The organism is Roseateles sp. DB2 (genome assembly GCF_051857535.1).
Taxonomy (GTDB): Bacteria; Pseudomonadota; Gammaproteobacteria; order Burkholderiales; family Burkholderiaceae_C; genus Roseateles_B.
The window spans coordinates 1-110963 of record NZ_JBPZGY010000012.1; the positions used below are offsets into that span (position 1 = coordinate 1).

The following is a 110963-nucleotide window of genomic DNA, read 5'->3' on the forward strand; positions in this document are numbered from 1 at the left end:
CTGCTCGACCACCGCCAACTTAAAGGCCATCGTGTAGTCGCGCTGGGTGCGCTTGATCCCTGTATCCATCACATCTGCCCTCTCTCGGGTGCAAATGTGTCAACGCTGGGCAGGACGGGTCAAGGCAAGCAAAAGGGCCGCGCACTGCGCGGCCCTTTGTCATGGGTGCTGCCAGATATCGGCTGCCGGCCTGATCAGAGCAGCTTTTCGGCCAGGATGGCCACGATGCGCTCGGCCGCCTTGCCGTCCCACAGGGCTGGGCGGCGCCCGCGCTTGCCGCCGTGGCGGATGGCGTCCAGGGCCAGGGGGATGATCTTGGCGGGGTCGGTGCCGGCCAGCACATTGCTGCCTTCATCGACGGTGACCGGGCGCTCGGTGTTCTCGCGCATGGTGATGCAGGGAACGCCCAGGGCGGTGGTCTCTTCCTGCAGGCCGCCGCTGTCGGTCAGCACGACGACGGCGTCCTTCCACAAATGCAGGAAGGACATGTAGGCCTGCGGACGCATCAGGGTGACGTTGCGACCCAGGTCGACGCCGAACTTCTCGATGTTGGCGCGGGTGCGCGGGTGCACCGGGAAGATCAGCGGCAGTTCTTCCGAGACCGTGCGCAGCACGGTGGCGATGCGCTCCAGGGCCTCGGCGCTGTCGACGTTGGAGGGCCGGTGCAGAGTCACCACGCCGTAGCGCGGGTGGGCCTTCTTGTAGGCGTCGGTCTCCAGGCCCGAGGTGTCCATGGTCTTGAGCTTCTCGGCCTGGAAGAGCACGTTGTCGACCATCACATGGCCCACGTCGTAGACGATGGACATGTCCTTGCCTTCGCGCTTGAGGTGTTCGTAGCCGCTGGGCTCGGTGACGAAGAACCAGTCGGAGATGGCGTCCGTCACCAGGCGGTTGATTTCCTCGGGCATGCTCATGTCGCCGCTGCGCAGGCCCGCTTCCACATGGGCCACCGGCACGCAGGCCTTCTTGGCCACGACCGAGCAGGCCAGGGTGGAGTTCACGTCGCCCACGACCAGGCAGGCGGCGGGCTTCTCGGCGTTCACCAGGTCCTCGTAGGCTTGCATGATCTTGCCGGTCTGGGCAGCATGGCTGCCGCCGCCGCAGCCCAGGCGCACGTCGGGCTGGGGAATGCCGAGCTCCTCGAAGAAGACGTCATTCATGTCCCGGTCGTAGTGCTGGCCGGTGTGCACGATCTTCCAGGCCAGGCGGCCATCGGCCTGCAGCGCCCGCACGATGGGCGCGATCTTCATGAAGTTGGGGCGGGCGCCGGCGACGAGATGGATGCAGGGTTTGGACATGGGACAGGCCAGATGCGTTGTTGCCGGGCATTCTAGGCGGGGGGGCTGCCCGGACCGCGCTCCGGCGGCCTGCCTCCCCGCAGACGAGGGGCGGGTCGCGCGCGCTGGCGCCCTGCGCTCAGAAACCCGGGGTGCTGGCCAGGCCGGGTGCCTGTCGGTCCTTGTCCGCCAGCAGGGGCTTCAGGTCTTCCAGCGGCCATTGGATGCCGATGTCCGGGTCGTCCCAGGCCACGCAGGCTTCGCTGGCGGGGGCGTAATAGTCGCTGGTCTTGTAGAGAAAGTCGGCACTGTCGCTGAGCACCAGGAAACCATGGGCGAAGCCGGGCGGGATCCAGAGTTGGCGGTGGTTGTCGCTGCTGAGCTCGGTGCCGACCCAGCGGCCGAAACGGGGGCTGTCGCGGCGCAGGTCCACGGCCACGTCAAAGACACGCCCCTGAGCCACGCGCACCAGCTTGCCCTGGGCATGCGGCGCGCGCTGGTAGTGCAGACCGCGCAGCACCCCGCGCGCGGAGCGTGAGTGGTTGTCCTGGACGAAGCGGACCTCCTGCCCCACGGCCTGGTCGAAGGCCTGCTGGTTCCAGCTCTCCAGGAAGAAGCCGCGCGCATCGCCGAAGACGCGCGGTTCGAGCAGCAGGACCTCGGGAAGCGAGGTGGGCGTGATCTTCATCCGCCGGCCCGTTCGCGCAGCAGCTTCATCAGGTACTGGCCGTAGCCATTCTTCAGCATGGGCTTGGCCAGAAGCTCCAGCTGGCCCGCGTCGATCCAGCCGTTGCGGAAGGCGACTTCTTCCGGGCAGGCGACCTTCAGGCCCTGGCGCTTTTCCAGCGTCGCAATGAACTGGCTGGCATCGAGCAGGCTGTCGTGGGTGCCGGTGTCGAGCCAGGCGTAGCCCCGCCCCATGATCTCCACCTGCAGCTGCTGCTGGCGCAGATAGGTGGCATTGACGTCGGTGATCTCCAGCTCGCCGCGGGCGCTGGGGCGAATGTCGGCGGCGATGTCGCAGACCTGCTCGTCGTAGAAGTACAGGCCCGTGACGGCGTAATTGCTCTTGGGCTGCCTGGGCTTTTCCTCGATGGAAATGGCTTGCAGGTCAGGACCGAACTCGACCACGCCGTAGCGCTCGGGATCATTGACGTGGTAGGCGAACACCGTGGCGCCCACCGAGGTGTCCGCCGCGTGCTGCAGGATGTTCTGGAAGTCGTGCCCGTAGAAGATGTTGTCTCCCAGCACCAGGGCCGAGGGTGCGCCGTCCAGGAAGGAGCGGCCCAGCAGGAAGGCCTGGGCCAGGCCGTCGGGACTGGGCTGCACGCAGTACTGCAGGTTCAGCCCCCAGCGCGAGCCGTCGCCCAGCAGAGCCTCGAAGCGCGGCAGGTCCTGGGGGGTGCTGATGAGCAGGATGTCCTGCATGCCGCCCAGCATCAGCGTGCTCAGCGGGTAATAGACCATGGGCTTGTCATAGACCGGCAGCAATTGCTTGCTCATCGCCAGCGTGGCGGGATGCAGCCGGGTGCCCGAGCCTCCAGCCAGGATGATGCCTTTGCGCTTCTTCATGCAGACCTCCGAGGCCCAGAGCATGCCATGACGGCGGCATGATCAGCGCCGGATGAGGCGGCTGTTTTGCCCGGAGTTCTCAGGGCTCGCCCAGCCATTCCCGCAGCATGCGCCGTACGCCGGACTCCCAGGGCGGTAGCCGCAGGCCGAAGGCCGCCTCGAACCTGCGGCAATCCAGGCGCGAGTTCAATGGCCGGCGAGCCGGCGTGGGGTAGTCCGCGCTGGGGATGGCCTCGACGGCTTCGGGGCGGACCTTCAAGGACTGCCCGAGGGCCAGGGCCTCTTCCAGCACCAGACGGGCATAACCATGCCAGCTGGTCTCGCCGCGTGCGCTGACGTGGTAGAGGCCGCCCAGCCCGGGCGCCGCGGCCAGGGCACGCAAGGCATGGGCGCTGACATCCGCCAGCAGCTCCGCCCCCGTTGGTGCGCCGATCTGGTCGGCGATGACTCGCAGCTGCTCGCGCTCGCGGGCCAGTTTCACCATGGTCTTGGCGAAATTGCCGCCGCGGGCGGCGTGGACCCAGGACGTGCGCAGGATGAGGTGGCGACAGCCGCTGGCCTGTATGGCCTGCTCGCCCGCCAGCTTGGTCTGGCCGTAGACGCTCAGGGGGCCTGTCGCGGCCTGCTCATCGCGTGGGTCCTGGCCGCTGCCATCGAAGACGTAGTCGCTGCTGTAGTGCAGCAGCAGCGCCTGCGTGTCGCTGGCCACGCCGGCCAGGCGGGCGACGGCTTCTGCGTTGATGCGGTGGGCCAGCGCAGGCTCGCCCTCTGCCTTGTCGACCGCGGTATAGGCCGCCGCATTGACGATGACCGCGGGCGCCAGGGCACGGGCCAGGGCCTCGAGCCGTTCGGGCTCGGCGAGATCAGCGCCCTCGGCCCGGCCCGGGCAGTGCAGCTCGCCCAGCGGCGCCAGCGCCCGTTGCAGCTCCCAGCCGAGCTGGCCGTTGGCGCCGAGCAGGAGGATCTTCATGCGCCGTAGTGTTGCTGTACCCAGTCGCGGTAGGCGCCGGATTGCACCCGCTGCACCCATTCAGGGTGGTCCAGGTACCACTGCACCGTCTTGCGGATGCCGCTGGCAAAGGTCTCCGCGGGGCGCCAGCCCAGTTCGCGCTCGATCTTGCGAGCGTCGATGGCGTAGCGGCGGTCGTGGCCGGGCCGGTCCTTTACATAGGTGATCAGGCGGGCATAGGGGCCGGCCGCATCGGGCCGCAGCTCGTCCAGCAGGGCGCACACCGTCTTGACGATGTCGATGTTGGCCATCTCGTTCCAGCCGCCGATGTTGTAGGTCTCTCCCACGCGACCGCCAGCCAGCACGGCGCGCAGGGCCGAGGCGTGGTCGCGCACATAGAGCCAGTCGCGGATCTGCTGGCCGTCGCCATACACGGGCAGGGGCTTGCCCGCGAGGGCGTTGACGATCATCAGCGGGATCAGCTTCTCGGGGAAGTGGTAGGGCCCGTAGTTGTTGGAGCAGTTGGTGGTCAGCACCGGCAGGCCGTAGGTGTGGTGCCAGGCGCGCACCAGGTGGTCGCTGGCGGCCTTGGAGGCCGAGTAGGGGCTGTTGGGTTCGTAGGGATGGGTCTCGGCGAAGGCAGGATCTTCGGGCTTCAGCGAACCATAGACCTCGTCGGTGGAGACATGGTGGAAGCGGAATGCCTGGCGCTCGCCCTCGGGCAGGCCCTGCCAATGCTGGCGGGCTGCTTCCAGGAGGGTATAGCTGCCCTCGATATTGGTCTTGATGAAGGCGCCAGGGCCGCTGATGGAGCGGTCCACATGGCTCTCTGCGGCGAAGTGGATCAGCGCGCGCGGCCGGTGCTGGGCGAGCAAGCCTTCGACCAGGGGGCGGTCGCAGATGTCGCCCTGCACGAAGATGTGGCGGGCATCGCCGCGCAGCGTGGCCAGGTTCTCCAGATTGCCCGCATAGGTGAGGGCGTCCAGATTGACCACCGGCTCGTCCGACTGGGCCAGCCAGTCCAGGATGAAATTGCTGCCGATGAAACCGGCGCCGCCGGTGACCAGGATTGTCATGTCAGGACCTCAGGGCAAGACTGCCACGGTGGACGCTCATCCTAGCGGAGGGGCAGCGCTTCATTTCCGTCCATAACTGTCATCAAAACGGACAATATCGTCCTCTCCCAGGTAGGAGCCCGACTGCACTTCGATGATTTCCAGCGGCACCTTGCCCGGATTGGCCAGGCGGTGGACCTGGCCCAGGGGGATGTAGGTGCTCTGGTTCTCGGACAACAGCAGCACCTGGTCCCCGTTGGTGATCTCGGCGGTGCCGGAGACCACGATCCAGTGCTCGGCGCGGTGGTGGTGCATCTGCAGGCTCAGGGAGGCGCCGGGCTTGACCATGATGCGCTTGACCTGGAAGCGCTCGCCCATGTCGATGCTGTCGTACCAGCCCCAGGGGCGGTAGACCTTGCGGTGCAGGTTCTGCTCGGCGCGCTGGCGCTCGCTGAGCTGGCTGACGATCTTCTTGACGTCCTGGCTCTTGCTGCGATCGGCCACCAGCACGGCATCGGCGGTCTCGACGATGACGATGTTGTCCAGGCCGACGGCGCTGACCAGGCGGCTGGTCGCATGGACCAGGGTGTTGTGGCTGTCGGCCACGATGGCGTCACCCACGGTGGCATTGCCCGCGGCGTCCTTGGGCGCGACCTGCCAGACGGCATCCCAGGCGCCGAGGTCGTTCCAGCCGGCATCCAGCGGGACCATGTGCAAGGGGATGTCGCTGCCCGGGCAGTGCTCCATCACGGCGTAGTCCACCGATTCGGCCGGCACGGCGGCGAAGAGGGCCTTGTCGGGTCGCACGAAGAGGCCGTCGGGCTGGGCGCCCGCGAAGGCGGCGCGGGTGGCCACGTCGATGTCCGGCCGGAAGCGCAGCAAGGCCTGCAGCCAGGTGCTGGCGCGCATCACGAACATGCCGCTGTTCCAGAAGTAGTCGCCCGAAGCCAGGTAGGCCTCGGCGGTGGCGAGGTCGGGCTTCTCGACGAATCGCTCCACGCGCCATTGCTCGCCCTGGGCCTGGCTCTTGATGTAGCCGAAGCCGGTCTCGGGCCGGTCCGGCGTGATGCCCAGGATCACGATGCCCCCTTCCGCGGCCTGGCGCACGGCGCGCTGCAGGGCGGCGGTGAAGGCGGCTTCGTCGACCACGGTCTGGTCGGCTGGCGTCACGACCAGCACCGGGTCCTGGCCTGCGGCCAGGGCCTGCAGGGCGGCCAGGCTCACGGCGGGCGCGGTGTTGCGGCCCACGGGCTCCAGCAGCACGGCGGCGGTCTGGATCCTGGCGTCACGCAGCTGGTCCAGGACCAGGAAGCGGTGCTCCTCGTTGCCCACGATGAGGGCGGGCAGGGCACTGATGTCGGCCGAGGCCAGGCCGGCCACGCGCTGCACCGCCTGCTGGAACAGGCTCTGCGTGCCGGACAGCACCAGGAACTGCTTGGGGAAGCCCGCACGGGACAGCGGCCACAGGCGCGTGCCGCTGCCGCCGGCCATGATGACGGGTTGGATCTGGAGGATGCTCATGATCGTTCTCTGGGGGCGGCCGGGATGCCGGCAGGTGCGGGCATCCGGACGGTGTCCGAAGGGTCAGGCCTGGAAGCCCTGGGGGTTCATCGACTGCCAGCGCCAGCTGTCCTCGCACATGCGTTGCAGGTCGTGCTGTGCCCGCCAGCCCAGCAGGGCCTGCGCCTGGGCGGGGTCGGCATAGCAGGCGGCCACGTCGCCAGGGCGGCGGGCCACGATGTCGTAGGGCACGGGCCGGCCGCTGGCCTGCTCGTAGGCCTTGACCACCTCCAGCACGCTGTAGCCCCGGCCGGTGCCCAGATTGACGGTCAGCGAGCCGGGCTGGTCCAGCAGGCGGCGCAGGGCGGCCACGTGGCCCTCGGCGAGATCGCAGACGTGGATGTAGTCGCGCACGCCCGTGCCGTCCGGCGTGTCGTAGTCACTGCCAAAGACCTGCAGGCGCTCACGCCGTCCGACGGCCACCTGCGCCACATAGGGCATGAGGTTGTTGGGGATGCCGCGGGGGTCCTCGCCGATGCGGCCGCTCTCGTGCGCGCCGACGGGGTTGAAGTAGCGCAGGCAGGCGGACTGCCACAGCGGGTCGCAGGCGCCCTGGTCGCGCAGGATGGTCTCGCCCATCAGCTTGGTCGCGCCATAGGGGTTCACGGCGCTGACCGGGGCGTCCTCGGTCAGTGGCAGGCGCTCGGGCACCCCATAGACCGTGGCGCTGGAGCTGAACACGATGCGGCGGCAGCCGTGCTGCTGCATGGTCTCGCAGACGTTGACCAGGCTTCCGATGTTGTTCCGGTAGTAGCGCAGCGGCTGCTGGGTGGACTCGCCCACCGCCTTGAAGGCGGCAAAGTGCACGACGGCATCGGGGCGGTGGCGCTCGAAGACCTGGGCAAGGGCCGGCGTGCAAACGTCGACCTGCTCGAAGACCGGCGCCTGGCCGCTGAGCTCGCGCAGGCGCTCCAGCACCAGGGGCGAGCTGTTGGAGAAGTTGTCGATGCCCACCACCTCATGCCCGGCGGCCTGCAGGGCCAGCCAGGTGTGGGATGCGATGTAGCCGGCAGCGCCGGTCAGCAGGATCTTGGCCATGGGAGTCTCGGTGGGGTTCAGCGAAGCATCAGCTGTGCGCTGCAGCCAAAGGCATTGGCGCTGTAGGGCAGGGAGAACTGGGTCGATGCACTGCTGCGCTGCTCATGCGAGTACTGGCAGCCCAGCTGGGTGTTGCGCCAGGGCGTCCAACTGGCGCCCAGGGTCAGCACGCGGTTGCTGTCATGGCCCTCGATGGCCTGGCCCAGATTGCTGGTGTAGCGCAGCTCGCGGCGGGTGTTCAGCAGGGCGGCGTTGAGGGCGATCTTGGCCGACAGCTCGTAGTCCAGGCTGAAGCGCAGCGAGGTGCTGCTGCGGTTGTTTTCGGTGCGCACCAGGCCGGAGAGCATGCTGCTGCTGTCCAGCCCCGCGTCGCGGGCCAGTTGGGAGGACAGGCGCAGCTTGGTGCTGGGCTGCCAGTTCCATTGCAGCGAGGCGGTCAGGCCGCTGACGTTGTTGCCGGCGCTGGCGCCATAGGTCGTGCGGGCGTGACCCAGGCGGGCGTTGTAGCTGCTGGCGCCGCCGGGTTCCCAGTCCAGGGCCAGGCCCAGTTCCTTGCGGTCCAGGTCCTCGCCGATGCTGCCGGCGACCACGCGTTCATAGTAGCTGCCCCGGGTCATGCGGCCGCTGAGGCCCAGGCGCAGGCCGGGGCGCGGGCGATAGTTGAGGCCCAGATTGCTGCTGTGCTGGCGGTAGTTGTAGGGGCGGTAGCTGGCCAGGCTGTAGCGTTCGCGCAGCCACCCGGCGCCGCCCTCCACCTGCCAGGCGCCCCCAAGGCCGTAGCGGACCTGGGCATTGAGCTGCTCGTTGTGCTGCTCGTTGCGCTCGACCACGCTGGGCCGGTCGCCGGGATTGAAGGCTGCGAGCGAGCGGCTGGCGCTGCCGCCCAGGGTGCCGCTGAGCTTCTCGAAGGCCTCCCAGCTGTAGCCGCCCGAGAGGCTGTAGCCGCTGTTGTTCAGGGCGCTGTTGTGCCGGTAGCGCTGCTGGCGCAGGGCGGCATCCAGCACCAGGCGCTGGCGGCCGAAGGTCTGGTCCACTCCGGCCCTCAGACTGGCGCTGCCTACCCAGTCGCTGCTGTGCGGGCTGGCTTCACCGAGCCTGTAGAGGTTGGACACATGCGTCAGCCCCGCACCCACGCCGAGGTAGTAAGGATTGGTCTCGGCGCCTGCCGCCTGGCCCATCGCCTGCAGGGCGAGCAGGCATGACAGCGAGACTGCGCGCAGGGCGGGGCGGCGGCTGATGACTGAGGGCATGGGTGGCTTCGGCAGGGGTTGGCTTGCGGGGTGTTCAATAGGCATTGCGATCGAACACCACCAGGCGGATGGTGCGCGCGATGATCTGCAGGTCCAGGCCTAGCGACCAGTTGCGCAGGTACTCCAGATCGTATTCGACCCGTGCGCGCATCTTGTCCAGAGTATCGGTCTCCCCGCGCAGGCCATTGACCTGGGCCCATCCCGTGATCCCGGGCTTGACCTTGTGTCGGACCATGTAGGCTTTGATCAGCTCGCGGTACTGCTCGTTGTGGGCCACGGCATGCGGGCGCGGCCCGACGATGCTCATTCGCCCCTGCAGCACATTGAAGAACTGCGGCAGCTCGTCCAGCGAGGTGCGGCGCAGGAAGGCGCCGAAGGGCGTGATGCGGGGGTCGTCGCGGGTGGCTTGCCGGATCTCGTCCCCGGCTTCCATGACGCGCATCGATCGGAACTTGTAGACCTTGATCTCCTCGCCGTCCAGGCCATTGCGCCGCTGCTTGTAGAGCACCGGCCCAGGCGAGCTGAGCTTGACGCCCAGGGCGATCAGCAGCATCAGCGGCGCTACCAGCAGCAGGATCAGACTGGCCAGCACCAGATCGCTGATGCGCTTGACCAGTTCGTTGCTGCCGGTGAAGGGCGTGTCACAAATGCCGACGACCGCCATGCCGTTGAGATCCTGCAACCGACCCTGGATGATGCTGATGCCGAACACGTCGGGCACGAAGAACAGCGAGGCCGTCGTGCCCTGCAGTCGCTCCAGCAGGGTCACGATGCGGGGCTGGGAGCCCAGGGGCAGTGTGATGTAGACCTCGCGGACATTGTGGGCGCGGATGTAGTCCGCCAGCCCGTCCAGCGCGCCCAGGTGGTGCTCCCGGGCCTCGGCATGGACGCGCTCGCCGCGCCGGTCGTCGAAGTAGCCCAGCAGCTCCCGGCCGTGGGTGCCGTCAGTCTGCAATGCCCGGGCGACCTTGGCCCCCAGGGCACCGGCACCCACGATCACGGCTGCGCTGCGCGCCTGCGGCTGGCGAGCCCGCCAGCGAAGCAGCCGGTGGCCCAGCCCCACGCTGGCCCACTGCAGCAGGGGCGTCAGCACGGCCCACCAGGTCAGCACGCGGGCATCAAAGTAGCCCAGGCTGCTGGTGGCGTAGCCGAAGCTCCAGAGGATGGCCAGCAGCACGGCCCAGGCGCTGAGGATGTCGGTGATGGCGCTGACCGGATGGGTGGAGAAGCGGTCCCGGCCGGGAAAGGTGAGGGTGAGGACGAGCAGGCACAACACGTAGCTGGCCCGGATGACGGGCTCGCCGAACCAGGCATTGACGGCCAGGAAGACGGCGACGGTGATGCCGGGCTCCAGAAAGGCCGCGACCAAGGCCGGGACCGACTGGGGGGCGCTGTAGAAAGTTCTGGTGTGGCTGCGGTCCTCGAACATCTGGCTGGGGCTCCGGGCGCCGGGTGTGCACAGCCCAGGTCCTGCTGGGCCGGCCGGCGGTCGATTCTCCCTCAAGACGTTGAGGGGGTCGGGTCTTGACCCTCTGCAGGCTCCTCGCGGCCGGCCTGCCTACAATCCGCCCATGATTCAAGACTGGTCGACGCTTCTCGCGCCGGCGGTGCAGGACCGCATCGCCCTCCTGCTCAACCACGTCCTCTCCCGCGAAAGCGTGGCGACGGACCGCCTGCGCCCCCACGCGGGCCGCGTGCTGCGCGTGCATCTGGCCGGCTGGCCGGCCCTGCTGCCAGCGGCGCCGGACATGCTGCTGGCCATCACGCCTGCCGGCCTGCTGGAGCGTCTGGACGGCGCGCCGCAGGAGGCCCTGCGCATCGAGGTCGATGCCAGCAACCCGGCGGCCCTGGCCCTGGGCGCCCTCAGTGGCACCAAGCCCGGCGTGCAGGTGCAGGGCGACGCCGCCCTGGCCGGCGACATCAGCTGGTTGATGGACAACCTGCGCTGGGACATCGAAGACGACCTGGCCAAGCTGGTCGGCCCTCTGCCTGCCCGCCAACTGGCCCGCTGGGGTGAGGCCGCGGCCCAGGCCTGTGGTGCCCTGGCGCGGGGTGCCGCCGGGCTGATGAAGTCCCGCGGCGCCTGAGATCGCCCACCATGCGCTATTTCGCCCGCCTGCTGGTCATCAGCTGGACCATCTTCAAGTACGGCCTGGATGAGCTGGCGCTGTCCGGCTTTCGCCGCCACCGGCTGCTGGGCCTGCTGCATCGCATGGTGTCCCTGGGGCGGGCCTGGGAGCTGCCGCGTGGCGTGCGTCTGCGCCTGGCGCTGGAGCAGCTCGGCCCCATCTTCGTCAAGTTCGGCCAGGTGCTGTCCACCCGGCGCGACCTCGTGCCCGATGACATGGTCGAGGAGCTGGCCAAGCTCCAGGACCGGGTGCCACCCTTCCCGGCGGCGCAGTCCCGCGCCCTGGTGGAGAAGGCCTTCGGCCAGCGCATCGAGGATCTTTTTGCCACCTTCGAGGCCGAGCCGGTGGCCAGCGCCTCCATCGCCCAGGTGCACTTCGCCACGCTCAAGGACGGGCGCGAGGTGGCGGTGAAGGTGCTGCGCCCGGGCATGCTGGATGTCATCGAGGACGATCTTGCCCTGCTGCGCACGCTGGCCGGCTGGGTGGAGCGTGTCTCGGCCGATGGCCGGCGCCTGAAGCCCCGCGAGGTGGTGGCCGAGTTCAACAACTACCTGCACGACGAGCTGGACCTGGTGCGCGAGGCGGCCAACGCCACCCAGCTGCGCCGCAATATGGACGGCCTGGGCCTGGTCCTGGTGCCCGAGATGATCTGGGAGCTGTGCACCCAGCAGGTCATCGTGATGCAGCGCATGCACGGCGTACCCATCTCGCAGACCCAGCGCCTGCGCGAGGCGGGGGTGGACATCCCCAAGCTGGCGCGCGACGGTGTCACCATCTTCTTCACCCAGGTCTTCCGCGACGGCTTCTTCCACGCCGACATGCACCCGGGCAACATCCAGGTGAGCCTGGATCCGGCCACCTTCGGCCGCTACATCGCCCTGGACTTCGGCATCATCGGCACGCTGACCGAGGTCGACAAGGAATACCTGGCGCAGAACTTCATCGCCTTCTTCCGACGTGACTACAAGCGCGTGGCCGAGCTGCACATCGAGTCTGGCTGGGTGCCGGCCTCCACGCGGGTCGATGAGCTGGAGGGTGCGGTCCGGGCGGTCTGCGAGCCGCACTTCGACCGGCCGCTGAAGGACATCTCCCTGGGCCAGGTGCTGATGCGCCTGTTCCAGACCTCGCGCCGCTTCAATGTGGAGATCCAGCCCCAGCTGGTGCTGCTGCAGAAGACCCTGCTCAATATCGAGGGCCTGGGCCGGCAGCTGGACCCTGAGCTGGACCTCTGGGCCACGGCCAAGCCCTTCCTGGAGCGCTGGATGAACGAGCAGGTGGGCTGGCGGGCCCTGCTCAACGGCATCAAGAAGGAAGCGCCGCGCTATGCGCAGTTCTTCCCGGAGTTTCCCCGCCTGCTGCATGACGCACTGAAGCGCCAGGGCCAGTCCGGCGAGGAGGCCGCCGTGCTGCGTGCCCTGCTGGTGGAACAGCGCCGCACCAACCGCCTGCTGATGGGCTTCCTGCTGGCCCTGGGCGGCTTCGTGCTGGGCCTGCTGGCCACGCCCTGGCTCCTGCGCTTCTGGACTTCCCTGATGCATTGAAGCCGGGGGGCGATTTCGCCCCCGGCTCGCGGATAATGCGCGCTTTTGAGCGCCGATCCGACCGTGTCGGGCGCACCTCCCGATTCTTTTGCCACGCCCTTCAGCCGGGGCCTCTGACATGAACACCACGCTGATCGTCTTTGTCGTGCTCTACCTGCTGGGCACCCTGGCCCTGGGCGTCTGGGCCGGTACCCGCATCAAGAACACCAGCGACTTCGCCATCGCCGGCCGCAGCCTGCCGCTGATCATGGTCATCACGACCACCTTCGCGACCTGGTTCGGCGCCGAGACCGTGATGGGCATCCCCGCCAAGTTCGTGCAGGGCGGCCTCAACGCCATCGTGGAAGACCCCTTCGGCGCCGGCACCTGCCTGATCCTGGTGGGCGCCTTCTTCGCGACCAAGCTCTACCGCCAGAACCTGCTGACCATCGGCGACTTCTACCGCCAGCGCTACGGCAAGGGCGTGGAGGTGTTCTGCTCGGCGGCCATCATCCTGAGCTACCTGGGCTGGGTGGCGGCGCAGATCACGGCCCTGGGGCTGGTCTTTTCGGTGCTGACCAACGGCGCCATGAGCGAGACCGCTGGCATGATCGTCGGCACGCTGGCCGTGCTGATCTACGTCGTGATCGGTGGCTTCCTGGCCGTGGCCTGGACGGACTTCATCCAGATGATCGTGCTGGTGGTCGGCCTGTCGGTGATCGCCGTGTTCTCGGCGGACCTGGCTGGCGGCGCGGGCAAGGTGCTGGACCTGGCCCAGAACAAGGAGCTGTTCAAGTTCCTGCCCGAGCCCAAGTTCACGGACGTGGCCATGTTCATCGGCGCGGCCGTGACCATGATGCTGGGCTCCATCCCGCAGCAGGACGTGTTCCAGCGCGTCATGTCCGCCAAGGACGAGAAGACCGCCCGCAACGGCGCCATGATAGGCGGCGCCAGCTACATCCTCTTCGCCGCCGTGCCCATGTTCATCGTGGCCAGCGCCGTGGTGGTGATGGGCCAGGAGGCCCTGGACATCGCCAAGGACGACTACCAGAAGCTGCTGCCCACCTTCGTGCTGACCAAGATGCCCCTGCTCATGCAGATTCTGTTCTTCGGGGCCCTGCTGTCAGCCATCAAGAGCACCTCCTCGGCCACGCTGCTGGCGCCCTCGACCAGCTTCGTGGAGAACATCCTGAAGAACCTGCGGCCGCACATGGGCGACAAGCAGCAGCTGCTGTCCATGCGCCTGACCATCATCATCTTTGCCGGCCTGGTGCTGGCCTATGCCATCGCGATGAAGGGCACCTCGATCTACGAGCTGGTGTCCTCGGCCTACCAGGTGACCCTGGTCGGCGCCTTCGTGCCCCTGGTCTTCGGCCTGTACTGGAGCCGCGCGACCACCCAGGGCGCCATCTTCTCCCTGGTCGGGGGCATAGGGGTGTGGATCGCCTTCCTGCCCCAGGTCAGCGTGCTGGGCGAGGTCTTCCCGGGCCAGCTGGCCGGCCTGCTGACGGGCATCGTGGCCATGGTCTTTGGTTCGCTGGCCCCGCAGTGGCTGAAGAACCGCCACGAGCACAAGCACCACGTCAAGGGCCTGCCGGACGAGGCCCAGGCCTGAGGTCCGCTGCCCTGGAGGCGGCTTGGCCAGGGCTTGAAAGCGCGGCAAAGGCCCGCATCTGGGCCCTGCGGATGGGCTCCGGGCCCGTTCCTGGGGTGGGGGTTGCCGGTCGGCCCCTATAATTTCGCCTTTTTGATCAACAGCTTAGAACATCATGCCGATCTATGCTTACCGCTGTGATTCATGCGGTCACGCCAAAGACGTGCTGCAAAAGCTCTCTGACGCACCGCTGAGCACCTGCCCGGCCTGTGGCGCCGAGGCCTTCCAGAAGCAGATCACCGCAGCCGGCTTCCAGCTCAAGGGCTCCGGCTGGTATGTGACCGATTTCAAGGGTGGCAGTGGTGGCAGTTCCGCCACCGCCACGTCCACCGGCGCCGCCGCGGCGCCGGCGGCTGCTGAAGCCGCCAGCGCCAGCAGCACCGACGGCACCTCGTCCAGCGGCGGCACGCCCTGCGGCGGCTCCTGCGCCTGCCACTGAGCAGCCGGCTCCAGCACCTCATCACAGGGAACCCAGTGAGAAAGTACATCATCGCCGGCCTCCTGGTCTGGCTCCCCTTGGCGATCACCATCTGGGTCCTGAACCAGGTCCTGGGGGTCGTCAACGGCGTCTTTCATTCGCTGCTGGGCGCCCTGGCGCTGGTCATGCCGGCCAGCCTGCGGGAGAACATCCTGGGCCTGGGCTCGATTCCGGGCCTGGGCGTGCTGATCCTGGCCCTGGCCCTGTTCCTGACCGGCATGTTCGTGGCGAACATGTTCGGCCAGTGGTGGCTGCGGCAGTGGGACAAGCTGCTGTCCAGCATCCCCATCGTCAAGAGCATCTACAGCTCGGTCAAGCAGGTTTCGGACACGCTCTTTTCCAGCAGCGGCAACGCCTTCCGCGAGGCCGTGCTCGTGCAGTACCCGCGTGAGGGGTCCTGGACCATTGCCTTCGTGACCGGTCAGCCCGGCGGCGAGGTGGCCCAGCATCTTCCTGGCGAACACCTGAGCCTTTACGTCCCGACCACGCCCAACCCGACCTCGGGCTTCTTCCTGATGGTCTCGCGCGACCAGATCCGCCCGCTGGCCATGAGCGTGGACGAGGCGCTCAAGTACATCATCTCCATGGGTGTCGTGGCTCCCGCTGCGGCCGAGCCCAACGGACGAAATCAACCGGGTTGAGCACCAGGCATGTGCTCAATCCTCAGGGCCTGAGGCCCCCCAGCGCCGACACGAACACTTCTGCAGGCCGCGCGCCCACTGAGCGCCGCGGCTGCCATCCAAGAATCTCCGGAGAACTTTTATGCGTACCTGCTATGCCGGCCAAGTCAGCGAAAAGCTGCTCGACCAGACCGTGACCCTGATGGGCTGGGCCCACCGTCGCCGCGACCACGGCGGCGTGATCTTCATCGACCTGCGCGACCGCGAAGGCCTGGTGCAGATCGTCTGCGACCCGGACCGCCCCGACATGTTCAAGACCGCCGAGGGCGTGCGTAACGAGTTCTGCCTGAAGGTCGTGGGCAAGGTCCGCGCCCGCCCGGCTGGTACCGAGAACGCTGGTCTGGTCAGCGGCAAGGTGGAAGTGCTGTGCCACGAGCTGGAAGTGCTGAACCCCAGCGTCACGCCTCCCTTCCAGCTGGACGACGAGAACCTCTCCGAGACCACGCGCCTCACGCACCGCGTGCTGGACCTGCGCCGCCCCTACATGCAGAACAACCTGAAGCTGCGCTACCGCGTGGCCATGGAGTGCCGCAAGTACCTGGACGAGCAGGGCTTCATCGACATCGAGACCCCCATGCTCACCAAGAGCACCCCGGAAGGCGCTCGCGACTACCTGGTCCCCAGCCGCGTGCACGACGGCATGTTCTTCGCGCTGCCCCAGTCGCCCCAGCTCTTCAAGCAGCTGCTGATGGTGGCCGGCTACGACCGCTACTACCAGATCACCAAGTGCTTCCGTGACGAGGACCTGCGCGCCGACCGCCAGCCCGAATTCACCCAGATCGACATCGAGACCTCCTTCCTGACCGAGGAAGAGATCCGCGCGATGTTCGAGGGCATGATCCGCCACGTCTTCAAGAAGGCCATGGACGTGGAGCTGGGCGACTACCCGGTGATGAAGTACGCCGAGGCCATGCACCGCTTCGGCTCGGACAAGCCCGACCTGCGCGTCAAGCTGGAGTTCACCGAGCTGACCGACGTCATGGGCGACGTGGACTTCAAGGTCTTCTCCACCCCCGCCACCACCCCCGGCGGCCGCGTGGTGGCCCTGCGCGTGCCCGGCGGTGCCGAGCTCTCGCGTGGTGACATCGACAGCTACACCGAGTTCGTCAAGATCTACGGCGCCAAGGGCCTGGCCTGGATCAAGGTCAACGAGGTGGCCAAGGGCCGCGAGGGGCTGCAGTCGCCCATCGTCAAGAACCTGCACGACGCCGCCATCCAGGCCATCCTGACGCGTACCGGCGCCCAGGACGGCGACATCCTCTTCTTCGGCGCCGACAAGGCCAAGATCGTCAACGACGCCATCGGCGCCCTGCGCCTGAAGGTGGGCCACAGCGAGTTCGCCAAGGCCAAGGGCCTGTTCGAGGACCGCTGGGCACCGCTGTGGGTGGTCGACTTCCCCATGTTCGAGCACGACGAGGACGAGAAGCGCTGGAACGCCGTGCACCACCCCTTCACCGCCCCCAAGGACGGTCACGAGGACTACATGGCCACCGACCCGGGCAAGTGCGTGGCCAAGGCCTACGACATGGTCCTGAACGGCTGGGAGCTGGGCGGCGGCTCGGTGCGTATCCACCGCGCTGAAGTCCAGGCCAAGGTCTTCGAGGCCCTCAACATCACGCCGGAAGAGCAGCGCATCAAGTTCGGCTTCCTGCTGGACGCCCTGCAGTACGGCGCGCCCCCGCACGGCGGCCTGGCCTTCGGCCTGGACCGTCTGGTGACGCTGATGACCAAGGCCGAGTCCATCCGCGACGTGATCGCCTTCCCCAAGACCCAGCGTGCGCAGTGCCTGCTGACCGGCGCGCCGAGCAACGTCGACGAGAAGCAGTTGCGCGAGCTGCACATCCGTCTGCGCAATGCGGCGGCCGCGACGGGGGCTTGAGTGATGCGGTGATGCCGCGGGCATCGATCGCAGGTAAGGGCAGCTTCGGCTGCCCTTTTTCCTTGGCGCTTGGCGAGCACCCTCCCAACCCCCGGCCCCTCCAGCCCGATGAGCATCACCCTTCGACCTGTCACGGCGGACAACTTCGATGAAGTGGCCTGTCTGCCGCTCCTGGCGTATCAGCGCGCCTATCTGGCGAGCAATGCGTACTCCATCGCGGAAGCCAGCTTCTTCCCTCATCTCGTGACCCGCGCGGTCTACGCGGACGAACGCCCGGTCGGTTTCATGATGTATGCCAAGCCGGCCCCTGGCGATGAGTCGGGTGAGTTCGGCATCTGGCGCTTCATGATCAGTTCAGACCATCAGGGCAAGGGGCATGGCCGCAAGGCACTGGAACTCCTGCTCACGGAAATGCGGGCCTGCGCCGGTCTCCGTCGCATCTCCATCTCATACCTGCCGCAGAACGAGCATGCCAGGCGCTTCTATGCGTCCTTCGGTTTTCTTGAGACCGAGATCGACGAAGACGGCGAGATGGTGGCCGTCCTGTCTTGCGAGGGCAGCGTCGGCGCGGGGCTCTGAAGCCGCTGGCACGATCCCTGTGCAGGGGCGCGCTCCACTGGCAGGTCGCCGGGTCCCCCATCCCCGGGGGGCAAACACACATTTGGTAAAGAATTTCACCCGTCCGCTCCACGAGAATCCCCGCCCAGACCCATAACAAGCTGCCCCCGGGGAGTTCCACCATGACCATCCGACACCTGCCTGCACTGGCACTCCTGCTCCTCCTGGCCGCCTGCGGCAAGCAAGGCGCCAAGCTGGGCGAGGGCAGCTCCGAGATCACCGGCTCGGCCGGCGCGGCCGGCGCGCAGCAGGCCAGCAAGGAACTGGTGAAGTGCGACGCCCCGGTGGCGACGCTGGCCCTGGTCGAGAACCCCAACGGCTACACCGTCTCCAGCAGCTACGGCCTGCCCAGCTCGCCCGTGCCCCTGATCCGCCTGCTGGCCCAGCAGAGCGGCTGCTTCCGCGTGGTGGACCGCTCGGCCGGACTCAAGGCCACGATCAAGGAGCAGGAGCTCAAGGACGCCGGCATCCTGCGCCAGCAAGGCAGCACCGTGCACAAGGGTCGCGGCTACGAGGCCCAGTACAGCCTCACGCCCAGCCTCACCTTCAGCGAGCAGAACGCCGGCCGCGAGGTGGGCGGGCTGATGGCGCAGATCCCCGTGCTCAACAAGTTCGTGGCCGCAGCCGAGCAGGTCAAGCTCAAGGAGGCCCAGGTGGCCCTGCTGCTGACCGACAACGAGACCACCGAGCAGCTCGCCGCCGCCACCGGCTCCGTCCGCGTGACGGACCTGGGCATGGGCGGCCTGGTGGTGGGCAAGCTGGGGGGGGCCGGCGGTGCCGGCTGGGCCAACAGCAACGAGGGCAAGGTGATCGCCGCTGCCTTCCTGGATGCCCACAACAAGCTGGTCGTGCAGGTACGCGAGCTGGCCGCCAAGGACCTGCCGCCGCCGGTGGCCACCAAGCACGGCAAGACCTGACACGGCAAGACCTGCCCCCAACCGGGGTATTGCCCCCGGTGCCGCTGCGGCCTTGGAAGGCGGCTCACAATGGCCCAGCGGACTCCCGTGCAGGGTCCGGGGAGGATGCCATGCCCCTCGTCACCATCACCATCCAGGCGCCCAAATCGCCCGAGTTCAAGCGCAAGGCCCTGGACGCCGTGCATGCCGCGCTGGTCTCGGTGGGCGTGCCCGAGGCCGATCGCTTCCAGCGCGTGCTGGAGCTCGCGCCCGAGGACTTTCTCTTCGACGCCCACTACCCCGACACCGCCCGCCCGCGCGGCCCGGACTTCGTGCTGGTCGAGCTGCTGTGGTCGGTGGGGCGCAGTGTCAAGGTCAAGCGCCAGATGCTGGCCGAACTGGTCCGCCTCTGGGAGGCGGCCGGCCTGGATGCCGAGCAGCTGATGCTGGTCATCAAGGAGACGCAGTGGGAGAACTGGTCCTTTGCCGGGGGCCGATTGCTGCACACCTGACCCGGCCTTGACGCCCCGTGTGGGACAGCGCCGCCAGGGCTGGGCTATGCTTCCACGCATGCCTGCCAGTCCCGCTGTTCATCCCGCCGCCCCTGTTGTGGCGGCCGACCGCCCGTACAAGATCCCGGAGTCCGTGCTGGTCGTGATCCACACGCCGGACCTGCAGGTGCTGATGCTGGAACGCGCCGACCGCCCCGGCTTCTGGCAGTGCGTGACCGGCTCCAAGGACAGGCCGGACGAGGCTCTGCCCGACACGGCCTGCCGCGAGGTGCAGGAGGAGACGGGCATCTGCGTCGGCAGCCCCGCGGTGCCGCGAGCAGCCCTGCAGGACTGGGCGCTGGCCAATGTCTACGAGATCTACCCTGTCTGGCGCCACCGCTACGCCCCTGGGGTGACGAAGAACACCGAGCATGTCTTCGGCCTCACGGTGCCTGCCGGCACGCCGGTGACCCTGGCCCCGCGCGAGCACCTGCAGTACCGCTGGTTGCCCTGGCGCGAGGCGGCTGATCTTTGCTTCTCGCCCTCCAACGCCGAGGCCATCCTGCACCTGGCCCGTTTCAGTGGCGGCGCCGCGCTGGCGTCTGATGGGGAGGTCCGCTGATGCGTACCGGTGTCTTCCGCCATTCCAGCTTCGCGCCCGAGCCGCCCTCGGCCCGCACGGCCGATCACCCGGCCCGGCTCAAGGTGGCCACCTACAACATCCACAAGGGCGTGCGCGGCCTGGGGCCCACCAAGCGCCTGGAGATCCACAACCTGGGCCTGGGCATCGAGGCCCTGGAGGCCGACCTGGTTTTCCTGCAGGAGGTGCGGCACTTCCACCACCGCGAGGCGCGCCAGTTCGACCACAGCTTCTTCGGCTGGCCCGAGGAAGGACAGGCTGACTTCCTGGCGCCGGACGGCTACCAGGTCGCCTACCGCACCAATGCCGTGACCAAGCACGGCGAGCACGGCAATGCGCTGCTGTCCCGCTTCCCGCTGGGGGACATCGGCCACCACGACGTCTCCGATCACCGCTTCGAGCAGCGCGGCCTGCTGCACGTGCCCGTGCGCTGGCAGGGGCAGGAGCTGCATGCGGTGGTGGCCCACCTGGGCCTGATGCACAGCAGCCGCGTGCGCCAGGTGCAGCGGCTGGCCGAGTTCATCGACGCCCATGTGCCGGCCGGCGCGCGGCTCATCGTGGCGGGCGACTTCAACGACTGGGGCGAGCGCCTGGACCCGGCCATGCGCGACTGCGGCCTGCTCCGCGCCGAGGACCCGACGGGCCGCGCGCGCCCAGCCACCTTTCCCTCGCGGGTGCCGGTGTTCGCACTGGACCGCATCTACACCCGGGGCCTGAGCTGCCACCGGCTCAAGGTGCCGCGCGGCAGCAGCTGGGCCCGCATGTCGGACCACCTGCCCCTGCTGGCGGAGCTGGAGCTGGCCTGAGCCATGGCGGACCTTGGGCACCAGCTCAGCTGGCATGCCGTGCCCCGGCCACAGTTCAGCGGCGGCAACGAGGTGCGCCTGCTGCGCGGTGGCGATGAGCTCTTTCCTGCACAGGAAACGGCCATCGCGCAGGCACGGCATGAGGTCTGGCTGGCGACCTACATCTTCTATCACGACGCTGCCGGCGCTTCCCTGGTAGCCGCGCTGCGGGCTGCGGCGGCGCGCGGCGTGCGCGTGCGGGTGGTCGTGGACGGTTTCGGCTCCAAGGCCAGCCTGGACTGGCTGACGCAGCAACTGGCCGGCAGCGGCGTGGCCCTGGCCGTCTTCCGGCCCATGGACCGCTGGTGGCGCTGGCTGCAGCCGGGGCAGCTGCGGCGCCTGCACCAGAAGCTCTGCGTGGTGGACGGCGAGCAGGCCTTCGTGGGCGGCATCAACATCATCGGTGACCGGGTGGACCTGAACCACGGCGAGCTCGACGCCCCGCGCCTGGACTTCGCCCTGGGCCTGCGCGGCCCCGTGGTCGAGCCGGTGCAGCAGGCGGCACGTGCGGTCTGGACCCGCGCCTGGCTGGGCCGCGATTTCGGCGAGGAGCTGCTGGCCCTGGTGCGCAGCCCCGAGCCGCTGCAGCGCATGCGCCGCCTGTTCCGCCGGCTGCGCATGCCGGGCCGCGACGAGGCGGACACAGGCCATGCGCTGCCCCCTGTCTGCGCGGCCTTCGTGCTGCGGGACAACCTGCGCCAGCGCCGCACCATCGAGCGGGCCTATATCGAGGCCATCCGCGGGGCGCAGCACAGCGTGGATCTGGTCACGCCCTATTTCTATCCGGGCCGGGCCTTCCGCCGCGCACTGCTGGGCGCGGCCCGGCGCGGCGTGCGGGTGCGCCTGCTGCTGCAGGGCAAGGTGGACTACCGTATCGCCGCCATGGCCGCCCATGCGCTGTATGCCGAGCTGCTCAACCGCGGCATCGGCATCTACGAATACACCCAGGCCTTCCTGCACGCGAAGGTGGCGGTGGTGGACGGCCGCTGGGCCACCGTGGGCAGCTCCAACATCGACCCGCTGTCCCTGCTGCTCAACCTCGAGTCCAACGTGGTCGTGGAGGACGAGTCCGTGGCCGGCGAGGTGGCGGCGGCCTTCGAGACCGCCCTGGCCGGCTCGGTGTGCATTGCCGATGAGCGCGCCGTCGGCACCGGCCTGCGCGCCGTGCTGCGCCGCGGCCTGGTGGCCTGGGCGGCCTATGTCTACCTGCGCGTGGCGGGGGCGACCGGCCGCTATTGAATCTGCCGGAGGGCCCAGCCCTCAGCGCAGCAGCACCCGGGCGTCGAAGGCATAGCGGGCCAGGGACGGATTGAGTACGCGGCTGTAGCGGCGGAAGTCCAGCCCGTTCAGACCCTTGCCGTGGCGCGCGAGGAACCGCCGGGCGTCCTGCTCGCTGAACAGGGTGAACATGCCCTGCTGCTGCATCAGGCCCAGGTCTTTGAAGTCCCGGCCGCGATGGTGGTCGTGGATCATCACCAGGGCCCAGGCGCCGCACAGGAAGTGGCCGCCCGCCAGGGCGCTCAGCTCGCCGCTGATGCGGGCCTGCATGGCCTCGGGCGAGGTGTTGACGGCCGAGAACAGCATCTGCCGGCCCGGCTCGATCTGGCGGCTGCGGGCCACCTGCATGGCGCCGAAGGCCATCTGGTCGGAGCCGGCCCACAGCAGGTGCGCTTCCGGATGGGCCGCCAGCATCTCGGTGGCCAGCTCGGCGGCCAGGTCCTTGCGCCAGTCCGCGAAGGTGACGCGGTCCAGCACCACGTCCGGCTGCTCGGCCACCGCCCGGCGCATGCCCTCGGTGCGCGCGATGGACACCGGTGTGGAGCGGTCGCCCGAGATGGCCAGCAGGTGCAGCTTGCCGTCGGCCGCCTGCAGCTTCATCCGCCGGCCCTGCTGGATCAGGGCCCGCGCGGTGAGGTAGCCTGCGTCCTCGGCCCGGGGTTCCAGGCTGCCGATCAGCAGGGGCAGGCCCTCGCGAGGCGCCCAGCTCTGGCGTTCCTGGGGCAGCAGGCCGCTGAAGGCGGCGAAACTCTTGATGCCGGCGCCGGCCAGGATGCGCGAGGCCTCGACCAGCACGCCCTTCTCGTTGACCAGCACCACGTAGTCGGGCCGCTGGGCGGCCGGGCGTGCGGCGAGCTCCCGGGCGATCTGCATGACTCGTTCGGGCTCGCGCTCGGCGAACTGCTGCTCGAAGGGCTGGCCCAGGCTGCGGGCCGCCTGCTGCATGGCCTCGCCGGCCGTCACCCAGTAGGTCTCGTCATGCTTGCCGGGATTGATGAAGGCCACGCGCTGGGCTTGGGCAGCCAGCGTCATCACGCTGCAGACGAACAGGACAAACAGGGCACGCATGGGGACGAGATCCGGGCGGGCCTGAATTGTCCGTCGGCAGAAGGTTTGAGTTTCATCAAGCAACAAAAGCGACCCGCCGACCCGCGCCGCACTTCACGAAAAAAAGCCCCGCCCCCCTCAGGCGAGGGGGGCGGGGCAGGGGGCGTGGCGGGTCAGGGCAGGACGCGCAACTCGCCGACCTCGGCGCTCAATGCCGCCAGTTCGCCGCCCTCGACCAGGGCGAAGGCGCGCTCGATGTCCGGCGCCAGGTAGTGGTCGGTGGGCATGGCGCGGCAGTCGCGGCGGACCAGGGCGTGGGCCTTCTCCAGGGCGTCCGAGCTCTTCAGCGGGCGCAGGAACTCGATGCCCTGGGCCGCGGCCAGCAGCTCGATGCCGATGATATGGGCGGTGTTGTCCAGCATCTGGCCCAGACGGCGGGCGCCGAAGGTGGCCATGGAGACGTGGTCCTCCTGGTTGGCGCTGGTGGGCAGGGAGTCCACGCTGGCGGGGTGGGCCAGGCTCTTGTTCTCGCTGGCCAGGGCGGCGGCGGTCACGTGGGCGATCATGAAGCCCGAGTTCAGGCCAGCGTTGGCCGTCAGGAAGGGCGGCAGGCGCGACACGCCGGCATCGATCAGCATGGCGATGCGGCGCTCGGCGATGGCGCCCACCTCGGCAATGGCGCAGGCCAGGGCATCGGCGGCCAGGGCCACGGGCTCGGCGTGGAAGTTGCCGCCGGACACCATGTAGCTGCTGCCGTCCTCCTGGGCGAACACCAGCGGGTTGTCGGTCACGGCATTGGCCTCGCGCAGCAGCACGTCACGCACGTAGCGGGACTGGTCCAGGCAGGCGCCCATGACCTGGGGCTGGCAGCGCAGGCAATACGGGTCCTGCACGCGCTCGTCACCTTCCTTGTGGGAGGCGCGGATGGCGCTGCCGGCCAGCAGCTGGCGGTAGGCCTGGGCGGCCTCGATCTGGCCGGGCTGGCCGCGTACCTCATGGATGCGCGGGTCGAAGGGACCGTCGCTGCCGCGGGCGGCGTCCAGGCTCAGGCTGCCTGACACGATGGCGGCGGCATAGACGGTCTCGAAGCGCAGCAGTCCTTCCAGTGCCAGGGCGGTGGAGGTCTGGGTGCCGTTGATCAGGGCCAGGCCTTCCTTGGCCTGCAGCACCAGCGGCTGCAGGCCGGCGGCGGCCAGGGCCTCGCGGGCCGGGCGGCGCTGGCCCTCGACCAGCATCTCGCCCTCGCCCAGCAGGGCCAGGGTCATGTGGGACAGCGGGGCCAGGTCGCCCGAGGCGCCCACCGAGCCCTGGCTGGGCACATAGGGCACCAGGCCGGCGTTGAAGACGTCGAGCAGGCTCTGCACGACCTCCTCGCGCACGCCCGAGAAGCCGCGGGCCAGGGAGGCGGCCTTGGTGGCCAGCATCAGGCGCACGACGCTGGGCGCCAGCGGCGCGCCGACGCCCACGCAGTGCGAGCGGATCAGGTTGAACTGCAGCGTGGCAAGGTCGTCCTTGCTGATGCGGGTGGAGGCCAGCTTGCCGAAGCCGGTGTTCACACCGTACACGGCCGCGTCACCCGCGGCATGGGCCTGCACGATGGCGGCGGAGCGGCGGATGGTCTCGCGGGCCGAGGCGTGCAGGGCGATGCGCACGCCGCCGTGGCGGATCTGGCGCAGCTGGTCCAGCGTCAGCTGGCCGGGGGTCAATTCGAGAGTGGTCATGGCATTCATGGATTGGGCTGTGGTCCGAGCAGAGCCCGAGGATCCGGCTTCGCCGGGCCAGCGGGCTCGCCTCCTCGAAGGGGGCTAAGGCAGGCACAAATGGCATGCCATTTGTGCCTGCCAAGGAGTCAGGCCTCTGGCCTGACGCGGTCGGCTAGACCGCGAAGCGCGTAGGGGGTGGGCTTACAACATGGGCATCTTCAGGCCGCGTTCGCGGGCGGCCGTCTTGGCGATCTCATAGCCTGCGTCCGCATGGCGCATCACGCCGGTGCCCGGGTCGTTGTAGAGCACGCGGGCCAGGCGCTTGTCGGCGGCTTCCGAGCCGTCGCAGACGATGACCACGCCGCTGTGCTGGGAGAAGCCCATGCCCACGCCGCCGCCGTGGTGCAGCGAGACCCAGGTTGCGCCGCCAGCGGTGTTGAGCAGGGCGTTGAGCAGGGGCCAGTCGGACACGGCGTCCGAGCCGTCCATCATGGATTCCGTCTCGCGGTTGGGGCTGGCGACGGAGCCGCTGTCCAGGTGGTCCCGGCCGATCACGATGGGCGCCTTGAGCTCGCCCTTGCGCACCATCTCGTTGAAGGCCAGGCCGGCGATGTGGCGCTGGCCCAGGCCCAGCCAGCAGATGCGGGCGGGCAGGCCCTGGAAGGCGATGCGTTCGGCGGCCATGTCCAGCCAGCGGTGCACGCGGGTCTCCTCAGGGAAGAGTTCCTTGATCTTGGCATCGGTCTTGGCGATGTCTTCCGGATCACCGGAAAGCGCCACCCAGCGGAAGGGGCCGCGGCCCTCGCAGAACTGCGGGCGCACATAGGCCGGCACGAAGCCGGGGAAGTCGAAGGCGTTCTTCACGCCCTGGTCCAGGGCCACCTGGCGGATGTTGTTGCCGTAGTCCACGGTGGGCACGCCCATGGCCTGGAAGTCCAGCATGGCCTGCACATGCACGGCGCAGCCGCGGGCGGCGGCGGCCTTGAGGTCGGCGTGCTGGGCCGGGTCGGCGGCGGCGGCCTTCCATTGCTCGACGGTCCAGCCGGCGGGCAGGTAGCCGTTGATGAGGTCGTGGGCCGAGGTCTGGTCCGTGACCAGGTCGGGCTTGACGGCCGTGCCGGCCTTCACGCGCTTGACCAACTCGGGCAGGATCTCGGCGGCATTGCCCAGCAGGGCGATGGAGATGGCCTTCTTCTCGGCCGTGTACTTGGCGATGCGGGCCAGGGCGTCGTCCAGGTCACGGGCCTGCTCGTCCACATAGCGGGTCTTGAGGCGGAAGTCGATGCGCGACTGCTGGCACTCGATGTTCAGCGACACCGCGCCAGCGAAGGTCGCGGCCAGGGGCTGCGCGCCGCCCATGCCGCCCAGGCCGGCGGTCAGCACCCAGCGGCCTTCCAGCGAGCCGCCGTAGTGCTGGCGGCCGGCTTCGGCGAAGGTCTCGTAGGTGCCCTGCACGATGCCTTGCGTGCCGATGTAGATCCAGCTGCCGGCCGTCATCTGGCCGTACATCATCAGGCCCTTGCGATCCAGCTCGTTGAAGTGCTCCCAGGTGGCCCAGTGAGGCACGAGGTTGGAGTTGGCGATCAGCACGCGCGGGGCGTCGGCGTGAGTCTTGAACACGCCCACGGGCTTGCCGGACTGCACCAGCAGGGTCTCGTCCTCGTTGAGGTCCTTCAGCGTGGCCAGGATGGCGTCGAAGCATTCCCAGTTGCGCGCGGCCTTGCCGATGCCGCCGTAGACCACCAGCTCCGCCGGGTTCTCGGCCACGACGGGGTCCAGGTTGTTCTGGATCATGCGGTAGGCGGCCTCGGTGAGCCAGCTCTTGCAATGCAGGGTGGTGCCGGTGGGGGCACGCACGACACGGGCTTGTGCGGACATGGGGTGTCTCCTTCGTGGAATCTCGAGCAATCTCGGGGAACCGGGCCGGTCCGGCATGGACCGGGGACTGGAATGAGGCGGACTCTAGTTGTCTATACAAGTAAAGTCAACTACCATCCGGGCCATGGCCAGTCCCCCTGTTTCCACTGCGGCGTCCGCCTCCAGCGCTCCCGGGCCGCAGTACCTCAAGGTCAAGAACCACCTGCGCGAGGGCATCGCCAGCGGCCGCTGGGTTCCGGGCGATCTGCTGCCCTCGGAGGCCGAGCTCTCCGCCCAGTTCGGCCTCTCACGCATGACGGTCAACCGCGCGCTGCGCGAGCTGCACCAGGAGGGCCTGGTCGAGCGCGTGCAGGGCGTGGGCAGCTTCGTGGCGCAGATCCACCGCATCTCCTCCACGCTCACCGTGCGGGACGTGCATGACGAGATCGCCGAGCGCGGCCACCGCCACGAGGCCCGCGTGGTGAGCCTCTCGCGGATCAAGGCGGACGAGGCCCAGGCCGCGCTCTTCGGCCTGAAGACGGGCGCGGCGCTGTTCCACAGCCTCATCGTCCATCTGGAGAACGGCGTGCCCATCCAGGTGGAGGACCGCCTGGTGAATCCGGATTCCGCGCCCGGCTACCTCGACGTCGACTTCTCCCGGACCACGCCCACGAACTACCTGCTGGAAGCGGCGCCGCTGTCCGAGGCGCGCTACACCATCGAGTCCTTGCTGCCCGCGGAGCAGGAGGCCAAACTGCTGGGCATCAGCCGCCGCGATCCCTGCCTGGTGGTCAAGCGACTCACCTTCAGCCGCGGCCAGCCCGTCACCCATGTGCGCCTGACCCATCCGGGCTCGCGCTACCTGCTTCAAGGAAGGTTCGAGACATGAGCTGGAGCATCCTCTGCGCCGACGACGTCAGCCCGCAGCGCTGGAAGAACAACGGCGGCTGGACCCGCGAACTGCTGGCTTGGCCGCATGCCACCGGCTGGACCCTGCGCCTCAGCGTGGCGGACATCGAGGCCGACGGCCCCTTCTCGAAGTTCGAGGGCGTGGACCGCTGGTTCGCCGTGCTGCGCGGCGCGGGCGTCTGCCTGTACGACTACGAGCTGCGCCCGGGCGACGAGCTGCTGCATTTCGACGGCGCCCTGGGGCCGGACTGCACGCTGCTGGGCGGCCTCACCCGCGACTTCAACCTCATGCACCGCCGCGGCAGCGGGCGCATGCAGGTGACGCCGGCCAGCGAGCCTCTGGACCCCAGCGGACGCTGGGTGGGCCTGTTCACCGGCCTGGGCGGCGTGCTGGAGCACGGCGGCCGCGCGATGCCGCTGCGGCCCATGAGCCTGGCCTGGTGCGAGTCCCCGGTGGCGCAGCGCTGCGTGTTCAAGAGTGAAGGGCCCGGCGCCGGCCAGGCCTGGTGGATGCAATGGAGCGACGAGGCATGAGCACGACCACACTGTGGACCCAGGGCCGCCTGGCGACGATGGCCGAGGACGGCGGCGACTGGGGCTGGATCGAGGACGGCGCGATGCTGTCCCAGGACGGCCGCCTGCTGTGGGTCGGTGCCCGTGCCGATCTGCCGGATGACCTCGCCGGCACGGCGGACCAGGTCCACGACATGGCCGGCGCCGTGGTCACGCCCGGCCTCATCGACTGCCACACCCACCTGGTCTACGGCGGCCAGCGGGCGCATGAGTTCGAGCTGCGGCTCAAGGGCGCGAGCTACGAGGAGATCGCGCGGGCTGGCGGCGGCATCCGCTCCTCGGTGACGGCCACCCGCGAGGCCAGCGAGCACCAGCTCTACGCCCAGGCCGCGCACCGCGCGCTGGCCTTGATGGCGGAAGGCGTGACCACGCTGGAGGTCAAGTCCGGCTACGGCCTCTCGCAGGCCTCCGAGGCCAAGATGCTGCGCGTGGCGCGCCGCCTGGCCGAGCTGGGCCTGGACGTGCGCACCACCTACCTCGGGGCCCACGCTCTGCCGGTCGAGTTCCAGGGCCGGGCGGACGACTACATCGAGGCCGTCTGCCAGTGGATGCCCAAGCTCAAACGCGAAGGCCTGGTCGATGCGGTGGACGCCTTCTGCGAGGGCATCGGCTTCACGCCGGCCCAGACCCGCCGTGTGTTCGATACGGCCCGCCTGCTCGGCCTGCCGGTGAAGCTGCACGCCGAGCAGCTCTCGGACCAGGGCGGCACCCAACTGGCCTGCGAGTTCGGCGCGCTGTCCTGCGATCACCTGGAGCATTTGTCCGAGGCCGGCATCGCCGCCATGAAGGCCAGCGGCACCGTGGCCGTGCTGCTGCCCGGCGCCTACTACTTCCTGCGCGAAACCAAGCTGCCGCCCATCGCCGCCCTGCGCGAGGCCGGTGTGCCCATGGCCGTGTCCACCGACCACAACCCCGGCACCTCGCCGACCCTGTCCCTGCTGCTGATGCTCAACATGGCCTGCACGCAGTTCCGCCTCACGCCCGAGGAGGCGCTGCGCGGCGTCACCGTGCACGCGGCGCGGGCCCTGGGCCTGCGGGACCGCGGCCAGCTGCAGGCCGGACAGCGGGCGGACTTCTGCCTGTGGGACATCGACCATCCCAACGAACTGTCCTACTACTTCGGCCGCAACCCGCTGCGCCAGGTGGTGCGCGGCGGCGTGCTGCGCGCCTGACCCTTTGCCCGACGAGCCCTTCATGACTGCACCCTTCCGACTGCGGCAAGGCCGCACGCCCCTGATCATCTCCATGCCCCATGTGGGTCATGAGATCCCGGAGGACCAGCAATCGCGCTACGTGCCGCGCGCCCTGGCCAGCGAGGACACCGACTGGCACCTGGAGCAGCTCTATGGCGCCATCGCCGAGGAGCTGGGCGCCAGCCTCATCGTGCCGCGCTACTCGCGCTACCTGATAGACCTGAACCGCCCGCCCGAGGACACGCCCATGTACCCCGGGGCCTCCAACACCGAGCTGTGCCCCACGCGCTTCTTCACCGGCGAGCCGCTCTACCTCGAAGGCCAGGCCCCTGACGAAGCTGAGAAGGACCGACGCCGCCAGCGCTACTGGCTGCCCTATCACCGCGCCCTGACGGCCGAGATGAACCGGGTCAAGAGTCTCTACGGTCACGCCCTGCTGTTCGATGCCCACAGCATCCGCTCCGAGCTGCCCTGGCTCTTCGAGGGCAAGCTGCCCGACCTCAACCTGGGCACGGCCGAAGGCAAGAGCTGTGATCCTGCGATCACGCAAAGCCTGGGTGCCGTGCAGGCAGCGCAGCAGGACTACACCCAGGTGGTCAACGGCCGCTTCAAGGGCGGCTTCATCACCCGCCACTACGGCCAGCCGGCCAATGGCTGGCATGCAGTGCAGCTGGAGATGTGCCAGTGCTGCTACATGAGCGAAACCCCGCCCTACGCCTACGAACCGGCCCTGGCCGCCCGCGTGCAGCCGCTGCTGCGTGAGCTGCTGTCCACGTATCTGCAATGGAAGCCCGCCACATGAGCACGGTCAGCCACCGCTATTTCGCGCCCCAGGCCTGGGTCGACGGCCGCTGGCAGGCCGATGTGCTGCTGAGCGTCGACACCCGCGGCCACTGGGCCGCCATCGAGGCCGGCCAGGCCTGCCCGCCCGATGCCCGGCGCCTGCAGGGCCCCGTGCTGCCCAGCCTGGTCGACGCCCACAGCCACGCCTTCCAGCGCGCCTTCGCCGGCCTGGCCGAGCAGCGCGACAGCGACAGCGACGACTTCTGGTCCTGGCGCGACCGCATGTACGGCGTGGCCCTGCGCACCACGCCTGCGCAGCTGCAGGCCATCGCGGCCCAGCTCTACCTGGAGCTGCTGCGCGGCGGCTACACCCAGGTCTGCGAGTTCCACTACCTGCAGCACCAGGAGGACGGCCGCGCCTACCCCGACGAGCTGGCCATGAGCTGGGCCCTGGCCGATGCGGCTGAGGATGCCGGCCTGGGCCTGACGATGCTGCCGGTGCTCTACGCCCATGCCGGCTTCGCCCAGCCCGCGCTGCGTGAGGACCAGCGCCGCTTCCGCACCGATGCGGCCTGGGTGTGGCAGGCGAGCCAGCGCCTCAATGCCGCCGGCCGGCCCTTGCTCAATGCTGGCGTGGCCCTGCACTCGCTGCGCGCGGCCCATGCAGAGGACCTCCGCGCCCTGCAGGCCCTGGTGGGGGAGGCCGACCTGCCCATCCATATCCACATCAGCGAGCAGCAGGCCGAAGTGCGTGACTGCCTGGCTGCCACCGGGCGCCGGCCCATGGCCTATCTCTGCGAGGACTTCCGGCCCGATGCGCGCTGGCATCTGGTGCATGCCACGCACAGCACGCCCGAGGAGATCGCCGCCGTCGCCGCCAGCGGCGCCAGCGCCGTGATCTGCCCCACGACCGAGGCCAACCTGGGCGACGGGCTCTGCGACCTGCGCGGCTGGCTGGAGGCCGGCGTGCCGCTGAGCCTGGGCTCGGACAGCCATGTGGGCCGTGGCTGGGTGGAGGAGCTGCGCTGGCTGGAGTACGGCCAGCGACTGGGCCTGCAGCAGCGCAATGTGGCGGCGCGCCCCGGCGTGCAGCCCTCGACCGCCGCGCGCCTGTTCGAGGCGGTGCGCCAGGGCAGCGCTGCCCCGGCGGGTTTCCGGCAATGGGGCCTGGAGCCGGGGGCGCGGGCCGACTTCCTGGTGCTGGATCCGGCGGCCTCGGGCCTGCTGGGCCTGCCTTCGGCCTCCGTGCTGGACGGCCTGGTCTTCGCCAGCCAGGGGGAGGTGCTGCAGTCCGTCCACGTGGCAGGCCAGCAGCGCCTGCAGCAGGGGCGCCACGAGCGCCAGGCGGAGATCAGCGGCCGCTTTGCCGTTGCGATGGAGGCACTTTGGCGCAAGACATGACCCCTGAATCAGGTCAGGACGCTTGTAAGTCGCGAGCCTGAAAGCTACCCTCAGCATGCCCATGGCCAGCAAAGGGGATTCCATGCTCGCGCTCCGGAACTACACGATCCGCACCCGGCTCTATGTGCTCGCGGTCCTGGCCGTGATGGCCATGCTGGTGATAGGCGGGAACGGGCTGTGGAGCCTGTCCCGTGCCAAGGCCCAGTTCAAGCACTACGTCGGCAATGACGTCGAGACCCTGACCCAGCTGGCCGGCGTGCGCGCCGGCATCGGCAATCTGCGGCGCTACGAGAAGGACCTGCTGATCAATCTCGTCGACGACAAGGCCGTCACCAAGTACCGCGGCGAATGGGAAGAGACCTTCGGCAGGGTCAACAAGGGCCTGGATGCCATCGAGCGTCTGGACATTGCCCCCGCCGTGAAGAAGATGCCCGCGGAGATGCGCCAGTCCCTGGCCGACTACCGCGCGGGCTTCCAGGGCATCATCGAGCGCATCCAGAAGGGCGAGTTCCCCGATACCGCCACGGCCAACCGGGCGACCGAGCCCATCAAGGCGCCCGTGCGCGCCCTGGACAAGCAACTGGCCGAGATGACCAAGCTGGTGGACCAGCATGGCGAGGTGGAAGTGGCGCGGCTGGACAGCGAGGAGCAGCAGATCCGCATGGCCCTCATCGGCGTGATGCTGGTGAGCATTCTGGTGATCGGCACCTACACCCTGTTCAACATCCGCTCCATCCTTGAGCCCCTGAGCGTGGCGGTGGACACCACTGAACGCATTGCCCGCCAGGACCTGAGCCAGACCATCCGTGTGCATGGCAGCGACGAGACGGCCCAGATGATGCATGGCGTGCAGGGCATGCAGGACGCCATCCGCGACGTGGTTTCGGGCGTGCGCAATGCCACGGACAGCATTGCCACCGCCTCCAAGGAAGTGGCCGCGGGCAGCCATGACCTCAGCCATCGCACCGAGCAGGCGGCGTCCAATCTGGAAGAGACGGCCTCGGCGATGGAAGAGCTGACGGCCAGCGTGCGGCACAACGCCGACTCCGCCCGCCAGGCCGACGAGCTGGCCCGCGAGGCCTCGGCCGTGGCCGAGCGCGGCGGCACTGTGGTGGGCGAGGTGGTGGCCACCATGGACCGCATCAGCGCCTCCTCGCGCAAGATCAGCGACATCATCTCCGTGATCGACGGCATCGCCTTCCAGACCAATATCCTGGCCCTGAACGCGGCCGTGGAGGCGGCGCGTGCCGGCGAGCAGGGCCGCGGCTTCGCCGTAGTGGCCGCCGAGGTGCGCAATCTGGCGCAGCGCAGCGCCGAGGCTGCCAAGGAGATCAAGGCCCTGATCACCAGCAGTACCGAGAGCGTGGAATCCGGCGCTGCCCTGGTGGCCCATGCCGGGCAGACCATGCAGGAGATCACCGCGGCGATCGGGCGCGTCAGCCACATCGTTGGCGAGATCAGCCACGCCACCTCCGAGCAGAGCACGGGCATCAACCAGATCGGCACGGCCATCTCGCAGCTGGACCAGATGACCCAGCAGAACGCTGCCCTGGTGGAGCAGTCGGCTGCCGCGGCTCAGAGCCTGCAGCATCAGGCCGACGAGCTGGCGCAGACGGTGGCGGTCTTCAAGCTGGCCTGAGGTGGCGGCAGGCGCTGGCCGTGATGCCCGCGCCCGGCGACGCTGCTCGGCGTGGTGGTACCCTGGCGGGGGTCAGTCCTTGCCTGTGGCCTGCCGTACGAAGTCGCGCAGCTCGCCGGCCATGCGTTCGCGGCCGGTACGCTCGATGTACATCATGTGCCCGGCCTCGAAATAGCTGACCCGCACATTGGCCTGCAGGCCTTCGCGCAGGCCCAGGTGGGACAGGCTGTAGTCTCCTGCTGCATGTGGCGTGGCCAGGTCGTAGTAGCCGCTGGCCACATAGACCTGCATGGCGGGATTGGCTTGCAGTGCCCGGCGCAGGGACTCGCCGGCGGCCACGTAGCGGTTCTCAAATCCCTTCCAGCCCCAGTTCTTGTACAGGGGGGCATGGACGAGGTAGGGCGCGTCGCTCTGATAGCCCAGCTGCTCGTGCAGCAGGCGGTTGATGCCCACGGCGTAGGCGCCGGCCAGGTTGTTCATGCCGGGGTCGTCCTCGGTGTGCTCGCCGGCATCGTCACGGTCCTGGCCGGTGAAGCGGGCGTCGATGCGGCCCACGGTGAGGCCCCGCTCGCGCAGCAGTTCCTTGAAGAAGCGCCCGTCCTCGATGCGCAGCTGGCAGCGCTGGACGAAGGCCAGGCTCAGTCCGGTGAGGCGTGCCAGCTCGTTGGCCACGCGCTCGCGCTCTGCCGCGGCCAGGCGGCTGCCCTGCATCAGCGCGGTCCAGTAGTCGCCCAGGGCGAATCGCTCGGCTTCGGCCAGCACATCGCGCAGGGGCAGGCGCTGCAGGGCCGGCACCAGAGCCTTGTGATACCAGGCCGCCGCCGTGTAGCCCGGCAGGAAGAGGGCGTAGGGCAGCTCGTTGCCGTGGTCGAAGGACAGGGTCTGGTAGTCCAGGGCGGTGGAGATGAGCATCAGGCCGTTGAGGTCGATGTCATGGCGCTCCTGCAGCAGGCGGGCCAGGCCGGCCGCGCGCGTGGTGCCGTAGCTTTCGCCGATCAGGAACTTGGGGCTGCCCCAGCGGCCGTGGCGGCTGAGGTAGAGCCGGATGAACTCGGCCACGGCGTCCTGGTCGCGCTGATAGTCGTGGAATTCGCTGCTCTTCTCGCCGGGGCTCATGCGCGAGAAGCCGGTGCCCACCGGGTCGATGAAGACCAGGTCCGATTCCAGCAGCAGGCTGGCCTCGTTGTCGCACAGGCCGTAGGGCGGGCGGCCGGAGTGGCCCATGTCATCGCAGCTGACGCGGCGCGGCCCCAGCAGGCCCAGGTGCAGCCAGACGCTGCTGGAGCCGGGGCCGCCGTTGAAGCAGAAGGTCAGCGGGCGCTGCCCGGCCGCACCGCCGTCCAGGGTGTAGGCGATGTAGAAGAGCTGGGCCTGGGCCTTGTCGTCCTGGGCCTTGTCCTGCTCGTCGCTGCGGCCCTGCTCGCGCAGGGTCAGCGAACCGACGCTGGCCTGGTAGGTCAGGCGGCGCCCGGCCAGCGTCATCTCGTGCCGGGTCTGGACCAGCACTTCCGGGCTCTCCGGCGGTGCAGGCTGTATGCGGGTCTCTGCAGGCGTGGGGGTGGTACTGGCCATGCGCGCTCCCTCTGCGCTGTCTACGCAATGTCGATAAAGTCGCGAGCATGCCCAGCCCCATGCCAATTGAAAGCCCGCCTTTGCTGGGGCTTGACTTCTCCTCCAGCCCCAGTCAGCGCAAGCCGGTGGTGCTGGCCCTGGGCGAGCGGCGCGGCGCCGTCGTGCGCCTGGCGGGCCTGGAGCGCTTCTCGACGCTGGACGGCCTGCGGGAGCGCCTGTGCGAGCTGCCGGCCTGGCTGGGGGGCTTCGACCTGCCCTTCGGCCTGCCGCGCGAGCTGGTCGAAGCCCTGGGCTGGCCTCTGCAATGGCCGGCTCTGATGGACCATTTCTGCGCCCAGACGCGACCCCAGCTGCGGCTGCAGTTCCAGGCCTTCATGGCCCCGCGGCCGGCAGGCGGCAAGTTCGCGCATCGCGCCTGCGACGGGCCGGCCGGGGCCTCTCCCAGCATGAAGTGGGTGAACCCGCCTGTGGCCTGGATGATGCATGCCGGCGTGCCCCTGCTGCGCGCGGCTGGGGCCACCTTGCCCGGTCTGTGCGACGGCCGGCCGGAGCGCGTGGCCCTGGAGGCCTACCCGGGCCTGCTGGCCCGCGAGCTGATCCAGCGCCGCTCCTACAAGAGCGACGACGTGGCCAGGCAGACGCCGGAGCGCCTCATCGCCCGCAAGGACCTGGCCGAGGCGCTGGAGCAGGGCCGCAGCCGCCTGGGCCTGCGCCTGAAGCTCAGCCATCCGCAGCGCGATGCCCTGGTCGACGATGCCACGGGTGACAGCCTGGATGCCGTGCTGTGCCTCCTGCAGGCGGCCTGGGCCAGCACGCAGCCCGGCTACGGGCTGCCGGCGCAGGTCGATCCGGTGGAGGGGTGGATCGTCAGTGCCTGATCTTCCGGCACGCGCCTGAGGCTGCGGCGCCACGCGCGGTCTTCAGGGGCGCATCACTTGCGCATCAGCGTCGACTTGCCGAACAGCGACTCGATCAGGTCCACAGCCAGCGTGGCGGTGCGGTTCTTCTCGTCCAGGGCGGGGTTGAGTTCCATCACGTCCAGGGAGCCGAGGCGGCCGGTGTCGGCAATCATCTCCATGCACAGCTGGGCTTCGCGGTAGGTGGGGCCGCCGGGCACGGTGGTGCCCACGCCGGGCGCGATGGAGGGGTCCAGGAAGTCCACATCGAAGCTGACGTGCAGATGGGTGTTGGCATCCAGGGTGGCAAGGGCCAGCTCCATGGTGTGGCGCATGCCCATTTCGTCGATGTAGCGCATGTCGAAGACCTCGAGCTCCTGCTCGTGCACGAAGCGCTTCTCGCCGGCGTCCACGCTGCGGATGCCGATCTGGCGCACCCACTTTGGGCTGATGGCCGGGTGCTCCTTGCTGAAACCGCCGATCTCGATCAGCTCCTTGGGCCCGAAGCCGGCCAGGCAGGCCACGGGCATGCCGTGGATGTTGCCGCTGGGGGTCAGCTCGCTGGTGTTGAAGTCGGCATGGGCATCCAGCCACAGCACGCGCAGCTTCTTGCCCTGCTCCTTGCAGTGACGGGCAACGGCGCTGATGGAACCCAGGCCCAGGCAGTGGTCGCCGCCCAGCAGGATAGGCATGCGGCCCAGCTTCAGCTCGGCATAGACGGCCTCATGCACGGCGCGGTTCCATGCGACCACTTCGGGCAGGTGGCGGTAGCCGTCGACCGGCGGCAGCCAGGGGTTGTAGGGGCCGCTGAGGTTGCCGCGGTCCATCACGTTGACGCCATGGCCTTCCAGGGTGGGGCCGATATTGGCCACGCGCAGGGCCTCGGGGCCCATGCTGGCGCCGCGGGCGCCGGCGCCGATGTCGGTCGGTGCGCCAATGAGGGAGACGTTGCGCAGTGTGGTCATGGCATCCTCTTCAGGGAGTTCAGTCGTGGTGGGTCTGGGTCAGGTCGTACTCCGACTCGAGCAAGGCCCAGGCCTCCTCGGCGGAATCGACGAAGTGGAAGAGCTGCTCGTCGCCCGGGCTGATCATGCCGGTCTCGATCAGCAGCTCGAAGTTGATCAGGCGGGACCAGAAAACGCGCCCGAACATCAGGATGGGCCGGCGGCGGCACTTGCCGGTCTGGATCAGGGTGAGGGCCTCGAAGAGCTCGTCCAGGGTGCCGAAGCCGCCAGGGAAGCACACCAGCGCCACTGAGCGCATCAGGAAGTGCATCTTGCGCAGCGCGAAGTAGTGGAAGCGAAAGCACAACTCCGGCGTGATGTAGGGGTTGGGGTGCTGCTCATGCGGCAGCACGATGTTCAGGCCTATGCTCTTGCCGCCTACCTCATGGGCGCCGCGGTTGCCGGCCTCCATGATGCCGGGGCCGCCACCGGTCACCACGTAGATGGGGTTGCCGCGCTCAATGCTCTCGCGGGTGACGATGCCGGCGAAGCGGCGCGCCTCCTCGTAGTAGCGACTCATCTGCAGCTGCATCTGGGCACGCTTGAGAGTGGCCTCGTCGCCCAGGGCCTGGGCCTCGGCCACGCGGATCTCGGCGCTGGACTGGTCCGGGATGCGGGCGCTGCCGAACATCACGATGGTGGCCTTGATGCCCTGCTCCTGCTGCACCAGCTCCGGCTTGAGCAGCTCCAGCTGCATGCGCACGGGGCGAAGCTCCTCGCGCAGCATGAAGTCGTCGTCGGTGAAGGCCAGGCGGTAGGCGCTGTTGGGGCCGTCGTAGTCCGGGGTCGGGCGCGCCTGGGCCTGGCGGGCTTCGTCCTTGGCCGAGGGGAAATTGCGGGCGGTCAGTTTGTTCTTGTGCTTGCTCATGCGGTGTCCCGGTGGGGCGGCGCGGGCTGAACTGTATTGCAGTCGATGAGAAATGTTATTTCCTCAATTGGCGCCTATGGTTGAATTTATTGTGTAGACAAGCGGTTATATGTTGCTGCAGCACCGGCATTCGGGGTCGCGCTGCAAGAGAATCTCGCTCCAGCGCATCTGGCGTGCGTCCAGCATCTGCAGGCGGCCGGCCAGCGTGCCGGGGATGCCGGCCAGCAGCTTCAGGGCTTCTGCGGCCTGCTGGCTGCCGATGATGCCCACCAGGGGAGCGAAGACGCCCATGAGGGCGCAGCGCACCTCCTCGAACTGTGCGTCGGGCGGGAAGACGCAGGCGTAGCAGGGCGTATGCCCGGTTCGGCTGTCATAGACGCTGATCTGCCCATCAAAGCCCACCGCCGCGCCTGAGACCAGGGGCTTGCGATGCCGCACGCAGGCCGCGTTGACGGCGTGGCGGGTGGCGAAGTTGTCCGAGCAATCCAGCACCACGTCAGCGGATTGCACCAGGGCGTCAAGCCGGGCAGCGTCCACCTTCTCCTGGAGTGCCAGGACGTTCAGATCAGGATTGATGGCCTTGAGCGTCAAGGCGGCGGATTCGACCTTGGGCTGCCCGATGCGGTCCTGGCGGTGCACGATCTGGCGCTGCAGATTGGTGAGGTCCACGGTGTCATGGTCCACCAGGGTCAGGGTACCCACGCCGGCCGTGGCCAGGTACAGGGCGACCGGGGAGCCCAGGCCGCCGGCACCGATCACCAGCGCATGGCCGGCCAGGATCCGTGCCTGCCCCTCGACGCCGATTTCGTCGAGCAGGATGTGCCGCGAGTAGCGCAGCAGCTGTTCGTCATTCATGCGGCAAGCATAGCGCTGCACCAAGGGCGTGCCGCAAAGAAAAAGACCCGCCGGCAGCAGGCCAGGCGGGTCTTGTGGCGTGGGCCGGCGCGGCTTATTCGCCGGTCTTGGCCTCGGCCTTGCGCTCGGTGGCCGTCTTGGAGGCGATCACCGGCTTGCCCTTGAGCTGGTTGAGGGCCTGCTGCAGCGGGAAGTCCTCAGGCGAGCCGAACTCGGGCAGGGGCTTGATGGCGTCCTTGTTCTTGGCGTACTCGGCTTCCAGCTTGGCGCGGGCTTCCTCGCGGGCCTTGGCGCGGGCGTCGTCCTTGTCCTCGGGGCCGTTCTGGAGGTGCTTTTCCAGGTCGGCCTCGCGCATGCGCAGGGCGGCGAAGACATTGCCTTCAGCGGTTTCGTCCAGCATGACGTCAGGCACGATGCCCTTGGCCTGGATGGAGCGGCCGCTGGGGGTGTAGTAGCGCGCAGTGGTGATCTTCAGGGCTGTCTCGGGGCTCAGCTGGCGCACGGTCTGCACCGAGCCCTTGCCGAAGGTCTGGGCGCCCATGATGACGGCGCGCTTGTGGTCCTGCAGCGCACCGGCCACGATCTCGCTGGCCGAGGCCGAGCCTTCATTGACCAGCACCACCATCGGGATGCTCTTGAGCGCCTCAGGCAGCTTCTTCAGCGGATCCGAGCCGCCGCGGCGCTGGTAGTACTCGGGGTTGGCCTTGAAGCTGGCCTTGGACTCGGCGATCTGCCCGTTGGTCGAGACCACCTCCACGTCCTTGGGCAGGAAGGCCGCGGATACCGCCACGGCGCCTTCCAGCAGGCCGCCCGGGTCATTGCGCAGGTCCAGCACCAAGCCCTTGAGCTTGGGGTCCTGCTTGTAGATTTCCTCGAGCTTCTTGACGAAGTCGTCCACCGTGCGGTCCTGGAACTGGCTCAGGCGCAGCCAGGCATAGCCGGGCTCGATGACCTTGCCGCGCACGCTGACCACCTTGATTTCCTCACGCACGATGGTCACGGGGAAGGACCGGTTCTCCAGCTTGCGGAAGATGGTCAGCTGCACCTTGGTGGCCGGCTCGCCGCGCATGCGCTTGACGGCCTGGTCCAGGGTCAGGCCCTTGACGGCGGTGTCGTCGATGCGGGTGATCAGGTCGCCGCTCTTGAGGCCAGCGCGGAAGGCGGGCGAGCCTTCGATGGGCGAGACGATCTTGACCAGGCCGTCTTCCATGCCGATCTCGATGCCCACGCCCACAAAGCGGCCGCTGGTGCCTTCACGGAATTCCTTGAAGCTCTTCTTGTCGAAGAACTGCGAATGCGGGTCCAGACCGGAGACCATGCCGGCGATGGCGTCGTTGATCAGTTTCTTCTCGTCGACGGGCTCGACGTAATCGGACTTGACCATGCCGAACACGGCGGCCAGTTGCTGCATCTCCTCCAGGGGCAGCGGCGAGAGGCTGCTCCTTGCGTTCGCCTGCAACTGCATGGTGGTCAAAGCACCTGCCACGGCCCCCAGGGCCACCCATCCGGCGACTTTCAGTTTGGCACTCATGATGCGAGTGTTTCCTATCGGTGAGATCCAGTCATTGCGCCACCCTTGTCGGGGGCAGCATCCCAAGTGAGGGGACGCTTCAAGTATAGGTCCCGCCCCCTGTGCGACTGCACGATGAGCAGGGCCCGAAGCGCCCAGATCAGGGGTTTATGCCGCCCCCCGCCGTGGGTTGCACGCGACGCCTGGCAGCGCCAGGGCCTTGCAGCCTGGCCTTCGCCCGGATTCCCAGCAGTTCATGACCATCGCATGCTCCATCAGCGGCCTCGGGATGGCGGCTTGGTGTCCATGGTGCGCCTGCCGGCGGCGCTGTGCGGAAAGTCAGGGGCGGGCGGATGTTGCAAATCACACGGGCGGCCCGTGCGGGGCCAGGGAAGGCAGGGCCGGCGTGACAGCGGCTGGGACACACAACAAAAACCCTCCAGGCGCCTGATGGGCCTGAAGGGCTGGGGTGAGGTGCTGCCGGGCCAACGCCCGATGTGGTCCCCCCGACAGGAATCGAACCTGTATTTGCCGCTTAGGAGGCGGCCGTTCTATCCATTGAACTACGGGGAGCACCGGCCCGCGCCGCAGGATGCGGTGAGCGAAGCGGCGCGGATTGTCGCATGACTGAGCGGCGGGATTGGCGAGGCCGGTTGACAGTCGCCCGGCGCCTCACTGCCAGCGCCACTGCCAGATCAGATCCAGGGCGCTGTCCTCCCCGCTCTGGGCGCGCAGGGTGAAGCGCTGGGCAACGCGGTAGATCAGCTGCCAACTGCCCGTCGTGGCGTTCAGCCCGCGCTCGTAGCCCACGTAGACCCGCTTGGAGAGCTGCTTGCCCACCCGCACGATGGCCCCGCGCGTGTCGTCCTGGGCACCCTGGGACACGGACAGCTCGTCCAGCCCCAGGTTCTTCATCAGCCTGCCTGATGCCGATTCGCCTTCGCCGCTGAGCAGGGCCAGGGCGGCACGCTGCAGAAGGGCGGTGTCGGCGCGGCCGAGTTCATCGGGGCCGCGGCCCAGCAACAGCCAGGAGAGCTTGTCGGTCTCGGGTAGCTCGGGTTCCGAAAAGAGCTTGATGCGGGGGTTGATCGCCGTGCCGCCGACGGTCACTCCCACGCGGATGTCGGTGTTGGGCCGCACGGCCAGCACGTCCAGGCGGGGGTTGTCCAGCACGCCGGTGAAGAGGATCTCGCCCTTTTCCACGGTCAGCTTCTGGCCGTAGGCATCGTAAGTGCCGCCTTCTGTGCGCACGGTGCCGACGAGGCTGGGCTTGCCCTCCTTGTGCTGGAGCTTGAGTTGGCCTGTCAGCCGGGTGTCCAGTCCGCGGCCGCGCAGCTTCATCTGTTCGCCCAGGTCCAGGTCCAGCTGCACGGCGACCTTCATGGGCGGGCTGTCGCGCCGCACCGCCGTGGACGCCACGACAGGCCGGCGCACGCGGACGTCCTCGTCCAGCGTGGGCGCATCGCCCTTGCTGAAGTCGAACAGGCCCTCGTCCACGCGAAAGGCACCCTGGACGTCCACGCTGGCCGGCGTCAGGTGCAGCTTGCCCTGGCCGCTGGCGATGATGCGACGGTCCAGGCGGGTCAGCAGGCCGAACTTCTCGGCCTGCAGGTCCAGCTGCAGGTCCGGCTGTGCGCCCAGGCGGGCCTCGCCGCTGAGCTTGAGCTCGCCCTCGGCGGCACGTGCGCTGAACTGCTGCAGCCGCGCATGCGTGCCCTCCAGGGACAGCTGGAAACGGGTGTCCCGCACATCCACGCCCAGCAGCGGATTGCGCAGCGCCAGGCCTTCGCCCTGGGCCAGGCCGCGCAGCTGTGGATCGCCCAGGGTGCCGCCCAGCATGAAGCCGGCAGTCATGGCGCCGCTGACGCGCCAGCCGGCCGGGATCCAGCCGCCCCAGGTGGCCAGGTTGGCGACGTTGGCCTGCACCGTGCCCTCCAGTGGCGTATCCAGCGGCGGCATCAGGGCGCGCGGGTCCGTGCGGGTGACGACGCTGCCGCCAAGCCCGCCGAGGTTGCTGCCGGCCAGGGCCTGGGTCAGGGACCACAGGCCCTGGTTCGCCTGCAGTCGCAAGCCGAAGTCGGTGAGGCCCAGGCGCTGCACGCCGCGGTCTTCGGTCACGCTGAGGTCGCCGTCGAGGCGCTGCAGCTCGAAGCTGAGCTTCGTGCCCTGGCGGGTGTCCAGGCGCAGATGGCCGTCGACCAGGAGGTCTCCGCCCCAACCGAAGTCGGGCTGCGCCTTCGCCAGCAGTGGCGCCAGGGCCAGGGGCTCGAGCTGCGCGTCCACCTGCAGCACAGGCGGCGCGCCGCTGTTCTGGGGCGCCTGATAGCGAACTTCCTTCCAGTGCAGGCGCGCCTGGCCGCCGGCCAGGCTGGCCCGGCCCTCCTGCAGTTCTGCGCTGATCAGCTGGGCCTCCGGGCTCAGTGACAGGCGAGCTTGCAGGGGCTCGATCTGCACCCAGGGGTCCTGGCTGGTGGTGGGCACAGGGCGCAGCCGGGCCTGCTGCAGGCTCAGGCGCCAGTCCAAGGGTTCGGGCACACCGGACAGGCCCCAGGGCAAGGCATTGAGCTGGCCGTCCAGGGCCAGCAGCAGGGCGGCTCCCGGCAAGGGCGGCTCACCGGCCACCAGGCCCAAAGGCCGACCCTGGCCCTGCAGCTGCAGTTGGTGATGGGCCCAGCTGCCGCTCAGGCGGCCTTGCAAGCCCTCCAGCTGAAGGCTGCGCCGGGCCTGGATGAAGCGCAGGGGCCCTGCGTCCAGCGACACAACCAGGGCGTCCGCAAGCGCAGTGCCCAGCTGCCAGTTCAGCTTGCCCTGATCGAGCCGCAGCAGCCGGTCAGGCTGGCGCACCACCAGCTGCTGCAGGGTCAACTGACCCTGGCTGGTCCAGGTCCAGTGCGAGGGCGACTGGGACGGTGACCTGGATCTGGCGCTGGTGGCCGCCACCGTCTGACCGCGCAGGGCCAGCTCGCCCTGCAGCCCGCCTTCCAGGGTCACGCCGGGGGCCAAGGCAGCCAGCAGGGGGTCGAGGGCGGCCAGGCGGGGCCATTGCAACTGGAGCCGGGCCTCAGGGCGTCGGGCTTCCAGGCCCTGGATCTCACCCTGCAGCTGGTTGCGTTCCTGCTCGAGGCTCAGAAGTACCCGGGCTGGTTGCTCATCGCGCAGGTATTGGATCCGGCCCTGCAGCGGCTGGCCCGCCCACTGGCTGGGCAGCAGGCGCAGGCTGGCTTCGCCCTGAGGCCAGGGGCTGCCGGCGCTGCGATGCAACTGGGCGGCCAACTGCAGATTCAAACTGTGTGGGGCCGAGCCAGAGGCGGCCGGCTTCCAGAGCATGCTGGGGTCCAGCTGTTGGCTCTGGGCCTGCAGGCGGGCCTGCCAGTCGCCCTGCTGCTGTCGTATCCACTCGCCCTGCACGCTGGCCGAGGCCTTGCCGGCGCTCAGTTCGGCGCGATGCAAGCGCAGGCCCTGCTCACTCAGCTGGGCCTTGAGCTGCAGCTGGGGCGTGGACAGGGGCTTGACGCCGGCGCTGGCCAGGCGGGTGCTCAGTTGGCCCTCCAGGTCCAGCCAGGGCAGGGGCGCCGTGGGCGCAGACTTCTGGGCGGGTGCCTGGCTGGGCCTCTGTGCCGGCGGTGCGTCGCGACGCAGCCGCAACTGGCCGTCCAGTGCCAGGGCCAGCAGTTGGCTGTGCAGGGCATCCAGTCGCAGGCCATTGAGGCGCAGTTGCAGGTCGGAGGCCTGGTCCGGGCTCAGCTGGCCCTGCGCCTGCAGGCTGCCTGCCGCTTCGCCCTTGGCATCCACCAGGCCCAGCTCCAGCTTGCGGACCAGCAGGGACTGCCAGTGCGCTGGCGCGAACTGGAGATCGGCCTGCAGCCGTGCCACGGGCAGGCGCTGCTGGTCCCAGGGGCCGCCAAGGGCGTTGGTGATCAGCCCCTTGAGGTCGGCCGGCCGCTCCCACTGCTGGGCCTCCAGGCTCAGTTGACCACTGAGGGCCGTGCGCGGCCATTCGGGATTCAGGGCCGCCAGGTCGAATTGCTTGAGCGTGGCCTGCAGGCCCGCCAGGGGCCAGTCGGCCATGGGACGGGCCCGAGCCTGCAAGGCCACGGACTGACCGGCGGCCTCGAAGTCCAGGCTCAGGGCATGGTCCAGCAGCGGGCCCTGGGCCTGCAGCCTGGCCTGCCAGGCCCGGCCCTGGGGCAACTGCCCGCTGGCCTCCAGATGGGCCTGCAGCGCCATGGGGCCGTCCGCCTGGGCACGCATCCCACCTTTCAGCTGCACGGCCTGCCAGCGCAGGGAGTGCAGCTGGATCTCGTGCGATTGCTGCTGCCTGCCATCCAGCTGACCGAGCTTGACGCTGGCTTCCAGCTGGGTGAGCTGTACCTTCGCCGTCGGCAGGTCCAACTGCCCTACAGCCAGTTGGTTCACCTGGACCGACAGCGGCAGGCGCAGGTCCGTGAGCGGCGCGCTGGGCTGGTCAGAAGGCTTCCAGCGGACCTCGAGCCGGTCGGCGCGCAGGCTGTCGGCGTCCAGCCGCGCCCAGAACTGGGGCGACTCGTGCCAGCCCAGGCGAAGACCTTGCCAGCGCAGGCCGTCGAACTGCAGGTCCGTGCCACCAGGCAGGTGCAGGCGCAGCTGCCGGGCGGAGAAATCGCCCAGCAGGCGCCCCTGTGGGGCATCGGCGCTGATCAGGGCGGGCGCCTGCCTCAGCAGCCAGGCGGTGCCGGCCTCGGTGCCCATCAGCCAGACACCGCCCAGGGCTGTGGCGCCCAGCAGGCCAGGCAGGACCAGACCCCAGGCGAGCCAACGGCCCAGGCGTCGCCTGGGTGGCTGTGGAGCGGGCGAGGGGGCTGCGTTCTTGTTGTCGTCGCTCACAGGGCGATCCCCACGCTGAAGTGCAGGCGCCACTTGCCGGTCTCGTGCGCGCGCGCCAGGTCCAGGCGCAGCGCGCCCACGGGGCTTCGCAGCCGCGCGCCGACACCATAGCCCACCACCGGCCGCAGGGATTGCCAGCGGTCGGACACATTGCCGGCATCGATGAAGGCGGCGCCCCACAGCATGGGCAGGCTGTCCATCACGGGCCGGGCGACCTCAAGACTGCCCGTCCAGAGCTTGCGGCCACCGCTGAGGGGGCTGCCGTCGTCCTTGTCTATGCCCAGGCTCTGGTAGGCGTAGCCCCGGACGGAGTCGTCGCCGCCGGCCAGGTAGAGCATCTTGGCGGGCAGCCCGACCTTGTCGCAGGCGATGATCTGGGCGAGGTCCGTGCGGGCGCTGAGGTACCAGCCCGAAGGCAGGGGCTTGAAGTACTCGATCTTGAGCCGCACCCGGCCGAAGGCGCCGCTGTCCTGCCTGGGGGCGTTGTTGTCCGCACGGCCGGCACCCAGCAGCAGCTGGGCGGTGTAGCCCGAGGTGGGCAGCAGCAGGCTGTCCAGACGGCGGCGGGTCCACTGCACATTGCCGGACCAGGCCCCGGAGCGTAGCGATGCGCCCTCATCGTCCGCCTCGATGGAGCGCAGCATCTCGGCAAAGACCAGGCGCTCGTCATGCCCTGCCTCCCGCAGGCGGCCCACGCGGGCGCTGAGGGTGCGGATGTTCTTGTCGTTGTTGAGGTCCTGCTCCCACTGCAGCGAACCGAGGTTGCGCTGCATGTCAGGCTGGGGATGGGAGCTGAGCTCGAACTCCGCCGTGCGCAGCAGCTGGCCCAGCTGGACCTTGCTGCGGGCTCGCAGAGGCAGGCCTGCAGGCAGGCGATGCAGGTGCTCGACACTGGCGTTGTAGCCATTCATGGCGCTGTAGCCGATGCCGGTGGTGGCCTGCTGGCGCGGCGCCTCCTTGACTCTCACCCGCACCGGCACCGCTGCGGCCTGCGCGGCCTCCGGCTGGATGTCCACGCTGACGCCGTCAAAAAGCTGGGTGCGCAGCAGGCGCTCCTGGAAGTCCAGCAGGGCCTGCTCGGTATAGGGCTCGCCGGTTGCGTAGCCGGCCAGGCGCCGCACGGAGTCTTCCGACTGGTGCTGCAAGCCTTCGATCTGCAGGCTGCCCAGGCGGAAGAGGGGGCCGCTGTCCAGGTGCAGGCGGAGGTTCACCTGGCGCGCCTCGGTATCGACCTCGGCGTCGGTGGAGGCCCAGCGGGCCAGGGGATAGCCCTGGGCACGCGCCCTTGCCAGCACGGTGGACTTGGCCGATGACCAGGCGGCCTGGGTGAAGGCGCGGCCCTTCTGCAAAGGCCAGAGCTGCCGCAGCTCGGCCTGCAGGGCCAGGGACCGCGGCGCGTCGGGCCGTCCGGCTTCGGCATCAATCTCGCCTTCGAATTGCAGGTCCAGATCGCCCACCACGCTGCGCGGGCCGGGGTCGACAATGAGGGTCAGGTCTTGCTGGGTACGGTCGGCGTTGACCTGGCGCTGGACTTCGACGTGGGCGTCGAAATAGCCCAGCGTCTCCAGCAGGCTGCGGGCCTGCTCGGGCGCGACGGCGGCCAGGCGGTCCAGCTCCACCGGGCTGAGGCTGTCGCTTTCGGCAATCTGCTGGAAACGGGCGAGGTCCAGGTGGCGGGAAAGCAGCTCCTGCACCTCGCCGCTGGCCCGGATGTCCAGGCGGTAGGCGGCCTTGAGCCGGGTGGTGGCGGCCGCCGCCGGCCGGGGCTTGCCGCCCAGCACTTCCGGCAGACTGCCCAGCGTGCTGCAGGCACTCAGCAGCAGGCTCAGGCCCAGGGCCGCGATCGCGCGCAGGACCACCCTCATTTGCTCAGCAGGCGCATCGCCGATTCCAGCCCCGTGATGGAGAGGGGGAACATGCGCTGGTGCATCAGCTGCTGGATGATGGAGATGCTCTGGCGGTATTGCCAGACGCCCTGCGGCTCGGGATTGATCCACGCGTACTTGGGAAAGGCATGCGTGAGGCGCTGCAGCCATTCGGCCCCAGGCTCCTCGTTGTTGTACTCGACGCTGCCGCCGGGCTGCAGGATCTCGTAGGGGCTCATGGTGGCGTCGCCCACGAAGATCAGCTTGTAGTCCTTGTTGTATTTGCGGATGACGTCCCAGGTGGGCATCTTCTCGGCGAAGCGGCGGCGGTTGTTCTTCCACATGAAGTCGTAGACGCAGTTGTGGAAGTAATAGAACTCCAGGTGCTTGAACTCGCTCTTGGCCGCAGAGAAGAGTTCCTCCACGCGGTGGATGTGCTCGTCCATGGTGCCTCCCACGTCCATCAGCAGCAGCACTTTCACCTTGTTGTGCCGCTCCGGGATCATGCGGATGTCCAGCATGCCGGCGTTGGCGGCGGTCTTGTGGATGGTGTCGTCCAGGTCCAGTTCCAGCTCGGAGCCCTCGCGGGCGAAGCGGCGCAGGCGGCGCAAGGCCACCTTGATGTTGCGGGTGCCCAGCTCGAGGTTGTCGTCGTAGTCGCGGTAGGCGCGCTGGTCCCACACCTTCACGGCGCTGCGGTTGCGGCCGCGGTCCTGGCCGACGCGGATGCCCTGCGGGTTGTAGCCATAGGCGCCGAAGGGGCTGGTGCCGCCCGTGCCTATCCAGCGATTGCCGCCCTCGTGGCGTTCCTTCTGCTCTTCCAGGCGCTGGCGCAGGGTCTCCATCAGCTGTTCCCAGCCCAGCTTCTCGATCTCGGCCTTCTGCTCGGGCGTCAGTTCCAGCTCGAGGTGCTTGCGCAGCCATTCCTCGGGCAACTCGCGGGCAAAGTCGGTGAGCAGCTCCACGCCCTTGAAGTAGGCAGCGAAGGCGCGGTCGAACTTGTCGAAATGGGCCTCGTCCTTGACCAGCGTCGTGCGGGCCAGGTAGTAGAAGCGGTCGACCGTGGGGCCGCCGTCCTCGGCGTCCAGCACGCCCAGCTTCAGTGCCTCCAGCAGGGTCAGGTACTCCTTCACCGAGACAGGCAGCTTGGCGGCACGCAGGGTGTAGAAGAACTGGATCAGCATGGCAGGCAGTAGGAGTCTCGCGGTGATTATCCACAGAGCGGCGCCCGCTGCAGTCCACGCCGCAAGCCTGACGCAAGGCAGGGGCTTAGCATCCAGGGATCGATTTTTGCCGGAAGCGCCATGAACCAGGATGTGGAGCGGACCATGCAGGCCCTCTATGCCGCCATCCAGGAGCAGGACGGGCGCTGGGTGGCGCAGCACCAGGGGCTGCGCATCAGCAGCCAGTTCCAGCCCATCTACAGCCTGCCGCATCGCAGTCCCGTGGGCTACGAGGCGCTGGCCCGCTTTGCCCTGCCGACGGGGGAAGTGCTTGATCCCGCCCGGGTGTTTGCACGAGGCGCCAGTGAGGACGAGCAACTGCAGTTGGACCGCCTGTGCCGGCTGCTGCATGTCCACAACTTCGTGACTCAGGCGGTGCCCAACTGCTGGCTCTTCCTCAACATCCACCCGGAAGTCTTCGTGAGGGCCGCCCGCGAGGCGCCGATGCTGGCCCGGGCCGTGAACACCGTCGAGCAGCTGGGCCTGCCCATGCACCGCCTGGTGTTCGAGGTCACCGAGGAGATCATGTCCCAGGGGGCGCTGTTCGAGGAGGCCGTCGAGCGTGCGCGCGCCACCGGCTGCCTGCTGGCCCTGGATGACTTCGGCGCCGGGCATTCCAACTTCGACCGCGTCTGGCGCATGAAGCCCGAGATCGTGAAGCTGGACAAAAGCCTGCCCCGGCGCGCCCTGGCCTCGCCGCGCATCGCCCGCATCATGGCGCAGATGGTGGCCCTGTTGCACGAGTGCGGCGCCCTGGTGCTGCAGGAAGGCATCGAGGGCCGCGACGACATGCAACTGGCCCTGGACGCCGACGTGGACCTGCTGCAGGGCTTTGGCCTGGGGCGGCCGGCCCCAGACCTGCTGGAACCCCAGGCCAATCCCACCATCGACGGCTTCTGGGACCTGATCGAGGACCGCCAGATGCTGGGCCGCGAGCGCGATGACGAGCGCCTGCAGCCCTTTCGCCATGCCGTGCTCGGCGCCATGGCCCGCCTGCAGGCCGGGGAGAGACTGGACCAGGCCTGCCAGGGCTTTCTTGCCATCAAGGGGGCCCAGCTGTGCTTCTTGCTGGACGAGCACGGGCATGACCTGGGCATGCGCGTCCATCCGGACGTGCAGCAGGACCGGCCGGACCTGCGCTTCGCGCCGCTGGACGCTTCGGGAGATGCGCGCTGGTCGCGCCGGCCTTATTTCCGCCGAGCCATGGCCTCGGTGGGCGAGTTGCAGGTGACGCGGCCCTACCTGAGCCTGCATGGCGCGCGCATGTGCGTGACCCTGTCCCTGGCCTTCTGGCAGGACGCGCGCCTGCGCGTGCTCTGTGCCGACGTGGACTGGGGCGAGAGCGACGAGCGCGGGCTCGACCGCCCGCGCCCCGGTGCCCGCTGAGGCGCCGGCTCAGGCCTTCTTGCGGCTTTGCGGACGTGATGACGGGCGCCGTGAGAGGCGCCCCGCGCCGCGCCGGCCCGGGTCATGTGCTGCCAGCCAGTCCTGGAACTCGCGGTACCAGAGTGCGCTGTTCTGCGGCCTGAGCACCCAATGGTTCTCGTCGGGGAACCACAGCAGCCGGGCGTCGACCCCACGCGCCTTCAGGGTGTTGTAGTAGGCCAGGCCCTGTGCATCCGGCACGCGGTAGTCCTGGGCGCCGTGTATGACCAGGGTGGGCGTCTGCATGCGATGGGCAAAGGCATGCGGGCTCTGGGCTGCCACGCGCGCCGGGTCGTCCCAGTACCAGGCGCCCAGCTCCTGGGCATGCCAGGTGTAGGCGTCGTCTGCGAACATGGCCTGCCAGTCATAGCAGCCGGCATGGCAGACATAGGCCTGGTAGCGGCCGGCCTCCACATGGCCATTCATCCAGGCCACCATGTAGCCCCCGTAGCTGCCGCCGCTGGCAAAGACGCGGTCGCGCGCGATCCAGGGCTTCTTCAGTAGCCAGTCGGTGGCGGCCTCGATGTCCTGCAGCTCCAGCTCGCCCCAGCGCTGGGTGATGGCGTCCTTGAAGGCCTGGCCGTATCCCGAGGAGCCGTGGTAGTTCACGCAGGCCACCACATAGCCCTGGGCAGCGAAGAGCTGGGCATTCCAGCGGAAGTGCCACATGTCGCCAAAGGCCGAATGCGGGCCGCCGTGGATCAGGTGCAGCAGCGGGTGCTTGCGCCTGGCGTCGAAGCCGGGCGGGTAGGTCAGCCACATCTGGACATCGTCGCCCTGGGCGCCCTTGAAGGCGACGGGCTCGACCCGGCCCATGCGCAGGGTTTGGAGCAGGGCGTCGTTGAAGGACTCCATGCGCAGGGCGCTCTCGCCGTCCATCACGCTCAAGCGCGGCGGATGCTCGGCGCTGTCATGCAGCACGACGAGGGTGCCGGCCTGCAGGTCGAAGGCCGCGGCGTGACCGCCCTCGAACTGGGTGAAGGCGGCGCAGGTCTTGACGTCGAAGCGCCAGAGGTGGCGTCGGCCCTCGTCCTCGGCGCAGAAGAGCAGGCCCAGGTCGTCCTCGTCCCATCGCAGCGGGGCCTGCACCTCGCGGTCCCAGTCCTCGGACAGCACGGCCCAGTTGCCGTGGGTGTCCAGCACGCCCAACTGGTCGGGCATGGTGTGCTTGAGGCCGCGATGGCAGGCCAGGAAGGCGAGATGGTGGCCGGCATGGCTGTAGACCGGCGCATGCAGATGCCAGCCCTCCTCCTGTAGCAGGGTGCGCACCTGCCGGCTGCGCACCTCGACCTCGGCCAGCGCGAAGCAGTGGTCCAGGCGCTTGTCCGGCAAGGGGTCGAAGGCGAAGACGATGCGGCGGCCGTCCGGGGAGATGTCGAAGCAGTCGGCGTCAGGCTCCGCGCGGCTGAGTTCCCAGCGCGTGCCTTCGAACAGATCTCGTACCTTGCCGGTCCTGGTGTCCAGCACATGCAGGTGCGGCACACGGTCCATGGGGATGTGATGGTCCCAGAAACGGTACAAGGCCTCGGAGGTCACGTAGCCGCTGGCCTTGCGGGCCTTGTGCCCGGCCCAGGCCTTCGCTTGCGCTGCCGCGCCCTTGAGCTGCGGCCAGACCCAGGCTACGAAGGCGATGTGCCGGCCGTCCGGGAACCACTTGAAGGCCTCGATGCCCATCGGCAGCTGCGTCGCCCGCCGGGCTTCGCCGCCGTCCGGGGCGATGAGGTAGAGCTGCGGGTTCTCGTCCCGCACGCCCTCGTGCTCGCGCCGCGCGAGGAAGGCGATCTGCTCGCCCTGCGGGCTCCAGCGCGGGCTGCTGTCCTTGTCGCCCGCCTGGGTCAGGCGGCGCGGCTCGCCGCCCAGGGTGGAGAGCAACCACAGGCTGCTCTGGCTGCTGTCTCTCTCCAGCGAGTAGCTCGTGAGGCTGGCCACCGCCTGTGCGCCGTCGGGCGAGAGACTGGGTGCGCCGAGGCGCTCGATGGCCCACAGGGCCTCAATGCTGAAGGTCTTGCTCGCGGCCATACGCCTTGCTCCTCGTCATGCGGCACACCGGTGTGCGCACCGGGCCGCAGTGTAGGGGCGAGGCGGGGAAGCGGCTGAGCGCGCCCGCGCTCAGCGGTTGCGGCTCTGCATGAAGACCAGCTTCTCGAAGAGGGTCAGGTCTTGCTCATTCTTCAGCAGTGCGCCCACCAGGGGCGGGATGGCGACCTTCTCGTCCTGCGCGGTGAGCACGTCGACGGGGATGTCCTCGGCCAGCAGCAGCTTGAGCCAGTCGATCAGCTCGGAGGTGCTGGGCTTCTTCTTGAGGCCGGGCAGGTTGCGCACGTCGTAGAAGGTCTTGAGCGCCGCGGCCAGCAGCTCCTTCTTGAGGCCGGGAAAATGCAGGTCGGCGATGCGCTGCATGGTCTCGGCCTCGGGGAACTTGATGTAGTGGAAGAAGCAGCGGCGCAGGAAGGCGTCCGGCAGCTCCTTCTCGTTGTTGGACGTGATGAAGACCAGGGGGCGGTGCTTGGCCTTGATCATCTGCCGCGTTTCGTAGCAGTAGAACTCCATGCGGTCGAGTTCACGCAGCAGGTCGTTGGGGAACTCGATGTCGGCCTTGTCGATCTCGTCGATCAGCAGGGCCACGGGCTGTTCAGCCTCGAAGGCCTGCCACAGCACGCCCTTGACGATGTAGTTGTGGATGTCCTTGACGCGCTCGTCGCCCAGCTGGCTGTCGCGCAGGCGGCTGACGGCGTCGTACTCGTAGAGGCCCTGCTGTGCCTTGGTCGTGCTCTTGATGTGCCACTGCAACAGCGGCAGGCCTATGCTCTGGGCCACTTCCTCGGCCAGCATGGTCTTGCCAGTGCCGGGTTCGCCCTTGACCAGCAGGGGGCGTTTGAGGGTGATGGCGGCATTCACGGCCAACATCAGGTCGGCGGTGGCGACGTACTGCTCGGAGCCTTGGAACTTCATGCTGTGGATCAATGCGGGTAAGCCTGCAAACCAGTATAAGGTCCGTCCCTATAATGCGCCCCGGTGTCAGATCAAGAACTTCGGGACCATGAACAAACTGTTGAAGCTCACCTTCGCCGTTCTCGCTGGCCTCACCGCTGTCGGCGCACAGGCGCAGGACGTCAAGGCGGGTGAGAAGAAGATCGCCATGTGCATCGGCTGCCACGGCATCCCCGGCTACCAGGCGACCTTCCCCGAAATTCACAAGGTGCCGATGATTGCTGGCCAGAACGCCAAGTACATCGCCGCCGCCCTGACCGCCTATGCCAAGGGTGAGCGCAAGCACCCGACCATGCGCGGCATCGCCCAGTCGCTGAGCGAGCAGGACATCGCTGACATCTCCGCCTTCTATGAGCAGCAGGCCCAGGCGCCCGCCGCCGGTGACGCCGCTGCCGCTCCCGCCAACGTGGCCGCGCTGCTCAACAAGGGTGCCTGCGCTTCCTGCCACGGCGCCAACTTCAGCAAGCCCATTGACGGCGCCTACCCCAAGCTGGCCGGCCAGCACGCCGACTACCTCTATGCCTCGCTGAAGTCCTACCAGACCGAGGGCAATCCCTATGTGGGCCGCGGCAACGCCATCATGGCCGGCCAGGTCAAGCAGTTCAGCCATGCCGAGCTGAAGGCCATCGCCAAGTACCTGGGCTCGCTCAATGGCGAGCTGCGTACGGTGCCCCAGAGCAAGATGCGCTGAGCGATCTCGCCGCTTCGGATCAAGCCGCCTTGCTAGGCGGCTTTTTTGTGTCCGATTTGGCTTTTCATCGGAGGGGGCACCATCGATACTGGGCGGCAGTTCCCGGTCCCGCTCCCTACCTTCCACACATGCTCAAAAGAATACCGACCCAGCAAGTCCGGCTCGGCATGTTCTTGCAGTCCATGGAAGGTTCATGGCTGTCCCATCCCTTCTGGAAGACCAAGTTCGTGCTGCGCGAGCAGAGCGAGGTCGAGGCCCTGCTCAAGAGCGGCGTGGTCGCGGTGTGGATCGATGTGGAGAAGGGCCTGGATACCCAGGAGGTCGAGCCCCTGCAGATGCCTACGCTGCCGCCTGAGCCCGCCAGGCCGCAGGAGGCGCAGCCCGTCGCGGCCCCTGCACCTGCACCCGTGCCAGCGCCGCCCGGCGCGCGAGCAAGCCTGCACGACGAGATGGGGCGTGCCGCGCAAATCGTCAGCCGCTCGCGTGCTGCCGTCATCAATCTCTTCGGCGAAGCCCGCCTGGGCAAGGCCATTGACGCCGAGCAGTGCCTCCCCCTGGTCGAGGAGGTGGCCAACTCGGTGTCCCGCAATCCGTCCGCCCTGATCAGCCTGGCCCGGCTCAAGACCAAGGACGACTACACCTACATGCATTCGGTGGCGGTCTGCGCCCTGATGGTGTCGCTGTCCCGGCACATGGGGTTGGACGAAGCGCAGATGCGCGAGGCCGGCCTGGCCGGCCTGCTGCACGACGTGGGCAAGATGGCCATGCCCATAGATGTGCTCAACAAGCCAGGGCAGCTCACGGACGACGAGTTCGCCGTCATGCGCTCGCACCCGGTGCGAGGCTACGAGATGCTGCTGGAGGGCGGCGCTGTGCCGTCCTCGGCGCTGGACGTCTGTCTCCATCATCACGAGAAGATCGATGGCTCCGGCTACCCCAAGAAGCTCAAGGGCGAGGAGATCTCGCTGCTGTCCCGCATGGGTGCCGTCTGCGATGTCTATGACGCCATCACCTCGACGCGTCCCTACAAGAATGCCTGGGACCCCGCCGGTTCCATCCAGCGCATGGCGCAGTGGACGGGTCATTTCGACCCGGTGGTGTTTCAGGCCTTCGTCAAGAGCGTGGGCATCTATCCTGTGGGCACACTGGTGAAGCTGCATTCCGGCCGGCTCGCCGTGGTCGTGGAGCAGAGCCCCGTGCGCCTGACAGCACCGCTGGTGCGGGTCTTCTTCTCGACCAAGTCGCAGCTGCCCATTCCCACCGAGCTGGTCAACCTGGACCTGCCTTCGGCCACCGACCGCATCGTCTCCCGCGAGAATCCCTCCGACTGGGGCTTCAAGCATCTGGACGAGCTCTGGATGAAGGCCCCGGGCCAGGCCTGAGTCCAGGTAGGCAAGACGCGCTTTATCGGCCGTTTAGCGGTGCTTTTGAGCCCTTAGAAGGGCGATCGCAGCCAGGATACTGCCTCCATCTGTCTTCTGACGATGGCCCTGCCGATCATGCCCGCCCACCTCCCGTTTTTCCCCCGCTCCTTCGTGTCCGCAGCGCCTGCGCGCCCGGCTCGTCGTCTGGCTTGCTGGGCGCTGGCCCTGTCGCTCGCGGCCTGCGGCGGTGGTGGGGGAGGGGGCGGCGGCACCGACACGGGCTCGGGCAGCAGCACGCCCCCCGTGCTCAGCGGCGTGGCCGCGACCGGTGCGCCACTGGGCTCGGCCCGCGTCACTGTGCTGGACGCCAGCGGAGCCACGGTGGGGACGGGCAGCACCCATCCCGCCGACGGCAGCTACAAGATCACGCTCAGCAAACAGAACCCCCAGGCACCCTTGCTGGTCGAGGTGCGCGGCCTCAGCGCCCAGGGCGACATGGTGCTGCTGCACTCTGCCGTGCCCAAGGCCGCCTCGGCCATGGTGGCCAACGTCTCGCCGCTCAGCGAGGCCCTGCTGGCCCTGACACTGGGTCATGCGCCCCGTACCGTCTTCAAGGACGTGGCGGGCAACAGCAGCGCCGTGGCTCTGATCAGCACGCAGCTCAGTGCCGCCGCTGATTTCCTCAAGACCCTCATCAAGACCAATATCGGTGACGCCAAGATCACCGATGCCGCCACACTGGACCTGCTGGGAGATGCCAGCTTCGCCGCCAACAAGGGGCCGCAGGATCTGCTGGTCGAGTCCTTGCGGGTGGATCTGGGGAGCAGCAGCGCCGGCGTGCCGCAGTTGGTGCTGGCCAACAAGCTCCGGCCAGGAGCGCCAGAGGAAGTGGTGGTGGACCTGCCGGCGCTGAAGACCGAGCTGGCCAAGGGCAGCAGCGCTGCGCCACTCAACGCGGTCACCAGCACGCTCAAGGCCACCAGCGGCGCCAGCACCGTATTGCCCAATGCCGCCAGCCTGGACGAGCTCCCCGCCGCGCTGAACAAGATGCTGGCTCAGGGCCTGTCGGCCAGTGCCATCAGCACCCACAGCCTGCTCTCGGCCTTCACCGTCAACGACAGCCGTGACAAGGTCTCCATGGCCCTGTACTTCGCGGACCTGGCGAGCAAGAACCTGCAACTGGGGCGTTTCCAGCTCGTGGCCTGCCTGGACGATGTACTCAGTTCCGGCAACTGCACCCGCGTCCAGGTCAGCGCCTACGTGACGGACAGTACCGGCAAGGTGCTGGACATCTTCCAGACCACGGTCAATTACCTCAAGTCGACGACAGCGGGCGTTCCGTCCTGGCGCCTGTACGGCAATGGGCGCAATCTGGAATTCAATGTCCTGCCCGTGGCGGTGGCCAGCTTTGGCGGCGACGGCAGCCTGCAAGCCGGCAGCGCGGCGAACCCTCGCGTCGGCGTGCAGCTGGACCTGCAGGGCCAGACGCTGGACGCCCCGATCACCGGCGCGCTCGACAGCGGCGTTGTGCAGACCCCCAATGGCTTTGCCATTGCCATGGCCTACTGCGCCCGGCCCCGCATGTGCATCAGCAAGATCCCCGGCGCCACCAGCACCACGGCGACTGGCCAGGCCACGGACTTTGCCCTTCTGCAGGACAGCGTGGGCTGGATAGGCGGCGCCGATGCCCTGCGCGCAGCGAAGTACAGCACCACCTTCACGCAGACGGGGGGGACGCCCAAGACCCAGCCCGCCTTCCTGCGTGCCGACGTGCCCGCCAGCCCGGCGAGCAGCCGCTTTCCGATGATCGACGACCTCAGCAGCAGCAGCGTGCTGCTGGGCCGCCAGCTGGTCACCGGTCGCAAGTACAGCTGGGCCAAATGGGCCGAAGCCAATCCGGACATGCGCATGCTGAGCATCCGGCTCGTTCAGGCCGCCAGCGCGGGCACGCCCTCCTTGCGAGAACTCAAGCTGGCCCTGCCGGTCAGCACCGAGCAGGCCTTGGGCGCAAGCGTCTTGCCGGGCGGCCTGACCCCCACGGTCAGCGAGTTGTGGCTTGTCGCCGCGGACTCCCTGGGGCGTCGCTATTACAGCCGCTTCGTGCTGAACTACTGAGTCCTGCCGGCTTGTCCCGGGTGGCTGCAGCGCATGCCGCTACAGTTGCCTCATTGGCCACGGCCGTACATCCCCCAGGCTCTTTACCGCATGCTTGAGGCGCTCCAAGCCCAGAACGATCAGCTCCGCCGCCGCCTGGAGGCCCTGCTCCAGCAGGCGCGCAGCAATGAAGAGAAGCTCAGGCGCTTCGAGCGCCTGGAGCATGCGCTCATCGGCGCCGGCTCCCTCCTGGAGCTGCTGAGCGTCGTTCTGCAGGACTACCGCGAGAGCTTCGAGCTGGATGCCGTGGGCCTGTGCCTGCTGGATGCCGGCGGCGATCTGCAACGCTGCCTGGACGAGGCGGGCGTGGATCGCGGCGCCACGCTGCCGGGTCTTCAGCTGCTGAACACGGGCTCGGAGCAGCCTCTGCTGCTGCAGCTGGGGCACAGGCCGCGGCTGGGTCAGTTCCAGCCCTGGCGGCATGCCTCCCTGTTCGGGCCGGAACGCGCTTCCGGCCTGGCTTCCTGTGCCTTGCTGCCCCTGGTGCGTCAGGGGCAGCTGATTGGGAGTCTCCAGTTCGCGAGCCGCGATGCCAGGCGCTATGAGGCAGATGCCGGCACCGAGTTCCTGGAGCGGCTGGCCGCCGTCGTTGCCATCTGCCTGGACAACGTGCTCAACCAGGAACGGCTGCGCCAGGCTGGCATCACCGATGTCCTGACTGGCCTGCACAACCGCCGCTACTTCGAGCAGCGTTGCCCCATCGAGGTGGGCGAGGCTCAGCGGCACGGCCATGGGCTGGCCTGCCTCTTCCTGGATGTCGACCACTTCAAGCGCATCAACGACAGCCATGGTCATCCGGTGGGCGATGAAGTGCTGCGCCAAGTGGGCCAACGCATCCGGCAGCAACTGCGGGCCGGCGACACCATTGCCCGCTATGGCGGCGAGGAGTTCGTGGTGCTGCTGCCGCGCTGCCCGGACGAGCATGCGCTGGAGACGGCGGAGCGCATCCGCCGGGCCTTGTGCGAGACCTGCGTCGAGCTGCCCGATGGCGTGCGCCTGCCCGTGACCTTGTCCGCGGGCCTGGCCCTGCTCTCGCAGCTGCTGCCGAGCTCCCAGCTCCCGGTGCTGGCCAGCGGCCTGGTGGCTGCGGCTGATGCGGCGCTGTATGGCGCCAAGGCCCAGGGGCGCAATCGCATCGTGATGGCCGGGCCGGGCGCCTGCCAGGCCTTCAATCCAGGCGGCTGAGGCCCGGGTCCGTCGCGCTTGCGCCGGGGCGGTCTCCCTGGCGGGGGATGGGGGCTCGTGTCGACACTCGGGCCGGCAGCAGGCGATGGCCCAGCCAGGCGCCTGCCAAGATGGCGAGGCTGTTCTGCAGGCCCCAGAACGGCGGCATGCGCGCCGAGGTCAGCAGGGTGAAGGAGGACCAGACCTTGGTGGCATCCAGCTGAGCCAGGGCGAAGAAGCCTGCGGTGAAGGTGGACACCAGAGCCACACCCATGCCGATGCGATACCAGAGCCAGCTGCTGCGCCGGCTGCGCTGGCGCGCGCGCAGGCTGAAATAGGTCCAAGCCATGGCCAGCAGCAGGGAGGGCAAGGCCAGGCCCAGGAGTCGCAACGTCACCGCCAAGCCGTCCGCGCGACCGGCCAGCAGCCAGTTCAGCGGCGTCGAGGTGGCTGCCATGGCTGCCGCCAAACCACCCACGTAGAGGGCGAAACCGGAAAGAAAAGCCAGGGGACGGCGGTGGCTCTGCATGCTTGAAACTGCGGCGATGCGTCAGCCGCACGATACGGCCCCGGTCATGCTAGCGCCGCTGCAGGAGGCTGCCTCGTGAATTGTTGGCGGCGCCCTCAGGAACGCGTCTGCGGGGTGGCGTGGGGCCAGCAGAGGGGCTGGCGAGAGGCGCGGTCCGCAGCGGTGCTGGGCACTCTCGTCGCCATGAACCGACGGCGGGGAGCCGACGGTGATCAGGCTGGGGACGGTCGCGTCGCCCGAGTCCGCCACAAAGCCGTGCTCTTGGCGGAAGTGGTGAGATTCGAACTCACGGACGGGTCACCCCGTCGCTGGTTTTCAAGACCAGTGCCTTAAACCACTCGGCCACACTTCCCATGAACCCTCAGTCAATTTCAAGGCTGGTGCCTTGCGCCGCAGGGTGCTGTTTCCAACAGCTGGAGGCGGATTCTAGCCTTCAAAAACGGCCTGCCGAGCTGTGGGGCCGGATCAGGCCTACGCGCCGCAGGTCGGCGGGCAGGACTCCAGCAGTTCGCGCCGCCGCATGGCCAGGGCGAGTTCGTGCTTGCCATGGCGTTCCAGCCCGGCATAGGTGTCTGCCATCACATCGGCCGGATCGCCCTGGCCGAGCTTGAATTGCGCCTGGGTGTCCAGGATGCGGGCCCGAAAAGCCACGATGTGCTGGGCGAGCTGGGCCTTGCGGGCACCCATCTCGCTGCTGTGCCACGGACGGGGGAAGGGCGCCTCCACATGGGCAATGAGCGTGTCCAGGGCCGCTGCGGCGGCGTCGGCGTCATCCTGGAGCGTGATGTGGACCTGCATGTGGACAGCCTCGTAGTTCCAGGTGGGGGCGTAGCGGCGGTCGCGGAACCAACTGGTGGAGATGTAGCCCTGCGCACCACTGAAGGCGACCAGGGCCAGGGGCTGGCGGCGGATCAGCGCCAGCTGTGGGTTGTGGCGCGAAAAGTGGCCGATCAGCACGCCTTCGCCCTGGGCGTTGCGCTGCAGGACCAGGGGCAGCGGTGAAGCCTCGATGTGCGATCCCTCGCTGCTGATGACCAGCGCCAGGGGGTGGCGAGCGACCAGACGATCGATTTCACTGGCGTGGCGGGGACGAAAGATCTCGGGATTGTTCATGGCGGGAGTCCATTGAGGTCGGCAATGGCCCCATTCTTGATGCCGGACCTTGCTCAAGGAACAGCAGAACTGCAAGTCAGCCTGGCAAAATTGCCATTGGATGAACACCCTCCCGTAACCAGCCACGGGGCGGCGGGGATGAAGGAGTCGGCATGAAGGACCCCACGCTTGCCTGGGATGACTTACGCATGCTTGCGCAACTGGCCAAGGCCGGCGGGCTGGACGCAGGGGCTCGGCAGCTCGGCATCAGCAGCGCCACGTTGTACCGGCGCCTGCAGTCCGCCGAGCGCCAGCTGGGCGTGCGCCTCTTCGAGCGTGGGCGGGCGGGCTATCGACCCACCAGCGCAGGCCAGGAAGTGGTGGCGCTGGCGCAGCGCATGGCGCAGGACGTGCAGACGCTGACGCACAAGGTCAGAAGCCGCCAGGCATGGCCGGGCGGTCTCGTGCGGCTGAGCGTGGGGGACACATGGATGAGCGGCCCGCTGCCCGCCCTGCTGGCAGCCTACCGGAGCCGGGCCCAGGTCCAGTTGCAGGTCTGCAGCAGCAGCACACTGACCGACCTGGAGCACGGTGACGCCGATGTGGCCCTGCGCACGGGTGGGGTCTTGCCGGAGTCCCTGGTGGGGCGGCGCCTGGCTTGGGTGGCCTCCACGGTCTATGCCTCAAAGCGCCTGGGCGGTGTTCAGGCAGACCAGCTGGATACCCTGCCCTGGGTCGGCGTCGATGAGGCGCTCGCCCACCTGGATTCCGCGCGCTGGCTGGAGCAGCAGGGCTTGGGGCAACAGGTCTGCATCCGCACGAACTCGCTGGTTCATGTCCACCAGTTCGTCCGCCAGGGGCTGGGCCTGGGGGCCATTCCCTGCTTTCTTGGCGATACCGACCCTGAGCTGCGGCGGGTCTTTGATCCGCCCAGGCACTGGCGCAGCGAGCTGTGGCTGCTGACCCGTCCGGAACTGCGCAGGGTGCCGCGCATCCGCCTGCTGCTGGACGCCCTGTACGAGGGAAGCAGGCCCCTGCTGGACCTGATCGAGGGGCGCGGTGCTTGATGTGGCCCCGGGGCGTCAGCCTGGCTTCTGGGCCTGTGGGCAGCGGACTTGGATGATGTCCCGCACCAGGCCTTGTGCGTCCAGCGCCGCTGCGCTGAGCGAGCCACCCCAGACGCAGCCGGTGTCCAGCGCGAGCAGGTCTGGCCGCTGCACCAGGCCCAGCGTGGACCAATGGCCGAAGGCAATGGGCTGGCCGGCGCTGCGCCGGTCGGGGACCTCGAACCAGGGCATGAAGCCGGCGGGGGCCACGTCGGCGCCATCCTTGCTCTTGAACTCCAACCGCCCATCGGCTGAACAGAAACGCATGCGGGTGAGCACGTTGATGATGAAGCGCAGGCGGTCCGTGCCGCGCAGACCCTCATGCCAGCGATCCGGCTCGTTGCCGTACATCTCCTGGAGAAAGTCGGGCAGGTCCGGCCCGCGCAGCAGGGCCTCGACCTCGGCAGCCAGTGACAGGGTGTCGCTGCGGTCCCACTGGGGGACCACACCCGCATGGACCAGCAGCCAGCCCTGGGCTTCAGCGGCCAGGCGCTGCTGGCGCAGCCAGTCAAGCAATGACGCGCGATCCGGGGCGTCCAGGATCTCGCGCAGGGTGTCGCTCTTGCCGGGCTTGCGCGCGCCGTGGGCTGCGGCCAGCAGATGCAGGTCATGGTTGCCCAGCAGGCATTGCGCGGCATCGCCCAGGCCCTGCAGGCGCCTGAGGGTGCGCAAGGAGGCGGGGCCGCGGTTGACGAGGTCGCCCAGGCAGTGGATGCGATCCCGCGAGGGAGAGAAATCCAGGGTCTGCAGCAGGCGCTCCAGCGCGTCGCAGCAGCCCTGCAGGTCACCGATCAGGTAGTTCATCACCGGGATTGTGCGGTCGGAAACGTCTCGGGCTTCTGCTACGCTTGCGCGCTTCGACTGGTTTTATCGCGTCCGGCAAGGGTTTTCCCTGGAATTCTTCTGCCGTCCGGCGCTCTCCATGGATACCGCCTTACTTCTCTTTCTGCTGCTGCTCAACGGTTTCTTCGCGATGTCTGAAATGGCCTTGTCGGCCAGTCGCAAGGCGCGATTGCAGGTGCTGGTGGAGTCGGGTGAGTCCGGGGCGCAGGCCGCCATGGACCTGCATGACGACCCCACCAAGTTTCTTTCGACTGTCCAGATCGGCATCACCTCGATCGGGGTGCTCAACGGCATCGTGGGCGATGCAGCCTTTTCCGCGCCGCTGGCGGCCTGGCTGAAGACGGTCACGCCCCTGCATGACCGGCCCGTGGAAATCACGGCCACGGCGCTCGTGGTGCTCATCATCACGGTGGTGACCATCATCTTCGGGGAGCTGGTGCCCAAGCGGCTGGGGCAGATCTACCCTGAGACCGTGGCCCGCATGGTGGCGCGGCCGATGGAGTTCCTGTCCGTGGTGGCGCGGCCTCTGGTGCGCTTCCTGAGCTTCTGCACCGAGGCCACGCTTGGTCTCATGGGCCTGCGGGGCAAGGCACAGCGCAGCGTGACCGAGGAGGAGATCGCCGCCAGCCTGGAGGAAGGCCTGGACGCCGGCGTCATCGAGGAGCATGAGCACCAGATGGTGCGCAATGTGTTCCGGCTGGACGAGCGCCAGATCGGCTCCATGATGATCCCGCGTGCCGAGATCGCCTGGCTGGATGTAGACGACGGGCCGGAGGCCGTGCTCAAGATGCTGCAGGCCCATGGCTACAGCCGCTACCCGGTCTGCCGTGGCGGACTGGACGATGTGCTGGGCATTGCCAGCGCGCAGGGCCTGCTGGCCCGCGTGCTGGCCGGGCAAGACCTGGCCCTGGGCGAGGACCTGGAGCCGCCGGTCTTTGTGCCTGAGACCCTGTCGGGCATGGAACTGCTGGAGCACTTCCGGGCGTCTAATGCCCCGCTGGTCTTCGTGGTCGATGAATACGGTGAAGTGCAGGGCGTGATCTCTGTGCGAGATGTCTTGGAAGCGATTGCCGGCGAGTTCAACGCGCCCGGCGATGGCGATGCCTGGGCGGTGCAGCGCGAGGATGGAAGCTGGCTGATGGACGGCCTGATTCCAGTGCCCGAGCTCAAGGATCGCCTGGGCCTGAAGGAACTGCCCGAAGAGGATCGTGGGCGCTACAACACCCTGGCCGGCATGGTGATGCTGCTGCTGGGGCGCTTGCCGCGCACGGCCGATGTGGTGGAGTGGAACGCCTGGAGATTCGAGGTCGTGGACCTCGATGGCAAGCGTGTGGACAAAGTGCTGGTCAGCCGACTGGCAGAAGACGGAGAGAAAGAATGAGCACCCCCCCGATGTTTGGCAGCGTTGTCCCCCTGGACCGCGAGGCCCACAAGAAGCTGCACCTGCGGACGGATCTGTCCACCGTGGACAAGATCAAGGAACTGAACTCCATGTTCCTGACGACCGTGGAGTTCTCTGAGGCCTGCAAGGAGTTCCCCATTGTCTTCGTCCGCGCTGGCGAAGCGCCCAAGGATGGCGGCAAGCAGTCCGTGGCGCCCCTGGCCGTGCTGGGCCTCAAGCCCGGGCACAACCTGTTCATTCAGGACGGCAAGTGGACGGCCGACTACGCGCCGGCCTATGTGCGCCGCTATCCTTTCATGATGGCCCACATCGACGACCAGGGGAACATGGCCCTGTGCATCGACGAGCAATGGGAAGGCTTCTCCGAGACCGCGGGCTCGCCCCTGTTCGGCGCCGACGGCCAGGCCAGCGAGTTCCTGGTCAATGCCAAGAACTTCGTCGAGAGCTATGAGCGCGAGACCGAGCGCACCCGCGCGGCCTGCCATGAGCTTGTCGAGCTGGGCATCCTGCAGGACATGCGCTTCGAGTCCAGCAACGAGGCCGGCAACAAGGTCGACGTGGACGGTTTCATGACCGTGGACGAAAAGAAGCTGGCCGAGCTGGACGACGCCACCGTTGTGCGGCTGCACCGCAACGGCCTGCTGGCCCTGCTGGAAATGCATCGCGTCTCGCTGGGCAATATGGCTCGCCTGGCCCAGCTGCAACTGGCGCGCAAGGACTGAAACAGCGTCTGACCGCTGCAGCGCGGTCACGACGGCGTGAGGGGCAGGGTGACCTGCCCCTTTTTCATGGGTAGCGCCTGTCCCGGCAGACAGCCGTGGGCCGGTCGACGGCCTGTGCGGCCTTGTTGCATCCGTGGGGCTTGTACCGAGGCTGCTGTCACAAGCCGCTGTCAGAATCCAGCGTCCCTTTTCGTTGGGGGTTGACAGGCACATGAACAACATCCTGAGCCGCCGCGGCTTTGTCGCGGGTTCCCTGCCCTTGAGCGCTGCGCTGACAGCGGCCCTGGGCAATGCCGAGGCATCGCCCGCGCCCAGGCCCGCCGCGCAGTCGCCAGGGCTCAATGCGCCCTGGGACCAGATGGATGTACGCGAGCTGCAGGCCGCCATGCGTGACGGCAAGCTGAGCTGCGAGCGCCTGACCCGGCACTACCTGCACCGGATCGAGATGCTGGACCGCCGTGGCCCGCAGCTGCGCTCGGTGATCGAGCTCAATCCAGATGCCCTGAACCATGCCCGCCAGCTTGATGCTGACAGGCACAAGGCTGAGCGCGGACCGCTGTACGGCATCCCCGTGCTGATCAAGGACAACATTGCCACTGCCGATCGCATGGCCACCACGGCCGGGTCGCTGGCCCTGGCCGGCCTGCATGCCAAGCGGGATGCCTTCATCGTCAAGCGCCTGCGTGAAGCTGGTGCTCTGATCCTGGGCAAGACCAATCTCAGCGAATGGGCCAACATCCGGTCCAGTCGGTCCACCAGCGGCTGGAGCAGCCGCGGCGGCCAGACCCGCCACCCCTATCTGCTGAACCGCAATCCCAGCGGTTCCAGCTCCGGTTCCGCCGTGGCCATGGCTGCCGGCCTGTGTGCCCTGGCCGTGGGTACCGAGACCGATGGCTCCATCACCTCGCCAGCCAGCATCTGCGGCGTCGTCGGCCTCAAGCCGACCCTGGGGCTGCTGAGCCGGGACGGCATCATTCCCATCGCCGCTTCCCAGGACACCGCAGGCCCCATGACGCGTTCGGTGCGTGATGCTGCGCTGCTGCTGCAGGCCATGACCGGTCGCGACAGCCATGATGCCGCCACGCAAGACCTGCCCCCGGGTGCGGCGCTTGATTTCGAGGGCGCTTTGCGCAAGGACGCGCTGAAGGGCGCGCGCATCGGCGTCATCCGCGCCGCCATGCCGCCCCAGCCTCAGGTCATGGCCCTCTTCGAGCAGGCCCTGGAGGTGCTGCGCCAGCAGGGCGCAGTCCTGGTCGACAAACTGGAGATCCCCCACCAGGCCAAGTACGCCGAGACCGAGCTGACCGTGCTGATGCATGAACTCAAGGCTGGGCTGCGCGACTACCTGGCCGAATTCCAGCCGGATGCCCCGGTCAGAAACCTCGGCGAGCTGATCGCCTGGAACCGCCAGCACGCTGGTACGGTGATGCCCTTCTTCGACCAGGAACTGTTCGAACAGGCCGAGACCACGGAGGGCCTGGAGTCCACCGTGTACCGAGAGGCGTTGGCCACCAATCGCCGCTATGCGCGCACCGAGGGCCTGGACGCGCTCTTTGCCGAGCACCAGCTCGATGCCGTGGTGGCGCCCACCGGCAACGTGGCCTGGCTGACCGATCCGGTGCTGGGCGATCACTTCACGGCTGGGGGCTTCACCACGCCGTTCGCGGTGGCTGGCTACCCCCACGTCACCGTACCCATGGGCATGGCGGCGCGCCTGCCAGCGGCGCTGTCCTTTGGCGGGCTGGCCTGGCAGGACGCCAAGCTGCTGGGGCTGGCCTATGCCTATGAGCAGGCCAGCCGCCGGCGCGTGCTGCCGGCCTTCCTGAGGGACTGAAGGCTGTGGGCAGGGGCTGAGTCGGGGGGGGCTGAGGGTCAGTCCTTGCCTTGTGGGGAATTCGGGCTTGGCGAACGTGGCATTCCGCCCACATGGAAGACCCGATAAATCCCTGCGAATGCGGTGTTAACCCTGTGCTGATTTGGTTCAGATCACAGGGCGTGATGTAAGACTTTGTGTATGTTGTACGCAGCGATGTTTTTCACGGTTTTGATTCCGAATCGTCGCTAGACTGCGTCGACCTTGAACAGCTTGAGGGAGTCGTTGGATGTTTGCTGACAGTGCAGGTTTTCTTGCCGCCGGGGCCGTTGACGCCCTGCGCGCGACCCTGCGGTCTGGGGGCGCCAACACCATTGCTCCCGTGCGAGCGTTCCGCATCAGTGCGGCCATGTCCGCCAGTCAGCGCCTCCAGGCGCTCGAGCTGGTGGGGCGCAAGTATGCGGCCCGTGGCTACGCAATCGCGGCAAAGAGTGGGCAGCAGGCCGCGGCGGGCCGTGACGGCCAGGAGGCCGATCTGCTGACGCTGACGGCTGCACGCGAAGGCGCGGTGCTGGGCACCCTCAGCGTGCGCTTCGACGGCAGCGAGGGCCTTGCCGCAGACCAGGTCTTCAAGACCGAAATGCGTCAGCTGCGCGCGGGCGGTCGCCGCCTGTGCGAATTCACCCAACTGGCCATGGACATCGACGAAGCGTCCAAGCGCGTCCTGGCCTGCCTGTTCCATATGGCTTACTTGCAGGCTTTCCGCCTGCGTGGGGCGGAACTGCTGGTGGTCGAGGTCAATCCCCGCCATGTGGGTTATTACCAGCGCATGCTGGGCTTCCGCGTCTGCAGCGAGGAGCGTATGAATCCCCGCGTGAAGGCCCCGGCGGTGCTGATGTGCCTGGACTTCCAATACGCCCAGCAGCAGGTGCTGCGTTATGGCGGTCAACCGCATCTGGGTCCTGTGGCCCGCTCGCTGTACCCTTTTGGCTATTCACCGGCCGAAGAAGCGGTGCTGCTGGAGGAGCTGACGGCCTCGCGTCAGTAAGAGGTGGTCAGGGCCCGTGCGGGCCTTTCTCCTTGTCTCTCCCATGAAGTAGCCGGCGCAAGCCGGTTTTTTCTTGTGGCGGCGTGCGAGCCCCGGCTCAGGTGCTGCATGCCCTCGTGTCGGTGCTGCGCCATCCCAGCTGCCGTGACAGCTCCCGGGCGACGCGCTTGAGCTCGGTCGCAGACGGCCCGTCTTGCTGCAAGTCGAAGTTCCCGCTGGGGCCGATGGCCGTGAGGCTGAGCACCATGCGGCCGGCATCATCGAAGACGGGGGCCGCCAGGGCGGATACGCCGGCCACCACGCCGTCTCGGGACTGAGCCAGTCCCGTTGAGCGGGTCTGCGCCAGGATGCGCTCGAACTCAGGTGTGATGGACGCTGGCTCGCCGTCAGCGGCTTCATCCAGGCGCATGGCCTCCAGGACCTGCCCCAGGGGCAGGTAGGCGGCGAAGAGGCGCCCCGAGGCTGTGCCGCGCAGGCTCATCACCGTGCCATGGCGCATGCTCACATGCACTGGCGACGGGGCTTCCGCCACCCGCACGATGGTGGGGCCGTGGTTGCCCCAGACGGCAATCGCCACGGTGTGCCCCAGGCTCAGGGCCAGCTCCTCGATGCGGGGGGTGGCCAGGCGCACCGGCTCGTACTGCTGCAGGCTGATCAGCCCCAGTTGCAGGGCAAGGGGGCCCAGCCCGTAGCGCCCGCTGCCGGCCTCCTGCTCCACCAGGCCCAGCTTGATGTAGCTCACGAGGTAGGGGTGGGCCTTGGCCGGGGTCATGCCGGCCTCGCGGGCCAGGTCTTTCAGGGCCAGGGGGCGCCCCTGGTGTGCCAGGGCAATCAGCAACTGGCCACCCACCTCCACGCTCTGGATGCCTCTCGGGCCGCGGGATTCGCTGTCTTTGCCGGGGAAATCGGTGTCGTTGGACATGGGTGCGCAGATCGGTGTGGCGGCGCATTATCGGGTGCGCTGGTGTTGCGATCTTAAATTAGATATAGTCAAACTCATTCGCAAGGATTGAATTGATCATGAGCAAGACCTTTGCCTCCCAAGCCGATCTGGAAGAGAAGCGCGTCAGCTTCGAAAAGCTCTCGGACCACGCCTACGCCTATACCGCGGAGGGGGACCCCAACACCGGCATCGTGATCGGTGATGACGCGGTGATGGTCATCGACACCCAGGCCACACCTGTCATGGCCCAGGATGTCATCCGCCGCATCCGAGAGGTGACGGACAAGCCCATCAAGTACGTCCTGCTGTCGCACTACCACGCCGTTCGCGTGCTGGGTGCCTCGGCCTATGAGCCAGAGCACATCATCGCCAGCCAGGACACCTATGACCTGATCGTCGAGCGCGGCGAGCAGGACAAGGCCAGCGAGATCGGCCGCTTCCCGCGTCTGTTCCGCAATGTCGAGTCCGTGCCCGCCGGCCTGACCTGGCCCACGCTGACCTTCACCGGCAAGATGACCCTGTGGCTGGGCAGGCTCGAAGTGCAGATCCTGCAGTTGGGCCGCGGCCACACCAAGGGCGACACCGTGGTCTGGCTCCCCCAGGACCGCGTGCTGTTCTCGGGTGACCTGGTCGAATTCGATGCCACCCCCTATGCCGGCGACGCCTACTTCCAGGACTGGCCGCAGACGCTGGAGAACCTCGCCGCCCTCCAGCCCGCCAAGCTGGTGCCCGGCCGCGGCGCGGCCCTGCAGACGCCCGAGCAGGTGCAGGCCGGCCTGGACGGCACGCGTGCCTTTGTCTCCGAGCTGTATGCCGCCGTGAAGGCCGGCGTGGCCGCGGGGCGCGATCTCAACACCGTCTACCGCGAGGCCTATGCCGCACTGGAGCCGAAGTACGGCCAGTGGGTCATCTTCGCCCACTGCATGCCTTTCGACGTGACCCGCGCCTATGACGAGGCCAGCGGCCACACCCATCCGCGCATCTGGACCGCCGAGCGCGACGTCGAGATGTGGCGCGCCCTGGAAGGCCAGTGAGCCGCCAGAGTCCGCCCCGACGCAAGACCTGACCCCAAACGAGGACCCGAGGAGAAGCCATGAAGATCGAACGCATCCACCACGTCGCCTACCGTTGCAAGGACGCCAAGACCACTGTCGAGTGGTACGTCAAGCATCTGAACATGGACTTCGTGCTGGCCATCGCCGAGGACAAGGTGCCGTCCACCCAGGCGCCGGATCCCTACATGCACCTGTTCCTGGACGCCGGCAACGGCAACATCCTGGCCTTCTTCGAGCTGCCCAACTCGCCCGAGATGGGCCGTGACAGCAACACGCCGGAATGGGTGCAGCACATCGCCTTCAAGGTCGACAGCGTGCAGACGCTGGAAGAGACCAAGGCCCGCCTGCAGGCCGCTGGCATCGACGTGATCGGCGTGACCGACCACACCATCTTCAAGAGCATCTACTTCTTCGATCCCAACGGCCACCGCGTTGAGCTGGCCGCGGACGTCGGCACGCCCGAGATGTACAAGGCCCTGGACGCCTGCAAGTGGGAGATGCTGGAGGAGTGGAACCAGAGCAAGCGCGCGCCCAAGCACGCGGCCTGGATGCACGACAAGTCGCTGGCCGCGCCGCAGTAATCCCGCCTTCAACGCCTTCGCCGGCACCGCGCAGGACTGATCATGCTCAGCACCTACCAGTACCCTGTCTTCGACTATCGCCAGAGCGAGGAGCAGCGCCTCGGGCAGCCGCAGCCGCACACAGCGGTGGTGATCGGGGCTGGTCCCATAGGCCTGAGCCTGGCACTGGACTGCGCCTCGCGTGGCTTGCGCGTGGTGGTGCTGGACGACAACAACAGCGTGAGCATCGGCTCCCGCGCCGTCTGCTATGCCAAGAGGACCCTCGAGGTCTGGGACCGCCTGGGCGTGGCCGAGCCTTTGGTGCAGCCGGGCGTGAAGTGGAAGGTGGGCAAGGTCTTTCATGGTGAAGGCCTGGCCTACCAGTTCGACCTGCTGCCGCAGGATAGACACAAGCTGCCGGCCATGATCAACCTGCAGCAGTACTACCTGGAGGAGCGCCTGGTCGCGGCCTGCGAGGCCTCGCCGCTGATCGAGCTGCGCTGGAAGCATCGGCTGCTGTCCCTGGCGCAGGACGATGGCGGGGTGAGCCTGCAGGTGGAGACGCCCGACGGCCTCTTTGCCATGCGCACCCAATGGCTGCTGGCCTGCGATGGCGCGGGCAGTGACACCCGCCGCATGCTGGGCGCGGAGTTCCGCGGCCAGGCCTTCCAGGATCGATTCCTGATCGCCGACGTGGTGGTCCAGCCCCAGGCCGCCAACGCGGCCGATGCTGCCATCCGTGGCCATGGCGCCACGCTGCGCCGCCTGGGTGCAGAGCCGGAGCGCTGGTTCTGGTTCGATCCGCCCTTCCATCCGGGGCAGTCTGTGTTGCTGCACAAGCAGTGCGCGAATGTCTGGCGCATCGACTTCCAGCTGGGCTGGGGCGCTGATCCTCAGGAAGAGAAGAAGCCCGAGCGGGTGATCCCGCGCATAGAGGCCATGCTGGGGCCGGACGTGCCCTTCGAACTGGAGTGGGTGTCCATCTACCAGTTCGCCTGCCGTCGCATGGAGCGTTTTCGTCATGGTCGTGTGCTCTTCGCGGGCGATGCGGCACACCAGGTCTCGCCCTTCGGTGCTCGTGGCGCCAACACAGGCGTGCAGGACGCCGAGAACCTGGCCTGGAAGCTGGCGGCCGTCGTGCACGGCGATGCGCCCGAGGCCCTGCTGGACAGCTACGACCAGGAGCGCACCTTTGCGGCTGACGACAACCTGCTGAATTCCACCCGCTCCACCGACTTCATCACACCCAAGAGCCGCGCTTCGCTGCGCCTGCGCAACGCGGTGCTGGAGCTGGCCCGCACCGAGCCCTTTGCACGGCCGCTCGTCAACAGCGGCCGGCTGTCCACGCCCACGCCTTATGTCAACAGCCGTCTGAACACGGATGATGCGCCCGAGGCCGGCTTCGCACAGAGCAGCCCGCGCCCCGGCCATCCGCTGCTGGATGCGCCGGTGCACGCAGGCCGGCAGGCTGGCTGGCTCAGCGAGCAGCTGGGGCGCGGCTTCCAGATGCTGAGTTTCGGACCGGCGCTGCCTCTGCAGGTGGGGCGGCTGGCGGTGGAGGTGCTGGAGGTGGGGCGCGACCTCGTCGACAGCGAAGGCCTGCTGGCGCAGCGCTACGATGGTCGGCCCGGCACTGTCTATCTCTTCAGACCCGATCAATACGTGGCAGCCCGCTGGCGGCATTTCGATCCGGCCCTGGTGGAGGCGGCTGTCCGCCGAGCTTTGACACAGGAGACCCCGGCATGAGCGTCCACCACCTGATTCGTGACCCTCATCTGCCTGACCCGGACGGCTTTTACGAACAGCTGATAGACGCTCAGCGCGACCTCTCCGACGAGCAGGCCGACCTGCTGCTCGCCAAGCTGGTGCTGATCCTGTCCAATCACATTGGTGACCGTCAGGTGCTGGCCGAGGCGCTGCAGCTGGCGCGCGCCAACACACTGGGTTCCTGAACCCCGGCGCACGATTCCAAGATGCCGGACCGAGGGCCGGCTTTCCCTGAAAACCAAGCAAGCACAAGAGCAAGACCGCCATGAGCCTGATCGACCATACCCATGACCCGGCCGCCCAGAGCTGGGTGCCCAGCGCCAACACGCCCGACACCGATTTCCCGCTGCAGAACCTGCCCTACGGCCTGTTCCGCCGCGCTGGCAGCAATGACAGCGCCCGCGTGGGCCTGGCCATCGGCGACCAGATCCTGGACCTGCGCCTGGCCGCCGCGGCCGGCAAGTGGAGCGCCGCGGATGCAGTCCTGCTGCACCACCTCGCACAGGGTGATCTGAACGCCGTGATGGCCAAGCCTGCGGCCCAGCGCCGCGCGCTGCGTCACGCGTTTTTCGCCGCGCTGCAGGCGGGGTCGAAACAGGAGGCCGCGCTGGCGCCTTGCCTGGTGCCCCAGGCCGAGGCCCAGATGGCCGTGCCCTGCCGCATCGGCGACTACACGGACTTCTACACTGGCATCCACCACGCCACCACGGTGGGCAAGCTCTTCCGTCCGGACAACCCTCTGCTACCCAATTACAAATGGGTGCCTATTGGCTATCACGGCCGCGTGTCCTCCATCGGCGTCAGCGGCTCGACGGTGCGCCGCCCCCTGGGCCAGCTCAAGGCGCCGGATGCGGCCGTGCCCGTGCAGGCTGCCTGCAAGCGCCTGGACTATGAGCTGGAACTGGGCCTTTTCGTCGGGCCGGGCAATGAACTGGGCGAGCCCATCCCCATGGCAGAGGCTGAGGCGCATCTCTTCGGCGTGACCCTGCTGAACGACTGGTCCGCCCGCGATGTGCAGGCCTGGGAGTACCAGCCCCTGGGGCCTTTCCTGGCCAAGAACTTCGCAACCACGATCTCGCCCTGGATCGTCACCATGGAAGCCCTGGAGCCCTTCCGCTGCGCCTTCGAGCACCCCGCCGAGGATCCGCAGCCGCTGCCCTATATCGACAGCGAGCAGAACCGCCGCGAGGGGGGCTATGACGTCGAGCTGGAAGTCTGGCTGCAGACCCACGCCATGCGCACCGCCGGCCAGCCGGCCACGCGCCTGATGCGTTCGAACTTCAAGCATGCTTACTGGACCTTGGCCCAGATGCTGACCCACCACGCCAGCAATGGTTGCAACCTCCAGCCGGGCGATCTGCTGGGGACGGGTACGCAGTCCGGCCCGAGTCCGGAAGAGGGCGGCTCCCTGCTGGAGCTGAGTCTGGGCGGCAAGCAGGCCCTGAGCCTGCCCAATGGTGAGACGCGGACCTTCCTGCAGGATGGAGACACGGTGATCCTGCGTGGCTACGCGGTCAAGGACGGAGCGCGACGCATCGGCTTCGGCGATTGCGCCGCAACGGTCACGCCGGCGCCAGAGCTGTGAGACGGCGCTGATTTGTAAGCAGACAGGGGCCCATCGGGCCCCTGTCTGCTTCTGGCGCCGCCATGGGGCCTGATCGGCCCACTATGGTCACACGATGCCGCATTCTTTCGCGGTCCTTTCCCGTGCATCGGATCTTGAAACACCCCTTTGGGGGCGTGGCCCTTTTCTGGGCTGCCTGGGCACAATCTCGGGCCGAGACCGCTGATATGGGGCAGGACAGCTTGACATTGGCCTGCGTATTCAAGACTAGAAATACCAATGCACAGAGTGAAAGATGATAAAAGAAATCATGGTTGCTCTTCTGGGAGGACTCACTGCAAGCGCAATAGGGGCCTATGTGCAATATGCAATCACGCTCCGGCAGGTGGAGATGCCTAAACTTGCGCTGGAATCGCGCAAGGCGCAGCTTGATGCGCACAGGCAAATACTCGCACTTTCTCCGAACATGAATACGCAATGTTCGGCGAGTCGCTGGAACGACTGGGCATGGCGCATCCAGTGCGACACGAAGAGCAGCGGCATGTATCCTGCCTGGGTTCATTTGAAGAGCGTGATGCTGATGGAGGCCTTTGATGCTCGCCGCCAATCCTTCAAGGAAGGCGAAGGCTTTGACATCTACTATCCGCAGGGAAAAAAGGAATTTCTGGCCACCCCGGGAAGCGATGGCTATCTTGAGTTCTTCGTGACTTTTCGGAAACAGGCTTATCCCAAAGGGATCGTCGTGGATGGACTGGCGGTACAGCCGACTTTCGTCTATTCAGTGGTTGAATCGGCGAAAAATGCCCTTGCTCTGACTTTTCCAGAGCAGTCCACCTTGATTTCGGAGGTGGCGACAACGCCTGACCGCATGCTCTCCATTCCCCTGCAAGGGACGATCCAGGCCCATGCGCCCGAAGCGCCGCTCAAGTGAATTTTCTGCATGACCAATGATTTGCAAGCGGTTGGATGGGGGCTGCAGTGAAGGCCGCCGGGGAAGTCTCGCCTTTGGGTCTGACTGCAATCAGATTCCGCTGTTCCCAATTGCATCTCCATCTGCTTGCTCAAGCGAAATTTTCCGTGGCGATGCTGAGTGGCCATAATCCCGGCAGCTGAAATCATGAAGACCTTGCGTTTCACAAAGGACGGGGACTATTTACGCCTTGAGGACTATCCTGACGCCGCTGCGCTCGTCGAGATTGACGGGCCTCGTGTCCCGCTTCTCCAGTCCTTGTCTCTGCATCGGGTTGACCTGACGCTTGCTGGTGCCGCTCTTGGGTTTATCGCGGAGCACAGTGCACAGGGGCCTTTGCGTGAAGTCCTCTGGTATTCTGCGGTCGCCAGGTATTTCAAGTGCTTTCAAAGAAGTGAATCCCGCATCAGGCTGGAGCCCGACGAGGTGTTCAGCGAGGCGGACCATGCAAGGGGAACCTTCAAGTACTTCAAGGACCTGCGAAACAAGCACCTGCTGCATGACGAGAATGCTTATTCTCAATGCCTTGTCGGGGCGGTCATCAATCAGCGGCAGGCGCAGCAGAAAATTGCCGACGTCGTGTCCATTGCGGTGAATGCCAATTCTGCAGATCAGGGGCACTACGAGAGCTTCTTCCCTCTGCTTCACTTTACCCATGAATGGGTTGTGGCAAGAATCGAGGCGTTGCGTTTGGAAATTGCCTCAGATCTTGAGTATGAGTCGTATGAATCGCTTCTTGATAGGAAGCCACTCAGCTTTTGCATGCCGCCTGCCCATGAGGTTTCCAAGCGGCGATAGCGGTTCTTCTCATCGAGTATTCTGATGTTGACGCTTGCAAATGAAAGAGAGAAGGCCTGAGGGGGCGCCCATGGATCATTTCGCGGCTGTTGGCCACACAAGGCAAACACTGTCAATGAAGCTGGGTTGGTGGACGTAGAGGTCTACAGGGGCCTCTGCGATACGCTTCGCTGAGCTCACACAGCAGCGGGCTTCTATTTATGAGCGCCAGACGATGCGCCCGTCATCATGGAGGGCCTTGCAGATGAACCTGATAACCAGGCGGTCACAACTCTCTATGCCCGAGTGCAGCCGCACCGAGATGGCAAGCCAGGCGGTGGTAGAGACCGGGTGGGCGTCGGCAGGCGCTGGCCCGTGGCAGAGGGCAGGGCCTAGGTCGCCCGCGCCGGAGCAGGCTCAGGTTCAAGCTCATGAGGAGGGCCGGGCTTGAGTTGGGACGCGCTGCTCCGCATGGCTTCACTGTGCGTGCTCCTCGCCTGCGCAGAGACGCTGCATGGCATTGCCCGTACAACGCTCGTCGTACCTCGGCTTGGCAAGGGGCGCGCCATCAAGCTGAGCGCGCTTACAGGCACACTGCTGGCTTTCTGCATCTGCTGGCTGAGGGTGCCCGGCATCGGCTTACAGACTGCGGGCGAGCACCTTGCACTGGGACTGGGCCTGGCAGCCTTCATGGCCGTGTTCGATATGGCCATTGGGCGATGGGTGATGCGCAAGTCCTGGGCCAAGCTCTGGCCCGACTTCGACCCCCGTACTGGCAACTACCTCTTGTTCGGCCTGCTTGGGCTTTGCGTCATCCCCTTGCTCGTGTGGCTGAGCCATCGAGCTTAGGCACGCGCCCGCTCATCAGAGCCTATGGAGGCGCGTGCGAGGCAGGTCTGTGCCTGCAGCGAACGTCATCGCCGACAAGGCGAAGCGCTGATGAGGGCACGACTGGAGCTCGGCCGGGGAATGAGGGGCTCGAATGCAGGATGAGTGACCCGGTCATGACGGGCCGTGCATTCGATAGGCTGTGCTCCAGCATGCATAGACGGCAATCGTGAGACTTTCAGTGGCGAGTGCTGGCGCGAGACGCCAGCGGTGCCGCCTCACTTCGTGGCCACTGCCTGCAGCTTCCCATCATTGGTGGGCTCGAACTCGCCGAAGCCGGTGGTGCCGTCCGCAAACAGGACGAGGAGGCGCGAGCCAATGAAGTCGCCGACCCGGACGCCAGAAGACACATCCCCTTGGAAGTCAGGATCGATGCCGGAAAACTTGACCAACTTGTCCGGCGAGAAGTTGGCGAAGCGGGCGGTCACCACCTCGGTGTCGATGCCGTCCGTGCCGACCAGGGTGGCTGGCCCCGAGAAGCCCCCGAAGGTGTCGAACAGGATGGGAAACTTCGCCGTTCTTGCGCTGATTCCGATTTCCCGAACATCCGAGCTGCTGGCGTTCTGCAGGTTGAGATTGATGCTGAAGCTGTTGAGCGGCCCGTCGAAGGTCGCGACAAGTTCCTGTGCCATGGTGTGTACCTCGCTGAGTTGGCTGTGAAAGGCAGGCGCAGGGCCTGCCACCCCGACGCGATCAGTGTTCTGCACTGCTCGCCCGCACACTATTGGCGTTTCACCGCCGGCCCACATCCTCAAATCTGAGCACTTGAGTTAACTTTTGCCAGCAATCTAGGGGGGACTCATGCCAAGCGGGGCGTCTTGTCGACGTTGCAGCGCCAGCTCGCGCGGATGACCCTTCTGCGACTGATGCCAAGGGTGCCTTGAAAGATGCGATGCAGCCGTTGGCGACACGCGCCGGATGGGCGGGGAGGGGGGCCAGGGCGCCAGCAGGGCCTCGGCTGTCATGTGGACATGGGCCACCAAGGAAGAAGGGGCCTCCAAGGCCCCTGCTGACTGGACGCGTCGCCGCCTACCGCGCGATCCATGCATCCGCCCAGGCCGACCCCACGCCGGGCTCATAGGCGTTGTTGCTGCTGCTCCAGACATTGCACCAGCCGCTGAAGGGCGCAGGCCGGCATTCGTAAACCTTGCCGTTCTTGCTCTGCAGCACACGCGTGCCCGCCTTGTAGCTGCCCAGGCCCGTCGGGAAGACGTGGTCATAGGCCGTGCTGCCGGCGGACTTCAAGGTCAGGGCATAGGTCTTCTGCACCACGGTGCCGCCGCTCTTGGGCGTACCTTTGATGACCAGCTGGTAGCTGCCGGCTGCCGGCTTGCTGAGCGGCAGGCTGAGGCTCTGGCCGCTGTTGTTCAGCGAGACATTGGCGCTGGCGCGGGCCACGCCACCGCCATCGAACAGGGTGGCGTTCACGTCCAGCTGGCCGACGGCGGTGACGCTGAATCCCAGCGTCAGGTTGCCATCGCTGCCAATGGTGTACTCGCTGGCCAGGCCGCTGACCAGCACGTCATTGGCGGGCGGCGGGGCCTTGTCGATCTGGATTTCGACGCGGGTGAAGGGGCTGTCGCTGCGCGCGAAGACCTCGTTCTGGCCGTAGGCCGGATTGATGCTGCCGTCCGCGGCCTTCTGCCCTGCCTTGAGCAGGGTCTGCTCGGCATTGACCCGTGCGGCCAGCAGATAGGGCCAGGTGGTCTTGGCGCCATCAGCCGTGCTGCCTATGGTGACCTTGGTCGAGAACTCGGGGCGTTCGCCACCGGCATCGAAGACGCGGGTAGAGGCCTTGTCGCCCACGGCCAGGTCAACGCTGGGATAGATGGTGCCCTTGGCAGCCCAGCTGTAGGCCGGCGGCGTCCCGTCGAACTGCAGGTCCAGCAGGTTGTAGAAGCTGTTGGTGGTGTCCGCGATCTCCCAGACGGCCAGCACCAGTTGGTAGCCGGCGCGTACAGGTACGTTGCAGCTGTGTGTCACGGTGGTCGGCGGCTGCTTGCCGCCGCCATCGACCTGGCAGAAGGGTGCGGATTCAAAGCTGGACCGGCTGAGCTTCACATTGGGGTTCCAGTCGGCCCGGGTGATGTAGTAGCGCCAGTTGCGAGTGGCGTGGTTGGCGGTGAAGGTCCAGACGAAGTTCTGCAGGCCGGCCTTCATGGGGCGCTTGGTCCAGCGGGTGGCGGTCTGCTCGTCCAGCTCGGCGAACTGGGCAAGGCCCGCACTGGCGATGCGGCCGTCGCTCGGGCCGCCCGCGGGATAGCCGGAAGGCGCCTCCAGGCTCTGGGGCTCGTACTGGATGGCGCCGCAGCTGCTGTTGCCGCCTTGCTTGCACAGCAGGGAGCGTGACTCCGGGCTGCTGACGTAACCGTGTGGGTGCGCGCTCAATGGCATGAGCACCAGAGCGCACAAGGCGAGCAAACTTCCCCAGAGACTTGTCCTCATCATTACCTCCATCGTTGTGGGCCTGATTGTGGAAATGGTGCGAATGACGCGCAAGTGGTTCTTTGTTGGTATTTGTCCGGTATTTGTTTCGGTCCGTATCGCCTAAGGCGATTGCCAGTTTTCAAACAAGTGACATGCGCAGCCCCTAGGCTCTTCCCTGCTCGCCACGGCGACGACAGAGGGGGAGACCACATGAGTCACGACAGCGCACAGGCGTGCGCCGAATGGGCCAGCCAGCGTCAGGCAGAGGCCTTTTGGCATTGCGCCGAGACGGCACAGGGTGTGAGGCGGCGGCACCAGTTCTTCATCTGGACCCAGGCCAGTCTGCAGCGCCTGTTGCCACACCAGTTGATGATGTGCAGCGCCTGGTCGCCCCTGCGGCGCCAACTGCAGCCGGAGCTGTTCAACAGCCTTCCCTTGCCGGAGGCCGTATTGCAATGGCTGCAGGACCCCGCCAGCCTGGGCTGGCTACAGCAGGGCTGGTTGCGCGCCGGAGGGCAGGCCCAGGCCCTGCCCCTGGCTGGGCTGACGCTGTCCGGCGATGGCGCCGGGCAGGGGCAGCAGGCGATGGGCTTGCTGCAATCGGCGGGATTGCAGCATCTGTCGGTGCTGGGCGTTGCCAGGCCTCAATGCGCCGAGGAATTGGAAACCTTCTTCCTGCTTGCCTCGCGCGAGCCCCTGCCTGTGCCGCTGCTGAACCTGATGACGCCGCTGCTCCACTGTGCCTGGCGCCGCGTGCAGGCACAGGAACTCCAGTTGCAGCAGCACCCCAGCCATGGGCCCCAGGGCGTTCAGGGGGTGACCGAGCGCGAGCGCCAGGTGCTGGCCTGGATGCGCCAGGGCAAGAGCAATCAGGAGATCGGCCTGCTGCTCGGCATCAGCGCGCTGACGGTCAAGAACCATGTGCAGAAAATCTTGCGCAAACTCTGCGCGAGCAACCGGGCGCAGGCGGTAGCTCAGGCCATGTCTTTGCAGCTGCTCAAGGAGAACGGTCTGCGTTGACCTGTCCCATCCACGCCAGCAAGCGAAGCAGGCTCAACCCAAGCAGCAGGCCCAGGGCATCTGCCAGGAGGTCGGCCCACTCGGCGGATCGGCCGGGTACCTGTGTCTGCAGCAGCTCGATCAGACCGCCATAGGCCATCAAGCCCAGGGCTGCCTGCCGCCATCGCCGAGGCCAGGCCAAGCCTGCCAGCAGCATCAGCAGGCCGAAGGCGCTCAGGTGGTTGAGTTTGTCCCAGCCCAGGTCGGCGGCCTTGGGTGGGCTGGGACTCAGGGCGAGGCAGCTGATGGCCAGCAGGGCCGCAATGAAGAGGCCGCGGGCTGCGCGGGAGGAGAGCGTGAGGCGCACGGTGGTCGGGCTGGAGGACAGTCGATGCGGAGCCCGTGACCGCACGGGGCGCAGGGGTCTGCAGTATCGCCGGGCTGGGGGCTGTCACCGCCACTTCCAGCGCTGCTTCAATGCTTCGATCTGTGCAGCCTGGTCGCGCATGAACTCGCGCATGGCGACCACCTCGGCCGGATGTTTGTAGGACGACAGGTACCAATGGCCGCTGGCGTGGGGCATGTCAGGATCGAAGACCGGGGCTTCGCCGATCTCGCCCTGGGCGTGAGCAAAGTAGTACTCGGCGATGCGGGTGTTCAGATAGGCCCCGTCGACACGCCCCCTCTGCAGCTTCTCGTAGAGGCGGTCGTACTGCACCGACTCCTCGATGCGCATCTGGCCGGAGTTGATCAGCTGCTGGTAGGGGTAGGGCGTGAAGCCGTTGGGGATGCCCAGCACCTTGATGCGTGCCACGCCCTTGCCCAGGTCCTGTGGCCGGACCAGCACGCCGTCGATGAATTCCATCATGGGCGCATAGGCGATGCGGAGATTGCCCTTGAGCGTGGTCACCCAGTTCGGGTTGTCGGGAAAGATGAAGTCCAGGTCGCCGCGCACGAACATGGCATCGCGGCGCTTCAGGGGCAGGACCACATAGCGGAACTCGATGCCGCGGGTGGACGCGAAGGCGTCGAGGATGTCGCGCCCCAGGCCGCGGTACACGCCGTTCTTCCATTCCGAATAGGGCAGAAAGTTCTCGTAGTCCTCCACACCCACGGTGTAGATGCGGCGGGCCTGTGACCCGACCTGGCCCTGCGCCAGCGAGGCGGCCGGTATCGGCAGGGCGCAAAAGAGCAGCTGGCGTCGCTTCATGGGACCTCCCGGTGCAGGGCGTTGGGCGATGAAGAGGGCGGGACGACAACTGCAGTGTCGCGCAGCGCGAGGGGTCTGCACAGGCACAAAAGAACAAAGGGCCCGTTCTTGCGAACGGGCCCTTGCTCAAAGACTGGTGCCGGTGAAGAGAGTCGAACTCCCGACCTTCGCATTACGAATGCGCTGCTCTACCAACTGAGCTACACCGGCGAAAGACTAAGACTATAGCAGCTTTTACAGCTTCTGCTCAAGATGGTAGCGGGTCACCCGCTCCACCTCGTTCTTGGAGCCCAGCACCACAGACACGCGCTCGTGCAGCTTGGTCGGCTTGAGGTCCAGGATGCGCTCGCGGGCATTGGTAGCGGCGCCGCCAGCTTGCTCCACGAGGAAGGCCATGGGGTTGGCCTCGTACATGAGGCGCAGCTTGCCGGCCTTGTTGGGTTCGCGCTTGTCCCAGGGGTACATGAAGACGCCGCCGCGGGTAAGGATGCGGTGCACGTCGGCCACCATGGAGGCGATCCAGCGCATGTTGAAGTTCTTGCCCCGCGGGCCGTCCTCGCCGGCCAGGCATTCGTCGATATAGCGCTTCACCGGGGCGTCCCAGTGGCGCATGTTCGACATGTTGATGGCGAACTCCTTGGTGTCCTCGGGGATCTTCACGCCTTCCTGCGTCAGCACGAAGCTGCCCTGCTCGCGGTCCAGGGTGAACATGGCAACGCCATCACCCACGGTGAGCACCAGGGTCGTCTGCGGGCCGTAGACGCAGTAGCCGGCGGCAGCCTGGGCGCTCCCGGGCTGCAGGAAGTCTTCCTCGCTGATGCCCTTGCTGCCCTCGGGCTTCTTCAGCACCGAGAAGATGGTGCCGATGGAGACGTTGACGTCGATATTGGACGAGCCGTCCAGCGGGTCGAACATCAGCAGGTACTCGCCCTGGGGGAAGCGGTTGGGCACCAGATAGATGCCCTCCATTTCCTCGGAGGCCATGGCTGCCAGGTGGCCGCCCCACTCGTTGGCCTCGATCAGGACCTCATTGGCAATGATGTCCAGCTTCTTCTGGACCTCGCCCTGTACGTTCTCGCTGCCGGCCGTACCCAGCACATCACCCAGAGCGCCCTTGTTGACGCTGATGGCGATGCGCTTGCAGGCACGGGCCACGACCTCGATCAACAGGCGCAGCTCCTGCGGGATGTGGCCGTGCTGGCGCTGCTGCTCGATCAGGTACTGGGTGAGGCTGATGCGACGGGTCATGGAAACACCTTGAAGTTGCGAATGCGGGGCAGGGCGATCAGGCGGCCGCGCCGTCCGAGGCCAGTGCACGCTCGACGATCTCGCGCACGTCGTTGGACAGCTCAGCCTTGGCTGCCACGCGCGCGATGGCTTCGCGAGCGGCACTGCGGTAGGGTTCGGCCAGCACCGTCCAGCGGTCCATGGCCCGGGCCACGCGGCCAGCGAGTTGCGGGTTGATGCCATCAAGCGCCAGCACCTGCTCGGCCCACAGCACATAGCCGGCTGCGTCGGCGCGGTGGAAGGCGGCCGGGTTGAACATGCACAGCGAGGCCAGCAGGCTTCGGGCGCGATTGGGGTTCTTCAGCGTGAAGTCCGGGTGCTGCAGCAACTGCTTGACGCGTGCAAAGGTCTTGCCGCCGTCCTCGGTTGCACGCGCCTGCAGGGTGAACCATTTGTCCACGACCAGGGCCTCATGCTTGAACAGGGCATGGAAGCGCTGCAGCGCGGGCTCGGCCAGCTCAGCGTGGGCATTGACCAGGGCGGAGAGGGCGCCCAGCCGCTCGGTCATGTTGGTGGCGTCCTTGAAGCGCTGGTAGGCGCGGCCGGGCCAGACGGTGTCACCGCTGCGCGTGGCATTCAGCACCAGCATGGACAGGGCCAGGTTGGCCAGGGCGCGCTGGCCGGACTGCGCCGGGCTGGGCTCGTAGCCGGCCCTCACCTGGTTGGCTTCGTAGGCAGCGGCCCAGTCCTCGGCCAGGGCGGCGGCCAACTGCGCGTGCGCGGCCTGGACGGCTGCATGGATCTCCTGCGGGTCGACCACATGCAACTGTTCGGCCACATAGCCTTCGCCTGGCAGGGTCAGGGCCAGCTCCTTGAAGGCGGCATCCAGCTGCGCATCGCGCAGCACGGCACGCATGGCACCGATGTAGGCGGTGTCCAGCACCAGGGCCTCGCCAGTGCGCACGGCCTGCAGGATGCGGTTCAGCGCCAGGCGCTGGCTGGCCTCCCAGCGGTTGAAGGCGTCGGTATCGTGCTGCAGCAGCACCAGCAGTTCGGCGTCGCTGAGGCCGTCGTCCAGCACCACCGGGGCCGAGAAGCCGCGCAGCAGCGAGGGCACGGGCTCGCTGGCCACGCCGGTGAACACGAAGGACTGCTCGGCCTGGTCAAGCACCAACACGCGCTCGGTGCCCACCGGGGCGCCTTCATCGGCCAGTTGCAGGGGCAAGACCTGACCCTCACGGCCCAGCAGGCCCATGGTCACGGGGATGACCTGGGGCAGCTTGTGCTCCTGGCCCGGCGTGGAGGGGTTGTGCTGCTTCAGCGTCAGCGTGTAGGTCTGGGCCGCGGCGTCATAGCTGCCCCGGGCCTGCACACGCGGGGTGCCGGACTGCGAGTACCAGCGCTTGAAGGTCTCCAGGCGGGTGCTCAGGGCGGAGCCGGGGTTGGCGTCGGCGATGGCGGCGGCGAAGTCGTCGCAGGTCACGGCCTGGCCGTCATGGCGCTCGAAGTAGAGCTTCATGCCAGCCTCGAAACCCTTGCGGCCGACCAGGGTCTGGTACATGCGCACCACTTCCGAACCCTTCTCGTAGACCGTCGGGGTGTAGAAGTTGTTGATCTCCACATAGGAGTCGGGGCGCACGGGGTGGGCCATGGCGCCGGAGTCCTCGGGGAACTGCACGCTGCGCAGCTGGCGAACGTCCTGGATGCGGCAGACGGCGCGCGCGCTGGGCGTGGCGGCCATGTCCATGCTGAATTCCTGGTCGCGGAACACCGTCAGGCCTTCCTTCAGCGAGAGCTGGAACCAGTCACGGCAGGTGACGCGGTTGCCGGTCCAGTTGTGGAAGTACTCGTGGGCGACGATGGACTCGATGCGGCCGAAGTCCGCGTCCGTGGCGGTGGCCGGCGAGGCCAGCAGGGCGCTGGTGTTGAAGATGTTCAGGCCCTTGTTCTCCATGGCGCCCATGTTGAAGTCGGACACGCCGACCACCATGAAGCGCTCCAGGTCCAGGGGCAGGCCGAAGCGGGCCTCGTCCCAGACGATGGAGGCGACGAGGCTGTTCATCGCATGCTCGGTCTTCTCCAGGTCGCCGCGGCGTACATAGACCTGCAGCAGGTGGTCCTTGCCGGCGCGGGTGCGGATGCGCTGTTCGCGCGAGACCAGATCGGCGGCGACCAGGGCGAACAGGTAGCTGGGCTTGGGGAAGGGGTCGTGCCATTTGGCCAGGTGGCGGCCGTTGTCCAGCTCTGCGGTCTCCAGCAGGTTGCCGTTGGAGAGCAGCACGGGGTACTTGGCCTTGTCGGCGCGCAGGGTGACCGTGTAGACGGCCATCACGTCCGGGCGGTCCAGGAAGTAGGTGATGCGGCGGAAGCCCTCGGCCTCGCACTGCGAGAAGAAGCCGCCGCCCGAGGTGTAGAGACCCGACAGCGAGCTGTTCTTGTCAGGCGCGCAGGTGTTGCGGATCTCGAGGGCGAAGTCGGCGTCCGGTGCGCTCTCGATGACCAGTTCATGGCCCTCCTGGCGGAAGGACACGCTCTCGCCATTGATCAACACGCGCAGCAGGTTCAGCTCTTCGCCATGCAGGCGCAGAGGGCCGTGCGGCACGGCGCCGTTGCGTTCGATCTGCATCTTGCTGGTGACCAGGGTCTTGGCCGGGTCCAGGTCGAAGGTCAGGTCGACGGTGCGGATCCAGTAGGCCGGAGCCACATAGTCTTCGCGGCGAATCAGGGCGGCAGTGCCTTCACGCATCATGGCGGGCTTCCTCGAGTGTGTTTGTCAGCGTCCCGGGCTCGTGGCCCGAGACTGTGTCATGCAATCGGCAGGAGCGCGCCTCTCGGCACGCCCCAACCTGAATTCCCCAGCGGGTCCCGCTGATCCGGCTCCGCCGGGCAGCCGGGGCCGCCCCTTGAGGGGGCCGGCGCAGCCGGTAGGGGTGGGTGATCACACGCCTTGCTTGAGCGAGGCAGTGATGAAGGCATCCAGGTCGCCATCCAGCACCTTCTGGGTGTTGGAGACTTCCACATTGGTGCGCAGGTCCTTGATGCGGCTCTGGTCCAGCACGTAGGAGCGGATCTGGTGGCCCCAGCCCACGTCCGTCTTGCTGTCCTCGAGCTTCTGCTGCTCGGCCATGCGCTTCTTCATCTCGTGGTCGTACAGACGCGAGCGCAGGCGGCGCCAGGCCACGTCACGGTTGCTGTGCTGCGAGCGGCCGTCCTGGCACTGCACCACGATGCCCGTGGGGATGTGGGTCAGGCGCACGGCGGAGTCCGTCTTGTTGATGTGCTGGCCGCCGGCGCCCGAGGCGCGGAAGGTGTCGGTGCGCACATCGGCCGGGTTGATGTCGATCTCGATCGAGTCATCGATTTCCGGGTAGACGAACAGCGAGGCGAAAGAGGTGTGGCGGCCGCCCGAGGAGTCGAAGGGGCTCTTGCGCACCAGGCGGTGCACGCCGGTCTCGGTGCGCAGCAGGCCGAAGGCGTACTCGCCCTCCACCTTGATGGTCGCGCTCTTGATGCCGGCCACGTCGCCCGGCGTCTCGTCTTCCATCGTGGTCGTGAAGCCCTTGCGCTCGCAATACTTGAGGTACTGGCGCAGCAGCATGCCGGCCCAGTCGCAGGCCTCGGTGCCGCCGGCGCCGGCCTGGATGTCGATGAAGCAGTTGCTGGGGTCGGCCGGGTTGTTGAACATCCGGCGGAATTCGAGTTCCTCGACCTTCTCCGTCAGCTTGGCCGCGTCGGCTTCGATGGCCTCGAGCCCGGCCAGATCCTCGTCGGCCTTGGACATCTCGTAGAGCTCGACGTTGTCGGAGAGGTTGCTGCTGAGGTAGTTGATGGTCTCGACCACCTGCTCGAGCGAGCGCTTCTCCTTGCCCAGTTCCTGGGCGCGCTTGGGCTCGTTCCAGACGTTGGGGTTCTCCAGCGCCGCATTGACTTCATTCAGCCGCAGTGCCTTGCGGTCGTAGTCAAAGATACCCCCTTAGCGCGTCGGTACGCGCTGTCAGGTCGGCGAGGGTCGTGCCGATTTGGTTGATGCGTTCGATGTCCATGACGGATCCTGAGTGAGGCCAGCCGCCTTGCGCTCCCGCGGGAGTCCAGCCTGCGGGGCTGGCGGCATGGCCGGGCATGTCTTGTGAGCAACCGCGCATTTTAAGCTGGCCCGGGACCGATCCCGGTCAGCCTCGGCGCTCAAATGGGGCATGCCCGCTGTCGCCCGTCCCGCGGCTGAGGCACACTGCGCACCGGACACCTGCCATGGACCCCCTCCACCAGCCCGCCACACCTGCCCGCGAACGCCGCCATCGCCGCTACTGGCAGGCCACCCGGCGGCTCACGCTGGCCCTGTTGGGCGGCTGGACTCTGCTGAGCTTTGGCCTGACCTGGTTCGCGCGCGACCTCAGCTTCAGCTTTTTCGGCTGGCCCTTCAGCTTCTGGGTGGCCTCGCAGGGCGCGCTGATGGGGTATCTGCTCATCGTGGCCTTCTATGCCTGGCGTATGGCACATCTCGACGACGAGCACCGCGAGGACGCCGGGGACTGAGCCCGGTCTGCACTCGCGCCTGCACCCGCGCTTGCCGGGCTTTGCTTGGGCGGCCCATCAGGGTTGCCACGGCTGTCAATGCTGACACTTGGGCGCAATGCGCCCTCTGTTCATAGTGGATATGGGGTCAGCATGCCGGTGGCATTCTGCAGCTTGGCGCCGACCCATCCCCGGCGCCGCAATGGCCGGCAGTACTCCGTTGCGACGCTTCACCCGCGGCACTGACCGCGTCTCCACCTTGAGAGATCGTCCATGAAGCGTATGTTCTTGTCCCGCGCCCCCGGCGCTCCTTCCGCAGCCCACGGCCGTTCGCTTTCCCAGCCCCTGCATGTGCTGACGCTGGCAACGCTGGCGGCCTGCACCTCCACCCTGGCCCTCGCGGCCGACGGCACCGAGCTGGGCAGCGCCAGCGCGCTGATCCAGACGCTGAAGCAGCAGCACCAGGGCCGCCAGGCGCTCAGCCTGCAGGCCCAGGACGGCTCACAGCTCCCCGTGCTGGTCCGGGACTTCTTCGAGCAGGGCGGCAAGGTGTCCATCTCCGGCCGGCACCGAGATGCCGAGGACTCCATGTTCTTCCTCAAGGGGGACGGCAAGACCCTGCGCGGCTTCCTGGTCCTGCATGGACAGAACAAGGCCTGGGAGTACGGCACCGACGCCCGCGGTGTCGTCAGCGTCAAGCCCGTACCGCTGAGCCGGGTCTATCCAGATCTGGACGAGGACTTCCAGCGCAGCAACCGCAGCACGGCCAGCCTGGCCCAGATTGCGGCGGCTCATCCGGTCTACAGCCCCATGGCGGTGCGCCAGGCGCCGCACATCGGGCCCTACAACAACCAGGATGTCACCAAGCTGGAGAGCAAGCCCGGCAGTCCCTACGTCTTCTACCTGAACACGGCCGCGGTGATGAGCGGCAGCACGCCGCTCAACGGCGTGACCAAGGAGAACATGTACCGCGCCTGGCAGTCGGTGGCGGACCAGTACTCCATGCTGCAGCTCAACGTCACCACCAACAAGGCTGTCTATGACGCCGCCAAGGCGGCCAGCGTGCTGCGCACAGGCATCATCAACTTCATCAATCAGGATGGCCGCAGCTTCGCGCCCGTGCATTCCTTCGGCACGACCTCGGCCGGTACGCTGTACCGCAACCCGGCCAGCGGCTTTGACTACGGCTACGGCATCGGCATGACCGGCGCCCACGAGGTCGGCCACCAGATGGGCATGCTGCACGACGGCGGCGGCACAGGCGGGGAGTACTTCGAGGGCATCGCGGCCTACCAGTGGGGCCCCATCATGGGTAACTACTGGATGGGTGGCTCCTGGACCAATCAGCTCTTCACCTGGAGCAAGGGCGAGTACAACACCGCCAGCAACAGGGAGGATGACCTCAAGATCATGACGGTGGACGAGGCCGTGCCCTACATGGCCGACGACAACGTCAACGGCAAGCCCCTGGCATTGCGCGCGGGAGGCGAGATCAACCCAGCCGACAACTGGGGCCGGATCGAGCGCAACACCGATACCGATGTCTTCACCTTCAGCCTCTCCAGTGCCGGCACGCTGAACCTGCGCGTCGACCCCATCGAGTACCTGCGCATGCTGGACGTTGATGCCATCATCACCACGGCAGCTGGCACCCAGGTGGCGCGCAGCAACCTCTCGGTGAACCGCTCGGCGGAGTTTCTCAACCTGAACCTGGCGGCGGGCGACTACAAGCTCGTCATCCAGGGTGGGGCGGAGGGCACGCCGCAGAACGGCTTTTCCAAGTACAGCTCCCTGGGCTACTACGCGATGAAGGGCACGCTGAGCGCCGGCTCCACGCCGTCCACCATCCCGCTGACCAGCGGCGTGGCCCTGGGCAGCCAGTCGGCGTCCACGGGCACCTGGACCTACTACTCCATCCAGGTCCCGGCCGGCAGCACCAAGCTGGTCGTCAACCTGGCGGGCAGCAATGGCGACGCGGACCTGTTCGTGGGCGCGGGCCAGAAGCCCACCAACACCAGCTATGCCTGCAAGTCCGATGGGTCCACCAGCACCGAGACCTGCACGGTGAACGCGCCGGTGGCGGGCACCTACTACGTGGGGGTGCAGGCCTATGCCACGTACAGTGGGGTGAGCGTCAAGGCGACTGTCAGTCCTTGACCCCCCCCCTACCGGCTTCGCCGGCCCCCCCAGGGGGGCGCGCACGTAGGACCGGCGGAGCCGGATCCTCGTGCGCCGTGCGGGGCGGCCGGCTGGCGCGGCCGGGGTTGGTGGGGCGTGGGGCTTTGTGGTGCCGGATCCTCGTGCGCCGTGCGGGGCGGCCGGCTGACGCGGCCGGGGTTGGTGGGTCGTGGGGCTTCGCGGTGCCGGATTCTCGTGCGCCGTGCGGGGCGGCCGGCTGGCGCGGCCGGGGTTGGCGGATGGTGGGGCTTCGCGGTGCCGGATTCTCGTGCGCCGTGCGGGGCGGCCGGCTGGCGCGGCCGGGGTTGGCGGATCGTGGGCCTTCGCGGTGCCGGATTCTCGTGCGCCGTGCGGGGCGGTCGGCTGGCGCGGCCGGGGTTGGCGGATGGTGGGGCTTCGCGGTGCCGGATTCTCGTGCGCCGTGCGGGGCGGCCGGCTGGCGCGGCCGGGGTTGACGGATCGTGGGCCTTCGCGGTGCCGGATTCTCGTGCGCCGTGCGGGGCGGTCGGCTGGCGCGGCCGGGGTTGGCGGATGGTGGGGCTTCGCGGTGCCGGATTCTCGTGCGCCGTGCGGGGCGGCCGGCTGGCGCGGCCGGGGTTGACGGATCGTGGGGCTTCGCGGTGCCGGATCCGCGTGCGCCGCGCGGGGCGGCAGTGTTCAGGCGAGGAAGTCCTCCAGCACGGCGGCGAGGGCCTCGGGCTGGTCGTGGTGCAGCATGTGGGCGGCGTCCTCCAGGCGGGCGCGCTGCAGCTGGGGCACCAGGGCGAGTCGGGCCTCGAAGTCTTCGCGGGGATAGCGCTTGCCCCACCACTGGCTCAGTTGGGTGTGGGCGCCTTCCACCCACAGTGTCGGGGCCTTGATGGCCTGCCAGCAGGCCAGGGCCTCGGCCTTGCGGTACAGCACGGGGTTGGTTCGCTTGTGGGCGGGGTCGCCAAGGATGTGGAAGGCGCCGTCACGCTGCTCGGACCAATGCGGCGCCAGCCAGGCTGCCTTCGCGGGCGAGAGGCGCGGGTTGGTCTTCATCAGGCGCTGGGCAACCTCTTCCAGGCTGGCGTAGGGCTTGAGCTGCTGCGGCTGTTTCAGCTCGTCCAGCCACTGGCGCAGGCGCTTGGGCGCCTCCTCGGCTTGGGTCTCGGGCAGGCCGAAGCCTTCGAGGTTGACCAGTCGGCGGATGCGCTCCGGCCGAACGCCGGCATAGCTCATCACCACATTGCCGCCCATGCTGTGACCCAGCAGGTCCACGGGGCGGCCGGGGCTGACGGCGTCCAGCAGGGCATCGAGGTCACCCAGGTAGTCGGGGAACCAGTAGGCATCGCTGGCCGTCCAGTCGCTGAGGCCGAAGCCGCGCCAGTCCATGGCCACCACATGGCGGTCTGAGGGCAGGGCGTCAACCACGAACTGGAAGGACGCGCCCACGTCCATCCAGCCATGCAGCATCACCAGCAGGGGCCGCTCGGGCGACTCCATCGAGGCATCGCCCCAGTGCAGGACGTGATGATGCAGGCCGCGCAGCAGCAGCATGTCGCTGCGGAAGGCGCGTCGTTCCTGGTAGGCGGGGGGGGCGGTGTTCATGGGGCCGACTCTAGCGGTTTGCTGGCGGGGCTGCTGTCCGGGCTGGGACAGGCCCGCTCCAGCGCCCAAGGCAGGACCACGGCGCGGCGACTCCTGCCCCGGTGCCGTCAGGTGGGACGGCACCGGGCCGCTTCAGCGGGCTTTGCCGAGCGGTTCCGGCGAGGCAGGCGCGCGGCGGCGTGTTGCGCCCAGGGCTGCGACCGCCCCCAATGCCAGGGCCAGTGAAGCCGGCTCAGGCACGCCATTGCGGGCGGCGGCGGTGTCCACCCAGGTATGGAACTGCAGGTCCCATTCGCCGTAGTACGCGGGCGCGCTTTGCACCGTCCAACGATCGGACAAAGGATCGGCCGAGTCACGATGGAACGTGCGCCCTCCGGCATAGGGATCGAGGGTGGAGAGCGCCGCGGCCAGCGTCCAGGACTCCCTGGAGCCGGTGTTCTGGAGACCGAACGCATACTGCGTCCCCGCATCGACGAAAAAGCCCTGGTCCGTCAGGTCCAGCGCCTGCCATCCCGCGGACAGCACGCTGTGGTCGAGCTTGAGCGTGAACAGCGCCGTTTCTTCCGGGGTGCCAAAGGGCGCCTTGTAGAGCGAGAACAGCAGGCTGCCGTCCTCGGGGGCCCAGATGAAGTTCACGTCGATGCCGGTCAGCTGGCCGCTGAGTCCGGCGGTGAAAACCTGGGACCGGCTGAAGGTGTCGTAGAGGCCCATCGAGCCCCCGCTCTCTTGCTGTGCCTGGTCGAGCACGGGAGCGGCGACGGCAGGCGTCGAGGCGGCGCATGTGATGGCGATGGCTGCCAGCAGCCGGGCGCGGAACTTCATATTCATATGCATGGATCTTTCTGTTTATATGACCGGCAACTCCCTGAGACCTCCTCGGGAGGCCGGCGATGCTACCGTAAGTTGGCTGCCGCCAGCCCCGATCAGGCCTCGGCCGCCGTCCGAGGCAGGGTGCTTGACCCCTGCGCGGTCCCATCCCGTCAGAATGGAGCCATGGACAAGCCAACCCACCCCATCCGCCCCGCCGAGCCTCGCGACCTCAGCGCCATCGTCGGCCTCATCCGCGAGCTGGCCGACTTCGAGCGGCTCACGCACCTGCTGCAGGTCGACGAAGAGCGGCTGCGCCCGCATCTCTTCGGCCCCAGCCCCAAGGCTGAGGCTGTGGTGGCCGAGGACGGCGAAGGTCAGGTCGTCGCCTTCGCGCTCTTCTTCCACAACTTCTCGACCTTCCTCGCCCAGCCCGGGCTCTACCTGGAAGACCTGTACGTGCAGCCCGCCCATCGCGGCTCCGGCCTGGGCCGGCAGCTGCTGACGCATCTGGCGCGGCTGGCCGTGGCCAGGGGCTGCGGGCGCTTCGAATGGAGCGTGCTGGACTGGAACCAGCGCGCCATCGGCTTCTACGAGGGCATGGGCGCCACCGTGATGCCGGACTGGCGCATATGCCGCCTCAGCGGCGAGGCCCTGCAGGCGCTGGGCAAGGCCTGACCCCGGCGGCGGGCCGCGCCCTCAGAGCCAGGTCTTGAGCCGCTCCGGCGGGCGCGCAATGAGGGCCTGTTCGCCGCGTACGACGATGGGCCGCTGCAGCAGCTGGGGGTGGTGCAGGAGGGCGTCCAGCAATTGGTCGTCGCTGAGGCTGGTATCGGCCAGGCCCAGCTCTGCGTACAGTGCTTCGCTGCTGCGCAGCAGCTCCCGCACCGGCAGGCCCAGCTGGCGGACCAAGGCTTTGAGGGTGCCCAGGTCGGGCGGTGTCTTCAGGTATTCGATGACCTCGGGCGCCAGGCCGGCGTCCTGCAGAAGGGCCAGTGCCTCGCGGGACTTGGAACAGCGGGGGTTGTGGAAGATCTTCATGATCGCTGGGCTGTCGCGGAGACGGCCGGCGCAAAAGGAGCAGTGTAGAACCGGCCGGCTTGGTGGAATCCATGAGCAGGGGGGCGGGACGGCTCGCTAGCATGCGGCGCTTGAGTTGCCGACGCAAGGAGGGCCCTATGGCCCAGGACGCACCCGCCGCCCCTGCCGCCCGCCCCGCGGGCTCAGCGGGCGATCTCCATGCCGCCCTGCACGCGGGTTTTCGTTGGCGGGTGCCGCCTGACTTCAGTCTGGCCGAGGCCTGTTGCGGTCGCTGGGCCCGGGACACGCCGGAGGCCCCCGCGGTGATCTTCGAGGACGAAGGCGGCTGCCGCGCCAGCTACAGCTACGGCCAGCTGCAACGGGCAGCCCATCGTCTGTCCAACGCCCTGGCCCGGCGCGGCGTGCGGGCAGGAGAGCGGGTCGCCTTGATCCTGCCGCAGCGATTCGAAACGGCGGTTGCCCATGTTGCGATCAACCAGCTGGGGGCGGTGGCGGTGCCGCTGTCCATGCTCTTCGGCCAGGAGGCTCTGCAGTACAGGCTGCAGGACAGCGGAGCCGTGCTTGCCATCGCCGAGGGCAGCGTGCTGCCGGCACTGCGAGCCCTGCGGGATCGCTGTACTGCCCTGCGCGAACTCATCGTGGTCGGCGAGGGCGTCGGCGAGGGCGAGACGGCCTGGATGGATGCGCTGCAGGCAGAGGACGCACGCTTCATTGCAGCGGCCGCCCACGCCGAGGCGGCGGCCGTGCTGATCTACACCAGCGGCACCACTGGCCCACCCAAGGGGGCCTTGATTCCGCAGCGCGCCCTCATCGGCAACCTCAGTGGCTTCATCGCCAGCCAGAACTGGTTCGGCTTCGATCCCTTCGACCCCGCCCGCCCCAGCGAGGCCGTGTTCTGGTCGCCCGCCGACTGGGCCTGGACCGGTGGGCTGATGGACGCCCTCTTGCCCACGCTCTACTTCGGCCGCCCCATCGTGGCCTTCCAGGGGCGCTTTTCGGCGCCGCGTGCCTTCGAGCTGATGGAGCGTCATGGCGTCACGCACAGCTTCCTCTTTCCCACCGCCCTGAAGGCCATGATGAAAGCCGTGCCCGAGCCGCGCCGGCAGTACCAGTTACGCCTGGAAGCCGTGATGAGCGCGGGTGAGGCCGTGGGCGACGCCGTCTTTCGCTGGTGCCAGCAGGCGCTGGGGTTGACCGTCAACGAGATGTTCGGCCAGACCGAGATCAACTACGTGGTGGGCAACTGCAGCCGCCTGTGGCCAGCACGACCGGGCAGCATGGGGCGAGCCTATCCGGGTCACCGGGTGGCTGTGATCGATGAGGCAGGCAAGACCTGTCCCCCGGGCGTGCCGGGCGATGTGGCCGTACACCGGCTTGACGTGCATGGCGACCCCGACCCGGTCTTCTTCCTTGGCTACTGGAACCGGCCCGAGGCCACGGCGGCCAAGTTCACCGGCGATCCTTCCGACAGCTGGTGCCGTACCGGGGACACGGCCGTCATGGATGCCGAGGGCTACCTCTGGTACCAGGGTCGCAGCGATGATGTCTTCAAGTCCGCTGGTTACCGCATCGGCCCCAGCGAGATCGAGAACTGCCTGGTCAGGCACCCGGCGGTGGCCAATGCCGCCGTGGTCCCCAAGCCCGATGCCGAGCGCGGGGCACTGGTCAAGGCATTTGTCGTGTTGGCGCCCGGCCATTCGGGTGATGAGGCCCTGGTGCGAGCGCTGCAGGCCCTGGTGAAGGAGCAGCTGGCGCCTTACGAATACCCCAAGGAGATCGAGTTCATCGAGGCCCTGCCGATGACCACCACCGGCAAGGTGCAGCGCGCTGTGCTGCGGCAGCTGGAAGCGCAGCGCGCTGCGGGCGCCTGATCCCGTGATCAGCGGTCCCGCATGGAGGCATGGGCGCCCTTGCGGCCGCTGGGCTCGGGGGGCGGCGGGCCGGGAGGTGGCGGATTGCCCTTGGCGCATTTTCCCGAGGCCTCGGCCAGCAGGTAGAAGGGCGCGCTGAGCAGGCCCATGCCGCCCCCGGCGTACTGGCCCTTGCTGCAGTCACCGTGGCCCGCCTGCTGCATCTTGCGCCCCAGCTTCTCGCTGGCGCTGACGCCCACCTCTTGCTCCTGTGCCATCAGATGCCGCTCAGCCGAGAGCGGCTCGCGGGCGGCCTGGCGCAGGGCCGAACGGGTGGCGGCGCTGTCGATCAGGCGCTCCTGGCCCGCCGAGGCCGCAGGTGCCGCTGGTGCCGCGGGCAGGGCCAGGCTCTGGGGCATGTCCGCGCTGCGGGAGGGCGGCGCCGTCTCGGGCTCCAGGCCGGCGGCGGGCGTGGTCACAAGCCGGGGCCTGGCCTGAGGCGGCGCGGGCGCACGGCGCGTGGCTGCCGCGGGAACCTGGGCAGCGGGGGCTGTGCGCGGGGGACGATCCTGCAGCAAGGTCACGGTGATGCGACCCGGCTCGGTGGGCTGGGTGGCCGGGCGATGCCGCAGGCCCGCCCGCAAGCCAGCCAGCAGCAGCAGGTGCAGGGCAATGACCAGCAGAGTCAGTGGCCATCTTCTGGGCGGGGCAGGCAGGAGGGCGTGGTTCATGCGGTGTGGGTGAGCAGGCCGGGCGCTCAGCCCTGCTCCTCGGGGTCGTTGCCAGGATCGGCATCCGGGCCGGGCTCGTAGGCCAGCAGCTCGCCGGGCTGGCACTGCAACTCGCGGCAGATGCGCGCCAGGGTGTCAAAGCGCACGCCCTTGACCTTGCCGGACTTCAGCAGCGAGAGATTGGCCTCGGTGATGCCCACCCGCTCGGCCAGCTCCTTGGAGCGCATCTTGCGGCGGGCCAGCATCAGGTCCAGGGTCACGACGATGGGCATCAGACGAACTCCGCGTTCTCCTGAGCCACCCGCACGGACTCGCGCATGATGCGCGCCATGGCCACCAGCACCAGGCCCAGCATCAGCAGGGCATAGTGGTCCGAGCTGATGCCCACCAGCAGCTGGCGCTGCCCCGGCGGGTTCTGCCAGCTCAGGGCCAGCACGGCCAGGGTATGGCTCAGCGGGCGTGCGGCCGCCAGGGCCAGCAGGCCCCAGCCCAGCCATTGCAGATGACGCACCGAGGCCAGATCGAAGACACGGCCCGCGGCATAGTGGCCGAACAGGCGCCAGACATGCCATAGCAGCAGCAGACCCGACACCAGCGGCAGGCTCAGCGACAGCCAGAGCACGGCCAGGGTCAGCTTGTCCGGTGTGCGATAGGGCAGCTCCGGCATCACCTCATGCAGCACGTACTGGATCATCAACTCTGGGGCCCAGGCCAGTTGCACGGCGTACTGGATCAGGCCGAAGGCGCCCAGCAAGGCCAGGATCTGCACGGCTCGCGCCAGGCCCTTGAGGGCGAAGGGCGAAGACGGGGGAGTGCGTTGCAAGGTGGCCATCATCACATTCGAAGTCTGAAAATTATTGTATTGCAGCAATTTATTGATGTGCCAATGAAATTCGTCAGGGAGTGCTGCATAGGCTGATGCACACTGCCGGGCCTGCCTTGCTTTTGTCTCACTTGCCCCGCCAACATGTCCAAGAAGTCCTCCCATGTCAGCGAAACCCCGGCCACGCAGGTTCTGCGCCGGCACGGCATTGCCTTCACCGAGCATGTCTACGACTACGTCGAGCATGGTGGCACCTCCGAGTCCTCACGCCAGTTGGGCGTGCTCGAGCATGAGGTGGTCAAGACCCTGGTGATGCAGGACGAGAAGGCACAGCCTCTGATCGTGCTGATGCACGGCGATCGCACGGTCAGCCTCAAGGAGCTGGCGCGCCAGATTCCCTGCAAGAAGGTCGAGCCCTGCAAGCCCGACGTGGCCCAGCGGCACAGCGGCTACATGGTGGGCGGCACCTCGCCTTTCGGCACGCGCAAGGCCATGCCGGTCTTCGTGGAGTCCTCCATCCTGGCGCTGGCGCGGATCTGCATCAACGGCGGCCGGCGCGGCTATCTGGTGGGTATCGAGCCCCGGGTGATCACCGAGCTGCTGCAGGCCCGGCCCGTGCAGTGCGCCAGTGCAGAATAGCGGCCCATGCAAGACCTCCTCTACCCTTTGCTGGCCGGCGTGGCTGGCTACCTCCTGGGCTCCCTGTCGTTTGCGGTGATCATCAGCCGTGTGATGGGCCTGTCCGATCCGCGCAGCTATGGCTCGGGCAATCCGGGCGCGACCAATGTGCTGCGCTCGGGCAACAAGAAGGCGGCCCTGCTGACCCTGCTCTTCGATGCGCTCAAGGGCTATGTGCCGGTGCTGCTGGTGCTGCTCTACGGCGAGCGCTTCGGCCTGGGCGAGGACAGCGCCGCCTTCGTAGGCCTGACCGCCTTCCTGGGCCATCTGTGGCCGGTGTTCTTCAAGTTCGAGGGCGGCAAGGGCGTGGCCACGGCCGCAGGCGTGCTGCTGGCCATCAACCCGCTGCTGGGCGGCGCTACCTTGCTGACCTGGCTGATCATCGCCTGGTTCAGCCGCTATTCTTCGCTGGCCGCCATCGTGGCGGCGGTGTTCGCGCCCTTCTACCAGATGCTGATCTGGGGCGCCTCGCCCACGGTGCTGTACGTCGCGCTGATGGGCCTGCTGCTGGTGTGGCGCCATGAGGCCAACATCCGCAAGCTGCTCAATGGCACTGAAAGCAAGCTCGGCCAGAAGGCCGCCAGTGCCGCGCCGCCCCAGGGCAGCAGCAAGAAGCATCCGCATGGCGAGGGCTACCAGGCCCGCGGCCATTCACACCATCACACGAAGAACCAAGCCAAGAAGAAGGGCAAATGATGACAATCCAACGCTTTGATGTCGGGCAGCGCATGTCCGAAATGGCCGTGCACAACGGCGTGGTCTATCTGGCCGGCCAGGTGGCCTCGGACGCCAGCCTGGACATCACCGGCCAGACGGCCGACGTGCTGGCCCAGATCGACGCCCTGCTGGCTCGCGCCGGCAGCGACAAGACCAAAATCCTGCGCGCCCAGATCTACATCGCCGACGTCACCGAGTTCGCCGGCATGAACGCCGCCTGGGACGCCTGGGTGCCCGCAGGCCACACGCCGCCGCGTGCCACCGTGGAGGCCAGGCTGGCCAAGCCGGAGTGGAAGGTCGAGATCGTGGTCACCGCCGCCGTCTGATCAGCACACCGCAAGACAAAGGCCCCGCCAGCGATTGCTGGGCGGGGCCTTTTCCTTTGAGGGCGCCGTGCTTACTCGGGGATCTGGTACTGCGCCGAGCCCATCAGGTCGATGCCGCACTGCAGGTTCTCGGCCCAGTCGATGAAGTCCTTGATGGCCGGGCCCGCCATGGGGGCGCCGTGCTGCGGCACGATCATCCTGATGTCCAGCTGGCGCACCATGCCGGCCCACAGGCGCATGATCTTGTTGCTGACCATGTAGCGGCGGTGGAAGCCTTCCATGCGTCGCAGATGGGGGCCCAGATCGGTGATGGTCTGCTCTGGGTTCATGTCCGCACCGATGGAGGCACCGAGGTCGCCCGAGAACAGGATGCGGCTGACCGGGTCGTAGAACTGGAAGTTGCCTTCGGAGTGCAGGAAGTGAGCGGGCAGGGCGATCAGATCGAAGCTGGCGCTGCCCTCGCCAAGCCGCAGGCGCTGGCCGGGGTCGGGAATGCCCACGATGCGGCCCACGGTCTTGCCGGGCTTGCAGAAATGCGGGGCGAAGCGTTCCCAGATGCGCGAGATGTAAACGGTGGCGCTGGTGGCCGTCATCCAGCGGTCCAGGGAGGCGATGATGTCCGGGTCCGCATGCGAGGCCAGGATGGCAGCCAGCTTGTGCGGCGGGAAGTGCTGGGACATGCCCAGATAGAGCTCGTTGTAGGCCAGATTGCCGCCCGGGTCGATGATGCAACCCGTGCCCTTGTTGACGATCAGGAACTGGTTGGACTGGACCGCCTCGCCATCTTCGTCGCTCAGCTTCGCGAACATCAGACAGACGTGATCGTCCTTGCGGAACAACTCGATGGCCACCGGCTCTCTCCCTGGATTGGATGAGCCCCTACTCTAGGGGGGGTGGTGTGGCGGTGTCTTGAGGCATCTCAAGACGCAAGGGGAATTCTTGGCCTGGATCAAGAAAGGCGTGGCCCTTTCACGGGCCACGCCTCAGCCTGGATCACAGGGCCGCCGACTGCGGCGCCAGGGGCCCGGGCCTCGCCCTGCTCCAGCGTCCGGGCTGGCTCATGAAGGCCGCCGCATGCCGTCCCGGCGGCCACGGGCTCAAGGCTGGCCTGCGCGGGCCTGCTGCCAGGCCTTGTCCAGAGCCTGGTACGCCTCGCCCTCCTTGCGGTGCTGTGCGGCCATCGCCGCCAGCTGGGCGCGCTGTTCGGCCGACAGTTCCTGGGTCTGGCGCTTCAGCACCTGCAGGAATCGCTCGGAACGCGGGTTCTCCAGGGTGACGCTGACTTGCGCCTGCAGGGCCTGGCCGGGGGCGTCGGGGAGTGCTGCCTGCAGGGCGGTGGGCATCCGGCCAGGCAGGATGGGCTGCAGCTGGGTGAGTGTCCGGCTGCATCCCCGTGCCATCAGTTCGCCCTGGGCACGGGTGTCACCGTCCGGGTAGCCCGAAAGATGCACCGCCAGGCACCAGCTGCCCATGGGCACATGCATCATCATCCGGCGGTGGGTGGCGACCGGGGGGCGGATGCTGTACAGCGCCGCGAACTCCTTGTGCTGCCATGCCTCCTGGCCTTGCTGGCTGTCCAGCTGGACCAGCACGGCCAGCGTCTTGGCGCCATGGAGCGCCTCGTCATTCAGGAGTTGAGCCAGCAGCTGCTCGGGGGGCTCGCTCACCTCGGCTGCGGCCGAAGGCTGAGCGGCCTGAGCCAGCACGGTGGCGCCGACGCACAGGCACACCGCAGACGCACGGCCCAGCAGGCGCTGCCACGCAGGCCTGCGATGCAGGCGCAGGCCCTTCACCCGTTCCAGCAGCGGGTGGCGGTGGGCCCAGCCGGTGCTCAGCACGGGCAGTGCACGCTGGGGATGGGACTTCAGCAAGGCATTGACATAGGTCTTCACAAGGGGCTCCTCTCCTGAGTTGTGGGAATGTGCTTGATTGAGTACGGCTGCATCGCAGGCCAGTTCCTGGTCCAGACGCATGCGTCGCAGCGCCCACCAGGCCAGCGGGTTGAACCATTGCAGGACCAGCAGGCCGGCGGCCAGCAGGTTCCAGGCGTTGTCATGGCGGCGGGCATGCACGGCCTCGTGGGCCAGGATCAGGGACTGCTCGCGGGCGCTGAAGCGCTGCTCGAAGTCCCGGGGCAGCACCAGGCGGGCCTGCCACAGGCCCATCAGTGCGGGGCTCTCGCCAGCCGGGGCCTGCCAGTTGCGGCCCAGGCGCTGCAGCCCACGGGTGAAGCGGCGTTGGCGGCGCACCAGCAGGATCAGCAGCCCGCCCGCCCCCAGGCCCCAGAGCCCGAGCAAGAGGGCAGCCGACGCCAACTGTCCTGGGGGCTTGCTGGCGGGCAGGGCCGGCTGCGATCCCCTGGAGGCCAGAGCCGGCCGCTCGCCGAGCCAGCTCGGCATGACCAGTTCCAGTGCTTGCACCGGCACAGGCAAGACCTGACCCTGCAGCAGGCGTGGCAGGGCGGGGCTCAGCATCATCAGGGGTACCAGCAGCCAGGTCAGGTAGACGGCGCCTGCGTCCAGCAGGCGCCTCAGCAGCGGCCGCAGCAAGGCCAGCAGCAGCACGGCAGCGCTGAGCAGCAGGGTCTGCAGGAGCAGCAGATGGATCCAGGCGCTCTCAGTCATTTTCATGCTCCCGGATCAGTTGCTTGAGCGCCTTCAGGTCGGCCTCGCTGAGCTTGCGCTCCGAGGAGAACTGGGCCACCAGCGGCGCCAGGCTGCCTCCGAAGAGCCGGTCCAGCAGCCCCATGCTCTGGCGCTTGAGCCAATGCTCGCGCTGCAGCACGGGGCTGTAGAGATAACGCCGGCCATCCTTCTCTGCACTGATGGCGCCCTTGTTGAGCAGGCGGTTGAGAAGGGTCTTGATGGTGGCCAGCTGCCAGTCCTGACGGTCTTGCAGGGCTGTGGCGATGTCGTCCGTGCTCTGCGGGGCGCGATCCCACAGGACTTCCATGATCTGGGCCTCGGCGTCGCTGATGTTCATGGTTAGATTACGGCTGTAAACGTCGATATTGTTTACGCGCGTAATCGAAAACGACAAGCGGAGTTGACCAGGTACTTACCCGATCACTGTGCGGCCAAAAAAAAGTCCGCCGAGGGGCGGACTTTGCTGAGTGGGCGACGCTTGGCGCTTGCATGCGCCAAGCCCTTCGCCAGGGGAATCCAGGGGGCTCTGGCGGCTTGGCGCTTGCATGCGCCAAGCCCTTCGCCAGGGGAAGCCAGGGGGGCTCTGGCGGCTTGGCGCCTGCATGCGCCAAGCCCTTCGCCAGGCACAAGACATGCCGCAGGGCATGTCTTGTGTCCGGGCTCAGTCCTCGTTTCTGAAGACGAGCTTGACTTCGTGGGTCTGCTTCTCACCCGTGCCTTCAAAACGCCATTCCATCAGCGCATTGGTCACCGCACGGTCGAAGATGCGCTTGGGCTCGGCCTCCAGAATCTCGACGCCGGTCACCTTGCCATCTCCATCAATCAGGATCCTGGCCTTGACGCTGCCGGCGCTCACGCCTTTTTGCGTGGCCTCGCGCGGGAACTCTGGCGGCACCTTCTTGACCACCTTGGGGCTGGCGTGGACGGCGACGCTCAGCAGGGCAGCGCCCACAAAGGTCAGCAGCCAGCGGGCGATGCTCGTCTTGTCGAACATGGAGCTCATGGCGTTGCGCTTCATCTGCATGGTTTCCCCTGGAAAGTGTTGGTTCATTCGCCGGTACGGAAGAAGTCTACGGCCTGCAGCAGGCGCGAGGAACTGTCGGTGAGCGCCTCGGTGGAGCGAGTCAGCTCGCTCACCAGGCTGGCGTTCTGCTGGGTGCTGCGGTCCAGTTCGTTCATGGCCTGATTGACCACGCCCACGCCTGCAGCCTGCTCTTGGGCGGAATGCGAGATCTCCTCGATCAGCTGGCCCATGTTGTTCACTTCGTCAACCACGCTGCGGATGGTTGCCCCGGCATTGTTGACGTGCCCGGTGCCCTGCTCGACGCGCACCGACGACTCCTGGATCAGGACCTTGATCTCCTTGGCCGCCGCCGCCGCACGCGAGGCCAGCGCCCGGACTTCCGAGGCCACCACGGCAAAGCCCTTGCCATGCTCGCCAGCCCGGGCGGCTTCCACCGCAGCGTTCAGGGCCAGGATGTTGGTCTGGAAGGCGATGCCGTCGATGACGCCGATGATGTCGCCGATCTTCTTCGAGCTGGCGCTGATCTCCTGCATGGTCTCCACGACCTGCGCCACCGCATTGCCACCGGCTGAGGCCGACTGGCGGGCCTTGCCGGCGATGTTGGCGGCCTTGCGGGTCAGCTCGCTGGCGCCGCTGAGGTTGGCGGCGATCTCTTCCACCGAGGCGGCCGTGGTCTGCAGGTTCGAGGCCGAACGGGCCGTGCGCTCCGAGAGGTTGTTGTTGCCGCCGGCGATCTCGCCGGAGTTCTGGGCCACCTCGCGGGCGGCGGTGCTCACGCTGCTGACCACGCCACGCAGGGCGCGCTGCATCTCCTGCATGGCGTCCAGCATCTGGCCGAGCTCGTCGCGGCCCATGGTGCGGATGTCGTGGGTCAGGTCGCCCTGGCTGATGGCCTCGGCGGCGCTGCGGGCCTCATGCACAGGCACGATGATGCTGCGCGTGATCAGCAGGCCGCCGCCAGCGCCCAGCACCACCGCGGCGATCACCAGCACCACGGTGACGATGACCGAGTTGCGCGCCACCTCGCCGTCGGCGATGGCGAGGTCCTTGGCGGACTCGAACTGCAGGTCCACCAGCTGCTTGAGCCCGTCCTGGTAGGCCTGCTGGGCGGGGCGGACGTCGGTGATGAGGCTCTCGCGGGCCTCGTCGGGGCTGCCGTCGGCCTGGACCTTGAGGAACTTGGCGACCGAGGCGAAGAACTTGGCCTGGCGCTCCTTGACGCTGTTGAGGACCTCGGTCTCCTTGGGCGTGTCGATCTGCTGCTGCAGGGCGCCCAGCTGCTTGTCGATCTCCTGCAGGGCGCCGTCGATGGCGGCCTTCTGTTTCTTGATCTGCCGGGCTTCGTCCAGCAGCAGCAGGTCGCGCGAGGCGCGGGCAATGACGTTGACATTGCCTTCCAGCGCATTGGCCGCGGCGATCTTCACCAGGCTCTGGTTGGCCGTGCGATCCAGATCCTTGGCCAGGCGGTTGGCACTGCTGGCACCGTAGGCACCGATGACCACCAGCAGCACGATCAGCAGGCCATAGCTCAGGGAGAGGCGCTGGCTGATACGCAGGCTTGTCAAAAAGCTCATGTTCTTGTCCTCGCAGTTGAAGTCCTGGAGGGGCTTGTGCAGCCCTTCGGGACAGGCGCGCGATGCTGGCGGGACCGGTGCCGCATCAAACCGTGCCTGTTGCGGATTGTGTCGGCAGCAATCCCCCGGTGGTGTGGCTCAAATGCGCTCAATTTGATGCGCATTTCGCGGTCAAGCGGCAAATATGCGGCGTGCCAGGCGGTCACTCGAGCTGCAAACCGAGGCTCTCGGGGTTACCCCTGCCCTGGCGGATGAGCACCGGCTCGTCACCGCTAAGGTCGATCACGGTGGTGGGCTGCATGGGGCAGGCACCGGCGTCGATGATGGCTTGCAGTTGGCGGTCGAAGCGCTCGCTGATCTCGTGGGCGTCGTTGAGGGGCTCGGTCTCGCCGGGCGGGATCAGGGTGGTGGCCAGCAGGGGTTGCCCCAGCAGCGCCAGCAGGTCCAGCGTGACCCGGTGCTCAGGCACGCGCAGGCCGATGGTGCGCCGTGACGGATGCGAGACCCGGCGCGGCACTTCCTTGGTGGCCTCGAGGATGAAGGTGAAGGGACCCGGCGTGGCGTTCTTCAGCAGGCGGTACTGCTTGTTGTCGACCTTCGCGTAGGTGGCGAGCTCGCTGAGGTCGCGGCACAGCAGGGTGAGATGGTGTTTCTCGTCGACCCCGCGCACGCGGCGCAGGGCGTCGGCCGCCGCCTTGTCGTCCAGGTGGCAGACCAGGGCGTAGCTGGAATCGGTGGGGATGGCGACCACGCCGCCGGCATGCAGGATCTGCACCGCCTGACGCAGGAAGCGGGCTTGCGGGTTGTCCGGGTGGACTTCAAAGAATTGGGCCATGGGGGCATTGTGTGCCTCCCATGGCCCGAGGGTGTGGCGTGGGCGCCGCGGGACTGCTGTGCGAAGGGTCAGTCGAAGGTGAACACGAAATGCTGCTCCACCTCCAGGCCGCCCTTGGGCGGCGTGCAGACATAGCGGCTGATGGCCTCGCGCACCGGCTCGCGCAGCTGGGGCTCGCCGGCCACGCGGATATTGGCCGGTGCACCCTGGGCATTGATCTCGAAGAGCGCGGTCAGCGAGAACTGGCCCTTGAGGTCCAGATCAGGGATGACGGGGCGCTGCGTCTGCGGGCAGGCCTGGGACGCCGTCAGGGGCGGCTGGGCGGGCGGTGGCTGGGCAGGCCCGGCGCGCAGGGCCTGGACGCCCGCCGTGGCCAGCAGGGCAGCGACGCAGAGGCCCAGGCGGCCGAAACGGCGGCGCCACAGCGGCAGGGTGGAATCGGACTTCAGCATTGCGATCCTCTCTTTCAAGGGATGGGTAGGCTGCCAGGCCGAGGCAGCGATCGGTACTGCGGGGAAGTCAAACAGGGGATCGGTCTTCAGCAAGGCCTGGGCATAGCTCTTCCATTGCCCGGGCTGCTGCCGCAGCAGGGCGGCATCGCAGGCGAGTTCCTGGTCCTGCCGCAGGGCAGGCAGGGCCCACCACAGCAGTGGGTTGAACCAGGCCAGGGCCTGCAGCAGTGCCGCGAGCAGGCGGGTGGCGTTGTCATGGCGGCGGGCATGCATGGCCTCGTGGGCCAGCACCCAGGCACGCTCCTGGGGCGTGAAGCGATCCTCGAAGTCCAGGGGTAGCAACAGGCGCGGTCGCCACACGCCCACCAGGCCCGGCGAGCTGCCGCGCGGGGTACGCAGGCAGTCCTGCGGATCCAGGGGCAGGGCGCGCAGGAAGCGCCAGTGCTGCAGCCCGTGCCAGGTGGTCACCAGCAGGGCTCCCAGCGCCCACAGCAGCGGCCCAGCCTGCGTGGGCATGGAGACCGCCTGCACACCGGCATCCAGCGAATCCCATGCCGCCCGCCAGACCACGGGCGCCAGTTGCAGGCGCGGCAGGCCGGTCTCCGGCAGGATCGCACAGGCCATGCACAGCAGGGGCAGCAGCCACACGGCATAGGCCTCCTGGGCCCCGGCGATGCGGCGCAGGGGACGGCGTAGCAGGGCCACGGCCAGCAGGCCCAGGCTCAGGCCCAGATGGGCTTGCCAGAGTCTCTGCAGCAGGGCGTCCAACCAGGGCTCAGCGCTCATCGTCATGCTCCTTCAGCAATTGGCGCAGGGCCTCGGCGTCCTCGGCGCTGAGCTTGCGCTGGGCCGAGAAATGGGCCACGAGCGGTGACAGCCGGCCGCCGAAGACGCGGTCCAGCAAGCCCATGGACTCCGAGCCCTCCCACTGCGCCCGCTCGATCAGGGGCTCGTAGAGGTAGCGGCGGCCGTCGCGGTCGGCCTTTACCGCGCCCTTGTTGAGCAGGCGGTTCAGCAAGGTCTTGACGGTGCCCAGCTGCCAGCCGTCCTGCGGCGGCAGCGCGGCGAGGATGTCCTCGGCGCTGAGGGGATGGCGGACCCAGAGGGCCTGCATGATCTGGGATTCGGCGTCGGAGATGGTGCTCATGATTCGACAACAGTTGTTGACGAATTGATTGTCAACGCCTGTTGTCGATATGCCCAGTCCAGAAAAACCCGGATCTTGGCGACGGCCGCCAAGCGTGGGAAAGGCTCAGTGCGAGGGGGCGATGATGCGCGCCTGCAGCGCGTCCCAGACAGGCGTCAGGCGGCCTGACAGGGCGGCCAGCTTGCCGAGGTCGGTGTGGCTTTCGTCGGGGCTGTGGAAGTCGGAGCCGCGTGAGGCCAGCAGATCGAATTCCAGGGCGGTCTCGGTGTACTTGGCGGCCTCTGCGGCCGTGTGGCTGCCCGTCACCACCTCGATGCCGCGGCCGCCATGGGCCATGAACTCGGTGATCAGGGCATATTCCTCGGTTGGCGTGAAGTCGTAGCGCCCAGGGTGGGCGATCACGGCCTCGCCGCCCGCCTGGGTGACCCAGCGTACGGCGTCGGCCAGCCGGGCCCAGCGGTGGGGCACGAAACCAGGCTTGCCCTCGGTCAGGAAGCGGCGGAAGACCTCGGGCACGTCCTGGCAATGGCCGGCATCCACCAGGAAACGGGCGAAATGGGTGCGGGAGATCAGCTCAGGGTTGCCCACGTACTTCAGCGCGCCTTCGTAGGCCCCCTTGATGCCGACCTGGGCCAGGCCTTCCGCCATCTCGCGCGCGCGCGCGCCGCGACCGCCGCGGGTCTCGCGCAGACCCTGCACCAGGGCTTCATTCTCGTGGTCGAAGCCCAGGCCCACGATATGCACCACGCGCCCCGCGAAGGTGACGGAGATCTCGCAGCCCGTCAGGTAGTGCAGGCCCAGGCGCCCGGCGGCCTCGATGGCGCGGGCCTGGCCGCCGACTTCGTCGTGGTCGGTCAGGGCCCATAGCTCGACGCCATTGGCCTGGGCGCGCGCGGCCAGGGCCTCAGGCTCCAGCGTGCCATCGGACACCTTGGAATGGCAGTGAAGATCGGCGTTGCTGAGGGCGTTGATGGTGTTCACGCGGCCATTCTAGAGGGCGCTCACGCCGGGCTCGCTGCGCTGCAGCAAAGCCCCTGCGGGTGTCGCAGGCGGCCGGGCCGCCCTGGGCGTCAGGCGTGCCGCGCGCTGACCCGGAAGCTGCTGATTGCCGCTGTCAGGCCCACGGCCTGGTCGCGCAGGCTGCTGGCGGCGGCAGCGCCCTGCTCGACGAGGGCGGCGTTCTGCTGCGTCATCTGGTCCAGGTTGGTGATGGCCTGGCCGACCTCGCCGATGCTGGTGCTTTGCTCCAGGGTGGAGGCGCTGATCTCGCCCATGATGTCGGTGACCCGCTGCACGGAGCTGACGATCTCCTGCATGGTGCTGCCTGCCTCCTGGACCAGGCTGGCGCCGGCCTCGATGCGGTCCATGGAGCCGGTGATCAGGCTCTTGATCTCCTTGGCGGCCTCGGCGCTGCGCTGGGCCAGCGAACGCACCTCGCCCGCCACCACTGCAAAGCCGCGTCCCTGCTCGCCGGCACGGGCGGCTTCCACCGCAGCGTTGAGCGCCAGGATGTTGGTCTGGAAGGCAATGCCGTCGATCACGCCGATGATGTCGCCGATCTTGCGCGAGCTCGTGCTGATCTCGCCCATGGTCTGCACGACCTGCTGGACCACGTCACCGCCGCGCTGCGCCACGCTTGAGGCGCTGCTGGCCAACTGGTTGGCCTGGCGGGCGGAGTCGGCGTTGTGGCGGACGGTCTCGGTGAGCTGCTCCATCGAGGAGGCCGTCTCCTCCAGGCTGGCCGCTGCCTGCTCCGTGCGGGCTGACAGGTCGTGGTTGCCGGTGGCCACCTCGGAGGCCGCTACCTGAATGGATTCCGAGCCCTCACGGACCTTCAGCACGATGCCGCGCAGGCCTTCCTGCATGTGGACCAGGCTGGTGGACAGGGCGCTCAGCTCGTCCTTGCCCTCGATGTGCAGGTGGCCGTCCAGGTTGCCGTTCTCCACGGCCGACGCAAAGGCCATGCCCTGCTGGATGGGCAGCAGCAGCGAATGGGCAATGCGCCATCCGATGAAGGCCGCCAGGGCCATGCCGCACAGCAGGGCCACGACGATGACGGTGGTGATGGTGCTGTAGACGCCCGCGATCTTGTCGTGGGCCATCTCGATGAAGCGGTCCACCGTGTTCAGGGCCTGGTCCAGGTCCTGCTCGGCCTGGTCGATGGACTTCTTGGCCTCGCGCGGCGCATCCCAGGCGGCCTTGAGGTCGCCAGCCATGTCGCCCTTGGACAACTGGGCCATCACCGGCTGCATGCCGCTGCGGTAGGCGTCGAAGTTGTTGCGGATGACGGTGAGCCCTTCCCGGACCTTGGGGTCCTTGACCCGCTGCTCCAAATCCTTGAGCCCCTTGTCCGCCGACTTCATGGCGTCCTCCCAGCGGCCCTGCGCTCGTTTGAAGTCGGCCACGCCGATGGCGGCGAAGATCATGTCCTTTTCGTAGCGGCGGGCGGTCAGCATGCCCGAGCGCAGCTCGTCCACGCTGCGCATTGAGGCCACGACCGAGGTGTTGAAGGTCTCGAAGGCACCGAACATCGTGCGGGTAGCCATCCAGCCACCCCCGCCCAGCACCAGCATCAGCAGCACCATCAAACTGAAGGCCAGGCCCAATCGGGCCTTGATGGACAGTTGTCGCAGCATGGCGGCGTCTCCTTTTCTCGTGACTGTGTGGCTGTGCCGGATGAGGCATCCGGCCGGATCGCGGGCAGCTTGCAAGCATGCGCTTGCCGGCCCGCCCCCAACAAGCAGAAAAGGACGGCAGACGTGGCGCTCTTCACGCCGGAGGCCGGCGCAGGACTGCCGGGACTCTGGTGCTCAGACGATGGCCTCCACCACCATCTGCACCCGCTGCTGGCCTTGGTACTCGTCCAGGCTCAGGCGGTAGGCCATGCGGGCTTGCTCGGGCACGGGCTCGGTGTGGCCGAACCAGATGGCATCCCGCAGCAGCCCGCCCTGGCGCACCCGCAGCTTCAGGTGGCGCTCTCCCACGATGCGCTGGGCCACGATCTGGACCTCGTCACAGAACAACGGCGCCTCAAAGGCCTGGCCCCAGACCTGGGCCTCCAGCTCCTGGACGGTTTGCGCATTGAAGGCATCGGCAGGCAGCGGGCCATCGGTGCGCAGGGTGCGCTGCAGCGCAGCCTCGTCCAGCCATTCGGCCGCGACCTGGGTCAGCGCCTGGCGGAAGGACTCCACCCCGCCCTCGGCCAGGGTGCAGCCGGCAGCCATGGCGTGGCCGCCGAATTTCCTGAGCAGATCCGGATGGCGCTTGGAGACCAGGTCCAGGGCGTCGCGCAGGTGGAAGCCGGCAATGGAGCGCCCGGATCCCTTCAACTGCCCATCGGCGCCGCGGGCCAGCACGAAGGTGGGGCGGTGCGCCGCGTCCTTGATGCGCGAGGCCACGATGCCCACCACGCCTTCGTGGAAGTCCTCGTCGAAGATCACGATGGCGGGAGGCGTCTGCTGCTCCAGCCGCGTCTGCAGGCGCGCCAGCTGGGCCTCGGCCTGCTCACGCATGCCGGCTTCGATCTCGCGGCGCTCGCGGTTGATGGTGTCCAGCAGGCGGGCCAGCTCGAGGGCACGAGCCGGGTCTTCGCACAGCAGACACTCGATGCCCACGGTCATGTCGGACAAGCGACCGGCCGCATTGATGCGCGGCCCCAGCGCGAAGCCCAGGTCGAAGGTGTTGGCACGGGCGGCGTCGCGACCCGCGGCCGTGAAGAGCGCAGCCACCCCGGGCTGCATGCGGCCGGCGCGCATGCGGCGCAGGCCCTGCGCGACCAGGCGGCGGTTGTTGGCGTCCAGCCGCACCACGTCGGCCACCGTGCCCAAGGCCACGAGGTCCAGCAAGCCGTCCAGGCGAGGCTGCTCGCGGCCCTCGTAGGTACCGCGCCGACGCAGCTCGCCGCGCACGGCCAGCAGCACGTAGAAGGCCACGCCCACGCCGGCCAGGTTCTTGCTCTCGAAGCCGCAGCCGGGCTGGCTGGGGTTGACCAGCGCATCGGCCTCGGGCAGCTGGACCACCTCGTCCACCAGGGCGGGCAGGTGGTGGTCGGTGACCAGCACCTTCAGGCCCAGGGACTTGGCGTGGGCCACGCCGGCCAGGCTGGCAATGCCGTTGTCCACCGTCATCAGCAGGCCTGGTTGCAGAGGCAGGGCCAGTTCGACGATGGCCGGCGTCAAGCCGTAGCCGTGGATGGCGCGGTCGGGGACCACGTAGTGCAGGGTGTCAGGTCTTGCCCCCAGCAGGCGCAGGCCGCGCAGGGCAACGGCGCAGGCGGTGGCGCCGTCGCAGTCGTAGTCGGCGACCAGGCAGATGCGTTCGCCATGCTGGATGGCATCGGCCAGCAGCGAAGCCGCGGCGGCGATGCCCTTGAGGCCTTCGGGCGGCAGCAGCTTGTCCAGGCCGGCATCCAGTTCCTCGGGGCTGCGCACGCCGCGTGCAGCAAAGAGCCGGGCCAGCAGCGGGGAGACGCCGGCCTGCTCCAGCGCCCAGGCGGCGCGGGGCGGGGCGTCGCGGTTCAGCAGGGTGGGGCTGTTGAGCGGGTTCACAGAGTCTCCAGAAGACGTGTCGCCTGCCCCCGGGCCGGGCGCAGCCGCTGCCACAGCCCTTGCGTCCAGGAACGCGGCTGTGGATACAGGGTCAGGGCCTGGCGCTCGCCGGCCAGGCTCAGTGTTGCGGTGCCGCTTGTGAGTGCGGGCAGCAGGGGGGCGATGCGCTGGGCGTCCAGGGCGCGCCAGGCTTCGGCCCAGGCGGCCCAGTCGCCGCTGATCCAGGCCGGGCGCAGCCGCTGGTCGGCCTCGATCCCGCTGGGCAGCGCGTGGTCGACCGCGCTGCCGCAGCCCCAGACCCAGACGCTGTTGATGGGGCGTTGGCCGGCCTGCTCGCGCGCCGCGTTCAATGGGTGGCCGTGCAGGGTCATCTGGACTTCCATCTGCAGGCGAAGCAGCTGCCGAGGCTCGGGCAGCCAGGCGTCAACGTTGCGATGGATCACACGGTCCAGGCTGGCCGTCTCCTGTCCGGCGAGGCTGGGGTGTGCCACGAACCACTGGCCCGGGGCGAGGTGCAGCCGTTTCCAGCCTTCCTCGGCGGGGAAGAGCGGGGCCAGGGCTTCGAAGAAGGCCAGGGAGGTGGTGGCGTCCAGGCCCAGATCGTCCGGGTCCAGGGCGGTGACCTGGTCGCTGCCCACGTCGCAATGCAGAGGGGTGAGCCGGGCCCAGGCCTGTGCACCTGCGCCCGGGCCGAGGGTCCAGGCGGCCAGGGGCGGGGGGCTTTGGGCGGGCAACCCGGCGAGGTCGGCCAGCAGCCGTTCGTGGGGCAGGGGAAGGCTGTATTCGTCGCCACCGCAGCGCGGGCCGACGCCCAGGCCCGCGAGGGCTCGGTCCAGGGCCGGGAGCGGCAGGTCCGCCAGGACCGCCCGGGCTTGCGGGTCGACGGCGCTGGCGTAGGGAATCACGAGATGCATGGGGCGGATTATCCGGTGCGGCCTGTCATCGGCCGGCCACGGTATGGACATCAGGCGGACATCGCTCCCCGGCAAGCTGCACGGCATGCAGCACGACACCCTCCTGGCGCGCGCCGCCACCCTGGTTCCGGCCGCCCTCGGCCCCGCCGGTGATGAGCCGGCCGAGGCAGGTGAGGGGCTGCCGCGCCTGCGGGTGCGCACGGTCTGGATCTCGGACCTGCACCTGGGCACGCCCGGTTGCCAGGCGCGCCACCTGCTGGACTTCCTGCGCACGGTCGAGTGCGAGCAGCTCTTCCTGGTGGGCGACATCATCGACGGCTGGCAGCTGCGGCGCAGCTGGTACTGGCCGCAGGCCCACAACGACGTGGTGCAGAAGCTGCTGCGCAAGGCGCGCAAGGGCTGCCGAGTGATCTTCATCCCTGGCAACCACGACGAGTTCGCCCGCAAATACCTGCAGCACAGCTTCGGCGGCATCGAGGTGGCAGAGGACTGGATCCACGAGACCGCCGACGGCCGCAAGCTGTGGATCACGCATGGCGACCTCTTCGACGGCGTCATCCAGTGTGCCAAGTGGCTGGCCCATGTGGGGGACTCGCTCTATGAGTTCACGCTGAGGCTCAACCGCCACCTCAACAGCCTGCGGGCCCGGATGGGGCTGCCCTACTGGAGCCTGTCGCGCTACCTCAAGCTCAAGGTCAAGCGGGCGGTCAGCTACGTCTCGCAGTTCGAGGAGGCCGTGGCGCGCGAGGCTCGGCGGCGCGGTGTGCAGGGCGTGGTCTGCGGCCATATCCACCATGCCGAGCTGCGGGAGATCGATGGCATGCTCTATGCCAACGACGGCGACTGGGTCGAGAGCCTCACCGCCCTGGTCGAGCATGCGGACGGCCGCCTGGAGATCCTGGACTGGACCGCCTTCAGCCTTGGCAGCGGGCTGGTGTCCGGTCATCGCACGGCAGAATCGGATGCGGCTGCGTGCGCTGATCGGCGTCATGCGCCTGTCACGATGCCTTCATAAAGTGAGGTCATGACCCTGATGCCTCCTGCCCTGCTCAATCGCGAACAAGCCATCCTGGAATTCAACGCCCGCGTGCTGGCCCAGGCCCAGCGGGCGGACGTTCCTCTGCTGGAGCGGCTGCGCTATGTCTGCATCGTTTCGTCCAACCTCGATGAGTTCTTCGAGGTGCGCTTCGCCGACATGCTGGACGCCGCGCGCGAGCCCGCCAGCCCGGTCAGCAACCGCGACATCGAGCGCGTGGCGGGCGAGGCGCATGAACTCATCGACCGCCAGTACGACGTGTTCAACGAGCAGATCATGCCGGCGCTGCGCGAGCAGGGCATCGTGGTCCACAACCACGCCGATCGTGACGAGGCGCAGCGCCACTGGGTGGCCCGCTTCTTCGAGCGCGAGGTCAAGCCCCTGCTGGTGCCCGTGGGCCTGGATCCGGCCCATCCCTTCCCTCAGGTCGCCAACAAGTCCCTGCACTTCGTGGTGCGGCTCTCGGGCAAGGACGCCTTCGGGCGCGACAACCGCATCGCCATCGTCAAGGTGCCTCGCGTGCTGCCCCGGGTGATCAAGCTGCCGGCGCAGGTCAGTGGCGGGCGGCAGATCTTCGTGCTCTTGACCAGCGTGATCCGCGCCCACCTGGAGGAGCTGTTCCCGGGACGGCAGGTGGAGTCCTTCTCGCAGTTCCGCGTCACCCGCGACTCGGACCTGGAGGTGGACGAGGAAGAGGTGGCCAATCTGCGCCATGCCCTGCGCTCGGGCCTGACCACACGTCATTTCGGCCGGGCTGTGCGGCTGGAGGTGGTGAACTCCTGCCCGGAGGAGCTGTCGCGCTTCCTGCTGGAGCAGTTCCAGCTGCCGCCCGCGGCCCTGTACCGCGTCAACGGCCCGGTGAACCTGGTGCGGCTCAACGAGCTGATCGACCTGACCGACGCCCCCGAACTGCGCTTCGTACCCCACGAGCCCCTGTGGCCCCAGGCCAGCCTGCCGCGTCAGAAGCGCTGCTTCGAGCGCCTGCGCAAGGGCGACGTGCTGCTGCACCACCCCTTCGAGAGCTTCGAGCCCGTCGTGCAGTTCCTGCGCGAGGCCGTCGAGGACCCGGACGTGCTGGCCATCAAGCAGACCATCTACCGCACCGGCAGCCAGTCCGTGCTGATGGACCTGCTGATCGAGGCGGCCCGCCGCGGCAAGGAGGTGATGGCGGTGGTGGAGCTCAAGGCCCGCTTCGACGAGGAGGCCAACATCAACTGGGCCGAGCGCCTGGAGGCCGTGGGCGCGCAGGTGGT

At 67.8% G+C, this 110963-nt stretch carries 98 protein-coding genes and 3 tRNA genes (1 of these 101 running past the window's edge); 47 read left to right on the forward strand and 54 right to left on the reverse strand.

Going from position 1 to position 110963, the window contains the following annotated elements:
* Positions 1-194: 194 nt before the first annotated feature.
* The 9 genes from wecB to ACS5PK_RS16760 all read right to left on the reverse strand — a co-directional run bounded on the left by wecB (position 195) and on the right by ACS5PK_RS16760 (position 10130).
* On the reverse strand, positions 195-1298 hold the full coding sequence (wecB, locus tag ACS5PK_RS16720) for a non-hydrolyzing UDP-N-acetylglucosamine 2-epimerase (RefSeq protein WP_439441391.1): 1104 nt from the start codon (positions 1296-1298) through the stop codon (positions 195-197).
* Between the two features lie 118 nt (positions 1299-1416).
* Positions 1417-1965, reverse strand: coding sequence for a dTDP-4-dehydrorhamnose 3,5-epimerase (gene rfbC, locus ACS5PK_RS16725; protein WP_439441392.1), 549 nt, complete (start codon positions 1963-1965; stop codon positions 1417-1419).
* Complete coding sequence (gene rfbA, locus ACS5PK_RS16730) at positions 1962-2849, reverse strand: glucose-1-phosphate thymidylyltransferase RfbA (RefSeq protein ID WP_439441393.1); 888 nt, start codon at positions 2847-2849, stop codon at positions 1962-1964. The genes rfbC and rfbA overlap by 4 nt, the downstream gene beginning before the upstream one ends.
* A gap of 79 nt (positions 2850-2928) precedes the next feature.
* Positions 2929-3819: a dTDP-4-dehydrorhamnose reductase gene (gene rfbD, locus ACS5PK_RS16735; protein ID WP_439441394.1), complete on the reverse strand. Its 891-nt coding sequence runs from the start codon at positions 3817-3819 to the stop codon at positions 2929-2931.
* A complete protein-coding gene (gene rfbB / locus ACS5PK_RS16740; protein ID WP_439441395.1) occupies positions 3816-4874 on the reverse strand; it encodes a dTDP-glucose 4,6-dehydratase in 1059 nt (352 codons plus the stop codon). The genes rfbD and rfbB overlap by 4 nt, the downstream gene beginning before the upstream one ends.
* Before the next feature lie 60 nt (positions 4875-4934).
* The gene (locus tag ACS5PK_RS16745; protein WP_439441396.1) at positions 4935-6374 is read right to left on the reverse strand and encodes a mannose-1-phosphate guanylyltransferase/mannose-6-phosphate isomerase; all 1440 of its coding nucleotides are present in this window, start codon (positions 6372-6374) and stop codon (positions 4935-4937) included.
* A 63-nt stretch (positions 6375-6437) separates the two neighbouring features.
* A complete protein-coding gene (gene galE, locus ACS5PK_RS16750; RefSeq protein WP_439441397.1) occupies positions 6438-7451 on the reverse strand; it encodes a UDP-glucose 4-epimerase GalE in 1014 nt (337 codons plus the stop codon).
* Between the two features lie 17 nt (positions 7452-7468).
* Complete coding sequence (locus ACS5PK_RS16755; RefSeq protein WP_439441398.1) at positions 7469-8701, reverse strand: hypothetical protein; 1233 nt, start codon at positions 8699-8701, stop codon at positions 7469-7471.
* A gap of 34 nt (positions 8702-8735) precedes the next feature.
* Positions 8736-10130, reverse strand: coding sequence for an undecaprenyl-phosphate glucose phosphotransferase (locus tag ACS5PK_RS16760; RefSeq protein ID WP_439441399.1), 1395 nt, complete (start codon positions 10128-10130; stop codon positions 8736-8738).
* 142 nt (positions 10131-10272) lie between these two features.
* Here ACS5PK_RS16760 and ACS5PK_RS16765 point away from each other — a divergent pair, with 142 nt between their 5' ends.
* The 12 genes from ACS5PK_RS16765 to clsB all read left to right on the forward strand — a co-directional run bounded on the left by ACS5PK_RS16765 (position 10273) and on the right by clsB (position 21770).
* Positions 10273-10788 (forward strand): hypothetical protein, encoded by a 516-nt coding sequence (locus tag ACS5PK_RS16765; RefSeq protein WP_439441400.1) that lies wholly within the window; start codon positions 10273-10275, stop codon positions 10786-10788.
* A gap of 11 nt (positions 10789-10799) precedes the next feature.
* Complete coding sequence (gene ubiB / locus ACS5PK_RS16770; RefSeq protein ID WP_439441401.1) at positions 10800-12371, forward strand: ubiquinone biosynthesis regulatory protein kinase UbiB; 1572 nt, start codon at positions 10800-10802, stop codon at positions 12369-12371.
* Positions 12372-12489: 118 nt separating this feature from the next.
* The gene (locus ACS5PK_RS16775; protein WP_439441402.1) at positions 12490-13965 is read left to right on the forward strand and encodes a sodium:solute symporter family protein; all 1476 of its coding nucleotides are present in this window, start codon (positions 12490-12492) and stop codon (positions 13963-13965) included.
* A gap of 154 nt (positions 13966-14119) precedes the next feature.
* On the forward strand, positions 14120-14443 hold the full coding sequence (locus ACS5PK_RS16780) for an FmdB family zinc ribbon protein (protein WP_439441403.1): 324 nt from the start codon (positions 14120-14122) through the stop codon (positions 14441-14443).
* Positions 14444-14478: 35 nt separating this feature from the next.
* Positions 14479-15123, forward strand: coding sequence for a DUF502 domain-containing protein (locus ACS5PK_RS16785; protein ID WP_439441404.1), 645 nt, complete (start codon positions 14479-14481; stop codon positions 15121-15123).
* Positions 15124-15244: 121 nt separating this feature from the next.
* Positions 15245-17041: an aspartate--tRNA ligase gene (aspS, locus tag ACS5PK_RS16790; protein ID WP_439441405.1), complete on the forward strand. Its 1797-nt coding sequence runs from the start codon at positions 15245-15247 to the stop codon at positions 17039-17041.
* Positions 17042-17149: 108 nt separating this feature from the next.
* Entirely contained in the window at positions 17150-17620 is a 471-nt protein-coding gene (locus ACS5PK_RS16795; RefSeq protein WP_439441406.1) for a GNAT family N-acetyltransferase, read from the forward strand.
* Positions 17621-17781: 161 nt separating this feature from the next.
* Positions 17782-18576 carry a CsgG/HfaB family protein gene (locus ACS5PK_RS16800; RefSeq protein WP_439441407.1) on the forward strand — a complete coding sequence of 265 codons (795 nt, stop codon included), beginning with the start codon at positions 17782-17784 and terminating at the stop codon, positions 18574-18576.
* A 110-nt stretch (positions 18577-18686) separates the two neighbouring features.
* Positions 18687-19067, forward strand: a complete 381-nt coding sequence (locus ACS5PK_RS16805) for a tautomerase family protein (protein WP_439441408.1) — start codon at positions 18687-18689, stop codon at positions 19065-19067.
* A gap of 58 nt (positions 19068-19125) precedes the next feature.
* Positions 19126-19668, forward strand: a complete 543-nt coding sequence (gene nudB, locus ACS5PK_RS16810; protein ID WP_439441409.1) for a dihydroneopterin triphosphate diphosphatase — start codon at positions 19126-19128, stop codon at positions 19666-19668.
* Positions 19668-20492 (forward strand): endonuclease/exonuclease/phosphatase family protein, encoded by an 825-nt coding sequence (locus tag ACS5PK_RS16815; RefSeq protein ID WP_439441410.1) that lies wholly within the window; start codon positions 19668-19670, stop codon positions 20490-20492. The genes nudB and ACS5PK_RS16815 overlap by 1 nt, the downstream gene beginning before the upstream one ends.
* 3 nt (positions 20493-20495) lie before the next feature.
* Complete coding sequence (gene clsB / locus ACS5PK_RS16820) at positions 20496-21770, forward strand: cardiolipin synthase ClsB (RefSeq protein WP_439441411.1); 1275 nt, start codon at positions 20496-20498, stop codon at positions 21768-21770.
* 21 nt (positions 21771-21791) lie between these two features.
* Here the strand turns inward: clsB and ACS5PK_RS16825 are convergent, their stop codons facing one another.
* The 3 genes from ACS5PK_RS16825 to hutU form a co-directional block, all read right to left on the reverse strand.
* A complete protein-coding gene (locus ACS5PK_RS16825; RefSeq protein ID WP_439441412.1) occupies positions 21792-22877 on the reverse strand; it encodes an ABC transporter substrate-binding protein in 1086 nt (361 codons plus the stop codon).
* A gap of 152 nt (positions 22878-23029) precedes the next feature.
* A complete protein-coding gene (gene hutH / locus ACS5PK_RS16830; protein WP_439441413.1) occupies positions 23030-24586 on the reverse strand; it encodes a histidine ammonia-lyase in 1557 nt (518 codons plus the stop codon).
* Positions 24587-24760: 174 nt separating this feature from the next.
* Positions 24761-26437 carry a urocanate hydratase gene (hutU, locus tag ACS5PK_RS16835; protein ID WP_439441414.1) on the reverse strand — a complete coding sequence of 559 codons (1677 nt, stop codon included), beginning with the start codon at positions 26435-26437 and terminating at the stop codon, positions 24761-24763.
* A 124-nt stretch (positions 26438-26561) separates the two neighbouring features.
* Here hutU and hutC point away from each other — a divergent pair, with 124 nt between their 5' ends.
* The 6 genes from hutC to ACS5PK_RS16865 all read left to right on the forward strand — a co-directional run bounded on the left by hutC (position 26562) and on the right by ACS5PK_RS16865 (position 32914).
* Positions 26562-27305, forward strand: a complete 744-nt coding sequence (hutC, locus tag ACS5PK_RS16840; protein WP_439441415.1) for a histidine utilization repressor — start codon at positions 26562-26564, stop codon at positions 27303-27305.
* Positions 27302-27859, forward strand: a complete 558-nt coding sequence (locus tag ACS5PK_RS16845; RefSeq protein WP_439441416.1) for a HutD/Ves family protein — start codon at positions 27302-27304, stop codon at positions 27857-27859. Before hutC ends, ACS5PK_RS16845 begins: the two co-directional genes overlap by 4 nt.
* Positions 27856-29070, forward strand: coding sequence for an imidazolonepropionase (gene hutI / locus ACS5PK_RS16850; RefSeq protein WP_439441417.1), 1215 nt, complete (start codon positions 27856-27858; stop codon positions 29068-29070). The genes ACS5PK_RS16845 and hutI overlap by 4 nt, the downstream gene beginning before the upstream one ends.
* A 22-nt stretch (positions 29071-29092) precedes the next feature.
* Positions 29093-29893: an N-formylglutamate deformylase gene (gene hutG, locus ACS5PK_RS16855; RefSeq protein ID WP_439441418.1), complete on the forward strand. Its 801-nt coding sequence runs from the start codon at positions 29093-29095 to the stop codon at positions 29891-29893.
* The gene (locus ACS5PK_RS16860) at positions 29890-31275 is read left to right on the forward strand and encodes a formimidoylglutamate deiminase (protein WP_439441419.1); all 1386 of its coding nucleotides are present in this window, start codon (positions 29890-29892) and stop codon (positions 31273-31275) included. The genes hutG and ACS5PK_RS16860 overlap by 4 nt, the downstream gene beginning before the upstream one ends.
* 82 nt (positions 31276-31357) lie before the next feature.
* Positions 31358-32914 (forward strand): methyl-accepting chemotaxis protein, encoded by a 1557-nt coding sequence (locus ACS5PK_RS16865; protein ID WP_439441420.1) that lies wholly within the window; start codon positions 31358-31360, stop codon positions 32912-32914.
* Positions 32915-32986: 72 nt separating this feature from the next.
* On the opposite strand, the gene ACS5PK_RS16870 is transcribed toward ACS5PK_RS16865, so the two are convergent.
* Positions 32987-34486: a S10 family peptidase gene (locus ACS5PK_RS16870; protein WP_439441421.1), complete on the reverse strand. Its 1500-nt coding sequence runs from the start codon at positions 34484-34486 to the stop codon at positions 32987-32989.
* Positions 34487-34545: 59 nt separating this feature from the next.
* Here ACS5PK_RS16870 and ACS5PK_RS16875 point away from each other — a divergent pair, with 59 nt between their 5' ends.
* Positions 34546-35364 carry a DUF429 domain-containing protein gene (locus tag ACS5PK_RS16875; protein WP_439441422.1) on the forward strand — a complete coding sequence of 273 codons (819 nt, stop codon included), beginning with the start codon at positions 34546-34548 and terminating at the stop codon, positions 35362-35364.
* A 53-nt stretch (positions 35365-35417) separates the two neighbouring features.
* Here the strand turns inward: ACS5PK_RS16875 and rocF are convergent, their stop codons facing one another.
* The 8 genes from rocF to ACS5PK_RS16915 all read right to left on the reverse strand — a co-directional run bounded on the left by rocF (position 35418) and on the right by ACS5PK_RS16915 (position 47531).
* Positions 35418-36347, reverse strand: a complete 930-nt coding sequence (rocF, locus tag ACS5PK_RS16880; RefSeq protein ID WP_439441423.1) for an arginase — start codon at positions 36345-36347, stop codon at positions 35418-35420.
* 19 nt (positions 36348-36366) lie between these two features.
* The gene (locus tag ACS5PK_RS16885; RefSeq protein ID WP_439441424.1) at positions 36367-37254 is read right to left on the reverse strand and encodes a TIGR00730 family Rossman fold protein; all 888 of its coding nucleotides are present in this window, start codon (positions 37252-37254) and stop codon (positions 36367-36369) included.
* 105 nt (positions 37255-37359) lie between these two features.
* Entirely contained in the window at positions 37360-38109 is a 750-nt protein-coding gene (locus ACS5PK_RS16890) for a HesA/MoeB/ThiF family protein (RefSeq protein WP_439441425.1), read from the reverse strand.
* Between the two features lie 94 nt (positions 38110-38203).
* Positions 38204-39640: a S41 family peptidase gene (locus ACS5PK_RS16895; RefSeq protein ID WP_439441426.1), complete on the reverse strand. Its 1437-nt coding sequence runs from the start codon at positions 39638-39640 to the stop codon at positions 38204-38206.
* 477 nt (positions 39641-40117) lie between these two features.
* Positions 40118-40192: transfer RNA gene (locus tag ACS5PK_RS16900), tRNA-Arg, on the reverse strand.
* Positions 40193-40291: 99 nt separating this feature from the next.
* Positions 40292-44482 (reverse strand): translocation/assembly module TamB domain-containing protein, encoded by a 4191-nt coding sequence (locus tag ACS5PK_RS16905; protein ID WP_439441427.1) that lies wholly within the window; start codon positions 44480-44482, stop codon positions 40292-40294.
* Positions 44479-46347, reverse strand: coding sequence for an autotransporter assembly complex protein TamA (locus ACS5PK_RS16910; protein WP_439441428.1), 1869 nt, complete (start codon positions 46345-46347; stop codon positions 44479-44481). Before ACS5PK_RS16910 ends, ACS5PK_RS16905 begins: the two co-directional genes overlap by 4 nt.
* On the reverse strand, positions 46344-47531 hold the full coding sequence (locus tag ACS5PK_RS16915) for a vWA domain-containing protein (protein WP_439441429.1): 1188 nt from the start codon (positions 47529-47531) through the stop codon (positions 46344-46346). Before ACS5PK_RS16915 ends, ACS5PK_RS16910 begins: the two co-directional genes overlap by 4 nt.
* A gap of 120 nt (positions 47532-47651) precedes the next feature.
* Between ACS5PK_RS16915 and ACS5PK_RS16920 the strand changes: the two genes are divergently transcribed.
* A complete protein-coding gene (locus tag ACS5PK_RS16920; RefSeq protein ID WP_439441430.1) occupies positions 47652-48956 on the forward strand; it encodes a sensor domain-containing phosphodiesterase in 1305 nt (434 codons plus the stop codon).
* A gap of 9 nt (positions 48957-48965) precedes the next feature.
* Here the strand turns inward: ACS5PK_RS16920 and ACS5PK_RS16925 are convergent, their stop codons facing one another.
* Together ACS5PK_RS16925 and ACS5PK_RS16930 are read right to left on the reverse strand one after the other, a co-directional pair.
* Positions 48966-51014: a S9 family peptidase gene (locus ACS5PK_RS16925; protein ID WP_439441431.1), complete on the reverse strand. Its 2049-nt coding sequence runs from the start codon at positions 51012-51014 to the stop codon at positions 48966-48968.
* Positions 51015-51104: 90 nt separating this feature from the next.
* The gene (locus tag ACS5PK_RS16930) at positions 51105-51947 is read right to left on the reverse strand and encodes an AAA family ATPase (RefSeq protein WP_439441432.1); all 843 of its coding nucleotides are present in this window, start codon (positions 51945-51947) and stop codon (positions 51105-51107) included.
* 88 nt (positions 51948-52035) lie between these two features.
* Here ACS5PK_RS16930 and ACS5PK_RS16935 point away from each other — a divergent pair, with 88 nt between their 5' ends.
* The 4 genes from ACS5PK_RS16935 (at position 52036) to ACS5PK_RS16950 (ending at position 57380) form a co-directional block, all read left to right on the forward strand.
* On the forward strand, positions 52036-52677 hold the full coding sequence (locus ACS5PK_RS16935; protein ID WP_439441433.1) for a c-type cytochrome: 642 nt from the start codon (positions 52036-52038) through the stop codon (positions 52675-52677).
* A 128-nt stretch (positions 52678-52805) separates the two neighbouring features.
* Positions 52806-54059 carry an HD-GYP domain-containing protein gene (locus tag ACS5PK_RS16940; RefSeq protein ID WP_439441434.1) on the forward strand — a complete coding sequence of 418 codons (1254 nt, stop codon included), beginning with the start codon at positions 52806-52808 and terminating at the stop codon, positions 54057-54059.
* Positions 54060-54176: 117 nt separating this feature from the next.
* Entirely contained in the window at positions 54177-56156 is a 1980-nt protein-coding gene (locus ACS5PK_RS16945; RefSeq protein ID WP_439441435.1) for a hypothetical protein, read from the forward strand.
* Positions 56157-56246: 90 nt separating this feature from the next.
* Entirely contained in the window at positions 56247-57380 is a 1134-nt protein-coding gene (locus ACS5PK_RS16950) for a DUF484 family protein (RefSeq protein WP_439441436.1), read from the forward strand.
* Here ACS5PK_RS16950 and ACS5PK_RS16955 read toward each other — a convergent pair.
* The 3 genes from ACS5PK_RS16955 to ACS5PK_RS16965 form a co-directional block, all read right to left on the reverse strand.
* Positions 57364-57888 (reverse strand): hypothetical protein, encoded by a 525-nt coding sequence (locus ACS5PK_RS16955; protein ID WP_439441437.1) that lies wholly within the window; start codon positions 57886-57888, stop codon positions 57364-57366. The two genes, ACS5PK_RS16950 and ACS5PK_RS16955, sit on opposite strands and share 17 nt — an antisense overlap.
* Before the next feature lie 262 nt (positions 57889-58150).
* Positions 58151-58240: transfer RNA gene (locus tag ACS5PK_RS16960), tRNA-Ser, on the reverse strand.
* Positions 58241-58359: 119 nt separating this feature from the next.
* On the reverse strand, positions 58360-59001 hold the full coding sequence (locus ACS5PK_RS16965; RefSeq protein ID WP_439441438.1) for an FMN-binding negative transcriptional regulator: 642 nt from the start codon (positions 58999-59001) through the stop codon (positions 58360-58362).
* Between the two features lie 152 nt (positions 59002-59153).
* On the opposite strand from ACS5PK_RS16965, the gene ACS5PK_RS16970 reads away from it, so the two are divergent.
* Complete coding sequence (locus ACS5PK_RS16970; RefSeq protein ID WP_439441439.1) at positions 59154-60047, forward strand: LysR family transcriptional regulator; 894 nt, start codon at positions 59154-59156, stop codon at positions 60045-60047.
* 15 nt (positions 60048-60062) lie between these two features.
* Here ACS5PK_RS16970 and ACS5PK_RS16975 read toward each other — a convergent pair whose 3' ends face one another.
* Positions 60063-60890 (reverse strand): symmetrical bis(5'-nucleosyl)-tetraphosphatase, encoded by an 828-nt coding sequence (locus ACS5PK_RS16975; protein WP_439441440.1) that lies wholly within the window; start codon positions 60888-60890, stop codon positions 60063-60065.
* A 118-nt stretch (positions 60891-61008) separates the two neighbouring features.
* Between ACS5PK_RS16975 and ACS5PK_RS16980 the strand changes: the two genes are divergently transcribed.
* From ACS5PK_RS16980 to ACS5PK_RS16995, 4 genes are all read left to right on the forward strand, one after another.
* Entirely contained in the window at positions 61009-62310 is a 1302-nt protein-coding gene (locus ACS5PK_RS16980; protein WP_439441441.1) for a hemolysin family protein, read from the forward strand.
* Positions 62307-63053: a SapC family protein gene (locus ACS5PK_RS16985; RefSeq protein WP_439441442.1), complete on the forward strand. Its 747-nt coding sequence runs from the start codon at positions 62307-62309 to the stop codon at positions 63051-63053. Before ACS5PK_RS16980 ends, ACS5PK_RS16985 begins: the two co-directional genes overlap by 4 nt.
* 223 nt (positions 63054-63276) lie before the next feature.
* Positions 63277-64887 (forward strand): amidase, encoded by a 1611-nt coding sequence (locus ACS5PK_RS16990; RefSeq protein ID WP_439441524.1) that lies wholly within the window; start codon positions 63277-63279, stop codon positions 64885-64887.
* A 268-nt stretch (positions 64888-65155) separates the two neighbouring features.
* Positions 65156-65914 (forward strand): N-acyl amino acid synthase FeeM domain-containing protein, encoded by a 759-nt coding sequence (locus tag ACS5PK_RS16995; RefSeq protein WP_439441443.1) that lies wholly within the window; start codon positions 65156-65158, stop codon positions 65912-65914.
* Positions 65915-66011: 97 nt separating this feature from the next.
* On the opposite strand, the gene ACS5PK_RS17000 is transcribed toward ACS5PK_RS16995, so the two are convergent.
* Complete coding sequence (locus ACS5PK_RS17000) at positions 66012-66836, reverse strand: IclR family transcriptional regulator (RefSeq protein ID WP_439441444.1); 825 nt, start codon at positions 66834-66836, stop codon at positions 66012-66014.
* A 95-nt stretch (positions 66837-66931) separates the two neighbouring features.
* Here ACS5PK_RS17000 and ACS5PK_RS17005 point away from each other — a divergent pair, with 95 nt between their 5' ends.
* From ACS5PK_RS17005 to ACS5PK_RS17040, 8 genes are all read left to right on the forward strand, one after another.
* On the forward strand, positions 66932-67891 hold the full coding sequence (locus tag ACS5PK_RS17005) for an MBL fold metallo-hydrolase (protein ID WP_439441525.1): 960 nt from the start codon (positions 66932-66934) through the stop codon (positions 67889-67891).
* A 59-nt stretch (positions 67892-67950) separates the two neighbouring features.
* Positions 67951-68493, forward strand: a complete 543-nt coding sequence (locus ACS5PK_RS17010; protein WP_439441445.1) for a VOC family protein — start codon at positions 67951-67953, stop codon at positions 68491-68493.
* A 42-nt stretch (positions 68494-68535) separates the two neighbouring features.
* Positions 68536-70218, forward strand: a complete 1683-nt coding sequence (locus ACS5PK_RS17015; RefSeq protein WP_439441446.1) for an FAD-dependent oxidoreductase — start codon at positions 68536-68538, stop codon at positions 70216-70218.
* Positions 70215-70424, forward strand: coding sequence for a DUF2783 domain-containing protein (locus ACS5PK_RS17020; protein ID WP_439441447.1), 210 nt, complete (start codon positions 70215-70217; stop codon positions 70422-70424). Before ACS5PK_RS17015 ends, ACS5PK_RS17020 begins: the two co-directional genes overlap by 4 nt.
* A gap of 80 nt (positions 70425-70504) precedes the next feature.
* Positions 70505-71824 (forward strand): fumarylacetoacetase, encoded by a 1320-nt coding sequence (gene fahA / locus ACS5PK_RS17025; protein WP_439441448.1) that lies wholly within the window; start codon positions 70505-70507, stop codon positions 71822-71824.
* A 274-nt stretch (positions 71825-72098) separates the two neighbouring features.
* Complete coding sequence (locus tag ACS5PK_RS17030) at positions 72099-72734, forward strand: hypothetical protein (RefSeq protein WP_439441449.1); 636 nt, start codon at positions 72099-72101, stop codon at positions 72732-72734.
* A gap of 186 nt (positions 72735-72920) precedes the next feature.
* The gene (locus ACS5PK_RS17035; protein WP_439441450.1) at positions 72921-73571 is read left to right on the forward strand and encodes a hypothetical protein; all 651 of its coding nucleotides are present in this window, start codon (positions 72921-72923) and stop codon (positions 73569-73571) included.
* Between the two features lie 426 nt (positions 73572-73997).
* Complete coding sequence (locus ACS5PK_RS17040) at positions 73998-74399, forward strand: hypothetical protein (RefSeq protein WP_439441451.1); 402 nt, start codon at positions 73998-74000, stop codon at positions 74397-74399.
* A 257-nt stretch (positions 74400-74656) separates the two neighbouring features.
* Here ACS5PK_RS17040 and ACS5PK_RS17045 read toward each other — a convergent pair whose 3' ends face one another.
* Entirely contained in the window at positions 74657-75070 is a 414-nt protein-coding gene (locus ACS5PK_RS17045) for a hypothetical protein (RefSeq protein WP_439441452.1), read from the reverse strand.
* 397 nt (positions 75071-75467) lie between these two features.
* Entirely contained in the window at positions 75468-76895 is a 1428-nt protein-coding gene (gbpA, locus tag ACS5PK_RS17050; RefSeq protein WP_439441453.1) for an N-acetylglucosamine-binding protein GbpA, read from the reverse strand.
* Between the two features lie 180 nt (positions 76896-77075).
* On the opposite strand from gbpA, the gene ACS5PK_RS17055 reads away from it, so the two are divergent.
* Positions 77076-77885: a response regulator transcription factor gene (locus ACS5PK_RS17055; RefSeq protein ID WP_439441454.1), complete on the forward strand. Its 810-nt coding sequence runs from the start codon at positions 77076-77078 to the stop codon at positions 77883-77885.
* Here the strand turns inward: ACS5PK_RS17055 and ACS5PK_RS17060 are convergent.
* From ACS5PK_RS17060 to prfB, 6 genes are all read right to left on the reverse strand, one after another.
* Positions 77863-78231 (reverse strand): VanZ family protein, encoded by a 369-nt coding sequence (locus tag ACS5PK_RS17060; protein ID WP_439441455.1) that lies wholly within the window; start codon positions 78229-78231, stop codon positions 77863-77865. The two genes, ACS5PK_RS17055 and ACS5PK_RS17060, sit on opposite strands and share 23 nt — an antisense overlap.
* An 84-nt stretch (positions 78232-78315) precedes the next feature.
* On the reverse strand, positions 78316-79074 hold the full coding sequence (locus tag ACS5PK_RS17065) for a hypothetical protein (protein ID WP_439441456.1): 759 nt from the start codon (positions 79072-79074) through the stop codon (positions 78316-78318).
* Positions 79075-79208: 134 nt separating this feature from the next.
* Positions 79209-79284 (reverse strand) — tRNA-Thr (locus tag ACS5PK_RS17070).
* A gap of 24 nt (positions 79285-79308) precedes the next feature.
* Positions 79309-80322, reverse strand: a complete 1014-nt coding sequence (locus ACS5PK_RS17075) for a class 1 fructose-bisphosphatase (protein WP_439441457.1) — start codon at positions 80320-80322, stop codon at positions 79309-79311.
* 37 nt (positions 80323-80359) lie between these two features.
* Positions 80360-83047 (reverse strand): aminopeptidase N, encoded by a 2688-nt coding sequence (gene pepN, locus ACS5PK_RS17080; protein WP_439441526.1) that lies wholly within the window; start codon positions 83045-83047, stop codon positions 80360-80362.
* 192 nt (positions 83048-83239) lie between these two features.
* Positions 83240-84344, reverse strand: a protein-coding gene (gene prfB, locus ACS5PK_RS17085) for a peptide chain release factor 2 (RefSeq protein ID WP_439441458.1) whose coding sequence is annotated in 2 segments (ribosomal slippage) — positions 83240-84262 and positions 84264-84344 — 1104 coding nt in all. Because the reading frame shifts where the segments join, the coding sequence is not laid out codon by codon here.
* 205 nt (positions 84345-84549) lie between these two features.
* Here prfB and ACS5PK_RS17090 point away from each other — a divergent pair.
* Positions 84550-84834, forward strand: coding sequence for a DUF4212 domain-containing protein (locus ACS5PK_RS17090; protein WP_439441459.1), 285 nt, complete (start codon positions 84550-84552; stop codon positions 84832-84834).
* 252 nt (positions 84835-85086) lie between these two features.
* Complete coding sequence (locus ACS5PK_RS17095; RefSeq protein WP_439441460.1) at positions 85087-86970, forward strand: pre-peptidase C-terminal domain-containing protein; 1884 nt, start codon at positions 85087-85089, stop codon at positions 86968-86970.
* A 678-nt stretch (positions 86971-87648) separates the two neighbouring features.
* Here the strand turns inward: ACS5PK_RS17095 and ACS5PK_RS17100 are convergent.
* Positions 87649-88563, reverse strand: coding sequence for an alpha/beta fold hydrolase (locus ACS5PK_RS17100; protein WP_439441461.1), 915 nt, complete (start codon positions 88561-88563; stop codon positions 87649-87651).
* 132 nt (positions 88564-88695) lie between these two features.
* Positions 88696-89391, reverse strand: coding sequence for a PEP-CTERM sorting domain-containing protein (locus tag ACS5PK_RS17105; RefSeq protein ID WP_439441462.1), 696 nt, complete (start codon positions 89389-89391; stop codon positions 88696-88698).
* 165 nt (positions 89392-89556) lie between these two features.
* Between ACS5PK_RS17105 and ACS5PK_RS17110 the strand changes: the two genes are divergently transcribed.
* Positions 89557-90048, forward strand: coding sequence for a GNAT family N-acetyltransferase (locus ACS5PK_RS17110; RefSeq protein ID WP_439441463.1), 492 nt, complete (start codon positions 89557-89559; stop codon positions 90046-90048).
* A 21-nt stretch (positions 90049-90069) separates the two neighbouring features.
* Here ACS5PK_RS17110 and arsC read toward each other — a convergent pair whose 3' ends face one another.
* On the reverse strand, positions 90070-90414 hold the full coding sequence (gene arsC / locus ACS5PK_RS17115) for an arsenate reductase (glutaredoxin) (RefSeq protein WP_439441527.1): 345 nt from the start codon (positions 90412-90414) through the stop codon (positions 90070-90072).
* Positions 90415-90548: 134 nt separating this feature from the next.
* On the opposite strand from arsC, the gene ACS5PK_RS17120 reads away from it, so the two are divergent.
* Positions 90549-92282, forward strand: a complete 1734-nt coding sequence (locus ACS5PK_RS17120) for an acyl-CoA synthetase (RefSeq protein WP_439441464.1) — start codon at positions 90549-90551, stop codon at positions 92280-92282.
* Positions 92283-92290: 8 nt separating this feature from the next.
* Here the strand turns inward: ACS5PK_RS17120 and ACS5PK_RS17125 are convergent, their stop codons facing one another.
* Genes ACS5PK_RS17125 through ACS5PK_RS17135 form a run of 3 tightly spaced genes read right to left on the reverse strand, consistent with a single transcriptional unit; the run spans position 92291 to position 93815 of the window.
* Positions 92291-92992: a hypothetical protein gene (locus tag ACS5PK_RS17125; protein WP_439441465.1), complete on the reverse strand. Its 702-nt coding sequence runs from the start codon at positions 92990-92992 to the stop codon at positions 92291-92293.
* A gap of 26 nt (positions 92993-93018) precedes the next feature.
* The gene (locus tag ACS5PK_RS17130; RefSeq protein WP_439441466.1) at positions 93019-93264 is read right to left on the reverse strand and encodes a helix-turn-helix domain-containing protein; all 246 of its coding nucleotides are present in this window, start codon (positions 93262-93264) and stop codon (positions 93019-93021) included.
* Positions 93264-93815 (reverse strand): DUF2975 domain-containing protein, encoded by a 552-nt coding sequence (locus ACS5PK_RS17135; protein ID WP_439441467.1) that lies wholly within the window; start codon positions 93813-93815, stop codon positions 93264-93266. Before ACS5PK_RS17135 ends, ACS5PK_RS17130 begins: the two co-directional genes overlap by 1 nt.
* 144 nt (positions 93816-93959) lie before the next feature.
* On the opposite strand from ACS5PK_RS17135, the gene ACS5PK_RS17140 reads away from it, so the two are divergent.
* Genes ACS5PK_RS17140 through ACS5PK_RS17150 form a run of 3 tightly spaced genes read left to right on the forward strand, consistent with a single transcriptional unit; the run spans position 93960 to position 95536 of the window.
* Positions 93960-94454, forward strand: a complete 495-nt coding sequence (locus ACS5PK_RS17140) for an aminoacyl-tRNA deacylase (protein ID WP_439441468.1) — start codon at positions 93960-93962, stop codon at positions 94452-94454.
* A gap of 6 nt (positions 94455-94460) precedes the next feature.
* Positions 94461-95189 (forward strand): glycerol-3-phosphate 1-O-acyltransferase PlsY, encoded by a 729-nt coding sequence (plsY, locus tag ACS5PK_RS17145; RefSeq protein ID WP_439441469.1) that lies wholly within the window; start codon positions 94461-94463, stop codon positions 95187-95189.
* Complete coding sequence (locus tag ACS5PK_RS17150; RefSeq protein WP_439441470.1) at positions 95186-95536, forward strand: RidA family protein; 351 nt, start codon at positions 95186-95188, stop codon at positions 95534-95536. The genes plsY and ACS5PK_RS17150 overlap by 4 nt, the downstream gene beginning before the upstream one ends.
* A 71-nt stretch (positions 95537-95607) precedes the next feature.
* Here ACS5PK_RS17150 and ACS5PK_RS17155 read toward each other — a convergent pair whose 3' ends face one another.
* The 12 genes from ACS5PK_RS17155 to ACS5PK_RS17210 form a co-directional block, all read right to left on the reverse strand.
* Positions 95608-96387 carry an MBL fold metallo-hydrolase gene (locus tag ACS5PK_RS17155; RefSeq protein ID WP_439441471.1) on the reverse strand — a complete coding sequence of 260 codons (780 nt, stop codon included), beginning with the start codon at positions 96385-96387 and terminating at the stop codon, positions 95608-95610.
* 246 nt (positions 96388-96633) lie between these two features.
* Positions 96634-98160 (reverse strand): M56 family metallopeptidase, encoded by a 1527-nt coding sequence (locus ACS5PK_RS17160; protein ID WP_439441472.1) that lies wholly within the window; start codon positions 98158-98160, stop codon positions 96634-96636.
* Positions 98153-98518: a BlaI/MecI/CopY family transcriptional regulator gene (locus tag ACS5PK_RS17165; protein WP_439441473.1), complete on the reverse strand. Its 366-nt coding sequence runs from the start codon at positions 98516-98518 to the stop codon at positions 98153-98155. The genes ACS5PK_RS17160 and ACS5PK_RS17165 overlap by 8 nt, the downstream gene beginning before the upstream one ends.
* Positions 98519-98842: 324 nt before the next feature.
* A complete protein-coding gene (locus ACS5PK_RS17170; protein ID WP_439441474.1) occupies positions 98843-99205 on the reverse strand; it encodes a TonB family protein in 363 nt (120 codons plus the stop codon).
* Between the two features lie 23 nt (positions 99206-99228).
* A complete protein-coding gene (locus ACS5PK_RS17175; RefSeq protein ID WP_439441475.1) occupies positions 99229-100779 on the reverse strand; it encodes a methyl-accepting chemotaxis protein in 1551 nt (516 codons plus the stop codon).
* A 202-nt stretch (positions 100780-100981) separates the two neighbouring features.
* Positions 100982-101614, reverse strand: coding sequence for an L-threonylcarbamoyladenylate synthase (locus tag ACS5PK_RS17180; RefSeq protein ID WP_439441476.1), 633 nt, complete (start codon positions 101612-101614; stop codon positions 100982-100984).
* A gap of 68 nt (positions 101615-101682) precedes the next feature.
* Complete coding sequence (locus ACS5PK_RS17185; protein ID WP_439441477.1) at positions 101683-102852, reverse strand: M56 family metallopeptidase; 1170 nt, start codon at positions 102850-102852, stop codon at positions 101683-101685.
* Positions 102842-103213, reverse strand: coding sequence for a BlaI/MecI/CopY family transcriptional regulator (locus tag ACS5PK_RS17190; protein ID WP_439441478.1), 372 nt, complete (start codon positions 103211-103213; stop codon positions 102842-102844). Before ACS5PK_RS17190 ends, ACS5PK_RS17185 begins: the two co-directional genes overlap by 11 nt.
* 105 nt (positions 103214-103318) lie before the next feature.
* On the reverse strand, positions 103319-104185 hold the full coding sequence (locus ACS5PK_RS17195) for a 3',5'-nucleoside bisphosphate phosphatase (RefSeq protein WP_439441528.1): 867 nt from the start codon (positions 104183-104185) through the stop codon (positions 103319-103321).
* A 98-nt stretch (positions 104186-104283) separates the two neighbouring features.
* Positions 104284-105849: a methyl-accepting chemotaxis protein gene (locus ACS5PK_RS17200; RefSeq protein ID WP_439441479.1), complete on the reverse strand. Its 1566-nt coding sequence runs from the start codon at positions 105847-105849 to the stop codon at positions 104284-104286.
* A gap of 174 nt (positions 105850-106023) precedes the next feature.
* Complete coding sequence (gene recJ / locus ACS5PK_RS17205) at positions 106024-107760, reverse strand: single-stranded-DNA-specific exonuclease RecJ (protein ID WP_439441480.1); 1737 nt, start codon at positions 107758-107760, stop codon at positions 106024-106026.
* Positions 107757-108674, reverse strand: coding sequence for a hypothetical protein (locus tag ACS5PK_RS17210; RefSeq protein WP_439441481.1), 918 nt, complete (start codon positions 108672-108674; stop codon positions 107757-107759). The genes recJ and ACS5PK_RS17210 overlap by 4 nt, the downstream gene beginning before the upstream one ends.
* A gap of 85 nt (positions 108675-108759) precedes the next feature.
* Between ACS5PK_RS17210 and ACS5PK_RS17215 the strand changes: the two genes are divergently transcribed.
* The gene (locus ACS5PK_RS17215) at positions 108760-109689 is read left to right on the forward strand and encodes a UDP-2,3-diacylglucosamine diphosphatase (RefSeq protein WP_439441482.1); all 930 of its coding nucleotides are present in this window, start codon (positions 108760-108762) and stop codon (positions 109687-109689) included.
* Between the two features lie 9 nt (positions 109690-109698).
* Positions 109699-110963, forward strand: the 5' portion of a protein-coding gene (gene ppk1 / locus ACS5PK_RS17220) for a polyphosphate kinase 1 (protein ID WP_439441483.1). The gene runs 805 nt beyond the window's last position; only the first 1265 of its 2070 coding nucleotides appear in the window; its start codon is at positions 109699-109701; the stop codon falls past the right edge of the window.

What these genes read in the sequence shown, in the direction of transcription:
- wecB (WP_439441391.1), bottom strand. Translation starts at nt 1,298, where the DNA reads ATGTCCAAACCCTGCATCCATCTCGTCGCCGGCGCCCGCCCCAACTTC.
- rfbC (WP_439441392.1), bottom strand. Translation starts at nt 1,965, where the DNA reads ATGAAGATCACGCCCACCTCGCTTCCCGAGGTCCTGCTGCTCGAACCG.
- rfbA (WP_439441393.1), bottom strand. Translation starts at nt 2,849, where the DNA reads ATGAAGAAGCGCAAAGGCATCATCCTGGCTGGAGGCTCGGGCACCCGG.
- rfbD (WP_439441394.1), bottom strand. Translation starts at nt 3,819, where the DNA reads ATGAAGATCCTCCTGCTCGGCGCCAACGGCCAGCTCGGCTGGGAGCTG.
- rfbB (WP_439441395.1), bottom strand. Translation starts at nt 4,874, where the DNA reads ATGACAATCCTGGTCACCGGCGGCGCCGGTTTCATCGGCAGCAATTTC.
- ACS5PK_RS16745 (WP_439441396.1), bottom strand. Translation starts at nt 6,374, where the DNA reads ATGAGCATCCTCCAGATCCAACCCGTCATCATGGCCGGCGGCAGCGGC.
- galE (WP_439441397.1), bottom strand. Translation starts at nt 7,451, where the DNA reads ATGGCCAAGATCCTGCTGACCGGCGCTGCCGGCTACATCGCATCCCAC.
- ACS5PK_RS16755 (WP_439441398.1), bottom strand. Translation starts at nt 8,701, where the DNA reads ATGCCCTCAGTCATCAGCCGCCGCCCCGCCCTGCGCGCAGTCTCGCTG.
- ACS5PK_RS16760 (WP_439441399.1), bottom strand. Translation starts at nt 10,130, where the DNA reads ATGTTCGAGGACCGCAGCCACACCAGAACTTTCTACAGCGCCCCCCAG.
- ACS5PK_RS16765 (WP_439441400.1), top strand. Translation starts at nt 10,273, where the DNA reads ATGATTCAAGACTGGTCGACGCTTCTCGCGCCGGCGGTGCAGGACCGC.
- ubiB (WP_439441401.1), top strand. Translation starts at nt 10,800, where the DNA reads ATGCGCTATTTCGCCCGCCTGCTGGTCATCAGCTGGACCATCTTCAAG.
- ACS5PK_RS16775 (WP_439441402.1), top strand. Translation starts at nt 12,490, where the DNA reads ATGAACACCACGCTGATCGTCTTTGTCGTGCTCTACCTGCTGGGCACC.
- ACS5PK_RS16780 (WP_439441403.1), top strand. Translation starts at nt 14,120, where the DNA reads ATGCCGATCTATGCTTACCGCTGTGATTCATGCGGTCACGCCAAAGAC.
- aspS (WP_439441405.1), top strand. Translation starts at nt 15,245, where the DNA reads ATGCGTACCTGCTATGCCGGCCAAGTCAGCGAAAAGCTGCTCGACCAG.
- ACS5PK_RS16795 (WP_439441406.1), top strand. Translation starts at nt 17,150, where the DNA reads ATGAGCATCACCCTTCGACCTGTCACGGCGGACAACTTCGATGAAGTG.
- ACS5PK_RS16800 (WP_439441407.1), top strand. Translation starts at nt 17,782, where the DNA reads ATGACCATCCGACACCTGCCTGCACTGGCACTCCTGCTCCTCCTGGCC.
- ACS5PK_RS16805 (WP_439441408.1), top strand. Translation starts at nt 18,687, where the DNA reads ATGCCCCTCGTCACCATCACCATCCAGGCGCCCAAATCGCCCGAGTTC.
- nudB (WP_439441409.1), top strand. Translation starts at nt 19,126, where the DNA reads ATGCCTGCCAGTCCCGCTGTTCATCCCGCCGCCCCTGTTGTGGCGGCC.
- ACS5PK_RS16815 (WP_439441410.1), top strand. Translation starts at nt 19,668, where the DNA reads ATGCGTACCGGTGTCTTCCGCCATTCCAGCTTCGCGCCCGAGCCGCCC.
- clsB (WP_439441411.1), top strand. Translation starts at nt 20,496, where the DNA reads ATGGCGGACCTTGGGCACCAGCTCAGCTGGCATGCCGTGCCCCGGCCA.
- ACS5PK_RS16825 (WP_439441412.1), bottom strand. Translation starts at nt 22,877, where the DNA reads ATGCGTGCCCTGTTTGTCCTGTTCGTCTGCAGCGTGATGACGCTGGCT.
- hutH (WP_439441413.1), bottom strand. Translation starts at nt 24,586, where the DNA reads ATGAATGCCATGACCACTCTCGAATTGACCCCCGGCCAGCTGACGCTG.
- hutU (WP_439441414.1), bottom strand. Translation starts at nt 26,437, where the DNA reads ATGTCCGCACAAGCCCGTGTCGTGCGTGCCCCCACCGGCACCACCCTG.
- hutC (WP_439441415.1), top strand. Translation starts at nt 26,562, where the DNA reads ATGGCCAGTCCCCCTGTTTCCACTGCGGCGTCCGCCTCCAGCGCTCCC.
- ACS5PK_RS16845 (WP_439441416.1), top strand. Translation starts at nt 27,302, where the DNA reads ATGAGCTGGAGCATCCTCTGCGCCGACGACGTCAGCCCGCAGCGCTGG.
- hutI (WP_439441417.1), top strand. Translation starts at nt 27,856, where the DNA reads ATGAGCACGACCACACTGTGGACCCAGGGCCGCCTGGCGACGATGGCC.
- hutG (WP_439441418.1), top strand. Translation starts at nt 29,093, where the DNA reads ATGACTGCACCCTTCCGACTGCGGCAAGGCCGCACGCCCCTGATCATC.
- ACS5PK_RS16860 (WP_439441419.1), top strand. Translation starts at nt 29,890, where the DNA reads ATGAGCACGGTCAGCCACCGCTATTTCGCGCCCCAGGCCTGGGTCGAC.
- ACS5PK_RS16865 (WP_439441420.1), top strand. Translation starts at nt 31,358, where the DNA reads ATGCTCGCGCTCCGGAACTACACGATCCGCACCCGGCTCTATGTGCTC.
- ACS5PK_RS16870 (WP_439441421.1), bottom strand. Translation starts at nt 34,486, where the DNA reads ATGGCCAGTACCACCCCCACGCCTGCAGAGACCCGCATACAGCCTGCA.
- ACS5PK_RS16875 (WP_439441422.1), top strand. Translation starts at nt 34,546, where the DNA reads ATGCCAATTGAAAGCCCGCCTTTGCTGGGGCTTGACTTCTCCTCCAGC.
- rocF (WP_439441423.1), bottom strand. Translation starts at nt 36,347, where the DNA reads ATGACCACACTGCGCAACGTCTCCCTCATTGGCGCACCGACCGACATC.
- ACS5PK_RS16885 (WP_439441424.1), bottom strand. Translation starts at nt 37,254, where the DNA reads ATGAGCAAGCACAAGAACAAACTGACCGCCCGCAATTTCCCCTCGGCC.
- ACS5PK_RS16890 (WP_439441425.1), bottom strand. Translation starts at nt 38,109, where the DNA reads ATGAATGACGAACAGCTGCTGCGCTACTCGCGGCACATCCTGCTCGAC.
- ACS5PK_RS16895 (WP_439441426.1), bottom strand. Translation starts at nt 39,640, where the DNA reads ATGAGTGCCAAACTGAAAGTCGCCGGATGGGTGGCCCTGGGGGCCGTG.
- ACS5PK_RS16910 (WP_439441428.1), bottom strand. Translation starts at nt 46,347, where the DNA reads ATGAGGGTGGTCCTGCGCGCGATCGCGGCCCTGGGCCTGAGCCTGCTG.
- ACS5PK_RS16915 (WP_439441429.1), bottom strand. Translation starts at nt 47,531, where the DNA reads ATGCTGATCCAGTTCTTCTACACCCTGCGTGCCGCCAAGCTGCCTGTC.
- ACS5PK_RS16920 (WP_439441430.1), top strand. Translation starts at nt 47,652, where the DNA reads ATGAACCAGGATGTGGAGCGGACCATGCAGGCCCTCTATGCCGCCATC.
- ACS5PK_RS16925 (WP_439441431.1), bottom strand. Translation starts at nt 51,014, where the DNA reads ATGGCCGCGAGCAAGACCTTCAGCATTGAGGCCCTGTGGGCCATCGAG.
- ACS5PK_RS16930 (WP_439441432.1), bottom strand. Translation starts at nt 51,947, where the DNA reads ATGAAGTTCCAAGGCTCCGAGCAGTACGTCGCCACCGCCGACCTGATG.
- ACS5PK_RS16935 (WP_439441433.1), top strand. Translation starts at nt 52,036, where the DNA reads ATGAACAAACTGTTGAAGCTCACCTTCGCCGTTCTCGCTGGCCTCACC.
- ACS5PK_RS16940 (WP_439441434.1), top strand. Translation starts at nt 52,806, where the DNA reads ATGCTCAAAAGAATACCGACCCAGCAAGTCCGGCTCGGCATGTTCTTG.
- ACS5PK_RS16945 (WP_439441435.1), top strand. Translation starts at nt 54,177, where the DNA reads ATGCCCGCCCACCTCCCGTTTTTCCCCCGCTCCTTCGTGTCCGCAGCG.
- ACS5PK_RS16950 (WP_439441436.1), top strand. Translation starts at nt 56,247, where the DNA reads ATGCTTGAGGCGCTCCAAGCCCAGAACGATCAGCTCCGCCGCCGCCTG.
- ACS5PK_RS16955 (WP_439441437.1), bottom strand. Translation starts at nt 57,888, where the DNA reads ATGCAGAGCCACCGCCGTCCCCTGGCTTTTCTTTCCGGTTTCGCCCTC.
- ACS5PK_RS16965 (WP_439441438.1), bottom strand. Translation starts at nt 59,001, where the DNA reads ATGAACAATCCCGAGATCTTTCGTCCCCGCCACGCCAGTGAAATCGAT.
- ACS5PK_RS16970 (WP_439441439.1), top strand. Translation starts at nt 59,154, where the DNA reads ATGAAGGACCCCACGCTTGCCTGGGATGACTTACGCATGCTTGCGCAA.
- ACS5PK_RS16975 (WP_439441440.1), bottom strand. Translation starts at nt 60,890, where the DNA reads ATGAACTACCTGATCGGTGACCTGCAGGGCTGCTGCGACGCGCTGGAG.
- ACS5PK_RS16980 (WP_439441441.1), top strand. Translation starts at nt 61,009, where the DNA reads ATGGATACCGCCTTACTTCTCTTTCTGCTGCTGCTCAACGGTTTCTTC.
- ACS5PK_RS16985 (WP_439441442.1), top strand. Translation starts at nt 62,307, where the DNA reads ATGAGCACCCCCCCGATGTTTGGCAGCGTTGTCCCCCTGGACCGCGAG.
- ACS5PK_RS16995 (WP_439441443.1), top strand. Translation starts at nt 65,156, where the DNA reads ATGTTTGCTGACAGTGCAGGTTTTCTTGCCGCCGGGGCCGTTGACGCC.
- ACS5PK_RS17000 (WP_439441444.1), bottom strand. Translation starts at nt 66,836, where the DNA reads ATGTCCAACGACACCGATTTCCCCGGCAAAGACAGCGAATCCCGCGGC.
- ACS5PK_RS17010 (WP_439441445.1), top strand. Translation starts at nt 67,951, where the DNA reads ATGAAGATCGAACGCATCCACCACGTCGCCTACCGTTGCAAGGACGCC.
- ACS5PK_RS17015 (WP_439441446.1), top strand. Translation starts at nt 68,536, where the DNA reads ATGCTCAGCACCTACCAGTACCCTGTCTTCGACTATCGCCAGAGCGAG.
- ACS5PK_RS17020 (WP_439441447.1), top strand. Translation starts at nt 70,215, where the DNA reads ATGAGCGTCCACCACCTGATTCGTGACCCTCATCTGCCTGACCCGGAC.
- fahA (WP_439441448.1), top strand. Translation starts at nt 70,505, where the DNA reads ATGAGCCTGATCGACCATACCCATGACCCGGCCGCCCAGAGCTGGGTG.
- ACS5PK_RS17030 (WP_439441449.1), top strand. Translation starts at nt 72,099, where the DNA reads ATGATAAAAGAAATCATGGTTGCTCTTCTGGGAGGACTCACTGCAAGC.
- ACS5PK_RS17035 (WP_439441450.1), top strand. Translation starts at nt 72,921, where the DNA reads ATGAAGACCTTGCGTTTCACAAAGGACGGGGACTATTTACGCCTTGAG.
- ACS5PK_RS17045 (WP_439441452.1), bottom strand. Translation starts at nt 75,070, where the DNA reads ATGGCACAGGAACTTGTCGCGACCTTCGACGGGCCGCTCAACAGCTTC.
- gbpA (WP_439441453.1), bottom strand. Translation starts at nt 76,895, where the DNA reads ATGGAGGTAATGATGAGGACAAGTCTCTGGGGAAGTTTGCTCGCCTTG.
- ACS5PK_RS17055 (WP_439441454.1), top strand. Translation starts at nt 77,076, where the DNA reads ATGAGTCACGACAGCGCACAGGCGTGCGCCGAATGGGCCAGCCAGCGT.
- ACS5PK_RS17065 (WP_439441456.1), bottom strand. Translation starts at nt 79,074, where the DNA reads ATGAAGCGACGCCAGCTGCTCTTTTGCGCCCTGCCGATACCGGCCGCC.
- ACS5PK_RS17075 (WP_439441457.1), bottom strand. Translation starts at nt 80,322, where the DNA reads ATGACCCGTCGCATCAGCCTCACCCAGTACCTGATCGAGCAGCAGCGC.
- pepN (WP_439441526.1), bottom strand. Translation starts at nt 83,047, where the DNA reads ATGCGTGAAGGCACTGCCGCCCTGATTCGCCGCGAAGACTATGTGGCT.
- ACS5PK_RS17090 (WP_439441459.1), top strand. Translation starts at nt 84,550, where the DNA reads ATGGACCCCCTCCACCAGCCCGCCACACCTGCCCGCGAACGCCGCCAT.
- ACS5PK_RS17095 (WP_439441460.1), top strand. Translation starts at nt 85,087, where the DNA reads ATGAAGCGTATGTTCTTGTCCCGCGCCCCCGGCGCTCCTTCCGCAGCC.
- ACS5PK_RS17100 (WP_439441461.1), bottom strand. Translation starts at nt 88,563, where the DNA reads ATGAACACCGCCCCCCCCGCCTACCAGGAACGACGCGCCTTCCGCAGC.
- ACS5PK_RS17105 (WP_439441462.1), bottom strand. Translation starts at nt 89,391, where the DNA reads ATGAATATGAAGTTCCGCGCCCGGCTGCTGGCAGCCATCGCCATCACA.
- ACS5PK_RS17110 (WP_439441463.1), top strand. Translation starts at nt 89,557, where the DNA reads ATGGACAAGCCAACCCACCCCATCCGCCCCGCCGAGCCTCGCGACCTC.
- ACS5PK_RS17120 (WP_439441464.1), top strand. Translation starts at nt 90,549, where the DNA reads ATGGCCCAGGACGCACCCGCCGCCCCTGCCGCCCGCCCCGCGGGCTCA.
- ACS5PK_RS17125 (WP_439441465.1), bottom strand. Translation starts at nt 92,992, where the DNA reads ATGAACCACGCCCTCCTGCCTGCCCCGCCCAGAAGATGGCCACTGACT.
- ACS5PK_RS17130 (WP_439441466.1), bottom strand. Translation starts at nt 93,264, where the DNA reads ATGCCCATCGTCGTGACCCTGGACCTGATGCTGGCCCGCCGCAAGATG.
- ACS5PK_RS17140 (WP_439441468.1), top strand. Translation starts at nt 93,960, where the DNA reads ATGTCCAAGAAGTCCTCCCATGTCAGCGAAACCCCGGCCACGCAGGTT.
- plsY (WP_439441469.1), top strand. Translation starts at nt 94,461, where the DNA reads ATGCAAGACCTCCTCTACCCTTTGCTGGCCGGCGTGGCTGGCTACCTC.
- ACS5PK_RS17150 (WP_439441470.1), top strand. Translation starts at nt 95,186, where the DNA reads ATGATGACAATCCAACGCTTTGATGTCGGGCAGCGCATGTCCGAAATG.
- ACS5PK_RS17160 (WP_439441472.1), bottom strand. Translation starts at nt 98,160, where the DNA reads ATGACTGAGAGCGCCTGGATCCATCTGCTGCTCCTGCAGACCCTGCTG.
- ACS5PK_RS17165 (WP_439441473.1), bottom strand. Translation starts at nt 98,518, where the DNA reads ATGAACATCAGCGACGCCGAGGCCCAGATCATGGAAGTCCTGTGGGAT.
- ACS5PK_RS17170 (WP_439441474.1), bottom strand. Translation starts at nt 99,205, where the DNA reads ATGCAGATGAAGCGCAACGCCATGAGCTCCATGTTCGACAAGACGAGC.
- ACS5PK_RS17175 (WP_439441475.1), bottom strand. Translation starts at nt 100,779, where the DNA reads ATGAGCTTTTTGACAAGCCTGCGTATCAGCCAGCGCCTCTCCCTGAGC.
- ACS5PK_RS17180 (WP_439441476.1), bottom strand. Translation starts at nt 101,614, where the DNA reads ATGGCCCAATTCTTTGAAGTCCACCCGGACAACCCGCAAGCCCGCTTC.
- ACS5PK_RS17185 (WP_439441477.1), bottom strand. Translation starts at nt 102,852, where the DNA reads ATGAGCGCTGAGCCCTGGTTGGACGCCCTGCTGCAGAGACTCTGGCAA.
- ACS5PK_RS17190 (WP_439441478.1), bottom strand. Translation starts at nt 103,213, where the DNA reads ATGAGCACCATCTCCGACGCCGAATCCCAGATCATGCAGGCCCTCTGG.
- ACS5PK_RS17200 (WP_439441479.1), bottom strand. Translation starts at nt 105,849, where the DNA reads ATGCTGCGACAACTGTCCATCAAGGCCCGATTGGGCCTGGCCTTCAGT.
- ACS5PK_RS17210 (WP_439441481.1), bottom strand. Translation starts at nt 108,674, where the DNA reads ATGCATCTCGTGATTCCCTACGCCAGCGCCGTCGACCCGCAAGCCCGG.
- ACS5PK_RS17215 (WP_439441482.1), top strand. Translation starts at nt 108,760, where the DNA reads ATGCAGCACGACACCCTCCTGGCGCGCGCCGCCACCCTGGTTCCGGCC.